We start from the raw sequence: 111,761 nt of genomic DNA on the forward strand, positions 1-111,761 counted from the left end.
TATTATTCGACCAAGGCCAGCGACGAACTGGTCAAGGCGATCGGGCCGACCAGCGTCCATATGAATGACAGCGTGGGCTATGCGCTGCAGGCCGGCACCGATATCGACATCACCAAAAAAGTGTTCTTGAACCTCGACGTCAAATATATCGGGATGAAGACCACTGCGCGGCTCAACACTGGCGGCGCGATCAACACCGCGCGGATCGATATCGATCCGTTGGTGTTCGGCGTGGGCTTGGGCTTCCGCCTCTAAATCTAAATCCCCCGCCTCCAATCCCCCCGGGCCGCCAGTGCGACCCGGGGTTTTTGTTGGTCAATGCGCGAGCAGCGTCGGCACCGGGCATTCTGCCAGCATCCGCCGCGTAACCCCGCCGAACAAGGCCTCGGTCAGGCGCGCATGGCCGAACCCGCCCATCACCAGATAGTCCGCTGCCTGATTGCCGATTTCGTTCAGGATCACCGTGCTCGCGCTATTGCCGCCCGCGGCCAGCGTGCTGACCACCGGTTTGACGCCATGCCGCGACAGGTAAGTAGCGGCGTCGCCTGCGGGCAGCGCAACCGAGCCGTCGTCGATTTCGAGCAACGTTACCGATTTGGCGAGCTGCAACAGCGGGACGGCGGCGCGGAGCGCGGCTTCCGCTTCCGGAGAACCATCCCATGCGACCACCGCAGTGCCGGTGAGATCAAGGCCGGTGGCGTCTTCGGGCACCGCCAGAATTGGCCGATTGGTGCGGATCAGCAGTTCGCCCGGCAAGTTCGCCATGTCGTGCGTCGCGAAATTGGGGAGTTTTTCGCTGACCACGATGATGTCGCTGAGCCGCGCCGCCCGCACCACCTGATCACCGAGGTTGCCGGCGACGTCGATCCAGTCCCATGGCACGTCCTCATGCGCCAGGCGCGGTTCGATCCGTTTGCGGTTGCGGGCTTCGGCCGCGCGCTCGTCTTCCATCAACAGCGCAGCGCCACCCAGCGATACGTAATCGTCCATCACCTCCGGGGCGATCGATACGTCGAGACAGGTGAGATGGCCCCGCAGGCCGCGAGTCAGGTCCAGCGCCACTTGCAGGCGCCCTTCCTGTCCCGAATCATCGTGTACCAGCAGCAGGATGCTTTTCATCGGTCGGCTCCTCGCATTGAGAGCAGCCAGGATTGGGCGATCCCGATCTTCGAACAATGCGTAGCTTTACGGACCGCTCACACCGCAGTGCTGAAACGCGCTTCACGCGCCTGCAGCGCGGTGTCGAACGCCGAAGCGACGAGACGCGCATAGGGCCGACCCACCGGGCTGATCGTTACGGTCGTGCCCCGCGTCAGGACGAGGCCGCGTTCGGCGAACTCTGCCAGCCGGTCCATGTCCCCAATTACGGCGCGACTGCTTTGGCCGTGTTCGGCGGCGACCTCCGCAACATCGACGCGACCGGTGCAGAGCAGCCGCTCAATCAACGCCCCGCGCATGCGGTCCTCGGGCGTGCGCAGCAAGCCGCGCGATCCCATCAGCAACCCGTTGGCGGCTCCCACCCGATAGCTGCCGACATGCTTCTCATTTTGCAGGAACAGCCCGTCAAACTGGCTGATCGCGGAGGCTCCAAGGCCGATCAACGTGGTTGCGCGATCGTCGGTGAAACCCTGAAAATTGCGGCGCAGCGTGCCGTCGCGCGCGGCGCGGGCGAGCGAATCTTCGGGGCGCGCGAAGTGATCGAAGCCGATCGCCTCGAACCCTGCCTCGATCAGCAAGTCATGCGCCAGTGCGCTTTGCCAGAAGCGCGCTTCGGCATCAGGAAGGAGTGTATCATCGATCCGGCGCTGTCGCGGCAGGAGCTGCGGCATATGCGCGTAACCGAACATCGCCACCCGATCGGGTGCGAGCAGAAAGGCCGCAGAGAGCGTTGCCGCGATATCGTCGAGCGTCTGGCCGGGCAGGCCGTACATCAGATCGAGGTTGAACCGGGCGATCCCTGCACGGCGCGCGTCGGCCATTGTCTGGGCAATCTGACGCCATGGCTGCAGCCGCCCGATCCTGGCCTGGACCTGGGGCGAAAAGGTCTGCGCGCCGATGCTGAGGCGCGACACCCCCGCCGCTGCATAGCTCTGCGCCGTTTCTTGTGTGAAGTGCCGGGGGTCGATCTCGACCGCCCATTCGGCATCGGCGGCGATCGCGAAATGCCGCCGCAAGGTCGCGCTGAGCGCGAGAAAGGCGGTTGGCGACATGGCATTGGGGCTGCCGCCGCCGAAATGCACAGATCCGACCGGCGCGCGGAGCATACTGCCAACGCGCGCGATCTCTCCCTCAAGCGCGGCGAGATAGCTGTCCATTCGTGCCGGGCGGCCAAGCGCACCGGTGTTGCACCCGCAATACCAGCAGATTTCATGGCAATAGGGGATGTGCAGGTAAAGCGAGACCGGTGTGTCGTCGGCGACACTGGCAAGGGCGGCAGCGTGCGCATCGGGCAGCGGCTTGAACGCCGCTGCCGTCGGGTAGCTGGTATAGCGTGGGACGGTGCGTCCGGCCAGATCGGGATAATAGCGGTGCATGATGGCGGCAGCGTGCATCGGCAATGCCCTTCGGGATTTGACGGCAATCAAGGAAAGCGCCGCTTCAGCGCCGTAGATCGCGTGCTGGATCATTAAAAACGGGAGAGCGCGATGCTGTCGGACACTTGGTTTCTGGGCCTCGTGGTTGGGGCAACGGCCTGCTTCATGGCGGTGATGCTGTTCGCTTCGGTCAGCGATCGCGATCCGAACCCGCCCCCCGGCACCGAATAGTCATTCGACCCTCCCTCCTGGCCGCTGCGGTACCCCTGCCGCAGCGGCCTTTTTGGTCAGGCGTCGCCATCGTCGGGCAAGTGGAATTCATGCCACAAGCCATTGAGGATGCCGAAGCCGACAGCGAGGCCGAGGCCGAGAACCCAAGTGAAATACCACATCGATCGCGGTCCTTTTCTTAGTAGAAGTCATGGCTGGCGGCGATCGCGCGCTCGCTCACCCGGCCGAACATCACGCGGTACGCCCAGGCGGTGTAGGCGAGCACGATCGGCAGGAAGACGACCGTCACGATCACCATCAGGAACAGCGTCGATTCGCTCGATGAGGCGTTCCACACCGTCAGGCTCGAATGCGCGTCGATGCTCGATGGCAGGATGAAGGGAAACATCGACAATCCGACCGTCGCGATGATACCGGCGGCCGACAGTGTGGATCCGGCAAAGGCCGCAGGCTCGCTCTTGGCGCGAATGCCGACCAGCGCCAGCGCCGCGCCGACAAAGCCCAGCACAGGTGCCACCAGCATCCACGGATGCGCCGCATAATTGTTAAGCCACGCGCCGCCGGACGCGACCGAGGTTGAGCGTAGCGGGTTGGAAGGGCCGCTCGGATCGACTGCGGAGGTCAGCTCGAAACCCATGCCGCCGCGCGCGACGAACAGTCCGCCAAGCGCGAACAGCACGATCGAGGCGATAGCGGCACCCGTGCCATACAGGCGAGCCCGGTCTTGCACGGCACCGCGCTCGACCTTCATCGCCAGCCATGCGCTGCCATGCAGCACCAGCATTGCCACCGACAACAACCCGCAAAGAAGCGTGAACGGCGTGAACAGGCCGAGCAAACCGCCTTCATAGCTGGCGCGCATGTCGCTATCGATGCGGAACGGCGCGCCTTGCAGGACATTGCCGACCGCGACGCCGAACACCAGAGCAGGAACGAAGCCGCCAACGAACAACGCCCAGTCCCAGCCGCTGCGCCAGGCGCGCCCTGGCCGTTTCGACCGATATTTGAACCCCACCGGGCGCAGGATCAGCGCGGCCAGCACCAGAAACATCGCAAGGTAAAAGCCCGAGAAGCTGATCGCATAGACATACGGCCAGGCGGCGAAGATCGCCCCGCCGCCGAGGATGAACCACACTTGGTTGCCTTCCCAGGTCGGCGCGACGGTGTTGATCGTCAGGCGACGTTCGCCATCGGTTCGCGCGACGAAGGGCAGCAATGCGGCAACGCCAAGGTCGAACCCGTCGGTCAGCGCAAAGCCGATTAGCAACACCCCTAGCAGCGCCCACCAGATCAGGCGCAAGGTTTCATAGTCGAACAATAGATGCATCATCATGCTCCTCAGGCAGCGGGGGCCAGGGCGGGCGCGTCGGTGGGGTGCGGCGCGGCTTCGAGCGGATCTTCGACCGGCCCGTGCGCGATGGTCGCCAGGATCAGGCGTACCTCGATCACCGCCAGCGTTCCGTACAGCGCGGTGAAACCGATGATCGTCGTCCACAGCATCGCCGGGGTCAGCGTGGAATTGGCGAGGAAGGTCGGCAGGACACCGTCAATCGCCCAGGGCTGACGGCCGAGCTCGGCGGTCACCCAGCCCAGTTCGATCGCAATCCAGGGCAGCGGGATCGCCCAGAGCGCGATGCGCTGGAACCAGCGCGCCTTCATGTGCAGGCGCAGGCTCGCGAGGAGGAAGGCGGTGGCGAACAGCGCGATCATCAGGAAGCCGATTCCGGCCATGATACGGAACGTCCAGAACATCACCGGCACGCTTGGCACGACGTCCCACGCGGTTGATGCGATCAGCGCGGGGCTGGCTTTGCCGGGATCCGCGATATGCGCCTTCAACAACAAGGCGTAGCCAAGGTTGTTGCGGTGTGCCTCGAACACGGTGCGCGCCGCGCGATCGGTCGGGTTGCGCTTCAGCACGTCGAGCGCGCGATAGGCGATCACCCCCGATTCGATCCGCTCCTGCGCCTTCAGCACCAGCTCGGACATGCCGGTGACTTCCTTGTCGACGCTGCGGGTCGCGATCAGACCGAGCACCCACGGGACCTTGACGGCATAGCGCGTGGTGCGGGTGGCGATGTCGGGCAAGCCGAACAGTGTGATCCCTGCCGGTGCCGGCTCGGTGTGCCATTCCGCCTCGATCGCGGCGAGCTTCATCTTCTGGTTGTCGGTGAGCGTGTAGCCGCTCTCGTCGCCAAGCACGACCACCGACAGCGACGACGCCAGTCCGAACGCCGCCGCGACGACGAAGGAGCGCCGCGCGACGGCGGTCCACTTCCCGCGCAGAAGATAAAAAGACGATACGCCCAGCACGACGAGCGAGGCGGCGACATAGCCAGCGCTTACGGTGTGGACGAACTTTGCCTGGGCTACGGGGTTGAACAGCACTGCGCCAAAGTCGGTCACTTCCATCCGCATCGTATCGGGGTTGAAGGCCGAGCCCACCGGATTTTGCATCCAGCCATTGGCGACAAGAATCCACAGCGCCGAAAAATTGGTCCCAACCGCGACCATGAAGGTCACCGCCAGATGCCCCAGTTTCGACAAACGATCCCAGCCAAAGAACATCAATCCGACGAAGGTTGCTTCAAGGAAGAAGGCCATCAGTCCTTCGATCGCGAGCGGCGCGCCGAAAATGTCGCCGACATAATGCGAGAAATACGACCAGTTGGTGCCGAATTCGAACTCCATGGTCAGTCCGGTGGCGACGCCGAGAACGAAGTTGATCCCGAAGATCTTTCCCCAGAACCGCGTGATTTCGCGCCAGATCGCGCGCCCCGTCATCACATAGATCGCTTCCATGATGACGAGCATGAAGCTCATGCCGAGCGTCAGCGGCACGAACAGAAAATGATACAGGGCGGTTAGCGCGAATTGCAGCCGCGACAGATCGACGACACCAATATCCATGCGTGTAACTCCATCATCGCCGGTCGACGGCGCAGCCTCCCGGCACCGACGCCGGGCCTTCAACCGGAATGATGTTTAGCAGAGTATTGGGATTAGTACGTATTCGAGACGCTACTGCCGGGCGTATAGGCGGCGTTATGGCCGCACCTATCGTACAAGCCCGCGCTGGAGCGCGACGCGTATTGCCGGGCCCCGCTTTGGCCGCTGCGGCAGGCAACCGTGCCCGCGGATCGAGCGTGTGTCTGCTGGGGGACGCCGTTGCGGCGATTTTGTTTGCCGCCGGAGTCGCAGGGGGTGTCGCCGCAGTTGCGCGCGGTCTGCCGGCATGGCCCTGGGCGCTGCTGATGGGGCTGGCAGGTTTCGCCCGCGCGGCGTGTCTGTGGGGATCGCTTAGGCTGGGGAGCGGCGCGGCGGCGATTGCCAAATCCACGCTGCGGCGGACCGCTGCGCGGGCGGCGCTGCGTCGACCGGCCGGAAGCGGGTCGGTAGGCGCGCTGCTCGGTGCGGTGGTCGATGAGGTCGAGGCGATTGACGGCTACATCGCCCGTTTCCTGCCTGCGCGGCGCGCGGCGGCGATCGCACCGATGATCGTGCTGGGGGCAATCGCGTTCGCCAGTCCGGTAGCGGCACTGATCCTGCTTGGCACGCTGATACCTTTCATCGGGGCGATGATCCTTGCAGGCGGGGCGGCAGCGGACCAGTCGCGGCGACAATTCGATGCGCTGTCGCGCCTGTCTGGCCTGTTCGCCGATCGAGTCCGCGGCTTGCCGGTGATTCTCGCCTTTCACGGCGAATCCCGCGAGGCCGAGCGCCTCGGACATGTCGCACGGGAGGTTGCGGCGCGGACGATGCGGGTGCTGCGCGTCGCCTTCCTGTCCTCGGCGTCGCTGGAATTTTTCGCCGCGCTGTCGGTGGCGTTGGTCGCGGTCTATGCCGGGTTTGCTTTGCTTGGGCAGTTGCCCTTTCATGCTCCCGAACAGCTCGATTTGGTGCGCGCATTCTTCGTGCTGGCGCTGGCCCCGGAATTTTACGCGCCGATGCGCCGCCTCGCTGCTGCCTATCACGACCGACAGGTGGCCGAGACCGCCAGTGCACGGCTGGCCGCGCTCGATGCGGCGGCCATGCCGCCTGTCAGGGAAGGTCTTGCGGTGGTGGCGGCCCCGGCGATCGCGTTCGACCACATCACCATTCGTTACCCGGGGGAGGAACGCGATGCGGTCGGCGACTTGTCGATCGATATTCGGCCGGGCGAGATCGTCGCGCTGGTCGGGCCCTCGGGAAGCGGCAAAAGCAGTTTGCTGCACCTGTTGCTTGGGCTGGTTCCGGCGCAGGAGGGTCAGGTTACCATCGATGGCAAGCCGCTTCTGGAGATCGGCAGCGTCGCCCCTTTCGCGGCCTGGGCGGGGCAGGCTCCGCTCATGCTCGCGGGGTCGATTGCCGACAATATCCGGCTGGGACGCGCGGATGCGGCACCCGCCGAGGTCGCGGCGGTGGCGGCGGCGGTCGGGCTGGAGGATGCCCTGGCGCGGCGCGTCGGTGGGCTCGAGGAGCGGCTCGATCATCGCGGTGGCGGCTTGTCGGGCGGCGAGCGCCGTCGCATCGGGGTGGCGCGCGCGCTGCTGAAGGACGCGCCGCTCCTGCTGCTGGACGAGCCGACCGCCTATCTTGACCACGCCGCCGAGGCCGCGCTGATCGCCGTCCTTGCGCGTGCCTGCGTCGGGCGCACGGTTATTATCGCGACGCACAGCGCCGCGCTGGCCGCACTTGCTGATCGCATCGTCGATCTCGGGGGTGTTGCGTGAACGGCACGTTGAAAGATTTGCTGGCCGACCGTCCACGCACCGAACGACAAGCGGTTCGCCGCGCCGTTCTGTGTGCTGCCTTGGTGGCGGTCGCCTCGGTCGCGCTGCTCGCTTTATCGGGGTGGTTCCTCACGGCGGCGTCGCTCGCGGCGGGGGCCGGGACGGCGCTGGCGTTTAATTACATGCTGCCCAGTGCCGCGATCCGGCTGTTTGCGATCGTGCGGACCGGTGCGCGCTATGGCGAAAGGCTCGCCAGCCATGATGCGGCCCTGTCGGCGATTGCGCGGGTGCGCCCGGCGCTGTTCGCCGCGCTCGCTGCGACACCGGTGGCGCGCGCGCTGAGCCTGTCGACCGGGGAAGCCTCCACCCGTTTGGTGCAGGATGCGAGTGCGATCGAAACGGCGCTGGTGCTGCGATCGGGTACAGTCGGCGGGGCTGTGGCGATCCTGTCGGGCGGAGCCTTGATCGCGCTCGCCGGCCCGCTTCCGGTCGTCGCCGTCGCGCTGGTCGCGGCCCTGCTGTACGCGGCGATCTGGACGGTGTCGCGCGAGCTCGAGGCCAGCGGAAGTGCGCTGTTGCGCGAGGCGGAACGGCTGAAGGCCCAGACCGCCGCTCTGGTCGAGGGCGCGGCCGAGCTGCGCTGTTATGCGCTGGAAGATTGGGCCGTGGCGCGCATTGTCGACGGCGGCACCGCACTCGCCGCCGCCCAACGGCGCGACAGCGATGTGCGTGCGTGGATCGAGGTGGCGTCGCCGGTTGCGATCGGGGGCGGGGCGGCGTTGGCGCTGGTCTTGGCGGCACCCCAAGGGGCGGCGATCGCTGCCTTGGCCGCGCTGGCGGCGGCGATGGCGCTTGACGGCCTGGCACCCGCGATCCGGCAAGTGACGCAAGCGCGCGCCGCGCACGCCGCTTATGCTCGGCTCGGCGCGTTGCTCGAGGACGCCCCCCGGACCACCGTACCAACGGTCGCGCTGAAACCAGACCTGATCCTTCGCGGTACGCCGATTGCGCCGCCAGCGCGGATTGCGCTGCGGGGGGTGTCAGGTAGCGGCAAGACCAGCCTGGTCGAACGGTTGGTCGGGCTGCGTACCCCGATCGCGGGCGAAGTGGCGCTGGGCGGGGTCGATATCGCTTTGCTGCCCGCGACCACGTTGCGAGCGTCGTTCGCGTGGCTGCCGCAGGATGCGGCACTGCTGGCGGGGACGGTGCGCGACATGCTGTTGCTGGCGCAGGCCGATGCGCCGGATGCGGCGTTGTGGGAAGCGCTGGAGGATGCCGCCTTTGCGGAGCGGGTGCGCGCCATGCCGCAGGGGCTGGATAGCTGGATCGGCGACAATGGGGCGAGTCTGTCCGGCGGTGAACGGCGGCGGTTGGCGCTTGCGCGGGCGTATCTCAAGCCCGCGCCGTGGCTGCTGCTGGACGAGCCGACCGAGGGCCTCGACTCCGTCACCGCACGGATCGTTCTCGAGCGGTTGGACGATCGGTTGCGGCGGCGCGGGCAGGGGCTGCTGATCGTGAGCCATGCGCCGCTGACACCGGCGCTGGCGCTGGATGGTGAAATTATGCCAGCTTCGCGGACCGCGGTTTCAGACCATAGGGGCGTGCTGTTCGTCGGCTGAAATCTCGCTAGGGTGTCGGTTGGAGGGGATCGATGACCCGATGAGATTGCGGTGGTTGGCGATTGTTGGGCTGTTGGCGATGAGCGCCTGCTCGCGGGCTCCAGCGGGCGCGCCCGTTCAACAGGCGTGTGCCACGTTCGCGCCCGGAGCGATGCGCTGGATTCCGGCGGGGCGCTTCGTCCAGGGGGAAGATCCGCATTATCCTGAAGAAGGACCGCCACGCACCGTTACCGTGCCCGGCTTCTGGATCGACACGCATGAGCTGACCAACGCCGAATTCGCCACCTTCGTGAGGGCGACCGGCTATCGCACGATGGCGGAACGGAGACCGCCGGTTCTGCCGGGCGCGCCGCCCGAGATGCGGGTCCCGGGGTCGGCGGTGTTCGCGGTCCCGTCCGGCGACGATCCGCGCTGGTGGCGGTGGGTGGTGGGGGCGACGTGGCAACATCCGGCGGGCCCGAACGAATCGATCGTCGGCAAGGGTACGACTCCCGTCGTCCAGATCGCCTATGAAGATGCCGAGGCCTATGCGCGCTGGGCGGGCAAGGCGTTGCCGACCGAAGCGCAATGGGAATATGCCGCGCGGGGTGGCCAACCCGCTTTGCCCGAACCGATCGACGCGCACGGCACGCCGACCGCCAATTACTATCAAGGCGTGTTCCCGGCCCGCGATCTTGGCATCGATGGCTATCGCGGTCGCGCGCCGGTCGGATGCTTCCCTGCCAACGGCTATGGCCTGTACGACATGATCGGCAATGTGTGGGAATGGACCAGCGGGGTTGCCGGCCCTGAAGGCGACCGGCGCGTGATCAAGGGTGGGTCCTATCTCTGCGCCGCCAATTACTGCGCGCGCTATCGCCCGGCGGCGCGACAGTTTCAGGAACTGGGACTTGGCACCGATCATATCGGGGTACGGCTGGTCGATAATCGCCGCGCGCCGCCGCATTAAGCAAAGGCTGCCGCTGGCGCGCTAGTCTTCGATACGCGCGAGGACCGCTTCGATAAGCCGCACCACCACGGCGCGGGCCTCGGCAATGGTCAATTCCTGGTCGTGCCGCAACAAGCGCCACGTCTGAAAGCTGAGCGGGACATTGAGTGCATCGACGAGCGTGGTGTCGGCAAGGATGTGCGGCGGCAGGACCGCTTCGAGCGAGCTGCGCTCCAGCCGCAGCATCCGGCGATAATCCTGCATCAGGAATTCCGACTGGAAGCGTTTGATATTGGCCGAGATACGGAAGGGCAGGATTGCCTCGAAGACGAGCGCGCGACGTTGAGTGATTTCCAGCAGCCGGTCGCGCCAGCTCGCCCCCGTCAAGGGTTTGAGCGCCATCGGCAAGACCTGTGCTTCGATGACCTGGGACATTTCGCTGTAGAGCGTGTCCATATCGGCAAAGTGCCGGAACACAGACCGCAAGCCGACACCGGCGGTTTCGGCGACGCGCGCAGCGCTCGGGGCGATATCGCCTTTGCCGACGAGATGGAGCATCGCGGCGACGATCTTGGCGCGGCTGTTTTCACTGCGCGCACGGCGCCCGTCGGCTGCTGAGTTGTCTTTTGGTCCAGAGACCGGCGTCATACTGCGCTTCATATCCACGTGGTGCGCTTATCCCTCTGATCCACCTCGGTCTATTGTCCTCCCAATGTGGCATTGAATGTGTCATAATTTTGTCGCAGGCTCAACCGCAACGACATACGCCCAAGGGAGGAGGGTGGCCGAATGCGCAAATACGGGAAGTGGGCGTTGGCCATTGCCCTGATCGGGCTTGTCGGGATGACGCTGGTCAGCCTCTTCCAGCGGCAAATCGCGACCGCCATGCTGGCGTGGATTGTCGATGCGCGGGTGGGGCGAGACGGTACCGAGACATTGCCGGATGGACTGCATGTCGCGTTGTGCGGAACGGGTTCGCCTTTGCCCGATCCGACCCGGGCGGGGCCATGTTCGGTGGTGATCGCGGGGAAGCACCTTTTCGTGGTCGATATCGGCGAAGGCGGCGCACGCACGATCGTTGGGATGGGTTTGCCGATCGGGCGAATTGAGGGGCTGTTCCTGACGCATTTCCATTCGGATCATATCGACGGACTCGGTCCGTTGATGTTGCAAAGCTGGATCGCGAGCTCCGCCACGTCCCCGCTACCGGTGCACGGTCCGGTCGGAGTGGAGGCGGTAGTGGCGGGATTCGATGCGGCCTATGCGACCGACTCACGGTATCGCACCGCGCATCATGGTGCCGGCGTCGCACCCCCGAGCGGCGCAGGTGCGGTGGCGATTCCGTTCGCCATGCCCAAGCCCGATGCGCCCGAGGTCGTGTTCGCACATGATGGGCTGCGGGTTACCGCCTTCTGCGTCGATCATGGCCCGGTTCGCCCGGCGGTCGGCTATCGCTTCGACTATAAAGGCCGTTCGGTTGTATTCAGCGGGGATACGGGGCCAAGCGCATCGCTGGTTGCGGCGGCCAAGGGAGCCGACCTGCTGGTCCATGAGGCCTTGCAGCCGCGGCTGGTCGGCTTGTTGACCGCCGCGCTTGAGCGGAACCATCGCTACAATCTGGCGCAAGTCACGCGCGATATTCGCAACTATCACACGACACCCGAGCAGGCTGCGGATGCTGCGAAAGCCGCCGGGGTAAAGCGGCTTGTGCTCAATCATATCGTGCCGCCACTGCCCCTGCGCTTCGCCTATCCGGCGTTTCTGGGGGACTCCGCGCACCATTTCGCGGGGCCGATCACCGTGGGCGAGGACGGGATGCTGTTTAGCCTGCCCGCCGGCACGACCACCATCTCACAAAGCAGGCTCGAGTGACGCGCGCGGTCCAAAAAAGGCTGGCGATGGCGCTGGCCTTGATGCCGCTTCCCGCCGTGGGTGCTCCGCCCGCGCCCCGCCCCAATATCGTCCTGCTGGTGGCGGACGATTGGGGCTATACGGACATTGGCAGCTTCGGCAGCGAGATCCACACCCCCAATATCGACGCGCTCGCCGCGCACGGCGTGCGTTTCGCCAACTTTCACGTCGCCGGATCGTGTGCGCCAACCCGGGCGATGCTGCAGACCGGCATCAGCAACCACCGCGCCGGGCTTGGCAACATGCCCGAGACGATCCCGCCCGAGCATGTCGGAAAACCGGGCTATGACACCGTGCTCAACCACCATGTCGTGACGTTGGCGGAGGTGCTGCACCAGGCGGGCTATCGCACCTATCTCACTGGCAAATGGCATTTGGGCAAGGCGAGCGACGGGCTGCCGACCGCGCGCGGCTACGATCACGCCTATTCGCTGGCCGACGCCGGAGCCGACAATTTCGAGCAAAAGCCGCTCGCCGGATTGTATGACAAGGCCGACTGGACCGAGGACGGCAAGCCCGCGACCTTGCCCAGTCCGTTTTATTCCTCGACCTTCATCGTCGATACGATGCTGCGCTACATCGATGCCGGGCGGGGATCGGGCAAGCCGTTCTTCGCCTCGGTCAATTTCCTGGCCAATCACATTCCGGTGCAAGCGCCCGACGCGTATATAGCGCGCTATGCCCATGCCTATGATGGCGGTTGGCGCGCGTTGCGCGCGGCGCGGCAGGCGCGGGCAATCGCCATGGGGCTGGTTCCACCGGAAACGCGCGCGGCGGTGATGCGCTCGACCGCCGACTGGAACCGGTTGTCGCCCGATCAACGCCATGCGGCGGCCCGGGCGATGGCGGCTTATGGCGGGATGGCGGAGGCGGCCGATCATGAGATCGGGCGTTTGATCGATCATCTGAAGGCGACGGGTGCGTATGACAATACGATCTTCGTGTTCCTGTCCGACAATGGCCCGGAACCGACCGACCCGCGCGGGCGGCTGCTCAACCGGCTGGTGCTCGGGATGCTGCGCGACTTTACGCCCGAGCATCAGGGCGAGCGCGGCACATTAACCGCGATTGGGCCGAATTGGGCAAGTGCCGCCGCCGCGCCGCTTGCGGGCTACAAGTTTTCGGCCGGAGAAGGTGGCTTGCGCGTGCCGCTGATCGTGAGCTGGCCCGGTAATCCTGCGATGCGCAGCGGCACGATCGTTGGCGGCTTCACGCATGTTACCGATATTGCGCCCACCTTGCTTGCGCTGGCCGGGGTGCCCGCGCAGACCGGGCACTTTGCCGGGCGGGCGGTGGAGCCGATGGTTGGGTTCAGCCTGGCTGATATGCTGCTGGGCCGACGCACCAATGTGCATGGCGATACGCCGCTTGGCTATGAGCTATCGGGCAATGCGGCGTTGTTCCGCGGCGACTATAAGCTCGTCAAGAACCTGCCGCCGCTCGGCGACGGTCGCTGGCAGCTGTTCGACATCATGCACGATCCCGGCGAGACACACGATCTGTCGATCGAGCAACCCGATCGTTTCATCGGCATGCGCCGCGATTACGACGCCTTTGCCCGGCGCGATCAGGTGCTGCCAATGCCCGCCGGTTACACCGCCGACCAGCAGATCAGCGACAATGCCCTTCGGTATTGGTTGCCCAGGCTCCTCCCGGCGGTGCTGGGGGTCGCGGCGGCGGCGTTGGCAGTCGGCGTCGTACTTTGGCGTCGACGTCGCCGTGCCGCGATCAAAGCGCGCTAGCGCTCGCGTGTCGCGGCGAAGGTGACCTTGGGATAGCGGTCCGCGACATAGCTGACGTCCCAGGCCGTCTTCGCAAGGTACACGGGATTGCCGTCGCGATCCTTCGCCATGGAGGTGCGATTCAAGTCCATGAACGCCTTGAGGTCGGCCGGATCGGCTGCGGACACCCAACGCGCGGTATCATAAGGAGCCATTTCGAGCCCGGCATCGACCTTATATTCGGCCTCGAGCCGGCTCAGCAGCACTTCGAGCTGGAGCTGCCCGACCACGCCGATGATCCAGTTCGAGCCGATCTCAGGATAGAAGACCTGGGTCACGCCCTCTTCGGCCATGTCGTCCAATGCCTTGCGCAACTGCTTGGTCTTGGTCGGATCCTTCAGCGCAACGCGGCGCAGGATTTCCGGCGCGAAATTGGGGAGCCCCGTGAAGCGCACATCGGCGCGTTCGGACAGCGTATCCCCCACCCGCAAGGTGCCGTGGTTGGGAATGCCGATGATGTCGCCCGGAAACGCCTCATCCGCCAGTTCGCGTTCGCGCGCGAAGAACAGGATCGGCGAATGGATCGCGATCGGCTTGCCGTGGCCGGTCGGCGTCAGCTTCATGCCGCGCTTGAAGGTGCCCGAACACAGCCGCATGAAGGCGATGCGGTCGCGGTGGTTGGGGTCCATATTGGCCTGGACCTTGAACACGAACCCGGTGACATCGGCGCGCTCAGGCAGCACTTGGGCGGGCTCTGCGGGTTGCGGGCGTGGGCCGGGCGCATGGCGACCGAGCGCGTCGATCAGCTCGGCGACGCCAAAGTCCTTCAATGCCGAGCCGAAATAGACCGGGGTCTGGTCGCCCGCGCGATACGCCTCGACATCGAAGGCACCATAGCCGCCAAGCGCGAGCTCGGCCTCGTCGCGCAGCGTCGCGAGGCCGTTTGCGCTCAGCACGCCTTCCAGCGCGGGATCGTCGAGCCCGGTGAAGCGCGTCGCCTTGCCCATGAATTCGCGGCTCGGCCCCTCGGGCTGGCTCAGCGCATTGGCGTGGAAATCGTAAATGCCTTCAAAATCGCTGCCCATGCCGACCGGCCAGCTCATCGGCGTGACATCGAGCTGGAGCATTTCGGCAACTTCATCGAGCAATTCGAACGGCGGGCGTCCCTCGCGATCGACCTTGTTGACGAAGGTGATGATCGGCACCGAGCGCAAACGGCAGACCTCGAACAATTTGCGCGTCTGCGCTTCGATACCGCGCGCGGCGTCGATCACCATCACCGCCGAATCGACCGCGGTCAGCGTGCGATAGGTATCTTCCGAAAAGTCTTCGTGGCCCGGCGTATCGAGCAAGTTGAAGGTGAGGCCGCCCATCCCCTCGATCTCGCGCTCGAAGGTCATCACCGAGGACGTGACCGAGATGCCGCGCTGCTGCTCGATCTTCATCCAGTCGGAGCGCGCACGCCGGTTTTGCCCGCGCGCCTTGACCTCGCCCGCCAAATGAATCGCGCCGCCGAACAGCAACAGCTTTTCGGTCAGCGTGGTCTTGCCGGCGTCGGGGTGGGAAATGATCGCGAAGGTGCGGCGGTCGGAGGTGTGATTCATCGCCGCGCTGTAGCGCTTCAGGCCTCCAACGTCACCTGCATCGCGCAGCGCCATGTCGCAGCCGGTGCGATGGTGACGATGCCGGGTTTCTCACGGATGTCGCCGGTGAAGCCCTCGGGGTCGGCGATGCCGTGCCATGGCTCGATACAGACGAAGGCGGCACCAGGTTTGGTCCAGATGCCGAGCATCGGCGTGTCGGGGAAATCAACGCGGAGTTGCGGGCCGGTCGAGGCACCATAACGGACGCTTTGCGAATGGACTGGGTCCCAGATCAGCGCGTCCTGGGTGAACAGCGCGTCGTCGAGGGCGAGGGTTCGCCCTTGCAGCGGGGAGGGGCGGCGGCCGCTGGAAATCGCGCTGCCGACGAGTTCGCGCAAAGGGTCGGGTTCATCCTCGGCGAAGACGATGCGGTGGTCGGCGCGGGGCAGGCCATATGGCAGGGGCCAGGCGAAGGCGGGGTGGAAGCCGAAGCTGGCGGGCAGGGGGGACTCGCTGCGGTTTTCGATCGCCACTGCGATCTCGAGCGTCGCGTCGGTGATCGTGTAGGTGACGCGGAGTGCAAAGGCGAAGGGATAGACCGCGCGGGTCTCGGCGCTGTCCTGAAGCAGAAAGACCGCGTGCGTCGTGCTTTGCTCCACCAGCGTGAACAGGCTGCGGCGGGCGAAGCCGTGCTGCTTCATCGGATAGGCCGCGCCGTTAACGCGCAGCACGTCGCCGTTGAGCCGCCCGACGACCGGGAAGAGCAAGGGCGCGTGGCCGGTCCAGAAAGCGGGGTCGGCATCGGTCATCAGTTCGCGGCCGTCGGCATCGCGCAGGTGGGTGAGTTCCGCACCGAACGGGTTGATCGCGGCGGAGAGCTGCGCGGTGGCGATGGTGATCAGGTTGGGTTGGGGCATAGCGTCGATCCTCCAATAAAAACCACGACCACCCCGGCGAAGGCCGGGGCCCAGGCGCGGGCCGGGCATTGCGCGCGCCGCGCCTCGTAACCGCGACCTGTCCTGCTGGGCCCCGGCCTTCGCCGGGGTGGATGCGGGGTGAAGCTCGGCCTTACCCCCGCAAGCTTGCCCCTAGCTTGGCCGCTGCCGCGATGACCTTGTCCGCCACCGCCTTCAGGTCCGCCTCGGTGAAGCTTTTCTCGCCCGGCTGGAGCGTGACTTCGACCGCGATGCTCTTGTGGCCGGGCTCGACGCCGGTGCCGGTGAACACGTCGAACACGCGCGCAGCCACGATCGCCGCTTTGTCGGCACCGCGCGCCGCGCGCACCAGCGCGTCGCCCGACACGCTGTCGGGCACGAGGAAGGCGAAGTCACGCCGCACCGCCTGCAACGCCGGTGGCGCATAGGCCGCACGCGCGAAGCTCGACGCGCGCTTGGGCGGAATCGCGTCGAGATACAGCTCGACCGCGGCAACCGGGCCATCGACGTCGAAGGCACGCGTCGTCAGCGGGTGGACGATGCCGAACGCCGCGAGCACGGTCTTCGGACCCAACCGCAGCGTGCCCGATTGGCCGGGGTGCCAGGCATCGCCCGCGTCGCCCATGACTTGCAGGTTGTCGACCGGTGCTCCCGCCGCTGCCAGCAGCGCCAGCGCCTCGGCCTTGGCGTCAAAGGCGGTGAACAGCGTGGCCTTGCCATTCTGCCACCCGCGCGGCCGCGCTTCGCCCGCGAGCACCACGCCCAGCGTCGGGCGTTCGCCGTCGCTGAGATAGCGCCGCCCAAGCTCGAACAAGCGCACCCCGCCTGCGCCACGCTTCAAATTGCGTTCCGCCGCCGACAGCAAGCCGGGGAGAAGCGAGGGGCGCATCACCTTCAGCTCCTCGCTGATCGGGTTGGCGAGCGTCCAGGTGCCGCCGCCGATCGCCTCGGCCTGTGCCTCCGACAGGAAGCTCCAGGTGATCGTCTCGTTGAGACCGCGCGCTGCGGCGGCGCGGCGGACGCGGCTTTCGAGTCTTTGCGCAGGCGTTGCGGTCGGCTTGGCGACACCCGCCGCGCGCGGCAGCGGGGTTGCGGGGACCGAATCGATCCCGACGATGCGGATCACTTCCTCGACCAGATCGGCCGGGCCATCGACATCGCGGCGCGCGGGCGGCGGCAGGACGGTCCAGTCGGCTTCCACATTGAAGCCGAGCGCGGTCAGGATTTCGCGCTGACGCTCGGGCGCAACCGCGAGACCGCCGAGCGTTTCCGCGCGGGCGGGATCATAAGCGATGCGCTTGCGCGTGGTCGGCGGGGTGCCGGAATGGGTCGGCAGGCTTGCCGTGCCGCCACACAGATCGAGCACCAGCCGCGTCGCGATGGCGAGGCCCTGTTCGAGAAACGCCGGATCGACCCCGCGCTCGAAGCGCGAGCGCGCATCCGAGGTGAGCATCAGCGCCTGGCCGGTGCGGGCAATGCCGTCGGGATCGAAATAGGCGCATTCGATCACCACGTCGGTGGTCTCGGGCGTCACGCCCGAATCCTCGCCGCCCATGATGCCGCCAATGTCATGAACGTGCGCGTCATCGGCGATGACGGTCATTGTCTCGGTGAGGGTGTAGGTCTTGCCGTTGAGCGCGAGGACTTGCTCGCCCGCCACCGCCTTGCGCGCGACGAGGCCGCCCGACAGCTTGGCGCGATCATAGACGTGCAAGGGGCGGCCGAGATCGAACATCACGTAATTGGTGATGTCGACCAGCGTGGAAATCGACCGCTGGCCGATCGCGGTCAGGCGGCGGCGCATCCATTCGGGGGCGGTGCCGTTGACGAGACCGGTGACGCCTTGCGCGTAGAAAGCGGGGCAGCCCTCGGTGTCGTCGGTGCGGACATCGGGGCCTGCGCCTGTGCCTTCGACCGGCGCATAAGCGAGCGGCCTGGCGGTGCCGAGCCCAGCGGCGACCAGATCGAGCGCGATGCCGCGCACGCCCATGCAATCGGGGCGATTGGGGAGGACGTTGATCTCGATCACCGGATCATTCAGCCCGGCATAATCGGGATAGGCCATGCCGATCGGCGCATCGGCGGGCAGCTCGATGATGCCGTCATGGTCCTCGCCCAGTTCCAGCTCGCGCGTGGAACACATCATGCCGTTCGATTCGACTCCGCGGATCGCCGTGACCTTCAGCACCATGCCGTTCGACGGCACCGTCGCGCCGGACGGGCCGAACACGCCGACCAACCCTGCGCGCGCATTGGGCGCACCGCACACGACCTGCAGCGGGCCGTCGCCGGCATCGACCGACAGGACTTGGAGCTTGTCCGCCTGCGGGTGCGGGGCGGCGCTGAGCACCTTCGCCACGCGGAACGCGGCGAGCTTGGCACCGGGGTTTTCGACGCCTTCCACTTCGAGGCCGATGCGCGTCAGCGTCTCGACGATCGTCTCGAGCGAGGCGTCGGTGTCGATATGCTGCTTCAGCCAATCGAGGGTGACCTTCATGCGCCGACTCCCTGGCTCAGCGTGGGCACGTCGAGTGCCGAGAAACCGTAATGCTTCAACCAGCGCGCATCGCCCTCGAAGAACGGGCGCAAATCATCCATGCCGTATTTGAGCATGGCGAGGCGATCGACGCCGACGCCGAAGGCGAAGCCCTGCCATTCGTTCGGATCGAGCCCGCACGCGGCGATCACCTTGGGGTGGACCATGCCGCTGCCGAGCAACTCCATCCAGCCCTCCGACCCGCCGAGCACGCGGCGGCCCTTTTCCATCGTCCAGCCGACATCGACTTCGGCCGAAGGCTCGGTGAAGGGGAAATAGCTCGGGCGCAGACGCAGCACGATGTCGTCACGCTCGAAAAAGGCCTTGAGGAAGGTCTCCAGCGTCCATTTGAGATGGCCGAGCGTGATGCCCTTGTCGATCACCAGCCCCTCGATCTGGTGGAACATCGGCGTGTGCGTCGCGTCCCAGTCCGAGCGATAGACGCGGCCCGGCGCGATGATGCGGATCGGCGGCTCCTGCCCCATCATCGTGCGGATCTGGACGGGCGAGGTGTGGGTGCGCAGAACCTTGGCCTCTTCGCCTTCGCCCGCCTTCAGGTAGAAGGTGTCGTGCATCGCGCGCGCGGGATGGCTCTCGGGCATGTTGAGCGCGGTGAAATTGTGCCACTGATCCTCGATCTCAGGGCCAGTCGCGACCGCGAAGCCCAAGTCGGCGAAGATCTCCGCCATTTCGTCGAGCACCTGGCTGACCGGATGCACCGACCCTTGCGGCGCGGCCTCTGCCGGGAGCGTCATGTCGAGCGTCTCGCGCGCGAGCCTTGCATCGAGTTCGGCACGGTCGAGGGCGGCCTTGCGCTCGGCGATGGCGGTGGTCACCGCCTCGCGCACGCCCTGGATGCGCGGGCCCTGCACCAGCCGCTCGTCGGGCGACATGCCGCCCAGCGTCTTGAGCAAGGCGGTGATGCTGCCCTGCTTGCCGAGCGCCTGGACGCGGACCGCCTCCAGCGTATCGAGCGTGGCAGCGGCCACGACAGCATCGACGATATCGGCCTTCAGCTTCTCTATGTCGCTCACGCCGTCCACTCCACTACCCATTGATCCACCATGCCGTCTTCCGGGTGATCGAATTGCCCGATGCACACAAAGCCATTCCGTCGCAGCACGCTTGGTGACGCTCCACTGTCGAGCAAGGTCTCGGCGGTCAAGCCGCGAGCACCGTGCGCACGCGCGATCCGCTTGAGCGCGGCAACTGCTGCGGTTGCATGGCCGCGGCCCTCGCGCTCTGGCGCGACGCCGTAGCCGATATCCCATCGCCCCTGCGCGTCACGCTTCTTGATGCTGACAATGCCGACCGCTTCGCCTTCCACAACCATCAACCAAGCGGCTTCTCCACCAACTTCCGCAGCGACGCCGCGCAACAGATCGAGGATGTCTCGGGAGGCAATGCCGCCTTCCGGCAAATGCGGCGCATCATCGACCCCGGACTGGCCCAGCAGCCAGGCAAAATGCGCATCGGTCATCGGCAGGAGGTGCATTAGATAGGTCTTTCGTCAAAACGAAAAGGGCGCCGGTGTTGCCACCGACGCCCCAATCTTTCGTCTCGCAGCAGGTCGCCTTTAGGCGGCCTGGGGCAGAGCCGCCTTCGCCTGCGCGATGATGGCGCTAAACGCGGCACCTTCGTGCATCGCGATGTCGGCCAGGACCTTGCGGTCGAGCTGGACACCGGCGAGCTTCAGGCCGTGCATGAACACGCCGTAGGTCAGGCCTTCGGCGCGGACAGCAGCGTTGATGCGCTGGATCCACAGTGCGCGGAAGTTGCGCTTCTTAACCTTGCGGTCGCGATAGGCGTACTGGCCAGCTTTTTCGACGGCCTGGCGGGCGATACGGATCGTGTTCTTGCGACGGCCATAATAGCCCTTCGCCTGATTGAGGATCCGCTTGTGCTTAGCGTGGGTGGTTACACCCCGTTTGACGCGTGCCATTCTTTAATTCCTTTCCGCTCAGCCCAGACCGTAAGGCGCCCACGCCTTGACGGTTGCCGTATCGGCCTTCGACAGCACCTTGGTGCGACGGTTCTGGCGGATGTACTTGGCGTTGTGGCTCATCAGCCGGTGGCGCTTGCCAGCGACGCCGTGCTTCAGCAGGCCGCTCGCGGTGAGCTTGAAGCGCTTTTTAACGCCGCTCTTCGTCTTGAGTTTGGGCATTTTCGTCCTTTCAGTTGTGCGACGATCTATGAACGGCCACGGCAGCCCATACCGGCCGGGCAGTTCCTCTTACTCGCAGGAAGGCGGGCGCATAGCGGTGAGTCGCGCAAAACGCAAGATCAATGCCCGCGACAGGCGAGCAGTTCGAGAATTTCCTCGATCCGCGCCGGGTCGCCCGCAGCGATGACTTCACCGATCGAATCACCGGTGAGCGGATCGCCTGACCAGTCGCACATCCGCCCGCCCGCGCCCTCGACGATCGGGACGAGCGCTGCGAAGTCATAAATCTTGAGCTGCGCTTCGACCACCACGTCGAGCCACCCGCTCGCCACGCAGCCATAATTATAGCAATCGCCGCCAAGCACCGTGCTCATCACTGCAGCATCGAGATGTTCGAACGCATGGAGCTGGGTATCGTCGAACAAAGCGGGGGAGGTGGTCGCCAGCAGGGCCTTGGCAAGGTCGGGGCAGCGCCGCGCGACGGCTGCGGTGCCATTGAACAGGGTCGGGCGGCCCATCACGCCCAGCCAGCGTTCCTGCAGGATCGGCTGGTCGATCACGCCCATCATCGGCCAGCCTTCGATCATCAGCGCGATCAGCGTGCCGAAGATCGGGCGACCGGAGATGAAGGCGCGGGTGCCGTCGATCGGATCAAGCACCCAGGTCCGACCCGACGTGCCGTCCTTGGTGCCATATTCCTCCCCGATGATCGCGTCGGCGGGAAAGGCCCGTTCTATCAACGCGCGCATCGCCCCCTCGGCAGCCCGGTCGGCGAGTGTGACGGGCGAGGCATCCGATTTTGCCTCAAGCCCGTGGTCGGCCCGGTAATAAGGACGAATGGCAGATCCGGCGGCATCGGCGAGAGCCGCCGCAAGGGCAAGATCGGTGTCGGTAACGCGCATCTTGCTTGCGTAAACCGGCTCGCCGCGTTGCGCCAGCCCGCATGCCCCGGTTTCCCGCCCGAGTGCGCTCATCGCGCCTGCGGTCACCCAATGTTAGCAGTTTTGCGCTACTTCGTTCCTGCAGGCAGAGCGCGCTATCAAGCGACGCTTGGCGTAATGAGGCCAATGGAGCGATGGGGGCAGCAAGGGAAGCGAGGCTGATCGCCGTCGAAGAGCGGGCTGACGCCGTCTTTGACCGGATTCGCGCGTTTTTGACGCTTCACCGCTTGGGCCCCGACCCGGTCCATTACGCTTTCGCATATCACGTGATGACCAACCCGACGGGCGCGCTGGCCCGATCGGTGGCAACCCTGACCGAGGGCGGTATCCGACTTTCGACTCGGGACATCGAGGCCCTGGGCGGCGGCCTTGCGAGCCAGAACCCTACGCATTGGGGAGAAGCACTAACCCCCAGGGTCGATGACGACGTCGCGGCCAGGTTGGTGGCACAGACCCAGATGCACGTCGAAGGCTTTAGCGACATGATGCGGTCCATGCAGGAGGAGACGGCCGATTTCGGGCGCGATTTGGCTGCCAGCGCCAATGCGGTGCGCGGTGCCGCCACCGGTGCCGATGTCGTGCGACTGGCGACCGTGATGCTCGATCGCGTGCAATCGGCTGAGTCGCGCCTGGCCGTCGCGACGCGCGAAGCGGATCAGTTGCGCGCGAAGCTGGAGGAGGCACGGGGCGATGCGCGTCGCGATCCGCTGACCGGTTTGCCCAATCGTCGTGCCTTTGAGGAGGCGTTTTCCGAACAATCCCGCAATGGGCAGCGTTTGTGCCTGGCGGTATGCGATGTCGATCGCTTCAAACGCGTCAATGACCAGTTTGGCCACTCTGTGGGAGACCGGGTATTGCGCGCCATCGCGGCGGCATTGCGCGAGGCGTGCGCCAGCCACTTTGTCGCACGGTATGGCGGGGAGGAATTTGTCGTCCTGTTTCAAGGCGAAGATGCCGAGCAAGCCCGCGCTACCTTGGAGACTGCGCGGGTCGCCGTCGCGGCGAAGCGCTATCGCATCCGGGAAACCGACGCCCCCTTGGGCGCGGTGACGTTTTCGGGTGGGATCGCCGTAGCCGAACCGGGCGAACCCCTCTGCTCGGTTTTCGGGCGTGCCGACCGGTTTTTGTATTTGGCCAAGGACAATGGCCGCAACCAACTTTGCAGCAACGGCATTTTTTACCAATAGTTGGGAATTTGTGCCAGTTTATTATTGCAGCGCAAGCGCCTTTCGCCACAATAGTTATTGTAAATCAATATCTTGAGAACTTGGCACGCTCCCTGCAAATCCTTTGTGCGTTGGCGGACGGGTGGTCCGGACCGCCAAGTAACAAAGGGAAAATCATCATGTCCGTTCGTTTTGAATCGCTGTCGCGCGTTGCCTTTTCGCTCGTCGCCGCCGTCGCTTTCACCTTCGTTCTCGCGTCCACGGCCGTGTCGCTCTCCCCGATCGCATGATCGGCGGAGGCGGCGTCTTTCGCTAAATGTTTGATTGGAGCGCTTTACCGCACACACCGCTCGTGGCACGTTTCCGCGCAACGACAAAGAGGTGGGTATGATCCGTGCGCGCGTCCCAACGGTTCTCTTTAGCCTGATCGTTCTGCTGTCCGCCTGCGGCGAGGGGGGCGGCACGTCGAGCGGATCGACCCCAACCCCGACCGCGTCCACCCCGACCCCAACGCCAGCAAGCGGCGGAACTTGTTCCTTGCGGGATCGGCAGGATTGGGCGGCGGCGCAGTTGCGGGAATGGTATCTCTTTCCGGATACCTTGCCGAGCACGCTCGATCCCACGCCCTACACCACTGTAGGCGATTATATCGACGCGCTGACCGCGACCGCGCGGGCGCAGCGCAAGGACCGCTATTTCACCTATCTGACCTCGATCGCGTCGGAAAACGCTTATTATAATTCGGGTACCAGCGCGGGCTACGGCTTTCGCCTGACGCTTGACCCGACGGCGGGACGGCTGTTCGTCGCGGAGAGCTTTGAAGGCGCGCCGGCGCTTTCCGCCGGGCTGGACCGCGGCACCGAGATTCTCGCCATCGGCACCAGTGCGAATACCCTTCGCACGGTATCGGCGATCCTTGCAGCGGAGGGCAGCGCCGGGCTCAGCAACGCGCTGGGGCCGGACACCTCCGGCACGAGTCGCACGTTCCAGGTAACCGACACTGGCGGCACACGCACGGTATCGATCAGCAAGGCGGATTATGCGCTGACACCCGTTTCGAGCCGCTTTGGGGCGCAGATCCTCAACGATGGCGGGCGGCAAGTCGGCTACATCAACCTGCGCACCTTCATTTCGACGGCTGACCCGGCATTGCGCAGCGCCTTTGCGTCCTTCCGCGCGGCGGGCGTGACCAATATCATCATCGACCTGCGCTACAATGGCGGCGGGTTGATCTCGATCGCCGAGTTGATGAGCAATTTGCTCGGTGCGAACCGCTCCACCTCGGAGGTGATCGATTACACGACCTTCCGCCCTGAGAAAGCGGCGAACAACATAACGGCGATGTTTGCGCCGCAGCCCGAGTCGATTGCGCCAACCAGAGTTGCGTTCATCGGTACCCCCGGCACCGCGTCGGCCAGCGAGTTGGTGATCGCCGCCCAAATCCCGTATTTGCACGCCAATGCCGCGCTGATCGGCACCAATACTTACGGCAAGCCGGTCGGCCAGATCGCGCTCGACCGGTCGCAATGCGACGATCGTCTCCGCGTCATCGCCTTTGCGCTGCAGAATGCGAACCGACAGGGGGCCTATTACAATGGTCTTGTGGGAACGGTGGAGGCCAGTTGCCAGGCGGATGATGATTTGACCCACGCAATGGGCAGCCCGCAGGAGCATTCCACCCGTGCGGCGCTCGACTATCTGGCCGGGCGCAGTTGTACTGCGGTTACTGCCAGCGGCGCGTTGCAAAGCGGTCAGAGCACCCGCATCGCCGCACCCAAACAGCCGATGGAACTGCTGTCGCCGGAACGCCCCGGCACCGTCCAACGGGAGGTGCCGGGCGCGTTCTAACGACGTCGTCCAAGGGTTACTGCGCGGGAACCGCATCCTCGGCGGTGAGGTTAACCCGGCTCGTCGCCAGGTCGGTCAGCTTGTCGTCGGTCGCATATTCTTCGTTGAGCGTTTCCTGCAGAATCGCGGCAACATCGGTGCGGCCGAGCTGATTGGCCCAGGCGATCAAGGTGCCGTAGCGCGTAATCTCATAATGCTCGACCGCCTGAGCCGATGCGATCAACGCTGCATCGAGCACCGCTTTGTCGGCAATGTCGCCCGCGACTTCATTGGCTTCCTTGATGATGCCTTCGATCGCCGGACACGTCGCCCCTTTGGGCTGCTCGCCGATCAGGTCGAACACTTGCTCGAGGCGCTGAACTTGGCCCTCGGTTTCGCGCAGGTGGGTTTCAAAGCCCGTCTTGAGCGATCCATTGGTCGCTTTCTCGGCCATCTTGGGAAGCGCTTTCAGGATTTGATGCTCGGCATAATAGACGTCCTGCAACTGATGCAGAAACAGATCCTCGAATGTCACGATGTCTTTGGTGAACAGTCCCACAGCATGTCTCCTAACGCATTTTCGGGGGCGGTACGCCGGGCGCGAAGGGGGCACGCCCGGCGTCTGCCATCAACGGTGCGCGCGCAAAGAGGTTGCTGGGGCATCCCGGAAATCATGTTGACTTCGATCAAGCGACGCCCTTTTACGACGCGCGAATTGATGCGGGTTGCAATGCCTTTTGGGATTAAGGTCCTTTGGGGCCTTCCGCCCCGGTCAGGAACCGCAATGGCCAAGAGCCAGAAGAAGTCGAACAAGGAAGTGCGCAAGCCCAAGGCCGAAAAGGCCCCCAAGGCAAATGCCTCCAACCCAACCTCCAAGGGCCAGCCGGTGGCGATGGTCAATATCAAGGGATGAACATGATGGGCGACGACGAAACCTTCGTCTATGATGAAGCGACCGGCGAATGGGTCGCCGCCAGTGCCGTGGGCACGGCGGCGAGCGAGGATGACGCGGTGGTGGTGCGCGATTCGGTCGGCAATGTGCTGGCCGATGGCGACCAGGTGACGCTGATCAAGGATTTGACCGTGAAGGGTGCCGGGCAGACGCTGAAGCGCGGCACGCTGATCAAGTCGATCCGCCTGACCGGTGATGCGCAGGAAATCGACTGCCGGTATGAGGGCATCAAGGGCCTCGTGCTGCGCGCCGAGTTCGTCAAGAAGCGCTGAGCCTTCCGCGTGGCCGAGCGCGCGATCAAGCTGCATCCGAGCTGGCGCGAACCGCTGTTGGCGGAGTTCGAGCAGCCGTACATGCAGGCGCTCAAGGGCTTCCTCGCCGCCGAGCGCGCAGCGGGCACGGTGGTCTTCCCCAAGCCCGCCGCCTGGTTCCGCGCGCTCGATCTGACCCCGCGCGAGGACGTGCGCGTCGTCATATTGGGGCAGGACCCCTATCATGGCGCGGGGCAGGCGCATGGCCTGTGCTTCTCGGTCCAGCCCGGCGTGCGACTGCCGCCCAGCCTGCGCAATATCTATAAGGAGCTGGAGGCCGATCTCGGCATTCCACCCGCGCGGCATGGCTTTCTGGAGAGCTGGGCCCGCCAAGGCGTGCTGCTGCTCAACGCGGTGCTGACGGTGCGCGAGGGTGCCGCCGCCTCACATCAGGGGCAGGGGTGGGAACGCTTCACCGACGCCGTAATCCGGCTGGTGGCGGAAAGCGCGCAGCCGACCGTCTTCATCCTATGGGGCGCGCACGCGCAGAGGAAGGCCGCCTTCATCACCGACGCGACGCAGGGTGGGCGGCATCTGGTGCTGAAATCGGCGCACCCGTCGCCCTTGTCCGCGCATAACGGATTTTTCGGCAGTCGGCCGTTTTCGCGGGCCAATGCGTTCCTGGTTGCGCACGGCAGAGCGCCGATCGACTGGACGGTGCCAGAGACGGTGTGAAGCTGTCGCCTAGCGCGGCGCGCGCAGGACGGTGCGCCATCCCGTATAGCCAATCGCGACCAGCAACAGCGCCTGCGTGGCGAGCACGATCGGCTCACCGCCGGTCGGTGCCAATGCGTGGAGCGCGGGCACCTTCTGATAGGATTGCACCACCAGCACGACCATGTTGAGCCACTGGGCGAGCAAGGCGGTGGCCAGGAACAGCGCCCGCCACCGCCCGGCGAGCTTGCCGCCATAGAGCGCCAATAGCGCAACCGCGAGCAATGCCAGCGAAACGACGCCGAAGATGAAGGGCGGGCCGATCGGTTTGGGCGGAAACAGGAAGCCGGTAACGCTGGTCAGGATCGTGAACACCAGAAAGATTGCGTTGGCGGTGGAACGCCATCGCCCGGTTGTGAGGCTCGCGAAAAAGACGACCCCCGCAGCGATGCCGACCAGGCTGATCGCGGTGTGGAGCAGCGTGAAGGCGTGGAGCGACAGGCCGAACATCATGCGGATTCCCCCCGGAATGCTGGTGGGACTGTAACAGAAAGCGCGCGTCGGCAGGAGTCGTTTCGAAGGCGGTACAGAAATCTTGACATTGGACAAAGTTTTGTCCATAGTTTGCGGATGCAAGCCGTATCCTATTCCGAAGCGCGCGAGAATCTGAAGGCGATGATCGACAAGGTCGTCGCCGACCGCGCCCCGCTCGCCATCACGGGTCAGCGCGGCGAGGGGGCGGTGCTGGTGTCGGCGAGCGAATGGGCGTCGATCGAGGAGACGCTGTATTTGCTGCAGTCGCCTGCCAACGCGAAGCAGTTGCTCGAATCGATCGCGCGGCTCGATGCCGGGGAGGGCGAAGAACACGAGCTGATCGAACCGTGAAGGTTATGTTCGATCGCGCGGCGTGGGCGCAATATGTCGCGTGGCAGGTCGAGGACATACGGGTCGTCGAGCGCATCAACACGCTTTTGAAGGAAATCGCACGCGATCCGTTTCGCGGCACTGGCAAGCCTGAACCGTTCGGCCAGAACATGTCAGGTTGGTGGTCGCGCCGGATCAGCCACGAGCATCGCTTGGTGTACCGCGTGAGCGGCAAAGGCGACGCGCAGGTGATCGAAGTGGCGCAGTGCCGGTATCATTATTGAGCTGCTTGTCGGTGTTGTCCCATCAGCGTATCTTTCGTTGATGGCGGAGCTCAACGTCTTCCTTCCCGACGATCTCCAGCGTTGGGCAGACGCGCGCGCCGTCGAGGGCGGGTTCAGCAGCACTGACGACTATATCTGCGACTTGGTGCGGCGCGACCGGGAGGATGCCCAGAAGCTGGCGGCGTTGCAGGCGGCGATCGACGCGGGGCGGGCTTCGGGTGTGAGCGAGCGCGATCCGTTCGAGTATCTCGACGAACTGGGCACCGGGCGGCGCGCGCAATACCCGAGTGCCGATGCGGCTTGAGCTAAGCCGACGGGCCGACAGCCATCTGGATGACCACCTTGCGCCGTAACTGCGACTATCGATCTCTCACTCAGCCTTTAGATATCCAACACCGATCCGTTCCATTAAAGAAATTGAGTAAGTTTTCTTGGTTGGCACAAAACCCGCCCGCGCTAATCGAGCACGAAACGCATCATGCTTGGCAATTTGACCGCTTTTGTCACGGTCATGGCGGCCTAGTTCAGCCTTTAGTTCTGTCTCGACGCTCATACAGACCCCTATATGTTGCGGTTATAAATGTAAAATTGGGTTTGATGTCTTACTAGATAGTCAGATAGTGTGTCGCTGTATCGACGGATCGCGTTTCGCTTTTTTGGATCTTCCCCAAAATCATCGATGTCCAAACGCATGAGATTCCTAAGAGTGCCCATCCCGATCATGCGGCCGTGCGAATGCCAGTGCTTATTATCTGAGAGCAGACTGGCTATCTCCTCGGCGCGCCTTTCCTTCTCCGCATCAGTGACCAGCTCACCCGGATTGGTCGTCCGATGGTGCGTCCAGTCCTTGAATTTGTAGCGCGTCAGCCACTGCTTGAGCAGATTGATCGAAAGCTCGCGTGCCTGCTCGTAGAACCGGATCATTGCCAAATCCTGAGCCTGTAGGATAGCGAATTCAGCGGGTGAAATTGTGTCAGTCTGGCTTTTGTCGATCAGCTCCGCGATTTTGTCCAGATAGCCAAGCGCCGGAACCAGAACCTTCTGCTCCCTATCCGGCACCTGTGGATCGATAGGCCCAAGCGATGACGAATAGTCCATAAATATGCGATCGCCCGACATGCAGAATATCGTGCCTGCGGACATCGCTTCTCTCGTTACGATAAAATAGACCTGATTATAATGGTATCGGACAATCTCGACCATTTTTTCCACGGCCTCAGCTTGCCCACCGGGAGTGGTCAAACAAATGCCGATCACGTCGCGTTTGTCGGCCCGAGCCGCCATTTTCTCGACCGCCGAACGCACGTAAGCAATATGAAAGGTTCGAAGCTCACCAAAGTAATATAGCAGATCGCAGCCGAGTAGGGCCTCTACCTGCGCTTCGCTCTCGTTGACGACGTCAAAAATAACCTCGTCAAGTAGTTGGCCAGTCATTGCCATGGTGATGTAGCCCCCTTGCCGCGAAGAATCACATTATGATTCAAGCGTCAAGATTTGCCTACTCTCCCGCAGACAGATAAATCTCCCCACCCTCAGCCTTAAACCGCGCGCTCATCTCCTCCATCCCCTTGATGGCCGCGGCCTTGCTTGCAGCGGCGGTCTCCGCCCCCGTCGGGCCGGTGGCGATGAAGCCTTCGACGCCCTGATTCTGCTTGCCCGCAAAATCGCGCACTTCCTGCGTGATCTTCATCGAGCAGAATTTCGGGCCGCACATCGAGCAGAAATGCGCGGTCTTGGCGCCTTCTGCGGGCAAGGTCTGGTCGTGATAGTGCTCGGCGGTGTCGGGGTCGAGCGAGAGGTTGAACTGGTCGCGCCAGCGGAAATCGAAGCGGGCGCGGGAGAGGGCATCGTCGCGCATCTGGGCGGCGGGGTGGCCCTTGGCGAGATCGGCGGCGTGCGCGGCGAGCTTGTAGGTGACGACGCCGACTTTCACGTCGTCACGGTCGGGCAGGCCGAGATGCTCCTTGGGCGTGACGTAGCAAAGCATCGCGGTGCCATACCAACCGATCATCGCGGCGCCGATGCCGCTGGTGATATGGTCATAGCCGGGCGCGATGTCGGTGGTGAGCGGCCCGAGCGTGTAGAAGGGTGCCTCGCCACACACTTCGAGCTGCTTATCCATATTCTCCTTGATCTTGTGCATCGGCACATGGCCGGGGCCTTCGATCATCACCTGCACGTCGCTCTTCCACGCGCGGTGGGTGAGTTCGCCGAGCGTGTAGAGCTCGCTGAACTGCGCTTCGTCATTCGCGTCGGCGATGGAGCCGGGGCGCAGGCCGTCGCCGAGGCTGTAGGCGATGTCATACGCCTTCATGATCTCGGTGATCTCGTCAAAGCGTTCGTAGAGGAAGCTCTCTTTGTGATGCGCGAGGCACCATTTCGCCATGATCGAGCCGCCGCGGCTGACGATGCCGGTGACGCGCTTTGCGGTCATCGGGATGTAGGCGAGGCGCACGCCTGCGTGGATCGTGAAGTAATCGACGCCCTGTTCGGCTTGCTCGATGAGGGTATCGCGGAAGACTTCCCAGGTCAGGTCCTCAGCGACGCCGTTCACCTTTTCGAGCGCCTGGTAGATCGGCACGGTGCCGATCGGCACCGGGCTGTTGCGCAGGATCCATTCGCGCGTGTCGTGGATGTTGCGGCCGGTGGAGAGGTCCATCACCGTGTCCGCGCCCCAGCGGATCGACCAGACCATCTTGTCGACTTCGGCGGCGACATTGCTGGCGACCGCGCTGTTGCCGATATTGGCGTTGATTTTGACCAGGAAGTTGCGGCCGATCGCCATCGGCTCGGATTCGGGGTGGTTGATGTTGTTGGGGATGATCGCGCGGCCGCGGGCGACTTCGTCGCGGACGAATTCGGGGGTGACGTAATCGGGGATGCTGGCACCGAACGATTCGCCGTCGCGGATCAGCTGTTCCTTGGCGGCGGCGCGCCCCAAATTCTCGCGGATCGCGACATATTCCATCTCGGGCGTGATGATGCCGCGCCGGGCATAATGCATCTGGCTGACGTTCGCGCCCGCCTTGGCGCGCAGCGGGCGCTTCACGACATTGGGATATTGCGGGACGCCGGCCGAGCGATCGGGGCCAGTGAGGCCGTTATCCTCGGGGCGGATTTCGCGCGCGTCATAGGATTCGACGTCGCCGCGCGCGAGGATCCAGTCGCGGCGCAGCTGCGGCAGGCCGCGGTTGATGTCGATCTGCGCCTTGGGGTCGGTGTAGGGGCCGGACGTGTCGTAGACGCGCAAGGGGGCTTCGTTGGCGGACGGTTCCAGCACGATCTCGCGCATCGCCACGCCCAGGCCCGGGATGTTGGGCGAGGGCACGTGGATCTTGCGGCTGCCACGGATCGGCCCGGTGGTGACGCCGATTTCGGTACGGGCGGGGATGTCGGCCATGGTGTCGCTCCAAAGACTCGGAATGGAGCGAAAACGGAAACCCACTGTGGACACCGCTCCCTCCCTCCGCCCGTGCTAACGGGATCAGGTTCAAACGGGTCGTAGCCTCAGCTACCTCTCAGCTGCTCAGGCGCAGCCCCCCGGGGAATAATGTCAGTCTAGGCGCATTGGCGGCGGCTGCAAAGCCCGTAATGTCGCCTCAGCTTGCCGCGCTGGTCTTGATGTTGCCGTTGACGCCGCCGGGGAAGAAGCCGCCGCCGACGACCGCGTTCTTGTTGAGGTACAGCACGTTCAGCACCTGGCCCGCCGTGCGCGCGAGTGCGAGGCCGTTGTTGTCGAGCGGAGCGACGTTCGAGGTGACCGAATCGCCGACAATGCCCTGGTCGAGGTCGGTTGACCCGTCGAAGCGGTCACGCGCATCGCTGATGAGACCCGCATTGGTCAGCAGCGACGGAGTCGATACCGAGCCCTTGGCGTACAGCACGGTGCGGATCAGCCCGGCGTGATAGGCGGTGGTGGCGAGGATGCCCGCCGCCGCGTCGATCAGCAAAGTGGTCGCGATCGTCGATTGCCGACCGGTATAAGCGGTGACCACCACGTCTTCCAGCATGAACGCCGCCAGCAGGAAGTTCTCGTCGCTGGCATAAGGATCGAACGCCGCGCCTGCCGCGACGACGGTTGCCGCCTGCGCCAGCGCGCTGAAGGCACCGCTCGCGCTGCCATCGATGTTGATCGCGGGCTGCGCGACCGTCGCTGCGCCCAGTGCCGAGCGCAGGAAGGCGACATGCGCGACCTTGTCGGCGGCGATCTCGCGCGCATATTGTGCGACCAGCGGATCGGTGAAGGTCACTTGTCGACCACCCGTCACCGCGCCCTGCACGGTCTGGTTGCCGTCGCCCTTGGCGATCAACGCGTTGGGCAGGCCGGCCCCGGTCACCGCGACGGTGTAGAATTGCGCCTGGAGATAAGCGAGGTTGAGCAGGAAGTTGAAGCTGCCCTGATCGTTCAGCGTGTCGGTCGAGCTCGGGCTAGGCGTCGGGGTGGAGCTGTCGGTCGCGCTCGGAGTGGAGGTGTCCGAACCCCCGCAGGCCGAGAGCAGCGCGCTGCCGCCGAAGGCGAGCGTTGCCACGCTCGCACTGCGCAGGAATTGACGACGCCCGGCGCGGTTGCGCTCCTTGGCATCGGGGGCTGGCACGAGGATGTCGCTGTCGTTCACGTAAACTCTCCCATACGGGCGAAGGCCATAAAAACGGCGGCGCTCAGTTGGCCGCGCTGGTCACAACCGTGGCATTGAGGCCGTTCGGATAGAACCCGCCCTTGGTCACTGCCAGGCTGTTGAGATAGAAGATGTTGAGCACGTTCGCCACGAGACGGCCATAAGCGATGCCGTCGGTTCCGGCGGGCACGATGTTGGAGGCGATCAAGCCATTGAGTGCCGCAAGCTGGCTGCTGGCGATCGCTGCCGGCGAAATGCCGACATCGTCCTTGGTCGTCCCGTCCAGCGTGTCGCGGACCGCAGAAATCGCGTCGGCCTGAGTCCGCAGCGCGGCGGTCGTCGCGCCCTTGGTGTACAGGACGGTACGAATCAGCGCCGCGTGATACGCATGCGCCGCCAGCAGTCCGGCACCGGCATCACGATAGGCGGGGGTGGAAATAAGCTGTGCCGCCGCCTTGTATGCGGTGACCACGACATCTTCCATGAAGAAGGCGGACAGCAAGAAATTCTCGTCGCTGGCATAGGGATCGAAGGCCACGCCCGACGCGACCACGTTGGCCGCACGCATCGCCACGCTGAAGGCGCTGGTCGCGGTGCTGCCGATATCGATCGCGGGCTGGGCGACGACGGCGGTACCCAGCGTAGCGCGCAGGAAGGCGACTTGCGCTGCCTTTTCATTGGCGATCTCGCGCGCATATTTCGCGACGAGCGGATCGGTGAAGCTGACTTGCTTGCCGCCGGTCACTGCGCCGACGGTGGTGGTGCTGGCGCTGCCGGGGGCGAGCTGGGCGCTGGGAAGGCCCGCGCCGGTGACGGCGAAGGCATAGAATTGCGCTTCAAGATATTCGAAATTGAGCAGGATGTTCAGAAGGTTGGTATCGCTGGTGGTGTCCGCCATGGCACGCGAGCCAAGCGTCACGGCTGCGGCGCCCACCGCAGCGATCGCCCCTGCGCCAAGCGCGGTGCGGAAGAATTCGCGGCGTTCGCTGCGCCGTTCGGCACCCGCTTCGAGTCGCTCGAGCAGCTGTGCGCCGGAGTCCTGGGGGAGATCGGTCATGCGGGCGAACCCTCTTTATCGTGAAACGGGCCTTCTGGCGCAGGCTGCGTGGCACCTCGGGCGTGGCGACGCAAGACTGGATTTCGCGGCGTTGATCAAGTTTGCGCCAGTTAGAGCGAGTTACGGTCGGGCTGCCGACCTTTTCGCGACCAAATGCAGACGACCCGGCAGTCGCGCCGATGCGCTTCTACCGGGTCGGCCAGTCGAATGGCGGCTTCCTTAGAAGGTATAAGCGAGTCCGAGCGCGCCCAGCCATTGGTTGGGGGACCCGGCAATGCGGGTGACCGGGCTATAGGAAAAATCACCCAGTTCGCGTGAGTAGCTACCCCCCGCCAGTACCTTGAAGCCGTGCAGCAGATTGCCGGTCAGCGAATAGGTCACGAACCCGCCGACCGAATAGCTCTTCCAGCCGCTGTGGGCATTGTAGTTCGGCAGGCCGCTGGCCAGCGCCTGCGTTGGCGTGATGCTGAAATAACTGTCGGCATAGCCCTGACCGACATGTTCGGCCGAGGCGTACAGGCCGACTGCGGCCTTGGTGCTGAGCGGGGTGAGATAGGTGAATTGCGGTTCCCAAATGTCGCTGCGATGGCCGCCGGATACACCCTTGCGATAGCTGACCGACACCGACACCTTGTCGTACGGGCTGGTGATCACGCCGGTCTTGCCAATCCCGACATAGCCGCCAAGCTCGATCGCGGTGCCGCGTTTGCCCAGCGCGCGAATGCGCGGGTCATCGATGCTGGAGAGGCTGGAGCGATCAAAATTGACAACGCCGACCGGGCCCAATTGCAGATCGAGCGTTTGGCCGGGGCGGTTGGGGATCACATCCAGGCTCGCGCGGTTCCCGACGACCGAGAAAGCGAAGCCCTTGACCGACCCGATCACCACCGGCGCGGGCGTGAAGCGATAGGTCTTCGACCCTTCATAGTCGGGAAAATAGGCCCCGCCGATGCCGACCGTGACGCTATCCTTGTCGAAATCCGCAGCGATTTGATCGCGTTCGGACGTCGCCGGACGCTCCTGGGCGATGGCAGGGGCGGCACCGGCCAGCAGCAGTGCGGCGGCGGAAAGGTATAAACGGCGGTTGATCACAAGCAGCTCCGAGAAGAAGATTTGGCGGGTTAACGTCCTCGCGACCCGTTTAGCTCCGTTATTGCCCGATCAGAGCAAGTATCGCATGCGCACCTGTTGCCGATCGGCATCACCTGTCAGCGTGAAGCGGGCTGCCGCAAAGCGCGGCGGGCCGAAGCTGATCGGCGGGTTGCGCGAAAAACCGAAGCCTTCGCGCGGGATACCGGCAAAGGTATCGAGCTTCTTATTGCCATTCTCGTCATGGATCACCGCAAGGGCATAGCCGCCCGGCGGAAGCCCGTCGAAATGGAGGCTGTTGGCGCTCGCCGGGATCGAGCGCGTCACCGCCTTCGCATCGTCGATGCAAGCAGGGAAATTGGTGGGGTCGGCGGTCAGGCAGACGCGGACCATGCCCTTATGCGAGCGCAGGTTGGCGATGTCGACCGCGAGATCAGTCGTCGCGACCGCCCCCGACAAGGAGAAGAGCAGCCCCATCGCCGCGCCGCCGACGCCGGCGAGCCTGCGCATGGGCGCGGGCAAAATCGCCGACCCCCTTGTCGGTACCGCAGAGGCGGTCCCAGAAACGGAAATAAAGCCCATAATTTCCCCGATACAGATCGTGGTGCCGCTGGTGATGGCTCGCGGTAATCACCCAGCCGCCTAATCGACCGGCCCACATGAACCGGGGGAAAATCTCCCACCCCATATGATTGGTTACCCCCATAACCGTCATGATGCCCAGCACCAAGCCCAGTGCGCCGATGTGGATGGGAATCCCTAGCGTCAGTAGCGGAATTATCACAGCGCCGGTGACCGCCTCGATCGGATGGAACGCCATCGCGGCCCAGGCGGTGGGCGGGCGGCTATCGTGATGCACCGCGTGCGCGATGCGAAACACGCGCGGCAAATGCATCCAGCGATGCGTCCAGTAGAACCAGGTGTCGTGTGCGACGAGGTAGAGCAGCACCGATAGCGGCAGATACCACAAAGGATAAGCATGCACGTCGCGGTAGATCCGCGTCCAGCCATGCTCTTGCCAGCCCCAGGCCAGCACGCCGGCGGGCACGCCATAGATGAGCGCGGACGCGAGGCTCCAGCCAATCTCGCGCCGGATTTGCGGGGAAAGGCCGTCATACAGCCCCGGATGGCGGGCGCGCGTCGCCGCAGCGAACACCCCCGACACGAGCAGATAGCGCACGCCGACGATCGCCGACATGGCGAGCGCGGAGGCGACGATGGCGAGAGCGATCATGCAACGGCTGTAGCGCGTATGGCGGCCCGCGTCAGGCGGTTTCGGCGTGCAGCGTGCTTGCGCGCTGCGGCGTTTCGGCTATCGCTTGGCGATGCCTTCGATCATCCCCTGCGATATCGCCATCGTCGGCGGCGGGCTGGCGGGCGGGCTGATCGCGTTGGCCTTGGCCAAGCAGCGACCCGGCCTCGACGTCCGCATCGTCGAGGGATCGGACAGCATTGGCGGCAATCATTTATGGTCGTTCTTCGCCACCGACATTGCGCAGGACGATCGCTGGCTGGTTGCGCCGCTGATCTGTTATGGCTGGACGCATTATGACATCGCGTTTCCGGCGCACCGCCGCACCCTGAAAAGCGCCTATTATTCTATCGAGTCCGAACGGCTCGACGCGGTGGTGCGCGCCGCCCTCCCGCCCGAGGCGGTGATGACCGGGCGCAAGGTGCTTGCCGCAAGCCCGACGGCGGTGGTGCTTGCCGATGGCGACCGGATCGAGGCGAAGGGTGTGATCGATGCGCGCGGGTCGGGCGATCTCTCCCTGCTCGATCTTGGCTGGCAGAAGTTCGTCGGGCTCGAATTCGCGCTGGAGGAACCGCACGCGCTGTCGGGCCCGATCGTGATGGACGCGACGGTGCAGCAGATCGACGGCTATCGCTTCGTCTACACACTGCCCTTGTCGGCGACGCGGCTGTTCATCGAGGATACCTATTATAGCGACACGCCCGATCTGGCGCGGGCGGAACCCGGCGGGGCCAATGCCGACCCGGTCGCCGAGCGCGTCCGAGCCTATGGCACGGCGCATGGCTGGGACACGCGCACCGTTACGCGCGAGGAATGGGGTGTGCTGCCGGTGGCGATGGGCGGCGATTTCGAGGCCTATTGGCAATCGGGCGGCAACAAGGTGGCCAAGGCCGGAATGCGCGGCGGGCTGTTCCATCCGACCACGGGCTATTCGTTGCCCGACGCGGTGCGCCTCGCCGCGCTGATCGCGCGGGCGAGTGATCTGTCGGGCACGGCGTTACACACGCTGACGCATGATTTCGCCAGAAGGACGTGGCGGGCGCGCGGCTTCTATCGTATGCTCGACAAGATGCTGTTTCGCGCCGCCGGCCCCGATGAGCGCTACCGCATTCTCGAACGGTTTTACCGGCTCGATCCGCAGCTTGTGCGGCGCTTCTACGCAGGACAATCGACGATGATGGACAAGGCACGGATTTTGACCGGGAAGCCACCGGTCCCGATCACGCGGGCATTGCGCGCGATTATCGGGGGGAAACCGGCATGAGCTCGGCGGCACCACGCGGCACGCCGCGCCGCGCGATCGTCATCGGAGCCGGGTTTGGCGGGCTCGCGCTCGCGATCCGGCTGCAATCGGCCGGGGTCGAGACGACCATCGTCGAGGCGCGCGACAAGCCGGGTGGCCGCGCCTATGTGTGGGAGAAAGACGGCTTCGTGTTCGATGCCGGGCCGACCGTGATCACCGATCCGCCATGCCTGCAGGAATTGTGGGCGCTGACCGGCCGCGACATGGCCGAGGACGTGACGCTGGCACCGGTGTCGCCTTTCTACCGGCTCAACTGGCCCGATGGCGTCAATTTCGATTATTCGAACGACGAGCCTGCGCTGCGCGCCGAAATCGCCAAGCTCAATCCGGCCGATGTCGCGGGCTATGCCAAGTTCCTGGACTATTCCGCCGGGGTCTATGAAGAGGGCTATCGCAAGCTCGGCTCGGTCGCGTTTCTCGATTTCGCGTCGATGATCAAGGCGGCCCCGGCGCTCGCCAAATATCAGGCGTGGCGCTCGGTCTATTCGATCGTCTCATCTTATGTGAAGGACGAGCATCTCCGCCAGGCGCTGTCGTTCCACACGCTGCTGGTGGGCGGCAACCCGATGAACACCAGCGCGATCTATGCGCTGATCCACAAGCTCGAAAAAGACGGCGGCGTGTGGTTCGCGATGGGCGGCACCAACCAGTTGATCGCCGGGATGGTCAAGCATTTCGAGCGGCTGGGCGGGGTGTTGCGGCTGAACGATGCCGCCGTCGATATCGCCACGCTGGGCGACCGTGCGACCGGCGTCACCACCGCGAGCGGCTGGCATCAGGATGCCGATATGGTCGCGTGCAACAGCGACATCATGCACAGCTATCGCGACCTGCTCAAATCCTCGCGCAGTGCGCAGCGGACCAAGAACGGGCTGGCGCGCAAGCGCTATTCGCCGTCGCTGTTCGTGGTGCATTTCGGGATCAAGGGCACCTGGCCGGGCATTCCGCACCACATGATCCTGTTCGGGCCGCGCTATAAGGGGCTGCTCGCCGACATTTACGATCATGGCGTGCTGCCGGAAGATTTCTCGCTTTATCTGCACCATCCGACCGTGACCGATCCGTCGATGGCACCCGAGGGGCATTCGACCTTCTACGTGCTGGCGCCGGTGCCCAATCTCGGCAAATTCCCGGTCGACTGGAACGAGATCGGCCCGATTCTGGAGAAGCGCATCCTCGACGAGGTCGGGCGGCGGCTGATCCCCGACATTCACGAGCGGATCGTGACCAAATTCCATTATGCGCCGAACGATTTCGCGCAGGATCTGAACGCGCATCTGGGCAGCGCCTTCTCGCTGGAGCCGATTTTGACGCAGAGCGCGTGGTTCCGCGTGCACAATCGCGACGACCATATCCCGAACCTGTATTTCGTGGGGGCAGGCACGCATCCGGGGGCCGGGATTCCGGGGGTGGTCGGCAGTGCAAAGGCCACGGCGGCATTGATGTTGGAGACGGAACGGTGAAGCGTCTGGCGGTGTATTGTGGGTCGGCAACGCCGGCGGACCCGGTGTATATTGACTGTGCGAAAGAGGTTGGCCGGACGCTGGCCGAGCGTGGCATCGGCCTGGTTTACGGCGGTGGTCGGCTCGGGCTGATGGGCGCGGTGGCCGATGCGGCGATGGCCGCGGGCGGCGAGGTGATCGGCATCATCCCGCAGGCGCTGGTCGATGCTGAAGTGGCGCATCAGGGCCTCACCGAACTCCATGTCGTCGGCACGATGCACCAGCGCAAACAGGCGTTTACCGATCTGTCCGACGGTTTCATCAACCTGCCCGGCGGCACCGGCACGATGGACGAATTGTGGGAGGCGCTGAGCTGGGCGCAGATCGGCTATCACGCCAAGCCGGTCGGGCTGCTCAATATCGCTGGCTATTACGACCATCTAATCGCTTTCTATCACCATATGGCGAGCGTCGGTTTCCTGCGGCCGCAACATGCCGGGATCCTGCTGATCGACAGCGCGCTTGACGGGCTGCTGGCGCAAATGGCGAGCCACGAGCCGATCGAGACGATCACCAAGATCGGCGCGCGCGACCTTTGAGCGCGGCGGCACCCTCGCGCGACGCGATCGTCGCGACCGCGCAGGAATCGATCGCACGCGGATCGAAGAGCTTTGCCGCCGCCAGCCGCCTGTTCGCGCCCAAGACGCGCGAACGGGCGTGGTTGCTCTATGCCTGGTGCCGCGCGTGCGACGACATTGCCGACGGGCAGGACCACGGCCATGACATGACCGGGGTCAGCGATGGCCCGGCGCGGCTGGCCGAAATCTCGGCGCTGACCGAGGCGGCGCTGGCCGGGATCGTGGTCGGGGACCCGGCGTTCGATGCGCTACGGATCTTTGCCGCGGAGACGGCGTTGCCCCCGGCGCTGGCGCGTGACCTGATCGCGGGCTTTGCGCTTGATGCGCAAGGGTGGCGGCCGCAGACCGAGCAGGATTTGTATCTTTATTGCTATCATGTCGCGGGCGCGGTCGGCTGCATGATGGCGCTGGCGATGGGCGTGCCCGCCGACGATGACGCGACGCTCGACCGCGCGTGCGATCTGGGGCTGGCGTTCCAGCTTGCCAATATCGCGCGCGACGTGGCCGAGGATGCGCGCGCGGGGCGGTGTTATTTGCCGCAGGCGTGGCTCGACGAGCTGGAGATTCCGGCGGACGACCTGCTTGCGCCACAGCATCGTGAGCGGCTCGGGCAATTGGGCGAGCGGTTGGGCACGCTGGCGGCGCGCTATGAGGCGAGCGCGCGGCGTGGCACCCCGGTGCTCCCGTTCCGCTCGGCCTGGGCGGTGCTGGCGGCGGCGGGGATTTATGGCGCGATCGGGCGCAAGGTGGCAGCCCTTGGCGCGCGCGCCTGGGATCGGCGGGTGACGACCTCTGGCATCGCCAAGATCGGATTCATCGTGCGCGCATGGCGCGAGGCGCGGCAGCGCGTGACGCTGTATCCGCCGCAGCCGCGCGATCCGGCGTTGTGGACGCGGCCGCGCTGATTCAGCCGAGCAAGGGCTCGCCGGGATAAGGTTTGTGGTGCAGCTTTTGCGCCAGCCAGCCGCCGAGCAACGGCATCACCACCGCGCAGATTTGCATCCATAGCGGATGCGGCAGCATTGCCTGATTGACCAGGCCTGCCACCAGAAACACCAAAGTCACCACCCAGCCGACCCAATGGCCATCGGCAATGCGCAAGGCGAGCCAGGCACCCCCGAGCGGCGAGGCGAGCCAGCCTGCCACCATCAACACTTTTGCGGGCAGCGGAATGCTGGCAATCAGCGCGGCCAGCGTCGCCGTGTCGGCGACATTGATGTCGCCCGATACGGGGTACAGCGCGCTGCCTATAAAATCGAACACAGCGACCAGCGCGAACGCGACCAGACACCCGGCGGCGACGGCAAAGAGTTTACGCATTCACATCAGCCCCGCTTTGGAAGCGCGAGCTTACCACGCGCCGCGCGCGCTGGGAATCATCCGCGCGGCGAGTGCGGCACGACCTGGGCCATGCGTTCGCCGGTCGCACGGCACGACGCGGCCACGACGGGGTAATCAATATCGCTGTTGCGCGCCAGGGCGGCGGGCATCGCCATCTGGCAGGCGCGGATCGATTGGTAATGCGCGGGCTCGACGCGGGCCTGCTGGCAGGCGGTGCTGCCGTCGCCGCAACCCATGATCGCCATGACGTAGAACAGCGGTTCCATGATCGTCTCCGTTCGCCTGTAAAACCGACGAGACGCCTTGCTTGTTCCATGAAGCGCTTGGGATACCGCTTGACTGCGCTTACATGAGGGACAGATGCCCCCCGATACCGCCACCTCCTCGACCGCGTCCGAGCGGCCCATGCTGCCGACGCTCAAGCGTTTCCTGCCGTATCTGTGGCCGGCGGACGCGCCGATGCTGCGGCTGCGGATCGTGGGGGCGATGCTGCTGGTCGCGGTGTCCAAGTTCACCCAGGTCTATGTCAGCGCCTATACGCTGAAATGGGCGGTCGACCGCATGGCGCAGGGCGATCGCTCCGCAATGTGGATCGTGATCGCGTTGGTGCTGGGCTATGCCGGTGCGCGCTTCGCGACGACGCTGTTCGACAATCTGCGCAATGCGGTGTTCGAGCGCGTCGGGCAGGATGCGACGCGGCGCCTCGCTGCGAGCGTGTTCCGCCACCTCCACCAGCTGAGCCTGCGCTTCCATCTGGAGCGGCGCACGGGTGCGGTGACCAAGGTGGTCGAGCGCGGCACCAAGAGCATCGATACGATGCTGTATTTTATGCTGTTCAACATCGCGCCGACGGTGCTGGAACTGCTGCTGGTGCTCAACATCTTCCGTTCGAGCTTCGGCTGGGGGCTGGTCGCGGCGACGATGGCGATGGTGGTCGCTTATATCTGGTTCACGCGGATGGTGACCGACTGGCGCGCCGCTTTGCGCACGCGGATGAACGATCTCGACACCGGGGCGGTCAGCCATGCGGTCGATTCGCTGCTCAATTTCGAGACGGTCAAATATTTCGGGGCGGAGGAGCGCGAGGGCAAGCGCTATGATGCGGCGATGGCGGCTTATGCCAATGCCGCGGTCATTTCCGAAAACTCACTCGCATGGCTCAACGTCGGGCAAGCGCTGATCACCAACCTGATGCTCGGCGGCGGGATGGCGTTCGTTGCCTGGGGCTGGGGTGGCGGCAAATTCTCGGCGGGCGACGTGGTGTTCGTCTCGACGCTGCTGTCGCAGCTGTTCCGCCCGCTCGATCTGCTCGGCATGGTCTATCGCACGATCCGCCAGGGCGTGATCGACATGGGCGCGATGTTCGACCTGATCGATACGCAATCGGAGGTGGTCGACGCCCCCGACGCCACGCCGCTGGTGGTGGGGCGCGGGCATGTCCGCTTCGAGGATGTGCGCTTCGGCTATGATGCCGGGATGCCGATCCTGAAGGGCATCGATCTGGATATTCCGGCGGGCAAGACGCTGGCGGTGGTCGGGCCATCGGGCGCGGGCAAATCGACGCTGGCGCGGCTGATGTTCCGTTTCTACGACCTGACCGGCGGACGCATCACGATTGACGGGCAGGATATCGCGCAGGTGACGCAAGCGAGCCTGCGCGCGGCGATTGGCATCGTGCCGCAGGATACCGTGCTGTTCAACGACACGATCGGCTACAATATCGCTTATGGCCGTGAGGGCGCGAGCCAGGACGAGATCGAGACTGCCGCGCGTGGGGCGGCGATTGCCGGCTTCATCGAGCGCCAGCCCGAGGGCTATGCGACGCGTGTCGGCGAGCGGGGGCTGAAGCTGTCGGGCGGTGAAAAGCAGCGCGTGGCGATCGCGCGGACGTTGCTCAAGAACCCGCCGGTGCTGATCCTGGACGAAGCGACCAGCGCGCTCGACAGCCGTACCGAGGGCGAGATTCTCGACACGCTGCAGGCAATCGAACGCGGCCGCACCACGATCGTGATCGCGCATCGCCTCTCGACCGTGGTCCATGCCGACGAGATCGTCGTGCTGGAAGCCGGGCGCGTGGTCGAACGCGGCAGCCACGCCGTGCTGCTGCGCAAGAACGGGCTGTATGCGGAAATGTGGAACCGCCAGGCGCAGGAGCGCGCGGAGGAATCGGTGGCGGCGGAGTGAAGCGACGAAGCGTTCTTTATTGTCGATAGACGGAGTTTCCATGCTCGGGTAGCATCGTCGATCTCATCGGGAGTCGCTACGTGAAGCTGCTGATCAGCCTGCTCGTTCTTATGTTTGGAGCGGCGGAGGTGTGGTCCGCCCCACCCGCTCGGCGATCTGGGGTGAGCGTACCTCCCGGCAAGTTTCAGCTGTGGTTTCCGTCGCAAAAATATTGGGATTTCCGCTCAGCAGGACTTCGTGTTTCGATCGCTCCGCTGCCATGCGATGCGGCGCATCCATCAGAGGGATGCCGGTTCCAGGGGCTAAACAATCAGGCATTGGTGACGATTACGGCCAAAGGAATGGAGCGTTTTCAGGTCGAAACGGACAATCAGTCTGCCTGGTACCGGCTTGCGGTGGTGCAGATCGATCGGCGCGATCGGCTTCCTGGCGTTATCATCGAAAATAACAGCGGTGGATCGGCGGGCAGCCTGGTGCTGTATGCGATAAAGCCCGTCGGCCACCGGTTCCAGCGGGTTGTTTTGGAGCAACGCGCGAACGGAGTTGCTCAACCGTGGCTATTGGAGGGGGATATTGCGGACGATCCACAGGATCTTTCGCGCGACGGGGTCATCGACATTGTCGCACGCGATGGTCAATTCGCTTTTGCCTTTGGGTGTAATGCTTGCACGCCGCGCCCCCCGGTGATTTTCACGATCCGTAATGGACAGGGCATCGACATGTCGCGGGATCCCGCCTTCGCGCCGATCTTCCGCCGCGATATGAAGCAGAACGCAGCGGGATGTCGCAATCGGCGGCAGCGCTATCGCAACGGCGCATGCGCGGCCTACGCGGCGGACGCCGCGCGGCTAGGCCTGTATGCCCAAGCTGCTGTAAATGTCGCGCGTTGGTATAATCCGGACGGTGACGAGGGGGCGGATTTTCCGAAAGTTTTGCACGCGTTTCTGGTCAAGGCCGGGTATCTGCCGTGACGCCTCAGGCCAGCAATTCCCGATACTCCGGATGCTTCTCGATATAGGCCGCGACGAACGGGCATTGCGGGATGACCTTCAACCCCCGGTCGCGCGCCGAATCGAGCGCGGCGCGGATCAGTTTGGAGCCGACGCCGCGGCCCTCCAGCGCCTTGGGCACGATGGTGTGGGTGAACACGATCGTGCCACCTTCCATCTGATAGGCCGCGATGGCGCGCTTGCCGCCGACGGTCAGTTCGAATTCGGCCTCGGCCTTGTTGTCGCGCACGCTATCCATGGCTGGCGTTTGCACGCTTAGCGCTGGGTTGCGCAAGAGGGCGGAGCTTGCGCGGCCGCAGCGCCCAGGCCTTGCCGAACGGCGCGAACAGCGCAGTGCGCCAGCCATGCGGCCGCGTGCCGCCTCCCTCCACGCCAAAGCGCAGTGGCTCGCGGCGTGCGGCGGGCAGGTACAAGGTGCCGAACAGCCGGTCGAACAGCGCGCAGGTATTGCCGAAATTGCGATTGTGGTGCCGCACGTCGATCGAATGGTGGATCTGGTGGTGCGCCGGGCTCAGCAGCCACCGGCCCCAGCGCGGGCCGAACGTCACCCACAGATGCGAATGCTGTAAATGGGTGAGCGTGATGGCGCCGATCATCGTCAGGGCATTGACCCCGCTGATCATCACGCCGTGCGGTTCCCCCCAGCAGCGGACCGGCCAGGCCTTGCGTTACCCCGATCATGATGGCGGTGATATTGGCAAAGACGATCGTGTCGACCGGATGGACGCGAAAGGTGGTCAACAGCGACAGGCTTTCGGCCGAGTGGTGGACCGCGTGGAACTGCCACAGCAGCGGGACGGCGTGGCTGAGATAATGGTCGAGCCAATAAGCGAATTCATAAGCGAGGTAGAGCAGCAGCGTCAGCACCGCACCCGCCACGAGCGGCGGCAGGCCGAGCGGCGCGACCGGGCCGATCATGCCGCGCAGCAGCGCGGCGATCTGCACGCTCGACAGCACTGCCCAGCCGAACAGCAGCCCATAGCCGAACAGGCTGAATGCGAACCACCACAGATCGGCGCGGCCCGAGGCGCTGGAGAAGATCCGGCGGGGGAATAGCGCGCGCCGCCACACCGCCAGCCGGGGCATCGCCCGCCGCCCGCGCGGCACCGCAAGAAACGCGGCGATCAGCACCGTCACCACCAGCCCGAAAATCGACAGCGTCGACCCCGTGCCGAAGAAGGTTCCGCCGAGTTGATTGGCCCAATAGCCGGCAAGCCAGCCGATACCGTCCGAAACCATCGTCATTGTCGCGTGCACGGCACCCCCAGCCGGTCCGGGTTTCGGGATGCGGTGAGTTTAGGGCCGGATTGTGAGCGCCCGGTTAATTGCGTGGGTGTGCCCCTTACGCTTCGGGGCGGGGCACGCTAGATCGGGGCATGACGCTCGACCCCCTTCCCATATTGCAATCGACCTTCGGCTTTCCCGCCTTTCGCGGGGTGCAGGGATCGGTGGTGGAGCGCGTGCTGGCGGGGCAGAACACGCTGGCGGTGATGCCGACGGGGGCGGGCAAGTCGCTTTGCTATCAGCTTCCCGGACTGGCCTTGCCGGGAACGTGCGTCGTGGTGTCGCCGCTGATCGCGCTGATGCACGATCAGTTGCGTGCGGCGACCGCGATCGGGATCAGCGCGGCGACGCTGACCTCGGTCGATACCGACCAGATGGAGACGATCGCGCGCTTCCGGCGCGGCGAACTCGATTTGCTCTATGTCGCGCCCGAACGCGCTTCGAGTGGCAGCTTTCGCGATCTGCTCGGGCAAGCGCCGCTTGCCTTGTTCGCGATCGACGAGGCGCATTGCGTGTCCGAATGGGGGCATGACTTCCGCCCCGATTACCGGCTGCTGCGCCCGCTGCTCGATGCCTTTCCCGAGGTGCCGCGCCTGGCGCTGACAGCGACCGCCGACGCGCATACCCGTGCCGATATTCTCGACCAGCTCGGTATTCCGCATGACGGGATGATCGTCGCCGGGTTCGACCGGCCCAATATCCAGTACCGCATCAGCCCCAAGGACAATGCCACCCGCCAGATTGCCGATCTGATCGCGGAGACACCGGGGGCGGGCATCGTCTATGTCCAGAGCCGCGCGGGGACGGAGAAAATGGCGGAGGCGTTGGCCAAGACCGGACGGCCGACGCGCGCCTATCACGCCGGGCTCGACCCAGCGGTGCGCGCGCGCAACCAGGCCGATTTCGTGGCGAGCGAAGACATGGTGATGTGTGCGACGGTGGCCTTTGGCATGGGCATCGACAAGCCCGACGTGCGCTTCGTCGCCCATGCCGGGCTGCCCAAGTCGATCGAGGCCTATTATCAGGAAACGGGCCGCGCAGGGCGTGATGGCGATCCGGCGGTGGCGCATCTGTTCTGGGGTGCGGAGGATTTCGCGCGCGCGCGGCAACGCATTGGCGAGGTCGAACCCGCGCGCCAGCCGGGTGAGCGGCAGCGGCTGGCGGCGCTGGGCGCGCTGGCCGAGACAGCGGGGTGTCGGCGCAAGATCCTGCTCAAGCATTTCGGCGATGACAGCCCCGATACGTGCGGGAATTGCGACAATTGCCTCAACCCTCCGGCGGCGGTCGACGCGACGGAGGTGGCGAGGAAATTCCTCTCCGCGGTGTTTCGCACGGGCCAGAGCTTTGGCGCGGGCTATATCGAACAAGTCCTGATGGGCCAGTCGAGCGAGCGCAGCCTGATGAACGGGCATGAATCGCTCGGTGTGTTCGGCATCGCGTCTTCGCCGGAGGAAGCGGCGCTGATCAAGCCGGTCGGGCGCGCGTTGTTGCTGCGCGATGCGTTGCGGGCGAACGACTTTGGCGGGCTGGAATTCGGGCCCGGTGCGCGCGGCATCCTGAAGGAAGGCGAGCGCGTCGACCTGATCGTGCCGCCCAAGCGCACGCGGCGCACGCGCGGCGGCACGGGCGCGCAGATGAACCCGAGCGGCGATCCCTTGTTCGAGGCGCTGCGCACCAAGCGCCGCGAGCTCGCGCTGGAGGCGAGCGTGCCGCCTTATGTGATCTTCCACGATTCGGTGTTGCGCGAGATGGCGACGCTGCGCCCCGCGACGCTCGCGGCGATGGGGCGGATTACGGGTGTCGGTACGCGCAAGCTGGAGGCCTATGGCGAGGCGTTCCTGGCGGTGGTGCGGCGGTTTTAGGGAGAACACAGAGTATCTCGCGCGAAGCCGCGAAGACGCGAAGAGAAGAAGGGGAGGTGGCATGCTGCCAATCGCTTCGCGTCTTCGCGCTTCGCGTGAAATTGTGCTTGCGCCGAGGCGCGGCGAGGGGGCGCCTGGGTGCGGGCGCGATCGATGCGGTTTTCAGCGCTTTGCGATTAGCTTTTCTTCTCGGTGCGCGCAAAATCTGTCGCTTTCGCGGTGGCACCGTGCGGGTTAGAGTAACCGCATGACCACACTTCGCACCATCGACGCCACCATCTCCGTCGCGCCGCAGATTTCGCTCGAGGATCTGGCGGCGCTCGCCGCAGCCGGCTTCACCGCCATCGTCAACAACCGCCCCGACGGCGAGGATGTCGGCCAGCCGACCGGTGACGCAATCGCCGCCGCCGCAGCGGCTGCCGGGCTTGGCTATACCGCCATTCCCGTCACCCATGCCGGTTTCTCGCACCCGCAAATCGATGCGATGGCGGCGGTGTTGGCCGAGGCGAAGGGACCGGTGCTCGCTTACTGCCGATCGGGCACGCGCTCGTGCAATCTGTGGGCGCTGGCGGCGGTGAAGGCGGGCGCGCATCCCGATGCGGCAATGGCGAAGGCGGCAGCGGCGGGCTATGACCTGACCGGTCTGCGGCCGTTGCTCGACGCGCTTTCCACGGCGGCATGAGCTGGACGCAACTCGGCTATAGTCTTGCGGGCGTGATCGCGCTCGCGCTGATCGCGCGCTGGCTGCGGCTGGGCGAGAGCCGGATTGCGAGCGTGGCGCAAGCCCGCGAAACCGCCGAGCAAATGCTGGCGGGATTCATGGCACATGATGCGGTGATCGGGACCGATGGTGGCGCGGCGCTGGTGGCGGGCAATGGCACCATCGCGGTGCTCAAGCGCCACGGTGCCAGGATCGCCGCACGTCGCCTGATCGCGCCGCTTGCGCTTAGCCAGGGCATTGAGGGCGTGCGGATCGAAACCGGCGAGCGGCTGTTCGGCAGCGTGCTGCTGTTCGGCGTGACCGATGCCGAGGTGCGCGCGATCGAAGCCTCGGCCGGGCGACCGCGCGATGTGGTCGTCACGCTGCATTGACAAAGGGGTGCTGACAAGGGTGTAAGTAGCATCCATGGAGCTGCCCGATCCTGTCCCTTATGCTGTGCCCGGCTTCATTGTGCTGGTGCTGGCCGAGATGGTGGTGGCGCGGCTCCGCGACCGCACCCGCTATGAACCGCGCGATACGTTGACCTCGCTCTTGCTCGGACTGGGCAGCACCGTTGCGGGTGCGCTGTCGGTCGGGCTGGTGTATGCGATGGCATTGTGGGTGTGGCAGTTCCGCGCCTTTGACATTGGCTACCAATGGTATTGGTTCGTGCTTGCCTTCGTCATCGACGATCTGGCCTATTATGTCTTCCACCGCTCCGCACACCGCGTCCGCTGGTTCTGGGCGAGCCATGTCATCCACCATTCGAGCCAGCATTATAATCTATCGACCGCGCTCCGGCAGACCTGGACCGGCTTTGTGTCGATCGGTTTCATCTTCCGCCTGCCGCTGTTCCTGATCGGCTTTCCGCCTGCAATGGTGTTCTTTGTTGCCGGGCTTAACCTGATCTACCAATTCTGGATCCACACCGAAGTGATCGACCGGATGCCGCGCTGGTTCGAGGCGGTGATGAACACCCCGTCGCACCACCGCGCGCACCACGCGACCAATCCGCGCTATCTGGACACCAATTATGCCGGGGTGTTCATCGTGTGGGACCGGATGTTCGGCACGTTCGAGCCCGAGCGCGCCGACGATCGCCCGCACTATGGCATCGTCAAAAATCTCGGCAGCTTCAACCTGTTATGGGCGGCGTTCCATGAATGGATCGGCATCGCACAGGATGTGTGGCGCGCGCCCGGGCTTCGTGCCAAGCTTGGCTATCTGGTGATGCCGCCGGGGTGGAGCCATGATGGCAGCCGCGACACATCGGAGACGATCAAGGCGCAGTGGCGCGCGCGCTTGGACGGCATGGCAGACGGAAAAAACACAGACGAGGTACGCTAAAGTACCAGGGTGGGGAGAGGTCGAATGGAAGAAGCCGACATCGTCGTCGTCGGGGGCGGATCTGGCGGAGCGGCGGCGGCCGGGCGGCTGAGCGAAGGCGGGAAATTCTCGGTCGCCTTGCTGGAGGCGGGCGGGCGCAACACCGGTTTGCGCACGCGCATTCCGGCTTTCCTCGCTTTCCAGACCGACAAGACCAACTGGAATTACGAGACGGTGCCGCAAGCCGGGTTGAACGGCCGACGCGGGCATCAGCCGCGCGGCAAGGGGCTGGGCGGATCGAGCGCGATCAATGCGATGATCTATATTCGCGGCAATCGCTGGGACTATGACAATTGGGCGGCGATGGGGTGTCCGGGCTGGTCGTATGACGAGGTGCTGCCCTGGTTCAAACGCAGCGAACACAATGTGCGGCGTGGCGATGCCTATCATGGCGGCGACGGGCCGTTGTGGGTGAGCGACCAGAAATTCGCCAATCCCGGCAGCCTTGATTTCATTGAGGCAGGCGCGAGCCTGCAAATCCCGCGCAACATGGATTTCAATGGCGAACGGCAGGACGGGATCGGCCTGTATCAGGTGACGCAGAAGAATGGCGAGCGCTGGACCTCGGCGCGCGCCTATCTGGGGGATCGCCCGGCCAATCCCGATCTGCATATCCTGACCGGCGTTACCGCCGAACGTGTGCTGTTCGACGAAGGGCGCGTGTGGGGTGTCGCCTATCTGCAGGATGGCCAATCGAAGGTGATTCGCGCGCGGCGCGGCGTCATCCTGGCGGGCGGCGTGTTCGGCACAGCGCAATTGCTGATGCTGTCGGGGATCGGACCCGGCGTGCATTTACGCGAAAAGGGTATCGCGGTGCGGGTGGACCGGCCTGCGGTCGGGTCCAATTTGCAGGACCATATCGATTATGTCGCAGCGTTCGAGACACCGGGGACCGAGTTTGTCGGTTCATCGCTGAAGGGCACGCTGGCGATGGGCAGCGCGTTCTTCCAATGGTTGCGCAAGCGCCAGGGCATGATGACCACGCCTTTTGCCGAAGCCGGCGCCTTTCTGACCGTATCGCCCGATGCCCCCGCCCCCGACGTGCAGCTCCATTTCGTGATCGCAGCACTCGAGGATCATGGCCGCACCAAGGTGCCTGGGCATGGCTTTTCCTGCCACGTCTGCGTGCTCCGGCCCGAAAGCCACGGCACGGTGCGGCTGGCCTCGGTCGATGCGCGCGCAGCACCGTTGATCGACCCCGCCTTTTTCAGCGATTCCCGCGACATGGAGGTGATGAAGCGCGGCGTGCGCGCGATGTACCGCATTCTCGAGACCGCGCCGCTGAGCAACCACAAGGGGCGCGATCGCTACCCGATCGATCTGAGCGACGATGACGCGCTGGAGCGCCTGATCCGCGCGCGCGCCGACACGGTGTATCACCCGGTCGGGACGGCGCGCATGGGATCGGACGACGCGGCGGTGTGCGATCCGCGGTTGCGCGTGCGCGGCGTGGAAGGGCTGTACGTGGCCGATGCCTCGGTCATGCCCAAGCTCATTTCGGGCAACACCAACGCCCCATCGATCATGATCGGGGAGCGCTGTGCCGATTTTGTGACAGCGGATCTGGGATGATCGTCTAAGCGCTCCGGATGGAACGCAAAGAAACGAACTGGAACCGGATTGGGCTGGCGGCAGCAGTGGTGCTGGTGCCGGGGGGCTTTCTGCTCGGTGCCGCGCTGGTCGCGCGGCGCTATCGGCAGAAGAGCGGGGACGATTCGACGCCTATGCCGGACGCGCGCGACGACGATCCGGCGATCGAGCAGACGATTAGCGGGTAGCGGCGGCCTTTGCTTCGGTCGGGGTGGTTGCCCGTGCGCCTTCGGTCGGGTGCAGCGTTACCAGCGCGATCGCGCCCAAGGCGAAACCACCCGCAAACTGCCACAAGAAACCCGACTTCAAAACGCTGCGCATTGTAGACCCTTTCGCGGTCGGCTCCATGCCGATCGCTGCGACGCAGCAAATCGGCATTGTCCAATCGTTTCGCAAGAGGCTTTTCGGCAACCAATCGTTGCTAAAAGCTGAACCAATGGCTCACCGTACGTTTGCGCAGGCCGTCTGGATGCGTTCGCAGGCTTCGCGCAGCAGCGCGTCGGAGGTCGCATAGGAAATGCGCATCGCTGGCGACAGGCCGAACGCGGCACCCTGGACGGCGGCGACCTTGGCGTCGTCGAGCAGATAGGCGACGAACGCCTCGTCGCTGTCGATCAGCTTGCCCGAGGGCGTCGACTTGCCGATCAGCGCGGAGAATTCGGGATAGACGTAGAACGCGCCTTCGGGCCGCGGGCAGGTGATGCCGTTGGCCTGGTTGAGCATCGACACGACCAGATCGCGCCGTCCCTGGAACACGGCGGCGCGCTCCTTGAGGAAACTCTGGTCGCCATTGAGTGCGGCGACGGCAGCCGCTTGGGCGATCGAGCAGGGGTTGCTGGTCGATTGCGACTGCAGCTTGGACATCGCCTTGATCAGCCACGACGCGCCCCCGGCATAGCCGATGCGCCAGCCGGTCATGGCATAGGCCTTGGAGCAGCCGTTGACCGTCAGCGTGCGCTCGTACAGCGACGGGCATACTTGCGCGATCGTGGTGAATTCGAAGCCGTCATAGAGGATATGCTCGTACATATCGTCGGCGAAGATCCACACATGCGGATGGCGCTCGAGCACTTCGCCCAGCGCCTTCAACTCGGCAGCGCTATAGGCAGCACCGGTCGGGTTGGACGGCGAATTGAGGATCACCCATTTGGTGCGCGGGGTGATCGCCGCCTCGAGCTGCTCGGGACGCAATTTGTAGCCCTGCTCCGGCCCAGCCGCGACGAACACCGGCGTGCCGCCCGCGAACAGCACGACATCGGGATAGCTCACCCAATAAGGCGCGGGCACGATCACTTCGTCCCCGACATCGACCGTGGCGACGATCGCGTTGAACAAGGTGTGCTTGCCGCCGACATTCACGCTGATCTGGTCGGGGGTGTAGGACAGTTCGTTGTCGCGCGCGAACTTTGCGACGATCGCGGCCTTCAGCTCCGGCGTGCCGTCGACATTGGTGTACTTGGTCTGGCCGTCGCGAATCGCCTTGATCGCGGCTTCCTTCACGAAATCGGGGGTGTCGAAATCGGGTTCGCCCGCGCCCAGGCCGATCACATCGACGCCCGCGCGCTTCAATTCCTGCACGCGCGTGGTGATCGCCAGCGTCGGCGAGGGCTTGATGCGGGCGAGCGCGGCGGAAGGATGCATAAGAAAGAGCCTTGGGAAAAAGCCGTGGCGGCGGGGAACTCGCGCGAGCGCTTATCCCGCCAGCGGCGTTGCCGCAACCGTGCGTCGCGCACGAATCAGTCCGCGCAGGGCGTTACCGACGAAAAATTCATGCGTCAGATCGGCTTCGGTCAGCACGCCCTCGATCGCCCGGCCCTGCGCCAGCAGATCGGCGCGCAACACCCCCGGCAACAGTCCGTCCTCCAGTGGCGGCGTGACGAGGAGGTCCCCGCGTGGCACGAACAGCGAGGTAAAGCTCCCCTCGGTCAGTCGGCCGTCGGTGCGTACAAACACCACTTCCTCGCTGCCCGCCGCAATGCGCGCCCGATCGTAAAAGGCGCGATCGCTGGTCTTGTGACGAAGCCGGATATCGGCGGGCGTTACCGGCAAAGGAACAAGCGCGACCGACAAGGGCTGATCCGGAGCGGGGGGCATTGCGGCGATTTCGATCGCGACCGCGCCGCTCGGTGCCAGCACCAGGCGGACCTTGCGCCGCGTCCGCAGGCGGAAGGTCGCCGCCTGCAGTTCATTGCGCGTGCCGTGCCGGTCGAACGCGAAGCCAAACGCATGTGCGCTCGCCGCAAGCCGCCGGAGATGGAGGTCGAGCCGCAGAATACCGTGCTCGGGATCGAACGCCATCGTCTCGATCAGATCGAACCGGCGCGCGTCGCGAGTCAGGAAGTCGGTCTTGGCACGTGCTTCGTCCCATTCCTCGGCCGCGACCGAATCGGCGACGATGCCACCGCCCGCGCCAAAGCTGGCGTACTCCGCGCCATAAGGCAGCGTCAGCGTGCGAATCGCAACGTTGAACATGGCATCGCCATCGGCATCGAACCGACCGATCGCGCCGGTATAGAGTCCGCGCGCGGTTCCTTCGATCGCGGCGATGGCCTGCATTGCCGCGATCTTGGGCGCACCGGTGATCGATCCGCACGGAAACAGCGCCGCCAGCACGTCGACCGCGTCGGTGTCGGGGGCGATGGTGGCGGTGACGCTCGACACCAGTTGATGCACCGTCGGGTAGGTTTCCACCTCGAACAGGCGCGGCACCGCGACCGAACCGGCGCGGGCAACGCGCGCCAGATCGTTGCGCATCAAGTCCACGATCATCAAATTTTCGGCGCGCTGCTTGGGGCTGCCGACCAGCGCCGCGGCAATCGCGCGGTCCGTATCCGCGCTATCGCCGCGCCGCGCCGTGCCCTTCATCGGCCGACACAGCAGCGTGTCGCCTTCCAGCGAAAAGAACAATTCGGGCGAAAGCGAGAGGATCCGCTCAGCCCCCGTGTCGATCAGCGCGCCAAACCCGGCGCGTGCCGTCGCGCGCAAGCGGGCATAAAGCGACAGCGGGTCGCCCAGGACGCGGGCGTGCGCACGATAGGTGAGATTGGCCTGGTACAGATCCCCGGCGACGATGCACGCCTGCACGGCGGCGAAATGCGCATCATAGGTCGCCCGGTCGATCGCAGGTTCGGGCGCACCGATCCACGCCCCCGCCGGATCGGGCAGCATTGCCGGCACAGCGTCGGGGGCGATTTCGGTGTAGCGTTCGAACAGGCCGAACCACAGCAAAGGAGTCCCGGTCTCGTCCGGTCCCGCGACCGAGACCGACTCGAACGCGGCCCCGGCTTCATAGGACAGGAATCCGGCTGCCTGGAGCCCGCCAGCCCGCGCCGCGCGCAGCGCCTCCAGCGTCGGGCGGACTTCGGACACCGATCGCGCCGTGACGATTCGCACCGGATCGCAATAGAGCCGCGCCGCCGCACCGCCATCGCGCGCGTCGTCCAGCAGGACGAAGGGGCTCCGCAGTACAAGCGGGTTGGGCGATGGCGTGTGCATAATGTCGTGTAACAAATGCCCCGGCGACGCCCCTGTCGGCAACCCTTGGTTTTCGCGCGCTTGGTTTTCCGCCGCACTCACCGTATTTCAGGGGGCATGACCGCTCAGCCCCCCCAGCCGCCGCTTCGCGCCACGATCATCCCGGTGACGCCGCTGCAACAGAATTGCACGCTGTTATGGTGTACCGCGACGATGCGCGGGGCGTTCGTCGATCCGGGTGGCGACTTGCCCAAACTGCTCGCCGCCGCCGCGCAGCACAAGGTGACGGTCGAGAAGATCATCCTTACCCACGGCCATATCGACCATTGCGGCGAGGCCAAGCCGCTCGCCGAACAGCTCGGCGTCGCGATCGAGGGGCCGCATGAGGAGGATCGTTTCCTCACTTCGACCCTGTCCGAAAGTGGTGCGCAATACGGCATCCCTGGCGTCAATTTCGAGCCCGACCGCTGGCTGGTCGAGGGCGACACCGTCACCGTCGGCAATCTGGTGCTCGATGTCTATGAAACGCCTGGCCACACGCCCGGCCACGTCGTCTTCCACCACGCGCCCTCCAAACTTGCGCTGGTTGGTGACGTGCTGTTTGCAGGGTCGGTCGGCCGCACCGATTTCCCGCGCGGCAATCATCCGCAATTGCTCGACTCGATCGTCACCAAATTGTGGCCGTTGGGCGATGATACCACCTTCATTCCGGGGCACGGCCCAGCGAGCAGTTTCGCGCATGAGCGCCGCACCAACATGTTCGTCAGCGACGCAGCGCTCGCCGCCTGAGGGTCAGCCCGCGCGGACCGCGCTCGGGGCGGTCACGCTGGCTGTTGCATGCGGCAGATAGGGTAGCACCACCGCATAGCCGCCCAGGCCGAGCAGCAGCGCGAACGTAATGATCGTGCCGACCATCCGTCCGCCGGGCAAACTTTCCATCCCGAGCGCATGGCCGACTCGGCCAAGCAGGAACACCGCGCTCGCCACCCACAGCCACAGCGACGTGCCCGTGGTGAATTCGATCAGGGCGATCAGGATCAGGATGAAGGGCGTATATTCGACGAAATTCGCATGTGCGCGCATCCGGCGAATCAGCAAATCGTTGCCGCCATCGCCAATATCGATTTTGGCTTTGGTGCGGACCGATCCGGTGCGCATGGCGAGCCACAAATTCAGGATTGCAGCAGCACCCGCCGTCATCAATGTGATTGGCAACGCGATCGAACTCATCGTTCTTCTCCCCCAGGCAGGCCCGGAAACCGGGTGATGCGGCCTTGGCATCCATTCCTCGAGCTTGCAACGCCGCGCAGAATCGCTATAGGCCGCCATCTTCGCGATTTGTCTGGCATCGGTGCCGCTTGCGCGGCCAACCTCAGGCGTTGGTTGCGGAGAGCCCGAACCGGGCGTATCGCACCTGTCAGACAAGCATAAGGTTTCGCCGAAATGGCCGTCCCCAAAAGAAAAACCACGCCGTCCAAGCGCGGCATGCGTCGTTCGCACGATTCGCTGACCGTCGCGTCGTTCCAGGAATGCCCGAACTGTGGCGAACTGAAGCGTCCGCACAATCTGTGCCCGTCGTGCGGCCATTATAACGGTCGTGAGATCGTTTCGGTCGAAGGCTGACCTGACGCAACGCTCGGACAGTGAACAGGGAGCGGCCAGCGTGACGAACAGCTCCCGGATCGCGATCGATGCGATGGGTGGCGACGAAGGGCTGGCGGTGATGCTCGCCGGGGTGGCGCGTGCCCGCCGCCGGTTCGAGGACATGCGCTTCATTCTGGTCGGCGACGAGGCAGCGATTCGGGCTGGGCTGTTGAACCACCCCAACCTCACCGCGCATTCCGAAATCGTCCATGCGCCGGAGGTTGTCGGCTCGAGCGACAAGCCGAGCCAGGCGATTCGCCGCGCCAAGACGACGTCGATGGGTATTGCCATCGACATGGTGAAGCAGGGCCGCGCTGCCGCTTGCGTGTCGGCGGGCAATACCGGTGCGCTGATGGCGATGTCGAAGCTGTCGCTGCGCATGATCCCGGGGATCGACCGCCCGGCACTGGCGGGGCTGATGCCGTCGCTGGGCGACAATGACACGGTCGTGCTCGATCTCGGTGCCAATACCGAGTGCGATTCGCGTAATCTCATTCAGTTTGCCGTGATGGGCGCGGCCTATGCGCGCACGACGCTGGATCTCGCGCGCCCGCGAGTCGCGCTGCTCAATATCGGCAGCGAGGACCAGAAGGGCACCGAGACGATCCGCGATGCCGCCACCGCCTTGCGCGCCGCCGCGCATCTTCCACTGGAATTTACCGGCTTCATCGAAGGCGACAAATTGTCGCGCGGTGATGTCGATGTGATCGTGTGCGACGGCTTTTCCGGCAATATCGCGCTGAAAACCGCCGAAGGCACCGCGCGGTTCGTCGCCGATCTGCTCAAGCGGGCTTTCCGGTCTTCGGTCCGCTCGAAGATCGGCTTCCTCATCTCGCGCCCCGCAACCGAATTACTGCGCCATCATCTCGACCCGAATAACCACAATGGTGCCGTTTTTCTGGGGCTTAACGGGCTGGTCGTTAAAAGCCACGGCGGTGCCAACGAAGTGGGCGTGGCCACCGCAATCGCGGCGGCGGCGAAGATGGTGCGCGATGATCTGACGCGGCGAATCGCGGAAGATCTGGGTGATTTCGAGAAAAAGGCGGCATGATGCAAAGCGTGATTATCGGCACCGGATCGGCGCTGCCGACGCGGCGCGTGTCCAATGCCGAGCTGGCCGAAACCGTCGACACCTCGGACGAATGGATCGTCGAGCGCACCGGCATCCGCTTCCGTCACATTGCCGGCCCTGACGAGACCACCGCCACGCTGGCCGCAGACGCGTGCCGCGCGGCGCTGGGTTCCGCCGGTATTGCGGCGCAGGACATCGATTTGATCGTGCTGGCGACGGCCACGCCGGACCAGACCTTCCCGGCCAGCGCGACCAAGGTGCAGGCGATGCTCGGCATCGATGATTGCGTGGCCTTCGATGTCGCCGCCGTCTGTTCGGGCTTTCTCTATGCGCTGCAGGTTGCCGACAGCATGTTGCGCAGCGGGGCCGCCAGGCGCGCGCTGGTGATCGGTGCGGAGACCTTCAGCCGTATCCTCGACTGGGAAGACCGCGCGACCTGCGTGCTGTTCGGCGATGGCGCGGGCGCAGTGGTGCTGGAGGCGCAGGACACGGGCGCACGCGGCATTCTCGCGGTGCGGCTCCACGCCGATGGCCGCCATAACGAACTGCTTTATGTCGATGGTGGTCCCTCGACCACCGGCACTGTCGGCAAGGTGCGGATGAAGGGGCGCGAGGTGTTTCGCCACGCCGTCGTCAATCTCGCCTCGGTGATGACCGAGACGCTGGCCGTTGCCGGGCTTTCGGCGGGCGATGTCGACTGGCTGGTGCCGCATCAGGCCAATGCCCGCATCCTGGATGCAACGGCGCGCAAGCTCAACCTGTCGCCCGACAAAGTCGTCGTCACGGTTGACCAGCATGCCAACACTTCGGCCGCCTCGGTTCCACTCGCGCTCGATACCGCGGTCAAGGACGGGCGGATCAAGCATGGCGATCTGATTGTGCTGGAAGCGATGGGCGGCGGCTTCACCTGGGGTGCCGCGGTGATTCGCTTCTAATCCCTTCTTACGAGGAAGTAACTAGTACTTTCAGTCAAGCACTTCTGTGTGTTAGGTCGGTTCTCTACCATTCTTCGGGGAGGGAAACGGAATGGCATCTGTAGGAACGTTGACACGGGCCGATCTGGCGGAGGCGCTGCACAATAGTGTTGGCCTGTCGCGCGCGGATTCGTCCAAGCTGGTTGAGCAAATCCTTGGCCATATGTGTGGTGCGCTGGCCAAGGGCGACAACGTCAAGATTTCGGGCTTCGGCACCTTCGTCCTGCGCGACAAGGGCGAGCGCGTCGGTCGAAATCCAAAGACGGGCATCGAAGTCCCGATCGCGCCGCGCCGCGTGCTTACCTTCCGCGCCAGCCAGATGATGCGCGATCGCATCGTCGACGCCGACTGACGCTGACCATGGCGGTTCCGCCCGCGAAAGCCGACGCTCCTGCTGCAGCGGAGTCGGGCGGCAAGGCGGCGGGCGCGTATCGCACGATCGGGGAATTGTCGCGGGAGACGGGGCTGCCGCAGCATATCTTGCGCTATTGGGAGACCCGCTTCCCCCAGCTGCGACCGCTGCAGCGCGCCGGCAATCGCCGTTATTACCGTCCCGAGGACGTGGCGCTGGTCCGGCGTATTGCGGCGATGCTGGAGCAGGACGGCTATACGATTCGCGGCGTGCAAAAGGCACTGTTGCTCGAGGGCAAACCACCGTCGCCCCGCAACGCCGCGCTGGATAACAGAGCGCGGGACGCAATTCTGGCGGTGCGCACCGCTTTGGCAACGGCCCTCACCGACGACGCGTGAGCGGCGTGCCGAAGGGAGGGGAAGCGGAGGACAGCGCCCGCTTCCCGCGCGTGCTTCACCCGTCCAGGCTGCGCGACGCCTGTTCCGCCATATCCTTCGACAAGCCCGGCACCGCCACGATCCGTTCGAGCTGCGCGCGCATCAGCGCGGCGCGGCTGGGGTCGAAGCGCTTCCAGCGGCCGAGCGGGGGAATCAGCTTGGCGGCGGTTTGCGGGTTGATCCGGTCCAGCGCGATCAGTTGATCGGCCAGGAAGCGATAGCCCGATCCATCGGCTGTGTTGAAGGCGCGCTGATTGACCCCGAAGGCACCGATCAGCGCGCGTGCGCGATTGGGGTTGGCGAGCGTGAAATCGCGATGCTGTGACAGTTCCAGCACGATCGCGCCGGTGTCGTCGCGCGGGGCCATCGCCTGCACCGAGAACCATTTGTCGAGCACCAGCGCATTGTCGCTGTAGCGATTGTAGAAGATGTCGAGCGCAGGCGTGCGCTGGGTGGAATCGCCCGCGACCAAGGTGGTCAACGCGCTTTGCCGGTCGGTCATATTGTCGGCGGCTTCGAATTGCGCGAACGCCAGTGCGCCCGCATCACCCGCCCCCGACGCCGCAATATAGCCGAGCGCCACCGATTTCAGCCGCCTCAGGCCCTTGGCCTCCGGCGAATAGACATAGCCGTCGGTGGTGGCGCGGGCCGCATGATAGGCAGTGCGCCACGCATCCTCCAGCGTGCGCCCGATATCGCGGCGCAGGGCTTCGCGGGCGCGGAAGATCGCTTCGGGATCGACCACCGCCATCTGGTCGCCGATGAAGCTTTCCGACGGCAGCAGTACGGCTTCCGCGACGAAAGCACGGTCGAGCTGCGGGTTGGCGAGCGTGCCGCCAATCGCTGCGATCACGGCTGCGTGATCGACGCGGGTACCACCGGCGCTTTCCACCAGCGTGTCGAGCATGAGTTGCTGCAACGCCTCATAGCGCGCGAACGGATCGTCATCCTGCGCGGCGAGGAAGGCGAGATCGGCGGCGCTGCGATCGGTTTCGAGGATCGCCGGGGCCGAGAAGCCGCGGTTGATCGACAGGATCGGGCGTTCGCGCACATCCTCGAACACGATACGGTGTTCCGGCTCGGTCAGCAGCACGGTCTGTTCGGGCGCAAAGGCCTGTGCACTGTCGGCCCCGAACAATTTTATCCGGAGCGGCAGCACGACTGGTTGCTTGACGGTCTGGCCCGGCGTCGGGGGCGTGTTCTGTGCCAGCACCAGTTCCGCGCGGCCTGAGCCCTCGTGATGGAGCAAGGAGGCGGTGATGCGCGGCGTTCCGGCCTGCGAATACCAGCGACGGAATTGCGTCAGGTCGGTTCCGCTGGCGTCTTCCAGCGAGGCGACGAAATCCTCGCACGTAGCCGCTGTGCCATCGAACCGGTCGAAATACAGATCGGTGCCGGCGCGGAAGGCCTCAGCGCCCAGCATCGTCGCCAGCATGCGGATGATCTCGGCGCCCTTGTTATAGATGGTGGCGGTGTAGAAGTTGGAGATTTCCTGATAGGAATCGGGGCGGATCGGATGGGCGAGCGGTCCGGCATCCTCGGGGAATTGCGCCGCGCGCAGGCCGCGCACATCCTCGATCCTTTTGACCGCAGCCGACCCCTGATCGGCCGAGAAGCATTGGTCGCGATAGACGGTGAAGCCTTCTTTAAGCGACAGTTGGAACCAGTCGCGGCAGGTGACGCGGTTGCCCGACCAGTTATGAAAATATTCGTGCGCGACGACGGCGGCGATGCCGTCATAATCATAATCGGTCGCCGTGTCGGGATCGGCGAGGATGTAGCGGCTGTTGAAGATGTTCAGCCCCTTATTCTCCATCGCGCCGAAGTTGAAATCGTCGACCGCGACGATGTTGAACACGTCGAGATCATATTCGCGGCCATAGACACGCTCGTCCCACGCCATTGCGGCTTTGAGCGCAGCGAGTGCGTGGTCGGTGCGCGGTACGTCGGCGGCGCGCACCCAGATGCCGAGCGCCACTTCGCGGCCCGACAGGGTGACGAAGCTGCCGCGATTGACCGCGAGATCGCCCGCCACCAGCGCGAACAGGTAACAGGGCTTGGGGAAAGGATCGCGCCATTCGGCCCAGTGCCGCCCGTCGGGGAGGTCACCGGAAGCGATCGGGTCGCCATTGGCGAGCAAGACCGGATAGCGGGCTTTGTCCGCCGTCATCCGCACCTGATAGCGGCTGAGCACGTCGGGCCGGTCGGGGAAATAGGTGATGCGGCGGAAGCCCTCGGCCTCGCACTGCGTGCAGAGGTTGCCGCCTGAGGCGTACAGCCCCATCAGCTGCGTGTTGCGCTCGGGCGCGATCTCGACCTCGGTCTCGATGACATGCGCCGAGCCCGTGAGCGGCAGCACCAGCGTTTCGCCCTCGATCGTCCAGTCATTGACCGCGACCCCGTCGACGCTGACCGACAGCAGCGTCTGCCCGGCCCCGTCGAGCCGCAGCGGCCGATAATGCGCATCGCTGCGCTGCACATGGAGCGTAGCCTTCACGCGGGTAGCGGCGGGGTCGAGCGCGAAGTCCAGCGCGATCTCGGGCACCTGCCAGTCGGGCGCGGTATAATCCTCGCGGCGGGTGACATGCGGTGTAGCCGTCGGCTGGGCGGAGCTGGTCTGGATGTCGAGCATTCCCCGAGATGTAGGACTCGTGGCGGTGCGGTGCCACCGAAATCGCCCGATTTGCGCGCCCGAATCGCTGTGGTAGCGGGGCGAGACTGGAAAGGACGATGATGAAGATCTGGATTGCGGGCTTGATCGCGCTGGCAAGCGCAAGCGCGGGGTTTGCGCAACAGGCCCCGCTGCCCGACGATCAGGCGGCGATGAAGGCGCACGTCCTGTTCCTCGCCTCCGACGCGCTGCGTGGGCGTGAGGCGGGCAGCCCCGAATATAGGATCGCCGCCGAATATGTCGCGGCGCAATTCTTTGCCGCCGGGCTGAAGCCGGCCGGGGATGCGGGCAGCTATATCCAGAAGGTGCCGCTGGTCACCTATCGCGCCGCCGATAAGGGCGATGTCGTGCTCACCGGCGCGGGTGCGGGCCCGCGCACGCTGGTCTTTGGCGAGGATTATGTGCCGGGCGCGGTGGCGAGTGCCGCGCAGACCGCGCTCGATGCGCCGGTGGTGTTCGTCGGCTATGGGCTGGTCGCGCCCACTTATCGCCGCGACGATTATGCCGGGGTGGATGTGCGCGGCAAGATCGTCGCGCTGTTCGCGGGCGCGCCGAACAGCTTCCAGAGCGAGGAACGCGCGCATTTCCAGAGCGTGGCGACCAAGGCGGTGATCGCGACGCAGCATGGCGCGGCCGGCGTGGTGGTGCTGACGCGTGGTCCCTTGCCGGGGGGCGGGGCGGGCTTCGACCGGCCGCGCACGACCTGGGCGTGCGCGAATGGCACGGGCGAGACCGTCGGCGCGCCGGTGCTGGCGACGCTGAGCGCGACCGGGGCGGCCAAGCTGTTCGCGGGCGGGGCGACGCCGTGGAGCGAGATCGTCAAAAGCGCGGCCGACCGCGAGGCCGTCTTCCGCGCGGAGCCGCTCGGCGTCAGCATGACGGTGTCGCTGAAGACCGCGTTCGAGCCGATGGGCAGCGGCAATGTCGCCGGCATGCTGCCCGGCAGCGACCCAAAGCTCGCCAAGGAAGTGGTCGTGCTGTCGGCGCATCTCGATCATCTCGGCGTCGGGCGGCCCGATGCCAAGGGCGACACGATCTATAATGGCGCGGAGGACAATGCGGTCGGCATCGCCTCGCTGATCGAGGAAGCCAAGCGCTTCAAGGCGTCGGGCAAGCGCCCGCGTCGCTCGATCCTGTTCCTGGCAGTGACGGCGGAGGAAAAAGGGCTGGTCGGCTCCGACTATTTCGCCAAGCACCCGACCGTGCCGATCTCCAGCATCGTCGCCGACGTCAATCTCGATATGCCGATCCTGTCCTACGCCTTTGAAGACATGACGGTGTTCGGGGCCGATCGATCGACCTTGGGGCCGATCGTCGCGCAGGCGGTGGGCGCATTGGGGGTGACGATGTCGCCCGATCCCGATCCGGTGCAGGGCATTTTCGTGCGATCGGACCATTATCGCTTCGTGCAGCAGGGCGTGCCCTCGGTGTTCCTGTGGCCGGGGCAGAAGGGGCCGGGCAAGGCGGCGACCGCGGAATTCTTCGCGCATCGCTATCATCAGCCTGCCGATGACCTGTCGCAGCCGATCGACTGGGCGCAGGGCATTCGTTTCGTCGATGCCAATTATGCGATCGCGCGCGCGATTGCCGATGGCGATGCGCGGCCGCGCTGGAACAAGGGCGATTTCTTCGGGTTGCTGTACAATGGCTATGGGGCGAAATGATGTGCGGCTGCTGATCTTCGGGCTCGGCTATACCGCGCAAATGCTGGCGGCACGGGTGCGCGCTGCGGGCGGAGTGGTGGTCGGCACCACGCGCGACGGGCGCGACGGTACGATCCGCTTCGATGATGGCGCGGCGGTTGCGCTGGAACTGGGCGCGGCGACGCATATCCTCTCCTCGGTGCCGCCTGCGGGCGAGGTCGATCCGGTGCTGGTCACCTATGGCACGGCCCTGCGCGCGAGCGGGGCGTGGCTCGGCTACCTGTCCTCGACCGGGGTTTACGGCGATGCTGGCGGGGCGTGGGTCGATGAGAGCGCCGCGATCGGCAGCGGTCGCCGCAATGCGCGGGCCGAAGCCGATGCCGCGTGGCAGGAGATCGGCGCTCGGGTGTTTCGCTTACCGGGTATTTATGGTCCGGGGCGGTCGCCACTCGATCGTGTCGCCAGCGGTATGGCGCACCGCGTCGATGTCGCCGACCAGGTGTTCAGCCGTTGCCATGTCGACGACATAGCGCGCGGGGTGATCGCGGGGTTCGATGGGCCACGGGGGGTATACAATCTCGCCGACGATCTCCCCGCCAGCCAGAATGCGGTGGTGGCGTTCGCGGCGCGGCTGTTGGGGCTCGCCGCGCCTGCCTTCGTGCCGCTGGAGACGCTGTCGCCAATGGCGCGCGGTTTCTATGCCGAGAATCGGCGGGTGGCCAACGGCAAGGCGAAGCGCGTGCTCGGCTGGAGACCGCTCTACCCCGATTACCGCGCGGGTCTGCGTGCCCTGAGCGCGATGATCAGGCCGCCGATCACCAGCGCCGCGCCTGCCCCGGCGAGCAGCGACCAGCGATAGCCCTCGAACAGCGTCGACAGGCACATGGCGATGACGGGGACGAGCACGCCCGAATAGGCCGCCTTGGCCGGGCCGATCACGCGGAGCACGCCGAAATAGAGCGGGAAGGCGATCGCCGAGGCGAACACGCCGAGATAGAGCGTGGCGGCGAGATAGGGTAAAGTCGGCTCGATCACCGGTGGCCCGGTCGTCACCCAGGCGAAGGCGGCGTCGAACGACGCGCCGATCAGCATGGCCACGCCGAGCGTCGGGATCATCGGATAGGCGCGCGCGGTGCGCGTGCCCTGCATGACATTGGCGGTCGAGGCGGAGAAGATCGCCAGCGTCGTAAAGCCGATCCCGGTCATCACTTCGCCGGGACCATGCGGATCGATCCGCATTTCGCGCAGGAACAGGAGGGTGACCCCGACCATCGCCACGCCGACCCCGACGAGCAATTGCCGCCCGAGCCGCTGGCCGAGAAAAATGCGCCCGAACAAGGCGTTGGGCAACAGCATCAGCGCGAACACCACCGCCACCAGGCCGGAGGCGATATGCGCCTCGGCACGATAGACGAAATTGAAGTTGAGGCAGAATTGCATCAGCCCGAGCAAGGCGGCAAAGCCCCAGCCGCGCGCATCGAGCTGGACGCGCTCGCGCCGGACGGCGGCATAGCCGAGCATCACGATCCCGGCGATGAGGAAGCGATAGGTGACCGACCAGCTTGGCGGCACCACGCCCAATTGCCCGCGAATGACCAGCCAGGTCGACCCCCAGATCAGCGTGACGATGCCGAACGGGATCAGGATCGCGAGACGGCTCGAATTGGGGGGCGGATCGCCGCTCAAAGCGCGGCGATCGCATCGGCGAGCGGGCGGATGTCCTCGGGGCGCTGATTCCACGAAACCACCAGTCGCGCTTCGCCCGGACCCCAGTCATAGAAATCGAAACCAAGTGCGCGCAGTGCCTCGGCCTCGGCGGCGGTGACGCGCAGGAACACTTCGTTCGCCTCGACCGGGTTGACCAGCCGGTCGCCCGCAGCCTGCGCCAGCAAGGCCGCCCCGGCATTGGCACCCCGCGCCAGATCGAGCCACAGATCGCCGTCGAGCATCGCCAGCAATTGCGCCGCGAGATAGCGGCCTTTGGACAACAGCAACCCGGCGCGCTTGCGGCGATAGAGCGTCGCGGCGGCAAGCTCGGGCTTGAAGAAGATCAGCGCCTCGGCGCTCATCCCGCCATTTTTGATAAAGCCGAAGCTCAGCGCATCGACCCCGGCGCGCCACGTCAGGTCGGCGGGCGCGCAGCCGAGATGCGCGACGGCGTTGGCGAAGCGCGCACCGTCCATATGCAGCCCAAGCCCACGCTCACGCGCGAGCTGGCCGATCGCGGCGACGTCATTGGGGGTGTAGACCAGCCCATATTCGGTGGCGTTGGTGATCGAAATCGCATGTGGTTGCACCTGATGGACGTCGGTGCGCGTCGCATCGAGCAGGGCGCGGATCGAATCGGGGGTCAGCTTCGCGCCCTCGCCCTCGGCCAGCAGCAATTTGGCACCGTGGGTGTAGAATTCGGGCGCGCCGGCTTCGTCATTCTGGATATGCGCGTCGCGGTGGCAGACGATCGCGCCATGCGGCGGGCACAAGGCTGCGAGCGCGAGGCAATTGGCCGCTGTGCCCGAGGGCACCCACAAGGCGCGCACCGGGGTTTCGAACAGCTCCGAAAAACGCGCGTCGAGCTGTTTGCTCCAGCCATCGCCGTCATATGCGGTGTCGAGCACATTGGCGTCGGCCATGGCGGCGAGGACGGTGGCGTGGACGGGGGCGGCGTTGTCGGAGAAGAAGCGCATGGCACAGCAATGCGGGCGTGCTTGCCCGGCGTCAACCGGCGCTATTGGTCCTGGTTCGGATCGCTCTGGTCGCGGCGCGGTGCGCGATCGTCGGGGGCGTCGCGGCGGCGGTCGCGCTGGTCGGGGCGGCTGGGCGCGAAGTCGATTTCGCCATTGCGCAACCGTATCCGTCCGACGCCCGGAATCTCGCCCTCGACCGGGGGGATCGCGCTGGGATCGAGGAAGTTTTCCAGCGCATCGCCGAGCGAATTGCCCGCATCGGGATCAACCTCTTCGACCGGCTCGGGCGCGGCGGCGGGGCCGACACCGAGCGCGGTCTGCATGAAATCGCGCCACACCCGCGCCGGAATGCCACCGCCGGAAAGTCCGGCATTGGGGGTGTTGTCGTCATTGCCGACCCACACGCCGACCACCAGCCCATTGGCGAAGCCGACGAACAGCGCGTCGCGGCTGTCCTGCGTGGTGCCGGTCTTGCCATAGGTCTTGACCGACAGAGCGGCGGCGCGCCCGGTGCCCGTCTCGGCCGAGGCGGAGAGCAGATCGAGCATCTCGTCATGGATGGTGCCATCGAGCGAATGGGTGCGATCGGTGAGCGCGGCCATGATCCCGTGCTCCGCCGGAGCCGCCTCCAGCCCGTGCGCGTGGACCGGATAACGTTCGGCGAGAATCGCGGCATAAGCCGAAGTCAGTTCGAGCAGCGACATGCTCGACGTGCCGAGCGCGATCGTCGCTTCATTGGGGATGGGCGAGGTGACGCCGAGATCGCGCGCCGCCTGGATGACATTGGCAACGCCGACTTGCTGGGTGATGCGTGCCGCCGCCACGTTGGATGAGCGCGCGAACGCCTGGCGGAGCGTAATCGGCCCGAGATAGCGGCCATCGGCATTTTTGGGCGACCAATTGGCGATGGTGATCGGCTTGTCGTCGATCACCGAATCCGGCGTCATGCCGTGGCGCATCGCCGCCAGATAGACGAACAGCTTGAAGGCGGAGCCGGGCTGGCGCTGGGCTTGCGTCGCGCGGTTGAACGGGCTGTCGGCATAGGATTTGCCGCCGACCATCGCGACCACGCGGCCATCGGGGCGCATCGCCACCAGCGCGACCTGCGCCTGGCGCAAGCCCGCACGCCGCACCGCATGTTCGGCGGCGCGTTGCAGGCGGCGGTCGAGCGTGGTCTGTACCGTCGTCTCGGTTGCGATTTCGCCCGCGCGATCGCGCGCCTCGGGCAGCACCCAATCGGCGAAATAGGTGCCGTTGGGCAGCACCTGGGTATGATCGGCAATCGGTCGCGCTGGACGGACTTCGGCCGCGTCGGCTTTATCGAGGAAACCCGCATCGACCATCGCCGCGACGACCAGAGCGGCACGATCGCGCGCGCCCTTCAGGTTGATGGTGGGGGCGAGTTTGGACGGGGCCTTGACCAGCCCGGCCAGCATCGCTGCCTGCCCGATCGACAGATTTTCCGGCGTCCGCCCGAAATAATGCCGCGCGGCGGCGCGCAGGCCATAGACGTTGTCGCCGAAATAGACGTTCGACAGGTAGCGCGAGAGGATCTGATCCTTGGTCAGCCACGCCTCCAGCCAGAAGGCGATCATCACTTCGCGAATTTTGCGCGCGGCGGTGCGATCCGAATCGAGAAAGGCGTTCTTGGCGAGCTGCTGGGTGATCGTGCTGCCGCCCTGATCGCGGCCCTTGGAGGTGATGTTGTGGAAGAAGGCGCGGGTGATGCCGCGCGGATCGATCCCCCAATGCGTGCGGAAACGCCGGTCCTCGATCGCCAGGAAGGCGTTGGTGACGTTTTTGGGCAGCTTGGCGGCATCGACCGGTGCCCCCAGGATCGCGCCGCGCCGCGCGATCGGCGTGCCGTCATCGGCGAGCAGCGTGATGCTGGGCGGGGTCGGCGGTTGCAGCGATTTCGACAAGGGCGCGGTGACCGCGAGCCAGCCGACCGCGAACACGAACAATACGATCAGCGCGGCGATGCCGCGCATGACCCAGCGCAGCCGGTTGGGCCGCTGCACCACCGGCAGGGTGGTCGTATAGCCGTCGTCCTCGTCGGCGTAGGGCTCGCCCTCGGCCTGGTAGCTCGGCCCCCCATGACGTTCGGGCGGCGGCATACCGCCGGTCAGCTCGAGCGCATCGTCCGCGCGCTGCGGCCGATCGGCCGGATCGAAGGGATAGGAACGCATGGACTAGATCCCGCTACACCGAAAGCGTGTGTTACTCATATAAAACAGATCGTGCAAGCAAGGGTCACGCATCGATGCCGGGTGTAGCAGCGCGGGGGGCAAGGCGCGAGGGGGAGCCGATCGGGCCCCAGTTGGCGATTGAGCCCGGCGCGCGCGCCCGCTATCGAACGCGGACCGTGGCCGTGTGCCGCCCCGCTGCGAAAGATTTCCCCGATGGCCGATTCCGCGCCCGATCTGCCCCTTGTCGTCGGGATTGGCGGCACGATCGGAGGGGTGTCCTCGACCGAGCGCGCGCTGGCGATCGCGCTGGACGCGGCGGCACGCGAAGGTTTTCGCACGCGCATGTTCGGCGGTGCCGACATGGCGCAGCTGCCGCTTTATGATCCAAGAGCGACGACGCGGACCCCGCAGGAGCGCGAGTTCGTCGATACCGTGCGGCAAGCCTCGGCGCTGATCATCGCCTCGCCCGGCTATCACGGCAGCATTTCGGGCGTGGTCAAGAATGCGCTCGACTTGCTCGAGGAAACCGCGCGCGATCCGCATCGCCCGTATCTGGCCGATATGCCGGTCGGCTTGATCGCGACGGCCTATGGCTGGCAGGCGACGGGCAGCACCATCGCCGCGCTGCGCTCGATCGTCCATGCCCTGCGCGGCTGGCCGACGCCGTTCGCGGCGGCGGTCAACACGCAACTCACCAAATTCGATGCCGAGGGTGGGGCGAGCGACCCCGCCGTGATCGAACAGCTTTCGCTGGTCGGGCAGCAAGTCGCGCGCTTTGCGCCGCTGGCGATCCAGCATGGCTGAGTGGCTCCGCCAACCCATCGCGCGGCGCAGCGCGCTGACGCTCGGCGCGGGCGCGCTGGCGAGCAGCCCGCTGTGGGCGCAATCCCTGGTCGATCTTGGCTTTTCGCAGGGCGACGGCCGCCGCCCGCTGACCGATGCTTTTCCGGGCAAGCGCGGCATGATCCTGCAGCGCGTGCGCGCGCCGCTGCTCGAAACGCCGATGGCGGCGTTTGACGGGGAATTGGGCGCATCGACCTTCACCCCGAACGACCGCTTCTTCGTGCGCTGGCATTATGCCGATATTCCGCTGTCGGTCGATGTCGACAGCTTCCGCTTGCAGGTCGGCGGGGCGGTCAAGCACCCGCTGTCGCTGAGCCTCAAGCAGCTACAGTCGCTGCCGCAAGTCGAGATCGCGGCGGTCAACCAATGTTCGGGCAATTCACGGGGGCTGTTCGCCCCGCGCGTGCCCGGCGCGCAATGGGGCAATGGCGCGATTGGCAATGCGCTGTGGACCGGCGTGCGCTTGCGCGATTTGCTGGAGCGTGCGGGCGTTGCGCCGGGGGCCGTGCAAGTGCAGTTTGCCGGGCTCGATCGTCCACCGGGCGATGCGCCGTGGTTCGCCAAGTCGCTCGCGATCGACCATGCCCGCGCCGATGAGGTGATCGTGGCGTACGGCATGAACGGTGCGCAACTCCCGCTGCTCAACGGCTTTCCGCTGCGGCTGATCGTGCCGGGCTGGTTCTCGACCTATTGGGTCAAGGCGCTTGACCGCATCACCGTGCTCGCCGCGCCCGACACCGGCTATTGGATGGACAAGGCCTATCGCATCCCGGCGACCCCGCGCGCAAACGTGGTGCCGGGGGCCAAGGATTTTCCGACCGTGCCGATCGGGCGGATGCTGCCGCGTGCCTTCTTCACGCGCGCCGATGCGGGCGGCGTGCGCGGTGTAGCGCTGGGCGGCGCGGGCGGGGTGGCCAAGGTCGACTGGTCGATCGATGGCGGCAAGAGCTGGCATCCGGCGCAGCTTGGCCCCGATGCGGGGCGCTATGGCTTCCGGCGCTGGGCGGCTTCCGTCCCGCCGGGTGCGCAGACGGTGGCGGTGCGGGCCACCAACACCAGCGGCGAAACGCAAGGCTTCGATCCGATCTGGAACCCCGGTGGCTATATGCGCAACAGCATCGAGACGGCGAAGGTGATGCAAGCATGATGCGACCGTTTGGATCGATCGGCGCGCTGGCCGCAGTGGCGCTGCTGTCGGGGTGCGAGCGCTATGCCACGCCCGAGTCGCTGCGCGGCGCGGGCGAGCCGATCGCGCTGACCTCGCAAAGCATCACCTTGCCCGACGAGACGGTGACGCTGCCCGCCAGTGCAGAGATCGTGACGGTCAATTGCACCGCCTGCCATTCGCCCGATTTGATCCTGAGCCAGCCCCGGCTCAAGCCCGAGCAATGGCAGGCGGAAATCACCAAGATGCGCAGCGCGTATAAAGCGACCATCGACGAGAAGGATGACGGCAAGATCGTCGCGGCCTTGCTCGCGCTTCAGAAATAGGCGCGCCAGAAGAACACCACGGTGGTCGCGCCGGTGACGAACAAGGTCCAGCCGCGCACCACGCCGTGTGGCAGGCGCTTGCCGATATGCGCGCCGATCCAGCCGCCGAAGATCGCACCGACCAGCATCGGCAGGCACGCGGCCCAGGCGATCAGCCCGGCGAGAATGAACACGATCGCGGCGGCGGCATTGGCGATCGCCAGCATCAAGGTGCGCGGCGCGAACAGGGCGCGCGGCGAAACGCCCGCGAGCAGGCCATAGACGGCGGTGGTCATCAACCCGACGCCGCCGCCGAAATAGCCACCATAAATGCCGAGCGCCGCCTGCACGACCACCAGCATGTGCGGCGTGATCGTGACGCGGCTGTGCAGCGCATCGGCGGCGCGTTTGCCGAAGGTGATGACGACGAAGGCGAACAGCAGCAGCCACGGGATCAGCAAGTCGAACACATGCGTCGGCGTCGCCCAGAGCAGCGCGCTGCCGGCCAGGCCGCCGACAAAGGTGATTGCGGCGAGCAAGCGGATGCGAACCCCGCCGATCGGCTGCAATTCGTCGCGAAACGCCCAGGCGCTGGTCGCGGCCCCCGGCAACAAAGCGAGGTTGGAGGTGGCGTTGGCGGTGTTGGCAGGCAGGCCGAGCGCGATCAGCGCGGGCAAGGTGGCGAAGGTGCCGCCGCCCGCCAGCGCGTTCATCGCGCCGCCTAGAAGGCCCGCGCCTGCAGCGAGGCCGATTGTCGTCAGATCCACCGTCATTCCGTCATGCCGGGCTTTGTCCCGGCATCGAGCGTGCCGCACATTCCGCCAGACCGGTTTGTGACGCGCGCGACCGGGCGAGGCAAGGTGTGCAGCTCGCAGACCTCCGCCGTGCTCCTGCGCTGGCAGGAGCCCATGGCTGCAAGCGCCACGCCCGTAACCCTGGGTTCCTGCCAGCGCAGGAACACGGGTGGTTAACCCAGCGCCGCCTGCTTTTCCTCGGCCAGCCGGTCGAGCTCGGCGCGGGTCCGCTTTTCGCTGGCGGTTTTCAGCTGCCCGCAGGCGGCATCGATGTCGCGTCCGCGCGGGGTGCGCACCGGCGCACTGATGCCGGAATCGAACACGATGTTGGAGAAGGCCTTGATCCGCTCCGGCGTCGAACATTCATAGGGCGCGCCGGGCCAGGGGTTGAACGGGATCAGGTTCACCTTGGCGGGCAGATCATATTTCTTCAGCAGGCGCACCAGCTCGCGCGCATCGGCGTCGCTGTCATTCTTGTCCTTGAGCATCACATATTCGAAGGTGATGCGCCGCGCATTGTTGGCCCCCGGATAATCCGCGCACGCCTGGAGCACCTGCTCGAGCTTGTACTTGCGGTTGATGGGGACGATCTCGTCGCGGATCTCGTTGGTGACGGCGTGAAGCGACACGGCGAGGTTGACCGAGATTTCCTCGCCCGCGCGCGCCATCAGCGGCACGACGCCACTGGTCGACAGCGTGATGCGGCGGCGTGACAGGCCGATGCCGTCGCCATCCATCACGATCTTCAGACCATCGCGGACATTGTCGAAATTGTAGAGCGGCTCGCCCATGCCCATCATCACGATGTTGGTGAGCATCCGCCCCTCGGGCTGGCTCGGCCATTCGCCCAGTGCGTCGCGCGCGAGCATCACTTGCCCGACAATCTCGCCCGGCGTCAGGTTGCGCACCAGCCGCATCGTGCCGGTGTGGCAGAAGCGGCAGTTAAGCGTGCAGCCGACCTGGCTCGACACGCACAAAGTGCCGCGATCGGCGTCGGGGATGAACACCATCTCATAATCATTGCCGTCATCGGTGCGCAGCAGCCATTTGCGCGTGCCGTCGGTCGACACTTGCGCCTCGACCACTTGCGGGCGGCTGATGGTGAAACGCTGTTCCAGCCACGGCTGCATGGCCTTGGAAATGTCGGTCATCAACGAAAAGTCAGTGACGCCGCGATTGTAGATCCAGTGCCACAATTGCTTGGCGCGGAGTTTCGCCTGTTTGGGGTCGTGCTGCGAGGTTTCCAGCGCCATCCGCAGATCGGCCTTGGACAGGCCGAGCAAATCGATTCGCCCATCGCTGCGCGGCACCAGCGCGCGCGGCACGGGTACGGGATCGATATGCCCCGGAATGGGCATGGAGAGGACTGGAGCTGTCTGCATCCGGGGCACATAGGCTAAAATGCCCGCTTTTTCTACTCCCGCCGATTTTCGTGCGGCAGACAGCCCAGCGCGCGCAGCGTCGTGGCCATCGCCTGGTCGAGCGGAGTGTGCGGTTCCGCGCCCAATAGTGCCACCAGATCGCGATGGTCGAGCGCGAGCGGGTTGCGCCAGAAGGTGCGCATCTCGATCAATTCGCGCATGGTCGCGTTGAACGGTGCGATCAGCGGCAGCAGCGCCCAGGGCATCCGCCGCACGGGCAGCGCAGGATTGCCGACTGCATTGCGGATGGCACCTGGGAACAGCGTGCCGTCGGGGTCGTAATAGCCCGCGAAATGATAGCGCGCGAAATCCGGCAGCGTGGCGTCCCGTTCGAGCAATTGCGCGAAGGTCTCGCCGACATCGGGCAGATAGGCCCAGCTATGGCCGATGCCGCGATCGCCGGGATAGGTGATGGCGGTAACCGGCTTGCCCGGGGTGACCATGCCCTGTGACAGCCAACTGCCACCCGGGCGCGGCCCGAAAAAGTCGCCAGCGCGCAGGATGACAGCGCGCATTCCGCCGCGACAGGCCGCTTCGATGCGCTGTTCCATCGCGACGCGGATGGCACCTTTGCGCGTCACCGGATGCTGCGGAGAGTCCACCATGGCGACGGCGATGGTGCCGACATCGTAATTGTAGATCGTGCCTGGCAAGGCGAGCCGCGCGCCCACCGCCTGGGCCGCGGCGATGCTGTTGTCGAGCATTGGCAGCACCAGCCTGCTCCAGTTGCGATAGCCGGGCGGGTTGACCGCATGGACGATCGCATCGACGCCGTCTGCGGCATCGAGCACGGCGGCAGCGTCCATCGCGTCGCCGGCGAGCCAGGTGATGCCAGGCTGCGCGGCGCGCGGCGTTCGTGTCAGCGCGCGCATTTGCCAGCCGTGCGCGATCAACGCCCGTGCGGTTTCCCCGCCGACGCCGCCATTGGCACCCAAGATCAAAGCCGTTTTGTAGGTCATCTGCGCCTCCTGTTAATGCGACATGGAGATACGCGCCCAGGGGGTTGTCGAAAATTGGCAAGAACTGCCAGGCCGCCTATACAAAAATGATGAGCATCGACTCGATCGACTGGGAACGCCAGCGCGCCTTTCTTGCCGTGCTGCGGACGGGCAGCCTGTCCGGCGCGGCGCGGCTGCTGGATATCGCCCAGCCGACGGTGCGGCGGCGGATCGCCGAGCTGGAGGCGGCGACGGGGGCAGCGCTGTTCACCCGCACACCGGGCGGATTGCAGCCAACCGAGGCAGGCCGCGCGGTGGCGGGCCATGCCGAGGCGATGGACCATGCCGCCGCCGCCTTCGTCCGCGCGGCGAGCGTTTCGGCCGAGGTCGCCGGGCGCGTGCGCATCTCGGCGAGCGAGATCATCGCGGTCGAGGTGCTGCCGCCGATCCTTGCGGGGTTACAACGTGCGCATCCGGGCTTGATGATCGACTTGTCGCCGACCAACCGCAATGAGGATGTCTTGCGGCGCGAGGCCGATATCGCGGTACGCATGGTCCGCCCGACGCAAGACGCGCTGGTCGCACAGCGCGTCGGCGATGTGCCGCTCGGCCTGCACGCGCGGCGCGACTATCTCGCCCAGTACGGGACGCCGGACAGCGTTGCCGAGCTCGCCGGGCATCGCATCATCGGCGTGGAGCATGACAATGCCATCTTGCGCGGGATGCGGGCGCAAGGCTGGCCGATCGACGTCGAGCGTTTCGGCTTTCGCAGCGATAACGACCTGGCCCAGCTCGCGGCCATTCGCGCAGGCCTGGGAATCGGTTTTTGCCAGATCGGGCTGGCGGCGCGCGATCGCGATCTTGTGCGGGTCTTGCCCGATACCGTAGCGGTGGCGCTCGACACCTGGGTCGTTGCGCATGAGGATCTGCGTGGCGTTGCGCGGATCCGGGCGACCTTCGATCATCTTGTCGCCGGCCTGCGTGCCTATATCAGCGCCTGAGGCAGCCGAGCGATGCCGCGTCGATGGCGGTTGCGGCTCCGCGCAGCGCATAGACATCGGCAAAGGGCGCACCGCTTTTGGCGAGCGTCTCGACACTCATGCTGCGGCTGGACCGAATCGCGGTGACGATCGCGGCATCGGTGCGCGCGTCGGGGGCCCAGGCGTCGGCATTGCCCGCGACCAGATCGAAGCGCCGCTCGCCCACCGACAGCGTGACGCGCGATTGCGGATTGCGTTCGCGGCTGAGGCGGATGTGGAGCTGGTTGCGCGCGCCTTGCCCCGGCCAGCTGGCGATGCTGGCAAAGGGGCGCCAGGCGGACGCTCCGCCCGATTGCGCCGGGGCGGCGATCGCGTAGCAGCGCAGCGGAGAGGGATCGGTAAAGGCCCCCCAGCGATCGAACACGCCAAGCGATTCGCGCGCGGCGGCGGGGGCGGCGATCAGCACCAGCAAAACCGCCACCCGGCGCTTCATGCAGGCGCGTGCCCCAGGCCGAGATGCACCACGCTTTCGATGCCGCGATCGATCATCACGACCGACCCCTGTGGCAGGCCGGGCGCTGCGGGTGCGCCATAGCCGGGTGCGTCCGCAGCGTTCGTCATCACCCCGCGCAGTACCCGGCTGGAAATGCCGTGCATGATGACGAGCCGGTCGCCATGATCGGCGGCGGTATCCGCCAGCCAGCCGGACACGCGCGCCGCAATTTCGGGATAGGTTTCGCCATCGGGTGCGGGAAACAGCAGGCCGGCATCCCGATCGACCACGCGCGCACCCTCTGCCGCGAGATCCGCGTAATAGCGCCCGCCCCACGCGCCCATGTCGATTTCGACGAGCCGCGAATCGGTACGCGCCGCATGCCAGTCGAGTTCGAGATGCTCGGCGATCACCGCGAGCGTCTGCAACGCGCGTCCGGTGGGGGAGGCCCATAGCGCCAGCGGCGGGCGCGGCCCCAATTTTTCCCGCAGTGCCCGTCCCATTTCGTCGGCCTGGGCAAAACCGGCACGGGTGAGGGGGGTATGGGCATGGTCGCCCTGCAACCGTCCGGCGGCGTTGAACACCGTTTCACCGTGGCGGGCGATGAAATCGCGGCCCTTTCGTGGCGGCATCTGGGCGTTGGAATCCATGGCCTGCCTTTCAACCCCGTGTGACGCAAAAGCAACGGTTTTCCTCGTTGTCTGAGGTTCATGCAACTCCCCGCCGGGCTGCCTATTTGAGGGTTCCCCACGCAATACCAGTGGGATGTACCAACGGAGTTACCCTAATGCGCAAGCTAGCCCTCACCGCCACCGTTGCCGCTTTCGGCATTGGCCTGGCCGCCCCCGCCTTCGCTCAGGACGGACCCCCGCCGTCGCGCGACGATGCAACCTTCACCGGCCCCCGCGTCGGCGTGATCCTTGGCTATGACAAGCTGCAGCCGGGCCGCGGTCCCAATTCCAGCATCAGCAGCGACCGCAAGGCCGATGGCCTGACCTATGGTGGCGATTTCGGCTATGACGTGGCGCTCAACCGTTTCGTGATCGGTGCCGAAGGCGAAGTCACCGGCTCGACCGGCGATGTCAGCAACGCGCCGACCAGCGCTGCCGCGCTCGGCTATGGCCGCGTCAAGCAGGGCCGCGACCTGTATGCCGGTGCCCGCATCGGCTATGTCGTCGCACCGAAGACGTTGATCTACGCCAAGGGCGGTTACACCAACGACCGTCTCGACTTGACCGCCAACAACGGCACCACCACGACCGGCGCGCACTATAACCTCGACGGCTATCGCGTCGGTGCCGGTGTCGAGCAGAAGATCGGTCGCACCACCTACGCCAAGCTCGAATATCGCTATTCCAACTATGGCGATGCGCGGCTGGAATATGCCAATGGCGGCAACACCAACAATTTCAGCGTCGACACCGACCGTCATCAGGTCGTTGCCGGGCTGGGTGTCCGCTTCTGATGCAAGCTGCCTGTTTGCAGGCGTAAAACGGGGGTCGGGGCGCTTGCCCCGGCCCCTTTTATGTTTAAGGAAAGAGACACGGCGAATTGCCCCCGGCGCGTACGCGTCCGGCGGGAGTGAAGTGGGCGATGGGCCCGGGGGAACGACATGAAGGCGACGATCGAACGGGCGACTCTGTTGAAGGGCTTGAGCCACGTCCAATCGGTGGTGGAGCGGCGTAACACCATTCCGATCCTCTCCAACGTGCTGATCGAGGCGACGGCCGAGGGCGGCCTGAAGCTGATGGCGACCGATCTCGACCTGCAGATCAACGAGACCGTTGCCGCCGCAGTCGACCAACCCGGTGCGACCACGGTGTCGGCGCACACGCTGTTCGACATTTGCCGCAAACTGCCCGAAGGCAGCCAGGTGTCGCTCGCCGCCGCCGATGGCAAGCTGACGATCATGGCCGGGCGCGCCAAATTCCAGCTCGGCACGCTGCCGCGCGACGATTTCCCGGTGATCGCCGAGGGCGAACTGCCGGTGTCGTTCGAACTGCCCGCCGAGACGCTGAAGCAGATCATCGACAAGACGCGCTTCGCGATTTCGACCGAGGAAACGCGCTATTATCTGAACGGCATTTTCTGGCACGTGTCGGAAGACCCGCTGCCAGTGCTGAAAGCCGCCGCGACCGACGGCCATCGCCTGGCGCGCATCACCATGCCGCGGCCCGAGGGTGCCGAGGGCATGCCCGACATCATCATCCCGCGGAAGTGCGTGGCCGAGTTGCGCAAGCTGCTCGACGAAGTCGACGGGTCGGTCGGCGTGTCGATGTCGGCGACCAAGATCCGCTTCGATCTGGGGCAAGCGCTGCTCACCTCCAAGCTGATCGACGGGACCTTCCCCGATTATTCGCGCGTCATCCCGACCGGCAATGACAAGATCCTCAAGATCGACCCGCGCAGCTTCGAGGAAGGCGTCGACCGTGTCAGCACGATCGCGACCGAGAAGACGCGCGCGGTGAAGATGGCGCTCGACCGCGACAAGATCATCCTCTCGGTCACCAGCCCCGAAAATGGCACGGCGGCGGAAGAAGTGCCGGGCGAATACACTTCGATGGGCTTCGAGATCGGCTTCAACAGCCGCTATCTGCTCGACATTCTCGGCCAGCTTCAGGGCGACACGATCGAAGTGCATCTGGCCGACGCCGCTGCGCCGACGCTGATCCGCGAGAATGACAAGTCTGCCGCGCTGTATGTGCTGATGCCGATGCGAGTGTGAGGGACGCCTCCACCTAAAGGCCCATTGACGTAGCGGCACCCGATCTTTATTGACATGCATGTCAGCAAGGATCGAGTCGATGGCCAAGCTTCCGCCTTTTCCGGGTACGACCGGGCGTCGCGACTGGCGCACCGCCTTTGATGCCATTCGCAAGCTGCTCGCCAATGGCGACGACACGACGCAGGTGTTCCGCATCATGCGCGCGCTGAATGTCGGCAACGCGCCGATGAATTACGCGCGGTTGATCGCCACCACGCAGGGCGGGCGGCTGGCTTCCGAGCAGGTCGAGCTGGCGGCGCGCTTTTCCGATCCGGCCTTTGTCGCGCAATTTGGGCCTGGCACGGTCGGTGCGGCGTATCGCCACTTTCTGGAAACAACCGGCTATTCCGCCGACGGGCTGGTCGCGGTCAGCAAGGTAATCAACGAAGATCAGGTTCAGCATCCTTATGCGTGGTTCGGTCGTCGCGTGCGCGACACGCATGACATCTGGCATGTGCTGACTGGCTATCAGGCCGATGAATCGCTCGGCGAAGCATGCCTGGTGGCGTTCAGTTATGCGCAGGTCGGCGGGCTCGGCTGGGCGTTCATCGCGGTGGCGGCGGCGCTGAAGAGCCTGAAGGCGACCGGCAACACGCTGTTCGCCCGCGCGGTGTGGGAAGGTTATCGTCACGGTCGCCGCGCGCAGTGGCTGTCGGGCGAGGATTATGAAGCCTTGCTGGCGGAGCCGATTGACGCGGCGCGCGCACGGTTGGGGATCGCGACGCCGACGGCCTATCTGAAGGCGCAACGCGAGCTTGGCCCGGAGATGGCCTCTTATCTCAGCCAGCGGCGTGGTGACGCGGCACCGGTTGCTGCCTGATTCGATCACGATCGCGTTTCAAACGAATCGTACCCTGCGCCCCCGTTCGCCCTGAGCCTGTCGAAGGGCCCCTCCGCAGGCGACATCCTCGCTTGTGGGGGGCGGGGCTTCGACAGGCTCAGCCCGAACGGGATTGCGGTTATCGCTGTGTAAGAGACATTGGCTCTACTCGCGCTCGGGCACCGGCACGTTGAAGCCGTTGAGCGTCATCGACACCAACGCATAGAGCCCGACCAGATAGATCAGCTCATTGGTGCCATGCTGGCCGAAGGTGTCGACCGCGAGGCGGTAGCACGGCTCGGGCAGCACCCCGCCATTGACCAGCGCGAAGGCGACGTCATAAGCGACGCTTTCCTCCGGCGAGAGATCGTGCGGCTTGATGTTGGCGCACAGCTCGGACAGCCGCTGCGGCGACATCTGCTCGTGTTCGGCCACCGCGATATGGGCGTAAATCTCATAAGCGGCGTCGAAATGCGCGCCGCACACCAGAATGGCGATCTGGCGCGGCTTGTCGTCGAGCGTCGCTTGCGCGGTCATCGCCTTGGTCAGCTCCCACACCGCCTTGCCGATCACGGGTTCATGCAGCCACGGATTCCACGGGCCGATCAGCGCGCCATCGGCATCGACCGTCTTGAACACGTTGAAATTGGAGGCGATGCCCGCCTTCATGTCTTCGTAGAGGGGCTTCTGGTCGTCGGTCAGGTCGGCGGGGGTGATCAGGGGCAAACGCATCGACGGTCTCCTTCGGCGCGGCAGCGCATCAGCGCCGCCTTGGTTCCTGAAAGTTGCGCGGAAATTGCGAAAGCTGCGCGACAGGGTAGAGCGGATGCGATGCTCACGCGCCTGGTCCTGACCGATTTCCGCAACCATGCCGATCTGGCGATCGCGCCGGGGCCGGGCTTTGTCGTGCTGACCGGCGAAAATGGCGCGGGCAAGACGAATGTGCTCGAAGCGGTCTCGCTGCTCGCGCCCGGCCGGGGTCTGCGCCGCGCGAGCCTCGGCGAAATGGCGCGGCAGGGCGGTCGCGGCGGCTTCGGCGTGGCGGCCGAGTTGGTCGGCGAGGTGGCGATCGCGACGGGGACGCAAGCCGCTGCCCCCGAACGCCGGATCGTGCGCGTGCAGGGCGCGGCGGTGGCGGCGACGGCGCTGGCGGAATGGCTCACGGTCTTGTGGCTGACCCCGGCGATGGACCGCTTGTTCGTCGAGCCCGCCGGTGAGCGGCGGCGCTTTCTCGACCGGCTGACGCTGGCGCTCAGCCCCGGCCATGCCGTCCATGCCAATCGCTATGAAGCGGCGATGCGCGCGCGCAACCGTCTGCTGGGGGAGGACGGCCCGCCCGACCGCGACTGGCTGGCCGCGCTGGAAGCGCAAATGGCTGAGCATGGCGCGGCGATCGACTCTGCACGGCGCGCAACGGTGGTGTCACTTGGCGAACGGCTGGCCGACCAGCCCGAGGGGCCGTTTGCGCGCGCCGGGCTCCGCCTCGAAGGGTGGACCGGCGGTGGGGCGACGCTGGCGGCCGATCTGGCGCAAAGCCGCGCGCGCGACGCGGCGGCGGGCCGTGCGCTGGTCGGCCCGCATCGCAGCGATCTGGCGGTGACGCATCTCGGCAAAGGGCAAGCGGCGGCCTTGTGCTCGACCGGGGAACAGAAGGCGCTGCTGCTGGGGCTGATCCTCGCCCATGCCGGGCTGGTGGCGGAACGCACCGGCGCGCCACCGATCCTGCTGCTCGACGAAGTGGCCGCGCATCTCGACCCCATGCGCCGCGCGGCCTTGTTCGAGCGGCTGGCGGGCAGCGGGCAAGTGTGGATGACGGGCACCGAGCCTGCGTTGTTTGCGGGGCTTGATGCGGCTGCGGTGCGGCTGACGCTGGGCGCGGGCGGGTGATGGTGCGGGGGCCCGTTGGTTGAAGGGGCTGCCCGCTGTTACTTGGATGTCTTGTCTGGGTTATGCCTCCGATACGACCCAATGACGCGCAACATAATTGAACTGGCTCACGTCGTTACCATAAACATACTTGTGGCGATTTTGAATTGTATAGCGGTTCATCGCTTCGATAAAGACACCATCGCGGATATTGCGATCTATAGAGAGGCGCATGTCAATTTCACCGAAGCCGTTGTTATTGTAAGCTACGAAAAATTCGGTCGGGGACAACGGTAGCATTAAGAGCCCGTCCGGGTTTTTCAGGCCGCTGTACCGAATGATTGGCACGTCTGACGTTAGGATCGGTTCGGCATTTGCCACTGTCACAACCTCCCACGTCATGCTGATCAACTTCTCGCGTATAGGCGCATTTTGCACGTAGGAGCGCAATATTTGAGCCCCAAACTCTGTAAGTCCTGGCTGGTCCAGCAGTGCCTTGAACTCGTCAAAGGTATCGGGCTCATGACTAGATCGGCTCCCCGCATAGTCTCTCGCCAGGACCCCACCGGTGATGTGCGCCTTGGCATCGGCTTCGATCCGCGCCAAATCGCGAGGGTTGCGCCAAAGCAGTGACATTATAAAGGTAGCGAGCCGACCTTTGTCGAGCTTGGTTGCCGCAACGGATTCTGGATTCCTCAATAAGGCGAGGCCATCGGCCCCCCACTGGTCGATTTGCCGCCAGAATTTATCCTCCATGATGTTACGAACTTCTGGAGGAGCCATCGGTATCGCGTAAAGGTCGGGTTCCGCAGCGGTCGATTTTGGCGACTTCGGCGTACAAACAAGCTTATTGTGTCGCCACTCGTAAACGTAAACGTGACCGTTGCTGTCGGCCCAGCCCCTCTGATAGCTCTGCGGCAGGTAATGATGATTCTGTGCCATGATTGCGATATGGCGAATTGTTGTCGCCGTTGCCATTCCGTGTCGGCTCCAAATCGTCCTTTCTTGCGCGCCCCGCATCCACGATTGCGCGGCGTGCATCCCGATTGTCATTGTGTCGCACCCGTAACAGGCCGATATTCCCCCTCGCGCTTCCGATGAAGCGCTGCGGCCCCGGCATCCTATCGGGGGCGTTCCGGGGCAAAGCTCTTTCATGAAATCGCTGGATCTGTGGCTCGTCGGCTTCGGCTTGCGCTGCGCAGGGCTGCTCGTGTGCGAGCTCGCCTGTTTCGCGTTCGTCATCCCGACGCTGTTCAATTTGCATAGCGACGCGGCGGATGCCGCGGCCGCGCTGATCGCGCTCGTTGCTTTGGTGGCAGGCTTTCTGTCGGTCACCGCGCTGACGCGCGAATTCACTCTCCTCTTGCTGGACAAGGACCATGACTAAGTTCGTTCGTTTCGTGCCGCTGCTGCTGATCCCCCTAATTGCGATCGTGCCGATGAGTTCGTGCAGCCGGGTCGAGCCGGGGCATGTCGGCATCAAGGTGAGCAATTTCGGCAGTTCGGCGGGCGTGTCCGACCATGCGCTGGGCGTGGGCTGGTATTTCACGCCGGTCGGCACCAACATCTATGAATATCCGATCTACACCTCGACCTATGCCTGGACCAAATCCTCGACCGAACAGAGCGGCAATGACGAGGAATTTCCGTTCCAGGATCGCAACGGGCTCAACCTGTCGGCCGACGTGTCGGTCGCGTATCGCGTCGACCCGGTGAAGGCGCCGATCCTCTTCCAGAAATACCGGATCGACATGGCCGGGATCGTCGCCGGGCCGCTGCGCAATGCGGTGCGCAGTGCGCTGAACGAGGAAGCCGCCGGGCTTGGGATCGAGGAGATTTACGGCCCCAAAAAGGCGGCGTTGCTGTCGGCGGTGCAGCGCGATGTCGCGCGCTATTTCGAGCCGGTCGGGCTGCATGTCGAGCAGCTCTATTGGGCGTCGAACATCCGCGTGCCCGACCAGGTGCTGAGCCAGATCAACACCAAGATCGCCAATGAACAGGCGGCGCTTGCGGCACAGGCGAACGTGGCGACGGTCAAAGCCAATGCCGATGCGCGCATCGCCGATGCCGAGGGCAAGGCCAAGGCGTCGCAGATCGAAGGCGATGCGCTGCGCGCGAACCCCGCGATCCTGCGCCAGCGCGCGATAGAGAAATGGGACGGCAAGCTGCCGACCTATAGCGCCGGGAGCGGGCAATTGCCGTTCATTACCGAAAAATAGCCGTATTCGGCCCGGGACCCGAGCGTCCCGGGCCGGGAAGCGCCATTTTGCTTCCGTTTTCGTGGCCACGACCCTATAGGCTTGGCATGGCAGAAGACCCCAACACCAACGATTATGGCGCTGACTCGATCAAGGTGCTCAAAGGCCTTGACGCGGTGCGCAAGCGCCCCGGCATGTATATCGGCGATACCGACGACGGCTCCGGCCTCCACCATATGGTGTTCGAGGTGTCGGACAATGCGATCGACGAGGCTTTGGCCGGGCATTGCGACCGGATCGACATTACGCTGAACGCCGATGGATCGGTGTCGGTCGAGGACAATGGCCGCGGCATTCCGACCGGCATCCACACCGAGGAAGGCGTTTCGGCGGCCGAGGTCATCATGACCCAGCTCCACGCCGGTGGTAAGTTCGAGAACACGTCGGACGATAACGCCTATAAGGTGTCGGGTGGTCTGCACGGCGTCGGCGTGTCGGTGGTCAATGCGCTGTCCGAATGGCTCGATCTGACGATCTGGCGCGACGGGCAGGAACATTACATGCGCTTCGCGTTCGGCGATGCGGTGGCGCCGCTCAAGGTCGTCGGCCCCGCGCCGGGGCGCAAGGGCACGCGCGTCACCTTCTTCCCGAGCCCCGCCACCTTCAAGATCACCGAATTCGATTTCGACAAGCTCGAACATCGCTATCGCGAGCTCGCCTTCCTCAATTCGGGCGTGCGGCTGTATCTCAACGATGCGCGCCACGAAGAGGTGAAGTCGGTCGAGCTTTATTATGAAGGCGGCATTGCCGCATTCGTGAAATATCTCGATCGCAACAAGATCCCGCTGATGCCCGAGCCGGTGGCGATTGCGGGCACCCGCGATGACGTGACGATCGACGTCGCGCTGGAGTGGAACGACTCCTATTACGAGAACGTCCTCGCCTTCACCAACAACATCCCGCAGCGCGACGGCGGTACGCACATGGCGGCGTTCCGCGCGGCGATGACGCGCACGCTCAACAATTATGCCGAAAAGTCGGGGCTCCTGAAGAAGGAGAAGGTCACGCTGACCGGCGACGACATGCGCGAGGGGCTGACCGCGATCGTTTCGGTCAAGCTGCCCGACCCGAAATTCTCTTCGCAGACCAAGGACAAGCTCGTCTCGTCCGAAGTGCGCCAGCCGCTCGAAAGCCTGATGGCGGACAAGCTCGCCGAATGGCTTGAGGAAAATCCGGCGCACGGCAAGGCGATCGTCGCCAAGATCATCGACGCCGCCGCTGCGCGTGAAGCCGCCAAGAAGGCGCGCGAGCTGACGCGGCGCAAGGGCGTGATGGACATCGCGTCCCTCCCCGGCAAGCTGGCGGATTGTCAGGAGCGCGATCCGGCCAAGTCCGAACTGTTCCTGGTCGAGGGGGATTCGGCCGGCGGGTCGGCCAAGCAGGGCCGCGACCGGCATTTCCAGGCGATCCTCCCCTTGCGCGGCAAGATCCTGAACGTCGAGCGCGCGCGCTTCGACCGGATGCTGTCGTCCAAGGAAATCGGCACGCTGATCCAGGCGATGGGCACCGGCATCGGGCGCGACGATTTCAACGTCGAGAAATTGCGCTACCACAAGATCGTCATCATGACCGACGCAGACGTCGACGGCGCGCATATCCGCACGCTGTTGCTGACGTTCTTCTATCGGCAGATGCCCGACATCATCACCAATGGGCACCTCTATATCGCGCAGCCGCCGCTCTATAAGGCGACGCGCGGGCGCTCCGAGGTCTACCTCAAGGACGATAACGCGCTCGACGACTATCTGGTCGAGAATGGCGTGGCGAGCACGGTGCTGGAAGGTGCTGGCGGATCGCGCTCGGGTGCCGATCTGCGTTCGCTGGTCGACCATGCGCGGCGGATGCGCACACTGATGCGCTATGTGCCGCGGCGCTATGAGCCTACGATCGTCGAGGCGCTGGCGATGGGCGGTGCGCTCGATCCGGCGCTCGACCCCGAGGCGCGGCGCGCGGTGGTGGTGCAAGTGGTGCGCGGGCTCGACGCCGGCGACCCCGAGGCGCGCTGGTCGGCGCGGCTGGCCGACGATAGCGGTTTCCATGTCGAGCGCGTGTGGCGCGGCGTGACCGATCGTCACACGATCGAGGGCGCGTTCCTGGGCTCGGCCGAGGCGCGTAAGCTCCATGCGCTCGCGGTCGAGCAGCAAGAGGCCTATGTCCAGACGGCGCGGATCGTGTCGAGCAAGGCCGCAGCGGCGGTGCAGGCCGAAGCCGATGCGGCGGCCGATGCCGCCGATGAAGAACCCGCAGCGCAGACAACGGTCGCCCCGGCCAAGGGCAGCACGATGGTCGCGCGGCCCTCGCAATTGCTCGAGGCGATCCTGGCGGCGGGGCGCAAGGGTCTCGCGATCCAGCGCTATAAGGGCCTGGGCGAAATGAATGCCGAGCAATTGTGGGAAACCACGCTCGACCCGCAAAACCGCTCGATGCTGCGCGTCGAGATCGAACAGGCCGATGTCGCCGACGAGATCTTCACGCGGTTGATGGGCGATGTGGTCGAGCCGCGGCGCGAGTTCATTCAGGAAAATGCGCTGAGCGTCGCCAATCTGGACGTTTGATAGGCGAATTCCGCCCCATGCGGCGGGGTGTTTGGGCGAGCGGTCGGGCAGGGAGCAGTTAGAGACGTGGCGGAATACGTCTTCAAACCGAATGAGCGCCCGACGCTGCCCGGCTCGCCCGCCAATCCGGAACATCCGCTGTCGCGGCATATCGGCTATTTCGCGGTGGGATGCCTGGTGGGGATCACCGGCGCGCTCGGCAATGCGCTGGTGCAGGTGAACCTCAATTTCGCGCAAGGCACGCTCGGGCTCAACACCAATGAGAGCGCGTGGCTGACCGCAGCTTATTACATGACGAATGTCACCGCGAATTTGCTGCTGGTGAAATACCGTCAACAATTCGGGTTGCAGTCGTTCATCCGCTACATGTTGCTCGCTTATGCGGCGACCACGCTGATGCATCTCTTCGTCCACGGTTTCTGGACCTCGGTGGCGGTGCGCGCGATGAGCGGAATCGCGGCGAGCGGCCTGTCGACGCTGACGCTGCTCTATCTGATGCAGTCGATGCCTGCGCCGAAGCGGCTGATCGGGGTGATGATGGGGATCAGCATCCCGCAACTGGCGACGCCGCTGGCGCGTGCTTTGTCGCCGCGGTTGCTCGAGTCGGGTGATTGGCATCATCTCTATTGGTTTGAACTGGCGCTGGCACTCGCCACACTCGCGGCGGTGATGGCGCTGCCCTTGCCGCCGAGCGAGCGCAGCAAGGCGTTCGAACCGCTCGACTTCCTCACCTTTGCGCTGCTCGCTCCGGGGTTATGGCTGCTGATCGCAGTGCTGTCCGAAGGGCGGATCGAATGGTGGACCGAGCGCGCCTGGATGGGATGGGCACTGGCGGGCAGCGTCGCGCTGGTCGCGGCGGCGCTGATCGTGGAGCATCACCGCGCCAGCCCGTTGATCAACACGCGCTGGCTCGGCACGCGCGAAATGCTGCGGCTGATGGCGATTGCGGCGTCGGTGCGCATTTTGCTGTCGGAACAGGCATTTGGCTCGATCGGCCTGTTGAATGCGGTCGGTCTGATCAACGACCAAATGGTTACGCTCAACCTGATCGTCGTAGCGGCCTCGATTGCGGGGCTGGTGGTGGCGATCTTCACGTTCGATCCACACAACGTAACGCGGCCGATCACGATCGCGATCATTCTGGTCGCCATCGCCGCGTTCATGGATTCGGATGCCACCAACCTGACACGCCCGAGCAACCTGTATTTGAGCCAGGCGATGATCGGCTTCGCGTCGCTGCTGTTCCTTGGCCAGGCGATGGTGATCGGCATCGCGCGCACGCTGCTGGCGGGTGGTCGCAATTTCGTGAGCTTCGTCGTGCTGTTCAGCCTCAGCCAGAGTGTTGGCGGGCTGGTCGGTACGGCGTTGCTTTCGACCTTTCAGGTGGTGCGCGAGAAATTTCATTCGAACATGTTGGTGCAGCATATCGTGGCGACGGATCCGTTGGTGGCGGCGCGGTTGCGCGCCGGGGCGGGGCGGGTTGCCGGGGTCGTCGGCGACCCGGCGTTGCGCAGTGCGGAAGGGGCCGCGCTGCTGGCGCAACAGGTGGCGCGCGAAGCCAATATCCTGGCGTTTAACGACGTCTTCCTGCTGGTCGGCGTGCTGGCTGCGCTGACGGCTGTGTGGGGCTATGCGATCCGCTGGTCGATCCGGCGACGCGGCGAGATATCGCCGATTCTGCTCTTGCAACAAAAACAAACCCAGGCAGCCCAGGGTCACCAGGGATAATGAAATGAGCGACGCTTCCCCATCGGCACCGACGGCCACCGCCCCCGATCCGCAGGTTGCGGCCCCGCGCGGCTGGGCCCCGCCCGTCAAATCGCGTCCGGCGACGATCACCATCGTCGCGCTGGCGGTCGTTGCGATCGTCATCATCCTCTATGCATGGCAATTGCCGCCGTTCGCGGGCTGGGCCGAGGAAACCGACAACGCGTATGTGCGCGGCCGCGTGACGATCATCAGCCCGCAAGTCAGCGGCTATGTCACCAGCGTGCCGGTGCAGGATTTTGCCGAGGTGAAGACGGGTCAGGTACTGGCCACGATCGACGACCGCATCTATCGCGCGCGGGTGGCGCAAGCGCAGGCCAATGTCGCGGCGCAGGAGGCGGCGCTGGCCAATTCCGCCCAGGCGCGACGTTCGCGCGAAGTCGCGATCCTGAGTCAGGAGGCCGGGATCGAGAATGCGAAGGCGCAATTGACGCGCGCCGAAGCCGACATGAAGCGCGCGCAGGCGCTGGTCGCCGACGGATCGATCTCGACGCGCGAATTCGACCAGACTCGTGCGGCCCTGCTGGCAGCGCGTGCGGCGGTGCAGCAGGCGCAGGCCAGCCGCGCGATCGGTACGCAGGACGTGCGCACGGTCGCGGTCGGGCGCGGCGGGCTGGAAGCAGCGGTCGATGCCGCCAAGGCGCAATTGCGCCTCGCGCAGATCGATCTCGACAACACCATCATCCGTGCACCGACCGACGGACAAGTGTCGGAAATCGGCGTCCGACAGGGTGCCTATGTGACGGCGGGCACGCAATTGCTGTTCCTCGTACCCCACACCGTGTGGGTGGTGGCCAATTTCAAGGAAGCGCAGACGCATCGCATGGCCCCTGGGCAAAGCGCCCGATTCCGCGTCGATGCGCTGGGCAATGCCAGCTTGACCGGCCATGTGCAGAGCCTGTCGCCCGCTGCCGGATCGGAATTTTCGGTGTTGAAGCCCGACAATGCCACCGGCAATTTCGTTAAGGTGGCGCAGCGTATTGCGGTGCGCGTGGCGATCGATCCGGGGCAGGCGCTGGCCGCGCGGTTGCGGCCGGGTATGTCGGTGGTGGTCAGCATCGATACCGACGGAAACCCCCGCCGATGAGCCGCCGCGCGACTGTGCTGCTGGCCATGGCGGTCTCCGCCTGTGCCGGGCCGACGGTGAAGACGGCGACGGTGGCACCGCTTGCTCCGGCACCGGCGTGGCGCACCGATCCCGGTCCGGTTGCCCCACTAGACCGGACATGGTGGCAGGGCTTTGGCGATCCGGTCCTCACCGAGCTGGTCGAGCGGGCGCTGGCCAACAATACCGATATCGGCGTCGCGGTCGCGCGGGTTCGCGAGGCGCGCGCCAATGTTGCAGTGGCGCGGTCGCAATTGCTGCCGACGCTTGACGCCAGTCTCAGCGGCGCGCGCTCGCGCGAAGTCGACGCGTTCGGTCAGCCGGAGAAGCAGACCGCAGGTGAACCGAAGCTGCAAGTCGCCTATGAGGTCGATCTGTTCGGGCGTCTGGCCGATCAGCGCTCGGCGGCGCGCGACGCCTATCTGGCGAGCGCGGCGGCGCGCGATGCGGTGCGGTTGTCGGTCGCGGGCGCAACGGCCAGCGGATACCTCACGCTGCGCGGGCTCGACGCGCGCCTTGAGGTCGCGCGATCGACGCTGGCGGCGCGCGCTGAATCGCTGCGGATCGCGCGCTCGCGGGTGGAGCACGGCTATTCGCCCAAGCTCGAGCTCGAACAGGCGCAGGCCGAATATGAAGCGACCGCGCAGATCGTGCCGCAAATCGCGCTTGCGATCGCGCGCGCCGAGGATGCGCTCAGCGTGCTGACCGGCGCGCTTCCGGTCGCGACGGCGCGCGGCACGACGCTGGATCGACTGGTCGCCCCGCCGGTGCCGGAGGGCCTTCCCTCGGAGTTACTGCGCCGCCGCCCCGATGTCGCACAAGCCGAATATCAACTGGCTGCGAGCGACAGTTCGCTGGCCGCGGCGCGCAAGCGCTTCCTACCGCAATTGCGGCTCGGCGCAGCGGGGGGCGCGGCGTTTTCGACGCTGCTCACCAATCCGATCACGGTATGGTCGCTCGGTGGGAGTGTGCTCGCCCCATTGTTCCAGGGCGGCCGGTTGACCGCGCAAGCCGATGCCGCGGGCGCACAACGCGACCAGGCGGCGTTCGCTTATCGCCGCGTCGCTTTGGGTGCCTTTCGCGATGTCGAGGATGGGCTGGCGGCAGTGCGCCGATTGGACGAGCAAGTCGCCTCGGGGGAACGGCAGCGTGCTGCGCTCGCCGAAGGGTTGCGATTGGCGACCAACCGTTATCGCGAAGGCTATTCCCCCTATCTCGAGCAACTGGATGCGCAGCGCGGCTTGCTCGGCGCACAATTGGCGCTGATCCAGACGCGGAGCGATGCGTTGGCCGCGCGCGTGCAATTGTATCAGGCGATGGGGGGTGGTTGGTCCGGTGTCGTCACCGACCGGGACGGTCCGGAGTAAGCGCGTGGCCTCTCTTTCGCGTGACTCGGGGCGGCCTGTTGGCGTAGATTTGCGCAAACGGTGAGGGGAAACAGCATGCGCGGTGTTTTGACGGGGTTGGCGGTGACGGCGCTGGTCGCAACGGCGGCAGTGGCAGCGGTTGAGCCCGCCTCCAAACATTCGCCGAAGGAAACGCAACGTGCCGTTGCCGCCGGGCTGGCCAATCCGGCGCGGGCCGATCAAGCGGGCGATGACGCGCGGCGCAAGGCGGCAGAGGTGCTGGCCTTTTCTGGTGTGGGGCCCGGTGACGAGGTGCTCGATTGGATCCCGGGCGGTGGCTATTGGACGCGGATCTTCTCGGGCACGGTCGGCAAGGCGGGGCACGTTTATGCGATCTGGCCGGCCGCTTCGGCCCAATCCGCCGCCAAGGGCGAAGCCGCGCTCGACGCGCTGCATTTGTACAATGTGACCACCAAGGTGCTGGGCTCGGGCATCGTGGCGGCATCTGAACCGGTCGATCTGGTGTGGACCGTCCAGAATTATCACGACGTCGCCAATAAAGGGGGCGAAGCCGCGCTCGATCAGTTGAATGCCGAAGTGCTGAGGGCGCTGAAGCCCGGTGGTAGCTATGTCGTGATCGACCATGCCGATGCCGCGGGCACCGGCCTTAGCGGCACCTCGACCAAGCACCGGATCGATCCGGCGGCGGTCAAGGCGGAGGTGGTGAAAGCGGGGTTCGAGTTCGTCGGCGAAAGCGATGTCCTGCGCAATCCGGCGGACGACCACAGTGCCAACGTCTTCGACCCCTCCATTCGGGGGCACACCGACCAGTTCGTCTACAAATTCCGCAAGCCGCGCTGAGCGGGCTTAGTCGAGCGCCGCGCGCAGCGTCGCGCGGACGCCGCTCTGCGCGCCGGTGTCATATTCGACGATGGTTTGCAGACTTTGCGCCATCGCACGGATGAGCTTTGTGCCCACGCCCGTGCCGGTGGGGGCAGCGTCTGCCTTCATGCCGATGCCATCGTCCTCCACCGCGAGCCGGAAGTGTGCGTCGCCATCGCCGTGCAGCGAGACGCGCACTTCGCCGCCATTGGTGGGATAGGCATATTTGCAGGCGTTGCTGACCAGCTCGGTGACGATCACGCCGAGCGACACCGCGCGATCGGTCGATAGCCGAATCGGTTCGGCGGCAAGACGAAGCGTGCGCGGTGCCGCCGGGGTGGACCAGGTCTCGCCCAGTTCATCGACCAAGGCACCGAGATACTCGCGCATGTCGACCTGTTCGACATCGTTGCTGGTGTAGAGGCGCCGGTGGACTTGCGCGATCGCGGTAATGCGGCGCTGCGTGTCTTCCAGCGCGAGCCGGGCATTGTCGTCATCGAGCGCGGTCGCCTGCATGCGCACCATCGCCGAAACGAGTTGCAGGCTGTTGGCGACGCGGTGGTTGACCTCGCGCAGCAGCGCTTCAAGCCGGGCGTTGCTGGCGCGCAATTGGTCTTCGGCGGCGGCCTTGCCACGCTCGAGCGCCGCGCGTTCGAGCACCTGCGCGAAGGCGCTGGCGAGCAGATCGAAGAAATCGACGCCGACGGTCTTTACGACATAGTCGGCGGCCCCGGCCTTCAACGCGGCGACGGCGATGCGGCCTTCCTCGGAGCCGGTGACATAGACGACCGGCGGCATCACCGGCAGCGTGTGGAGCTGCTCGAGCGTTTCCAGCCCGTCCATGCCGGGCATATAGTGATCGACCGCGATCAGGTCGAAGGGTTGGCTGCGCGCGAGTGCGACGCCCTCGGCACCGCCTTCGGCAACCGTCACCGCATAGCCATGGCGCGCGAGCGTGCGCGCGGCGAGCCGCCGCAACCCCGCATCGTCATCGATATACAGGACCGCAGGTGGGGCGGTTCGGTTCACCCCTCGGTCTCGGGGACCTGGATCACCGACAGGAACAGCCCGAGCTGGCGGATCGCCTGGGCGAAGCTTTCGTAATTGACCGGTTTGGTGATGTAGACATTGCAGCCGAGATCGTAGCAGCGCTGGATCTCGATCTTGTCGTCGGTGGTCGTCAGCACCACCACGGGGGTGCGGCGCAGCGGGCCGTCGGCGGCCTTGATCTTGGCAAGAATGTCGGTCCCGCTCATGTCGGGCAGGTTGAGATCGAGCAGCACCAGCGCCGGACCGTTGCGCTGCGGGCCGGCGGCGGCGTTGAACAGATAGTCGAGCGCGGTGGTGCCGTCGGTGAAATGGGTGATGTGGTTGAGGATGCCTGCGCGGCGGATGTTCTTTTCGATCAGGCGCGCATGGCCTTCATCATCCTCGATCATGATGATGCTGACGCTTTGATGGTCGTTCATGTTCCGCTTTCCCGCGTATCGGCGTTGGTCGTGTCGAGCTTGGTCGGCAGGTTGAGCCGGAAGGTGGTGCCCTGGCCCAGTTCCGACGCCATTTCGATCACGCCGCCCAAGCGATACGCCAAGGCACGGACATGGGCCAGACCGATTCCTTCGCCCGGTTGGTCCTGGTTGCCCGAGCGGCGGAACAGGTCGAACACGCGTTGATGATCGCTGGCGGCAATGCCGCGGCCATTATCCTCAACCTCGATCGTCACGCGCTGCCCCTCGCGCCGACCGCGCACCGTGATTTGCCCCGCACGATCGGGGCTGAGATATTTCACTGCGTTTTCGATCAGGTTGGACAGGATCTGCTCGATCGCAAGCCGGTCGCTGACGATCGCCGGGAGCGGGCGCGCGATCGTGAGCGTCGCGCCGCGATGGTCGAGTTGCTGGGCCAGGCTCGCGCCGATCGTATCGACCATCGTGTCGAGATCGAGCGGCTCGGGCGCGATGACGCGCCGCCCTTCGCGCGACAGTTTCAGGATGGCGTTGATCAGCCGGTCCATTTTCTGCGTCGAGGTGCGGATGAACTTGATCGCCTCGGGCAAATCCTCGCGCGCGGCGAGGCGGTCGTCCGGCGTGACGATGTCGGGCGCGCGCGCCTCGGCGCGATCGATCAATGCGCCGATTGTGGCGGTCGCGCTTTCCAGTTCGGCGGTAAAGCCCATCACATTGACCAGCGGGCTGCGCAGATCGTGGCTGACGATATAGGCGAAACGCTGGATCTCGTCATTGGCGCGAGTGAGGTCGGCGGTACGTTCCTTGACCAGATCCTCCAGCGTATCGGCGAAATCGCGCAGTGCATCGTGCGAGGCGGCGAGGTCGCGGGTGTAACGCTGCACTGTCAGCAACGAGATTAGGGCAACCAGAACGAGCAACAGCCCGGCAAGTGCGAGCGTGGCATAAAAGATGCGGACGCTCGCCTGTTGTTCGGCGTCGCGGATGGCGAGCAGGCGTTGCTCCTCGGCGACCATGGCATCGGCAACACGGCGCACGGCGCGCATCCGGCGTGCGCTGGTCTCATCGCGAAACAGCGTTAGCGCACCGAGCCGGTCACCGCGCACGATCGCCGTAATCGTGCGTTCGCGCTGTGCGGTCAGATCGGCGATGAGCACGCGCAGGTTGGCGATATTGCGCTGCTGGCGGGGATTGTCGCGAGTCAGCGTCGCGATCCGTGTCAGCAGCGTGGGCAGGCCCGCCATGCCGTTGCGATAGGTGTCGAGATACACGTGCTCGCCCGTCAGCACGAAGCCGCGGCGCGAGGTTTCGCTTTGTTCGATCAGGATGCGCGCGCGATCAATCGCGAGTTCGACTTCATAGGTGTGGTTGACATCGCGCGTATGGCCTTCGTTGCGCGCGGTTGACCAGCCCGCCGCAATGCCCACTGCAACCAGCGCCGCGAAGCCCAGCCCCATGCAGGTCAGCAAAAAGCGCTGCATGCGCCCTTCGCTAACACCAAATCCCAGCACGATGCGTTCGAACATAGCGGCTGCCCTAAGCACGCGTCGCCGGGAATACCAGTGACTGCGTGTTGACTTAGATCAAGCGGTTAGGCCGCGCGGCGGCGCGCGCGCTCGGTTTCGGCGGTGAAGCGGACGTCCTCGTCGCGGTCTTCGAGCATGGTGGCGATGGTTTCGTCGCTCGCCTCGCTCCATTCCTTGCCGCGATCTGGACCCTGACGCACGCGCGGGAGCAAACCGGGCAGGCTCGACCAAGCGAGCAATTGGTCGATGCCGACCGCGTTCAGCATGTCACGCAAGTGGAAGGCGGTGACATAGGCATCGGGGAAGGCGCGGTGTGCGGGCAGGCCGCGTTCGTGAATCAGACCCTCTGGCTTGCGCCAGTAGCGCAACATCTGGTTGGAAAAAGTCGGGCTGTCGGGCCATAGCCGCAACGCGCATTTCCAGGTGCAGATCCACGGCGCATTGCGCGTCAGTGCCGGGCTGCAGAATTTCTCTTCATAGATCGAGCGATGCGCGGCGAGCGCGACGCGCTTGGGATAGGGATCGAGCACCGCGCGCGCGACATCATGCCAGAACGGCGCATCGGCGACCTGTTCGTCGAGGATATGGTGGATCGTTTGCGTCAGCGGCGGGATCGGGCGACCGGGATTGACCAGCCGAGCGCCGCCCTCGCCTTGGATGTCCCACCGGCCATCGGTACCTAGCGCGACGTCCTGCCAGCCGATTTCGCACACGCCGTGGACAGGCGGGGCCTCGCCGGTGGTCTCAAGGTCGATGACGCGGATGATCTGGGGTGGGGGCGGGGGCATCGTGTCTAGGTGGCCTGTTCGGGCGCGGATTGCGAGCGGAGAAGAAGGGTTTGTTCGCGCGGAGGCGCGGAGGACGCGGAGAAGGAGAAGAAGGATTTTTCACGCGAAGGCGCGAAGGCGCGAAGGCGCCCTGTGTCTGGCGGCGCGCGCCGGACACAGGGATGATAAACCGCTTCGCGGAAAATCCATCTTCGTGGCTTCGCGCCTTCGCGCGAAAACCCTTCTTCTCTGCGTCCTCCGCGCCTCTGCGCGAACCGACCTCCTCAGTGCGCCGCCTGTTCCCCACGGACGAGGCCGCTCAATGCGAGCTGGTCGTCGATCATCCCCAGCAACCGATCGAGCCCGGCCTGATCCTTCGCCTCGGCGCGGGCGACGAGCACGTCCTGCGTGTTGGAGGCGCGCAGCAGCCACCAGCCGTCGGGTGTGTTGACGCGGGCACCATCGGTGCGGTTGACGTCGGCACCGGCTGCCTCGAGCCGGTCGAGCACTTCCTCGACCACCGCGAACTTTCGGGCTTCATCGACCTGGAAGCGCATTTCGGGGGTGTTGACCAAGGCCGGCATCGCGCCGCGCAGATCGGTGATCGACTTGCCGATCATGTGCGCTGCGCGGATCAGGCGGACGGCGGCATAATGCGCATCGTCGAAACCGTAAAATTCGTGCGCGAAGAAGATGTGGCCGCTCATTTCGCCGGCGAGCGGGCTGTCGGTTTCCTTCATCTTCATCTTGATCAGGCTGTGGCCGGTCTTCCACATCAGCGGCGTGCCGCCGAGTTCGCTGACGCGATCGAACAGCATTTGCGAGGCCTTCACATCGGCGATGATCGTTGCGCCGGGCAGTTCCTTCAGCACGGGTTCGGCCAAAATGGACAGAATCTGGTCGCCCCAGATCACGCGGCCTTGCCCGTCGATCGCGCCGATGCGATCGCCATCGCCATCGAAAGCCAATCCGAAATCGAGCTGCTTCTCGGCGACGAGGCGCTTCAGGTCGGTCAGGTTCTTTTCATCAGTGGGATCTGGGTGATGGTTGGGAAAATTGCCGTCGACATCGGTGAACAGCAAATGATGCTCACCCGGCAGGAGCTTGACCAGCTTCTCGATAATCGGGCCCGAAACGCCATTGCCCGCGTCCCAGCCGATCTTGTAGCTGCCCCCGGCATAGCCCGCGACCAGACGACCGACATAGTCGTCCTCGATGTCGGCGGTGGAGACGGTGCCACGGTCGGCCTCATCGGCGACGACATCCCAGTCGCCTTCCGTCGCCATGCGGCCAAGGTCCTGAATGTCCGCGCCGAAAAACGGCTTGTGCTGCAAGACCATCTTGAAGCCGTTATACTCGGCGGGATTATGGCTGCCGGTTATCTCGATGCCGCCATCCACTTCTAGCGTGGCCTCGGCATAATAGAGCATCGGCGTCGGCCCCATGCCGATCCGCACGACATCGACACCGACGGCGGTGAGGCCGCCGACCAAAGCCGCTTCCAGCTCGGGCGAGGACAAGCGGCCATCATAGCCGACCGCGACGCGCGTGCCGCCCGCGCGGCGCACGCGCGTGCCGAAACCGCGACCGATCGCGTCGGCGTCGGCGGTGCCGAGCGTCTTTCCCACGATCCCGCGAATGTCATATTCGCGCAAGGACGTCGGGTCGAAACGGTGCGTCATGATAGCTCCTGTTGGTTGGATGCGTGCCTAATCGGTGAAACCCGGTAAAGTTCAATGGCTAGTGTCGGAGCAGCAGATCGCGCGCGGCGTTGATCCGCCGGGTGAGATCGGCCGAGCCCCCTCGGTCGGGATGGACCGCGCCGACCAAGCGCCGGTGCGCGGCGCGAATCGCCGCCGCATCGGCATCGGCCGCCACGCCGAGGACGGCGCGCGCTTCGGCTTCGTCGAGCCGCAGCGTCGGTTTCGGTCGCGCGCGCAGCAGCCACCAGCCACCGAGCAGGACCGCCGCAAAGAAAAGAATCTTGCCCATTATGCGAACAGCGGCGGGACCGGTTCCGGCAGCGCGAGCGCGCCCATCATCTCGCGCAATTCCTGGCGCGCGGCGACGTGCGCCAGGCCCATGGCACCGAACTCGCCCGAATCGAGCATGGTCAGGCCGTTGGGGAAGAGCTCGCGGTAGATGACGCGTTCGCCCAGGCCCGGCACGATGCGAAAGCCGACACGCTTGGCGAGCTGATCGAGCGCTTCGGACACGCGGCGCATGTTGCGCGCCTCGATATGCTGGACGCGGTTGCGCAGCACCACCCAGTCGATCGTCGAGCCGTCGGCCTTGGCGCGGGCCTTGCGCGCTTCCCAGATCATTTCGGCGTAAAAGCTCGGGCGGGTGACCTTGTAGCTTTCGGGATCGACCTGGCCGATCAGATCGAAATCGACGAAGCTGTCGTTCATCGGCGTTACCAGCGTATCGGCGCGGGCGGAGGCCATGCGCGCGAAACGGTCGTCGCGACCCGGCGTATCGATCACCAGAAAGTCCGCACCCTCGGCCAGCGCATCGAAGCTTTCGGTGAAGCGCGCCAGGCTTTCGCCGTCATGGGTGGTGTGGCGCGGAGTCGGCAAGTCGCGGCCGGTGCGTTTGATCGTCGCGGTACGATTGTCGAAATAGCGGCCCATCGTGCGTTGCCGATGGTCGAGATCCAGCGCCGACACCCGCGCACCGCGCGCCGCCAGCGCGATGGCGACATGGACCGCCGTCGTCGATTTGCCCGTGCCGCCCTTTTCGTTGGCAAAGACGATGATGTGTGGCTTTCGCGCAGCAGTCGCCAACGTGTTTGCTTCCCGTCTTGTCCGGTTGGATCACGCCTCATAGAAGGCGCGCCCGTCCTTACCGAAGGCCACTCATCCGTGCAAACCATCCGTTCCCTTGAAGCGCTCCGTTCTGGGATCGCCGATTTCCGTAGCGAAGGCGCGAGCATTGCGCTCGTGCCGACGATGGGCGCGCTCCATTCCGGCCACCTCGCGCTGATCGAGGCGGCGAAGCGGCCGGGCCGGAAGGTGGTGGCGTCGATCTTCGTCAACCCGCGCCAGTTCGGGCCGAACGAGGACCTGTCGCGCTATCCCCGGCGCGAGATGGCGGATGCGCGACTGTTGACGGAGGCGGGGTGCGACCTGTTGTGGATGCCGCCGGTGGAGGCGATGTATCCTGAAGGGTTTGCCACCACTATTTCAGTGTCCGGGGTCAGCGAGTGGCTCGACGGGGCCGCGCGGCCCGGCCATTTCGATGGCGTGGCGACGGTGGTGGCGAAGCTGTTCAATCAGGTCCGCCCCGACATCGCCTTGTTCGGCGAAAAGGATTTCCAGCAACTCGCGGTGATTCGCCGGATGGTTGCCGATCTGGATTTCGGGATCGAGATCCAGGGCGTGCCAACGCAGCGCGACGATGACGGGCTCGCGCTCTCGTCGCGCAACATCTATCTGGATGAGGCGCAGCGTGCGGCAGCCGTTGCCTTGCCGCGTGCGCTCGGCGTGGCGGCCAAAGCGATTGCGCGCGGCGGCGACGCCGAGGGCGCGCTGGCGGCAGCGCGCGAAGCGCTGAATACCGCCGGTTTCGAGGTCGATTATGTCGAACTGGTCGATGCCGCCACGCTGACTGCGGGGGTCGACCCCAGCCGCGAGCGGCGTTTGCTCGCAGCAGCGCGGATCGGCACGACGCGACTGATCGACAATCTGGCGATTCCGCCCGCCGACCATGCCTAATTGCCGTTAACCATTTCTTGACCCCGAGTCGGCAAGGTGTTGCCGGTAGGAATGGTTAACGGGGGTTAAGAGCATGGGCAGCAGCCTGAAGAATGCGCAGTTCCTGATCGACAGCCGAATCGCCGACGCGGCGCGTGGCGACGCAGACGCATGTTTCGACCTTGGCATGGTCTATTCGAGTGGTTCCGCCGGGATCGGCGTCGATCTGATCGAAGCGCACAAATGGTTCAACCTGGCCGCCGTTGCGGGCAGCGAGATCGCCAAGGATTGCCGCCGCGACATTGCCGAGGACATGACCGCGCGCGAAATCGCCACCGCCCAGGCGGCGGCGCGGGCGTTCCTGGTGTCTACCCAGCGCCGCGCCGCCTGATCCTTTACTCTGCGGCGACCGCCTTTTTGGGTGCCGCCTTTTTCGCGGCCGGTTTTTTGGCCGCCGGTTTCTTTGTTGCCGTCTTCGCGGCGGGCTTTTTGGCCGCTGCCTTCTTCTTGCCCTTGGCTGGCGGTGCTGCGGCCGCGCGCGCGTCGATCAATTGCGCCGCTTCTTCGAGCGTCAGCGCGTCCTTTTCGATCGATTTGGGCAAGGTCGCATTGGTCGTGCCGTCGGTGACATAGGCCCCGTAGCGCCCTTCCATCAGCTTGATTTCGGCCTCGGTGCGCGGATGCAGCCCGAGCACCTTGAGCGGGGCCTGGCTCCCACGTTGCGGTCGCCCGCCGCCTGCGGCAGCCTCCGCAAGCTTGACCACCGCCGCGTTCATGCCTGTTTCGAACACGTCCGCCGTCGAGGACAGGCGGGCATATTTGCCGGCGTGCGCCAGATACGGCCCATAACGCCCAATCGAGGCGGTGATCGGCTCGCCGCTTTCGGGGTGGGTGCCGATCGTGCGCGGCAAGCTCAAGAGTTTCAGCGCCCATTCCAGATCGAGTTCGGGAATGTCCTTGGGGATCGAGGCGCGCTTGGCCTCCTTGCCCTCGCCCAATTGGATATAGGGGCCGAAGCGCCCCGTCTTACGCTCTACCGGCAGACCGGTGACCGGATCGTTGCCAAGCGTCTCGGGCGTGGCATCGGCCTCGCCTTCACCGCCGGGCTGGCCGAAGCGGCGGGTATATTTGCACTCAGGGTAATTGGAGCAGGCGACGAACGCGCCGAACTTGCCGCCGCGCAAGGCGAGCTGGCCCTTGTGGCACAGCGGGCACAGCCGCGGATCGCTACCATCGGCCTTGGCCGGGAAGAGATAGGGTTCGAGGAACTTGTCGAGCTCGGCGGTCACTTCGGACGGCTTTTGCTCCATGACCTCGGTCGTGCGCGGCTTGAAGTCTTTCCAGAAGGCTTCGAGCACGGCTTGCCACTGCGCGCGGCCGCCCGACACTTCGTCAAGCTCGTCCTCGAGCCCTGCCGTAAAATCATAGCCGACATATTTCTCGAAGAAGCGTTCGAGAAACGCCGTTACGAGGCGACCCGATTCTTCGGCGAAGAAGCGGTTCTTCTCGACGCGGACGTAGGCGCGGTCCTTCAGCGTCTTGATGATCGAGGCATAGGTCGAAGGGCGACCGATGCCGAGTTCTTCGAGGCGCTTGACCAGCGACGCTTCCGAGAAGCGCGGCGGCGGCTGGGTGAAATGCTGTTCGGCGGTGACGCCCAATTTGGCCGGGGCGTCGCCTTCGCGCAGGCGCGGCAGGCGCTTGGCGTCTTCATCCTGCGTGTCGTCCGAACCTTCCTCGTACAGCGCGAGATAGCCGGGAAAGAGCATCACCTGGCCGGTTGCGCGGAGGGCCGTGTCGCCGGTGCCGTCGGCCAGCTCGACCGTGGTGCGCTCCAGTCGGGCGGACGCCATCTGGCTGGCGAGTGCGCGCTTCCAGATCAAATCGTACAACCGCGCATGATCGCCGCCGCCCGCCTTGTCCTTGCTGAAATCGGTCGGGCGGATCGCTTCATGCGCTTCTTGCGCGTTCTTGGCCTTGGTCTGGTAGACGCGTGGCTTGTCGGTGACATAGCTCGCATCATAGCGATCGGCGACGGCATGGCGGGCGGCCGAGATCGCGCTCGAATCCATCTGCACGCCGTCGGTACGCATATAGGTGATCGCGCCGTCCTCGTAGAGCCCTTGCGCGATCCGCATCGTATGGTCGGCGGAGAAGCCGAGCTTGCGCGATGCCTCCTGCTGCAGCGTCGAGGTGGTGAAGGGCGGCGGCGGGTTGCGCGTCGCGGGCTTCACCTCGACCGTCTGCACCGTGAACAGCCCGCTTTCGACGGCTGTCTTGGCGCGCTTGGCGGTGCCTTCCTCGCCGATCGACAGGCGATCGAGCTTCTTGCCCTCGAACTGCACGAGCCGCGCCTGGAACGGCGTGCCGTCATGCTCCATGTCGGCGATGACCGACCAATATTCCTGTGGACGAAATGCCTCGATCTCGCGCTCGCGGCTGACGATCAGGCGCAGCGCGACCGATTGCACGCGGCCGGCCGACTTGGCGCCGGGCAGCTTGCGCCACAGCACTGGGGAGAGCGTGAAGCCGACGAGATAGTCGAGCGCACGGCGCGCCCGATAGGCATCGATCAAATCGGTATCGAGCTCGCGCGGATGCTGCATCGCCTCGGTCACCGTCGCCTTGGTGATGGCGTTGAAGGTGACGCGCTGCACGTCCTTGGGCAGTGCCTTGCGGCCCCGCAGCACCTCCTGCACGTGCCAGCTGATCGCCTCGCCCTCGCGGTCAGGGTCGGTCGCGAGGATCAGGCGGTCGGCGATTTTGGCGAGATCGGTGATCGCCTTCAACTGCTTGGCCTTGTCGGCGTAATTTTCCCATTCCATCGCGAACCCGTCCTCGGGATCGACCGAGCCATCCTTGGGTGGCAAGTCGCGGACATGGCCGTAGGAAGCGAGGACGCGGTAATCGCTGCCCAGATATTTCTCGATGGTCTTCGCTTTGGCGGGCGATTCGACGATGACAAGCTGCATGGGGTGATCGAGGTCCTTACGTGTACGCGCGAGGATGGAGACGCGGCGGGCGCTGCGTCAAGCGGGTCTCCACGTCAACCATCGACATCACAATGCAGTCGCCAGCGTCAGCGCGCCCAGCACTATGCCGGGGCTGTTGGCGCAGACGATCGGCCAGTCGCGCTTGGGCTTCGCAAGACCGTACAGTGCCCATAAGGCGCAATTCACCACCGTTGCGATCGGTTGAACGATCGAGCCTTTGTGCCCGTCCAAATTGAGGCGGATCTGGTCGACGTAAGACGCGTACATCGCGATCGCGGTGCAGGTGGCCACCCAGCCGAGGATAGAGAGCATACGGTCGGTCATGGGGAGGCTCCGGATTGAGGCGGCAGTCTCCGCCAAACGGAGCGACCGTCTGCGGGACGTTTAAACCTCCCGGCAAGTTCCCGTTTGCGTCAAAAGGTCTGCACGGTGGCGAGCGCGCGACTGGGCTGGCATAGCGGTCGGGAGCAGGGGAGAGCAGCATGATTCGGGCAATTGCGGCGATGATGGCGGTGCAGGCGGCGACAGTGGTGCTGCCCGAGCGATTGGAAGCGCCGACCCCGCCGGGGTTCGTGACCGGCTATGACGCGCACAATACGCAGATCGCGATAAACGAGCGAATCCCGCGCGGCGAAACCGTCGAGCAATGGTCCCGGATGATCACGGTGCAGCGTTTTACCGGGATTGCCCGAGTGGGCGGGCACGGCTTTCTGGACAGGCTGGCCAATGGCGTGAAACGCAGCTGTCAGGGCGCGTCGACGACGCCGATCGTCGATAGCGTCGCCGACGGACGCGCGGTTGCGTCGATGCGCGCGGACTGTCCGCTCAACAGCGCGACGGGCAAAGCTGAGGTCTTTTTCGTCAAAGTATTCACCGGTGCGGCGGACATCCATTCCGTCCAATATGCATTCCGGTCGGTGCCGACGGCCAAGGATGCGGCGGTGGCGGAGGCCTATCTCGATTCGATCGCTCTCTGCCCCGGTAGCGCGAAGGCCTGCGCGGCGTCCTGAGTTCAGACCAGCGCCACCCGACCTCCGGCATGACGTTCCAACCGCCCGGCCAGTTCCAGTTCGAGCAGCACCGTCTGCACAATCGCGGGGCTATGGCCGGATTGGCGGATCAGTTCGTCGATCGCGACGGGCACCGGCCCGAGCAAATCGCACACGTCGCGGCGTTCGGCGTCGCTTGCATCTTCGGGCGGGGGCGCGCGGAAGCTGTCGCGGCTGGTGCGGACCATGCGCTGGTCGATCGGGCGTACGGTTTCCAGCACGTCGGCGGCGGATTGCACCAGCGTCGCACCGTCGCGGATCAGCCCGTTGCACCCCTGCGCGCGCGGATCGAGCGGGCTGCCGGGCACCGCCATCACCTCGCGGCCCAGTTCGGCGGCAAGGCGCGCGGTGATGAGCGAGCCCGATTTGGGCGCGGCCTCGACCACGACGGTGCCGAGCGACAGACCGGCGATGATGCGGTTGCGATAGGGAAAGTGGCGCGCGCGCGGTTCGGTGCCGGGCGGTTGCTCTGCTATCAGCAGGCCGTCCTGCGCGATGCGTTCCTGCAGCGCGGCGTTTTCGGGGGGATAGACCACGTCGATGCCGCCCGCGATCACGGCGATCGTTCCCGTCTCGATCGATCCGACATGCGCGGCGGTGTCGATGCCGCGCGCCAGGCCCGAGACGACGCTCACTTCCTCGCGTCCGAGTTCGGCGGCAAGCTGTCGCGCGAAGCGGCACGCTGCTGCTGACGCATTGCGCGCGCCAACCATCGCGATGGAGAGCTGCGCGAGCAGATCGATCCGCCCGCGCACGATCAAGGCGGGTGGGGCATCGTCGAGTTCGGCGAGCAGCGGGGGATAGTCGGGGTCGTCAAGGAACAGGTGGCGCGCGCCCAGCCGGGCCACCGTTGCCAGCTCGCGCTCGGCCAGCGCGACCGGGGCCAGCGCGGGCGGCTTGCCACCGCCACGCGCGGCGAGGTGCGGCACGGCATCGAGCGCGGCGTGCGCGCTGCCGAAGCGCGCGATCAACTGGGCGTAGGTGACGGGCCCGATCTGCGCCGAACGGATCAGGCGCAATCGGGGGATCGCCCGTTGCGCTTGATCCATCGCCTCAGCCACGCGTGCGGCCGACGCGCGGTTCGGTGCCGCTGATGAGGCGATCGACATTGGCGCGATGCTTCCACAGCACCAGCAAAGCGAGCGCAAGCAGCAGCAGGACAAGGTCGAACCGACCGAAAAAAGCGGCGCTGAGCGGGGCGGTTACCGCAGCCGTCATGCCCGCAAGCGAGGAAATGCGCAGCAGCGCCAGCATGGCGATCCACACCACCGCGTAAACGAGTCCAATCGGCCAATGCAAAGCCAGCACCACGCCGAGCAGCGTCGCCACGCCCTTGCCGCCGCGGAAGCGCAGCCAGACCGGATAGAGATGGCCAAGGAACACCGCCGCCGCCGCGACCATGCCGGTGCCGCCAAGATAGCGCTCGGCAATCCACACCGCGACAAACCCCTTCGCCGCGTCGAGCAGCAAGGTTGCCGCCGCCAGCCCCTTGCGCCCGGTGCGCAGCACGTTGGTGGCACCGATATTGCCCGACCCGATCTGGCGCAAATCCCCCGCGCCCGCCAGGCGGGTGAGCAGGACGCCGAATGGAATCGACCCGAGCAGATAGCCGAGCACCAGCGCCGCCGCCGGGGCCTGCCAGAGATAGTCGGTCGGCACGTAAGATCCCCCTATGGTCGGTGTGAACATAGCGTGCACACGGCCCGGTGCCACAATCTCCATCAAGCCGGTTTTGTCAAATGCGCCGATCGCGTTATGGAGCGCCATGGATCAGCGCCCCGTGTTGTTTTTTGATTCCGGGGTTGGCGGATTGTCGGTGCTCGGTGCGGCGCGGGTGCTGCTGCCCACCATGCCGGTGGTCTATGTCGCGGACTCGGCGGGTTTCCCATACGGCACCAAGACCGAGCGCGAGATCGCCGCGCGCGTGCCCGCCTTGCTCGGTCGGCTCGCCGAACGCTATCAACCGCGCCTGATCGTGATCGCGTGCAACACGGCATCGACGATTGCGCTGGCAACGGTCCGCGAGGCGCTCGATCTGCCCGTGGTCGGCACCGTCCCCGCGATCAAGCCCGCCGCGATCGCCAGCGCGACGCGCGTGATCGGCGTGCTCGGCACCGAAGCCACGGTGCGCCAGCCTTATGTCGATGATCTGGCGGCGCGCTTTGCCGGGGATTGTACAGTGTTGCGCCACGGATCGGCCGAGCTGGTCGCGCTCGCCGAAGCCAAATTGCACGGGGAGCCGACCGATCCGGCGCGCTATGCCGCCATCCTGCATGGCCTGTTCGGGCAAGCTGGTGGCGATCGGATCGATACGATCGTCAATGCCTGCACGCATTTCCCGCTGGTGGCGGACGAATTGGCGGCGGCGGCCCCGCACCCGGTGCGCTTCGTCGATGGCAGCGCCGGGATCGCCCGGCGGATCGCGCATTTGACCGAGGGGCAGGGCTGGCCGGATACGCCGCGCGAGGGGCGTGCGGTGTTTACCGCGCACAGTGCCGACACGGATCGGCTGGTACCAGCACTCGCCCGGTTTGGACTCACGCGGCTGGATATTCTATAACCGATAGGTATGATCACGTAGATCGGGGAAAGCCGCTGGAAATCGGCGCTTGGCGGGGGTAGTGGGCGGACATGGACGTAGACTCACCGCATCCCGGGGTCGATTACTCCCGGATTTTCGCGCAGGCGATCGATCGCCTGCATGTCGAAGGGCGTTATCGCGTCTTTATCGACATCCTGCGCAACAAGGGGGCCTTCCCCAATGCGCGGTGCTTCGCCGGACATAACGGCCCCAAGCCGATCACGGTGTGGTGTTCGAACGATTATCTGGCGATGGGCCAGCACCCGCAAGTGATTGCGGCGATGGAACATGCGCTGCACGATGTCGGCGCGGGTTCGGGCGGCACGCGCAATATCGGTGGCAACACGCACTATCATGTCGATCTGGAAGGCGAACTCGCCGATCTGCACGGCAAGGAAGGCGCGTTGCTGTTTACCAGCGGCTATGTCTCGAACGAGGCGACGCTGGCGACGCTGGCCAAGGTGCTGCCGGGCTGCATCATCTTCTCCGACGAGCTCAACCATGCCTCGATGATCGCGGGCATCCGCAATTCGGGCTGCGAAAAGCATGTGTTCCGTCACAATGACCTGGCGCATCTCGAGGAACTGCTCGCGGCGGCCGATCCGGCGGTTCCGAAGCTGATCGCCTTCGAAAGCGTCTATTCGATGGATGGCGACGTCGCGCCGATCGCCGCGATCTGCGACCTGGCCGACAAATATCATGCGCTGACCTATCTCGACGAAGTCCATGCGGTCGGCATGTACGGCCCGCGCGGCGGCGGCATTTCGGACCGCGATGGCGTCGCCGATCGGCTGACCATCATCGAGGGGACGCTGGGCAAGGCGATCGGGGTGATGGGCGGCTATATCAGCGCCGATCAGACGATCATCGACGTGATCCGTTCCTATGCGCCGGGTTTCATCTTCACTACCTCGCTGTCGCCGGTGCTGGTGGCGGGTGCGCTGGCCAGTGTGCGACACCTGAAGGCGTCGAGTGTCGAGCGTGAGGGGCAACAGGCCGCCGCCGCACTGTTGAAGACGCTGTTCGCAGAAGCCGGTCTGCCGGTGATGAACTCGACCACGCACATCGTGCCGCTGATGGTCGGCGATCCGGTCAAGGCCAAGAAGATCAGCGACATCCTGCTCGCCGAATATGGCGTGTACGTGCAGCCGATCAATTATCCAACCGTACCGCGCGGCACCGAACGGCTGCGCTTCACCCCGGGTCCCGCGCATGACGAAGCGATGATGCGCGAACTGACCGGGGCGCTGGTCGAAATCTGGGGTCGGCTGGAATTGCGCAAGGCGGCCTGAACCGAGCGGGAACCGCGACGCCTGTAACCCGTTACGCCTCTCACATCAGCGAGAGGTTATCATGGGCAAGGGTTGTATTTTGTGGCTGCTGGGGGTTCCGATCCCGGTCATTCTGCTGTTGTGGCTGGTTTTCCACCACTAATTGACCCCGTCAGCGATTGGCGTTGCGCTCGATGCGGCCCGACCAGGCATAACCGCGATAGAGCGGGGCGAAGCGCGGCATGCCGCCCACCTCGCTGGCAATTTCGATCAGGGCAGGCTGCAATGCTGCGCGCGGTGCCACGTCGAATTTGGCGAGCCAGGCGAACAACAACGCACGAAAGGCTTTGGGCAACCCTTCCTGCTGACCGAAGTCGACAATGTCGAGCCGCCCACCCGGCGCGAGCTTGGTGGCGGCCTCCCGGATGGCATCGTGCCAGCCGGGAATCATCGACAGCGTATAGCTTTGGAAGATACGATCGAAGGTCGCGATGCCGAACAGCGCCTCGGCATCGAAAGCGGTGGCGTCGCCTTGCGCCAGCACGATCCGATCGGAAAGGCCTGCCTTGGCGACCTTCGCACGCGCCGTCTGCAGCATCGCTTCCGAAATATCGATGCCGTAGAAGCGCGCATCGGGCCAACGCCTAGCCGCCGCGATCAGGTTGCGCCCGGTGCCGCAGCCGATTTCCAGCACGCTGCCGCCGGGCGGCGGCGCGATGCCGTCGATCAGCGCATCGCGCCCGAGCAGATAATATTTGCGTGTCAGATCATAGATATGGCGCTGCGAGCGATAGATCGCATCCATGTGTCCGGCATGGCCAGTATCGATCGAGGCTGCGTTCATCCGAGCACGTAGAGATGGACGCCGCCGTAAATCGAGGAGCGGTCGCGCTTGGTGTAATCGAGCGATTCCTCGGCGCGGTACGTCCATTTGCCCAGGATCGCATCGGGCACGCGGCCGGGCAGGATGCTGGGCTCGCCGGCCGTGCGGAACAGCACGCGCGCGCCGGGCTTGGCGGTGCGGGTGATCTCGCTCCACAGATCGGTGAGCTGCTCGTCGGTCATCCAATCCTGCGCGTCGAGCAGGATGTAACGATCGAGCGAGGCATCGCCGTGGGTGCGCAGATAATCGGTAAAGTTGGTGTGGCGCACCTCGATCCGGCTCGCGCGCTCGACAATCTCGTCATAATGGTCGCGCTGGAGATAGGGCGGCAGCGGTGCCGATGGTCCCTGGCCATAGCCGCGGCCAAAGGCCTGCCATGCGAAATAATTGTCCTTGATGTCGAAATCGCACGCGAGCTTTTCGAGCCGTTCGCGCAGCACCACCGCCATCTTCTCGTCGCCAGCCAGCGCCTCATATTGCGCTGGCGGAATGCCGAGGCCGAACAGCGAGGCAGGCTGATCGGTGATCCATTTGACGAAGCCCTTGTCGAAAAAGGGCGCGAATTCGCGGTCGAAGATTTCGCGCTGTTCCTCGATCGATTGCGCCTTGAGCAGGATCTTCGGGTTCACGCCGTTCAGCCGCGCGAGCAGATGCGCCACGCCGATGAAATTGCCGAGCAGGCCGCGCTTGTAGACGTTCTTGGCGAAACCGCCGATCCGCCGCCGGCCGATGATGTCACGGCCTTCCCAATAGGCCAGCGTCGTCTCGTCGAGATGCGGGCGGATATAGGTGCGATAGGCGCGCACGTTGTCGCGGCTGTTGGCCTGGGCGAAGAAGCGGTGGAAGGCGTCGTAATCCGGCAGATGCCGCGCGGCGACGACCTTCAGCTTGTTGAGCGCGATGTGCGCGGTGTTGAGGTCGACCGCGGTGATCGCGCGCGGGTTGGCGGTTAGGTAGCTCAGCACATTGCACCCGCCCGAGGCGATCGTGACGACATGCGAATCCGGCGCGATCGCCAGCGCTTCCATGTCGACCGCCGGATCCTCCCAGATCTGGGCATAGACGAGGCCGCGAAAGGCGAAGGTAAAGGCGCGTTCGAGCAGCCCCTGCTTCGAGAGATGTTTGTGCTGATGCACTGCACTGCGAACCGCGCGATTCTTTGCGGCGGTCTTGCGGGGGCGATCCTGAGGCGGTCGAATGGCAAGGGCCATGGCAAGCTTCTCCGGCCGGACATCGCGTTGAGGAAAAGACGCAGGCGGCAGCCGTGCGTTACGACGATCCGGTGACGCTTCCATGACGCGCTTGTGGCGAAATGAAAAGGACCTGCCGACGCGGGGGACGCCGACAGGTCCGTTTTTACAACCGCTCGCCGCAAAGGAGGGGACCCGGCGAACGGTCAGTTTGTCCCCTGCGGAACGGGGACAGTTCATTATACGCGCGAATGCCCCGCCCGGATGCGGCGGCGCGGTATTTTTACGGCAGCATCACGGTGTCGATGACATGGATCACGCCGTTGGACTGCATCACATTGGCGATGGTGATCCGCCCGGTATGGCCCTTGGCATCGGTGACGCTCCAGCCGCGACCTGCCTTGGCGAAGGTCAGCGTGCCGCCCTGGACGGTGGTGTAGGTGGCCTTGCCGCCATGCGCTTGCGCGGCGGCGGCGATGTCGGCGGCGGTGACACGACCGGGAACGACATGGTAGGTCAGCACGGCGGCGAGCGTCGCCTTGTTTTCGGGCTTCAGCAGCGTCGTCACGGTGCCCTTGGGCAGTTTGGCGAAGGCGGCGTTGGTCGGCGCGAACACCGTGAACGGCCCCGGGCCGGACAGCGTCTCGACCAGGTCAGCGGCCTTGACTGCGGCGACCAGCGTGGTGTGGTCCTTCGAATTGACGGCGTTTTCGACGATATTCTTGGTGGGATACATGGCGGCACCGCCGACCATTGGGTTGGTCTGGGCGGATGCGAGCGATCCTGCGCTCATCGCGACGGCGGCGGCGGCGATTGCGGTGCGAAAAATGCGGGTCATAGGGGGTTCTCCTGCGGGTGCGCCCGGGGTGGACGCGGCGGAGATACGGGGCAGCCCCCGCCGTGGATGCACTCAGACCGGCGAAAGAACGCCTTTGGCGACCACGGGGCCGGTTGGCAGCCCGCTGGGTGACCCGCCGACCGGTTCGACCGTAACGGCAAGCACCGCGCCCGCCGCAATACGCTGCCGGTTCTCCGGCCGCAGCGTCAGCGCGGTCGCCCCTTGGGTGCGCAAGACCCCCAGCGAATGCGGCGTGCCGTCGGCCGGGATCACCCACAATTCCGCGCTATGGTCGGCACTGGTCAGGCTCGCCTCGGTCAAGCGGATCGTCCCGGCATTCTTGTCATAGATTGCCGTGACCGGGGTGCCTTTGCCCTCCGGCGTGATCGAAGCGACCAGCGTCGGGGCGAGCGGCGCGGCGACTGACGGTGCGGGCTGCGGCGGCGACATGGGCGCGAGCGGGCGCGTGACCAGCACGACCAGCAGCGCCGCTGCCGCAATGCTCGACAGCGCGGCCACGCCGGGCCAGATCGCGCTGCGTGGCCGGGGTCGCGTCACCAGACTTGCAACCGGTGCTGCCGGTGCCTGATCGAGCGAGCGCTCGACGCGCGCGAGAATATCGGGGGCCGCGATCGCGGGCCATTGGTCGAACCACGGTGCCAAATGCCCGCGCCACCGCTCGACCTCGCGCGCGAAATCGGGGTCAGCGAGGACGCGGCGGAGCGCGACGGCCCTTTCCTCGCCATCCAGCACGCCGAGCGCGAGTTCGGCCGCGGTCATGTCGGGCGCGTCCTCGAGGCCTTCGGGGCCGACGCCTGCAGGAGGGGGCATGTCGCTCATCCCTCAAGGCACTCCTTCAATTTGGCGAGGCCGCGCCGCACCCAGCTCTTCATCGTGCCAAGCGGGATCGACTGGCGTTCGGCCAGTTCGGCATAGGTTACGCCGTCGAAAAAGGCAGTGCGGATCGCATCGCGCTGGCGTGCCTCAAGGCCTTGCAGGCAGCCGTGCAACAGGTCGCTGGCTTCGTCCTGGAGCATCGACTCGCTGGCGAGCGGGGCCGTGTCGATCACCGGCGGCGCATCCTCGATCGGGGTGGCGCGGCGGATTTTCTGCGCGCGCTGCCAGTCGATCGCGCGGTTGCGCGCAATCGTGGCGAGCCACGTGATCGGGCTGGCGCGGAGCGGGTCATAGGCACCGGCGCGCCGCCAAATCGTCAGATACACATCGTGCAACACGTCTTCCGCTGCCTGCCTTTCGCCGCAGATACGGTAGCAGACGCCAAATAGTTTCGCCGAAGTGAGCGCATAGAGATCGCGAAAAGCGGCGCGGTCCTCCTCGCCGGTGCGCACCAGCGCGTCCACCAGCCGCGCACGCGCCGCCGCCTCTGGCGAGGTCGTGCCGGATGGAGCCGGAGCGTCGAGCGGGTGATCGGTCACGGGGGCAGTGCCTAGCTTGGCGCGCGCGCCACGGCAATATCCGCGTGCGATTGAGGTGGCGGTGCGTGCGCTTGGGTGTGGCAATCGCGCGCGGGCTTGGCTAAGGGCACGCCATTCCGCTTCACTCTTTGGGAGCGCGCCCGCTTTGCGCATCGCCATCGCCTCCGATCACGCCGCCTTTGCATTAAAGGCCGCGCTTGCCGCTTGGCTCGCCGCCGAGGGGCATGAAGTCCTCGATCTTGGCCCGGACAGCGATGCACGCGTCGATTATCCCGACTTTGGCTTCAAACTGGCCGAAGCCATAGCCTCCGGCGCGGCCGAACGCGGCGTCGCCTTGTGCGGATCGGGCATCGGCATCTCGATCGCGGTCAACCGCCACCTCGCGATGCGCTGTGCGCTCGTCTCCGAACCGCTTTCCGCCGCCCTTGCGCGCGAGCATAACGATGCCAATGTCGTGGCGCTCGGCGCGCGGCTGACCGGCGAGGACATGGCCAAGGCCTGTATCACCGCTTTCCTGACCACCGATTTCGCCGGTGGCCGCCATCAATCGCGCGTCGAAAAGCTCGGCGCACCGTCCTTTGCGCCAGTTACGAGTGGGAACCCGGCATGAGCACCAATCCATCAGAGCTTCACGACGTCCAGCCCGACGGCTTCTTCACGCGCGGCCTGGCCGAGGCCGATCCGGCGGTGTTCGGCGGGATTGCCCATGAGCTGACGCGCGAGCAGACGCAGATCGAATTGATCGCGAGCGAAAACATCGTGTCGAAGGCGGTGCTGCAGGCGCAGGGTAGCGTCTTCACCAACAAATATGCCGAAGGCTATCCCGGCAAGCGTTATTATCAGGGCTGCCACCCGTCGGACGAAGTCGAGACGCTGGCGATCGAGCGCGCCAAGCAATTGTTCGGCTGTTCCTATGCCAATGTCCAGCCGCACTCGGGCGCGCAGGCCAACGGTGCCGTGCTGCTGGCGCTGGTCAAGCCGGGCGAGACGATCCTCGGCATGAGCCTCGATGCCGGTGGTCACCTGACACACGGTGCCAAGGCGGCGATGTCGGGCAAGTGGTTCAACGCGGTCCAGTATGGCGTGGATCCGGTCACGCATCTGATCGATTTCGATGAAGTGGCAAAGCTGGCACGCGAGCATAGCCCCAAGCTGATCATCGCGGGCGGCTCGGCCTATCCGCGTGCAATCGATTTCGCCAAATTCCGTGCGATTGCCGATGAAGTCGGGGCCTATTTCATGGTCGACATGGCGCATTTCGCCGGGCTGGTCGTGGCGGGCCTGCATCCGTCGCCCTTCCCGCACGCGCACATCGCCACCACCACCACGCACAAGACGCTGCGCGGGCCGCGCGGGGGCATGATCCTCGCCAATGACGAAGCGCTGGGCAAGAAGCTCAATTCGGCGGTGTTCCCGGGGTTGCAGGGTGGTCCGCTGATGCACGTGATCGCGGCGAAGGCGGTCGCTTTCGGCGAGGCGCTGCAGCCGGGCTATAAGAGCTACATCGCCGCCGTGATCGAGAATGCCAAGGTGCTCGCCGCCACGCTCAAGGAGCGCGGCGCGGAAGTCGTTTCGGGCGGCACCGACACGCATCTCGCCTTGATCGACCTGACCCCGCTCGGCGTGACCGGCAAGGATGCCGATGAAGCGCTCGAACGCGCCGGCATCACGTGCAACAAGAACGGCATTCCCAACGATCCATTGCCGCCGACCAAGACCAGCGGCATCCGCGTCGGTAGCCCGGCGGGCACGACGCGCGGCTTTGGTCCCGCTGAATTCCGCGAGATCGGCAACATGGTCGCCGATGTGCTCGATGGCCTGCGCAAGAATGGCGAGCACGGCGACGCGCAGGTCGAGGCCAATGTCCGCGAGCGCGTTCTGGCGCTGTGCGCGCGCTTCCCGATCTATCCGGAAGGGGTGTGATTTGCGCTGTCCGTTCTGCGGCCATGAAGACAGTCAGGTAAAGGACTCGCGCCCGACCGAGGATGCAGGCGCGA

At 65.3% G+C, this 111,761-nt stretch carries 116 protein-coding genes, 1 pseudogene and 1 riboswitch (1 of these 118 running past the window's edge); of the genes and pseudogenes, 57 read left to right on the plus strand and 60 right to left on the minus strand.

Going from position 1 to position 111,761, the window contains the following annotated elements; translation table 11 throughout:
* On the plus strand, positions 1-255 hold a 255-nt coding region (locus tag EJC47_RS05325; RefSeq protein ID WP_312845336.1), incomplete at its 5' end, for an OmpW/AlkL family protein.
* 60 nt (positions 256-315) lie between these two features.
* Here the strand turns inward: EJC47_RS05325 and EJC47_RS05330 are convergent.
* From EJC47_RS05330 to EJC47_RS05350, 5 genes are all read right to left on the minus strand, one after another.
* Positions 316-1,119, minus strand: coding sequence for a universal stress protein (locus EJC47_RS05330; RefSeq protein WP_033965544.1), 804 nt, complete (start codon positions 1,117-1,119; stop codon positions 316-318).
* A gap of 77 nt (positions 1,120-1,196) precedes the next feature.
* Entirely contained in the window at positions 1,197-2,534 is a 1,338-nt protein-coding gene (hemN, locus tag EJC47_RS05335; RefSeq protein ID WP_126846155.1) for an oxygen-independent coproporphyrinogen III oxidase, read from the minus strand.
* Between the two features lie 287 nt (positions 2,535-2,821).
* On the minus strand, positions 2,822-2,926 hold the full coding sequence (cydX, locus tag EJC47_RS05340) for a cytochrome bd-I oxidase subunit CydX (protein ID WP_010405986.1): 105 nt from the start codon (positions 2,924-2,926) through the stop codon (positions 2,822-2,824).
* Between the two features lie 17 nt (positions 2,927-2,943).
* Complete coding sequence (cydB, locus tag EJC47_RS05345; protein ID WP_033965554.1) at positions 2,944-4,092, minus strand: cytochrome d ubiquinol oxidase subunit II; 1,149 nt, start codon at positions 4,090-4,092, stop codon at positions 2,944-2,946.
* 11 nt (positions 4,093-4,103) lie between these two features.
* Positions 4,104-5,675 (minus strand): cytochrome ubiquinol oxidase subunit I, encoded by a 1,572-nt coding sequence (locus tag EJC47_RS05350; protein ID WP_126845817.1) that lies wholly within the window; start codon positions 5,673-5,675, stop codon positions 4,104-4,106.
* Between the two features lie 137 nt (positions 5,676-5,812).
* Here EJC47_RS05350 and cydD point away from each other — a divergent pair, with 137 nt between their 5' ends.
* From cydD to EJC47_RS05365, 3 genes are all read left to right on the plus strand, one after another.
* On the plus strand, positions 5,813-7,477 hold the full coding sequence (cydD, locus tag EJC47_RS05355; RefSeq protein ID WP_126845819.1) for a thiol reductant ABC exporter subunit CydD: 1,665 nt from the start codon (positions 5,813-5,815) through the stop codon (positions 7,475-7,477).
* Complete coding sequence (locus EJC47_RS05360) at positions 7,474-9,096, plus strand: ATP-binding cassette domain-containing protein (protein WP_126845821.1); 1,623 nt, start codon at positions 7,474-7,476, stop codon at positions 9,094-9,096. The genes cydD and EJC47_RS05360 overlap by 4 nt, the downstream gene beginning before the upstream one ends.
* A 151-nt stretch (positions 9,097-9,247) precedes the next feature.
* Entirely contained in the window at positions 9,248-10,045 is a 798-nt protein-coding gene (locus EJC47_RS05365; protein ID WP_260591480.1) for a formylglycine-generating enzyme family protein, read from the plus strand.
* Between the two features lie 21 nt (positions 10,046-10,066).
* Here the strand turns inward: EJC47_RS05365 and EJC47_RS05370 are convergent, their stop codons facing one another.
* Entirely contained in the window at positions 10,067-10,672 is a 606-nt protein-coding gene (locus EJC47_RS05370; RefSeq protein WP_260591481.1) for a TetR/AcrR family transcriptional regulator, read from the minus strand.
* Between the two features lie 141 nt (positions 10,673-10,813).
* Here EJC47_RS05370 and EJC47_RS05375 point away from each other — a divergent pair, with 141 nt between their 5' ends.
* Positions 10,814-11,896, plus strand: coding sequence for an MBL fold metallo-hydrolase (locus EJC47_RS05375; protein ID WP_126845823.1), 1,083 nt, complete (start codon positions 10,814-10,816; stop codon positions 11,894-11,896).
* Positions 11,893-13,677: a sulfatase-like hydrolase/transferase gene (locus tag EJC47_RS05380; RefSeq protein ID WP_126845825.1), complete on the plus strand. Its 1,785-nt coding sequence runs from the start codon at positions 11,893-11,895 to the stop codon at positions 13,675-13,677. The genes EJC47_RS05375 and EJC47_RS05380 overlap by 4 nt, the downstream gene beginning before the upstream one ends.
* Here EJC47_RS05380 and EJC47_RS05385 read toward each other — a convergent pair.
* From EJC47_RS05385 to hisN, 8 genes are all read right to left on the minus strand, one after another.
* Positions 13,674-15,260 (minus strand): peptide chain release factor 3, encoded by a 1,587-nt coding sequence (locus EJC47_RS05385; protein WP_126846161.1) that lies wholly within the window; start codon positions 15,258-15,260, stop codon positions 13,674-13,676. The genes EJC47_RS05380 and EJC47_RS05385 overlap by 4 nt on opposite strands.
* A 17-nt stretch (positions 15,261-15,277) precedes the next feature.
* Positions 15,278-16,156 carry an aldose 1-epimerase family protein gene (locus EJC47_RS05390; protein WP_126845827.1) on the minus strand — a complete coding sequence of 293 codons (879 nt, stop codon included), beginning with the start codon at positions 16,154-16,156 and terminating at the stop codon, positions 15,278-15,280.
* Positions 16,157-16,307: 151 nt separating this feature from the next.
* Entirely contained in the window at positions 16,308-18,671 is a 2,364-nt protein-coding gene (gene pheT / locus EJC47_RS05395; RefSeq protein ID WP_126845829.1) for a phenylalanine--tRNA ligase subunit beta, read from the minus strand.
* A complete protein-coding gene (gene pheS / locus EJC47_RS05400) occupies positions 18,668-19,744 on the minus strand; it encodes a phenylalanine--tRNA ligase subunit alpha (RefSeq protein WP_126845831.1) in 1,077 nt (358 codons plus the stop codon). The genes pheT and pheS overlap by 4 nt, the downstream gene beginning before the upstream one ends.
* Positions 19,741-20,205 carry a GNAT family N-acetyltransferase gene (locus EJC47_RS05405; RefSeq protein ID WP_126845833.1) on the minus strand — a complete coding sequence of 155 codons (465 nt, stop codon included), beginning with the start codon at positions 20,203-20,205 and terminating at the stop codon, positions 19,741-19,743. Before EJC47_RS05405 ends, pheS begins: the two co-directional genes overlap by 4 nt.
* 81 nt (positions 20,206-20,286) lie before the next feature.
* Positions 20,287-20,652, minus strand: coding sequence for a 50S ribosomal protein L20 (gene rplT, locus EJC47_RS05410; RefSeq protein ID WP_010406000.1), 366 nt, complete (start codon positions 20,650-20,652; stop codon positions 20,287-20,289).
* 18 nt (positions 20,653-20,670) lie between these two features.
* A complete protein-coding gene (gene rpmI, locus EJC47_RS05415; RefSeq protein ID WP_010406001.1) occupies positions 20,671-20,874 on the minus strand; it encodes a 50S ribosomal protein L35 in 204 nt (67 codons plus the stop codon).
* A 119-nt stretch (positions 20,875-20,993) separates the two neighbouring features.
* Complete coding sequence (gene hisN, locus EJC47_RS05420; protein WP_126846163.1) at positions 20,994-21,776, minus strand: histidinol-phosphatase; 783 nt, start codon at positions 21,774-21,776, stop codon at positions 20,994-20,996.
* A gap of 173 nt (positions 21,777-21,949) precedes the next feature.
* Here hisN and EJC47_RS05425 point away from each other — a divergent pair, with 173 nt between their 5' ends.
* The gene (locus EJC47_RS05425) at positions 21,950-23,002 is read left to right on the plus strand and encodes a GGDEF domain-containing protein (protein ID WP_126845835.1); all 1,053 of its coding nucleotides are present in this window, start codon (positions 21,950-21,952) and stop codon (positions 23,000-23,002) included.
* Positions 23,003-23,368: 366 nt separating this feature from the next.
* Positions 23,369-24,829, plus strand: a complete 1,461-nt coding sequence (locus EJC47_RS05430; protein ID WP_260591483.1) for a S41 family peptidase — start codon at positions 23,369-23,371, stop codon at positions 24,827-24,829.
* 16 nt (positions 24,830-24,845) lie between these two features.
* On the opposite strand, the gene EJC47_RS05435 is transcribed toward EJC47_RS05430, so the two are convergent.
* On the minus strand, positions 24,846-25,367 hold the full coding sequence (locus EJC47_RS05435) for a YciE/YciF ferroxidase family protein (RefSeq protein WP_126845836.1): 522 nt from the start codon (positions 25,365-25,367) through the stop codon (positions 24,846-24,848).
* Positions 25,368-25,592: 225 nt separating this feature from the next.
* On the opposite strand from EJC47_RS05435, the gene EJC47_RS21330 reads away from it, so the two are divergent.
* From EJC47_RS21330 to ung, 3 genes are read left to right on the plus strand one after another with little or no spacing between them, the layout of a single operon-like run.
* Positions 25,593-25,721, plus strand: a complete 129-nt coding sequence (locus EJC47_RS21330) for a hypothetical protein (RefSeq protein WP_260591484.1) — start codon at positions 25,593-25,595, stop codon at positions 25,719-25,721.
* A gap of 2 nt (positions 25,722-25,723) precedes the next feature.
* A complete protein-coding gene (locus EJC47_RS05440; protein WP_409574475.1) occupies positions 25,724-26,032 on the plus strand; it encodes an alkylphosphonate utilization protein in 309 nt (102 codons plus the stop codon).
* A gap of 9 nt (positions 26,033-26,041) precedes the next feature.
* On the plus strand, positions 26,042-26,746 hold the full coding sequence (gene ung / locus EJC47_RS05445) for a uracil-DNA glycosylase (RefSeq protein ID WP_126845838.1): 705 nt from the start codon (positions 26,042-26,044) through the stop codon (positions 26,744-26,746).
* A gap of 9 nt (positions 26,747-26,755) precedes the next feature.
* On the opposite strand, the gene EJC47_RS05450 is transcribed toward ung, so the two are convergent.
* Entirely contained in the window at positions 26,756-27,238 is a 483-nt protein-coding gene (locus EJC47_RS05450) for a hypothetical protein (RefSeq protein WP_126845840.1), read from the minus strand.
* Between the two features lie 117 nt (positions 27,239-27,355).
* Between EJC47_RS05450 and EJC47_RS05455 the strand changes: the two genes are divergently transcribed.
* Genes EJC47_RS05455 through EJC47_RS05465 form a run of 3 tightly spaced genes read left to right on the plus strand, consistent with a single transcriptional unit; the run spans position 27,356 to position 28,177 of the window.
* A complete protein-coding gene (locus EJC47_RS05455) occupies positions 27,356-27,610 on the plus strand; it encodes a type II toxin-antitoxin system Phd/YefM family antitoxin (protein ID WP_126845842.1) in 255 nt (84 codons plus the stop codon).
* A 5-nt stretch (positions 27,611-27,615) separates the two neighbouring features.
* Positions 27,616-27,873 carry a Txe/YoeB family addiction module toxin gene (locus EJC47_RS05460; protein WP_312845338.1) on the plus strand — a complete coding sequence of 86 codons (258 nt, stop codon included), beginning with the start codon at positions 27,616-27,618 and terminating at the stop codon, positions 27,871-27,873.
* A 40-nt stretch (positions 27,874-27,913) separates the two neighbouring features.
* Positions 27,914-28,177 carry a ribbon-helix-helix domain-containing protein gene (locus EJC47_RS05465; protein WP_126845847.1) on the plus strand — a complete coding sequence of 88 codons (264 nt, stop codon included), beginning with the start codon at positions 27,914-27,916 and terminating at the stop codon, positions 28,175-28,177.
* A gap of 66 nt (positions 28,178-28,243) precedes the next feature.
* On the opposite strand, the gene EJC47_RS05470 is transcribed toward EJC47_RS05465, so the two are convergent.
* From EJC47_RS05470 to EJC47_RS05505, 8 genes are all read right to left on the minus strand, one after another.
* Complete coding sequence (locus tag EJC47_RS05470; RefSeq protein ID WP_126845849.1) at positions 28,244-28,426, minus strand: hypothetical protein; 183 nt, start codon at positions 28,424-28,426, stop codon at positions 28,244-28,246.
* Positions 28,427-28,434: 8 nt separating this feature from the next.
* On the minus strand, positions 28,435-29,313 hold the full coding sequence (locus EJC47_RS05475) for an SDH family Clp fold serine proteinase (RefSeq protein WP_126845851.1): 879 nt from the start codon (positions 29,311-29,313) through the stop codon (positions 28,435-28,437).
* Positions 29,314-29,371: 58 nt separating this feature from the next.
* On the minus strand, positions 29,372-31,273 hold the full coding sequence (gene thiC, locus EJC47_RS05480) for a phosphomethylpyrimidine synthase ThiC (protein WP_126845853.1): 1,902 nt from the start codon (positions 31,271-31,273) through the stop codon (positions 29,372-29,374).
* A 44-nt stretch (positions 31,274-31,317) separates the two neighbouring features.
* Positions 31,318-31,426: riboswitch (TPP riboswitch) on the minus strand.
* A gap of 46 nt (positions 31,427-31,472) precedes the next feature.
* The gene (locus EJC47_RS05485; protein WP_126845855.1) at positions 31,473-32,489 is read right to left on the minus strand and encodes a ferritin-like domain-containing protein; all 1,017 of its coding nucleotides are present in this window, start codon (positions 32,487-32,489) and stop codon (positions 31,473-31,475) included.
* A 43-nt stretch (positions 32,490-32,532) separates the two neighbouring features.
* Entirely contained in the window at positions 32,533-33,546 is a 1,014-nt protein-coding gene (locus EJC47_RS05490; RefSeq protein ID WP_126845857.1) for a ferritin-like domain-containing protein, read from the minus strand.
* Positions 33,547-33,765: 219 nt separating this feature from the next.
* Positions 33,766-34,638: a MipA/OmpV family protein gene (locus EJC47_RS05495; RefSeq protein ID WP_126845859.1), complete on the minus strand. Its 873-nt coding sequence runs from the start codon at positions 34,636-34,638 to the stop codon at positions 33,766-33,768.
* Positions 34,639-34,707: 69 nt separating this feature from the next.
* Positions 34,708-35,112, minus strand: a complete 405-nt coding sequence (locus EJC47_RS05500) for a DUF2141 domain-containing protein (RefSeq protein ID WP_029622763.1) — start codon at positions 35,110-35,112, stop codon at positions 34,708-34,710.
* Positions 35,069-35,869: a sterol desaturase family protein gene (locus EJC47_RS05505; RefSeq protein WP_126845862.1), complete on the minus strand. Its 801-nt coding sequence runs from the start codon at positions 35,867-35,869 to the stop codon at positions 35,069-35,071. The genes EJC47_RS05500 and EJC47_RS05505 overlap by 44 nt, the downstream gene beginning before the upstream one ends.
* A 91-nt stretch (positions 35,870-35,960) precedes the next feature.
* Between EJC47_RS05505 and crtY the strand changes: the two genes are divergently transcribed.
* The 4 genes from crtY to EJC47_RS05525 are packed head-to-tail and all read left to right on the plus strand — an operon-like array spanning position 35,961 to position 40,175.
* Positions 35,961-37,151 (plus strand): lycopene beta-cyclase CrtY, encoded by a 1,191-nt coding sequence (gene crtY / locus EJC47_RS05510; protein ID WP_126846169.1) that lies wholly within the window; start codon positions 35,961-35,963, stop codon positions 37,149-37,151.
* Positions 37,148-38,653: a phytoene desaturase gene (locus EJC47_RS05515; protein WP_126845864.1), complete on the plus strand. Its 1,506-nt coding sequence runs from the start codon at positions 37,148-37,150 to the stop codon at positions 38,651-38,653. Before crtY ends, EJC47_RS05515 begins: the two co-directional genes overlap by 4 nt.
* Positions 38,650-39,231: a TIGR00730 family Rossman fold protein gene (locus tag EJC47_RS05520; RefSeq protein ID WP_126845866.1), complete on the plus strand. Its 582-nt coding sequence runs from the start codon at positions 38,650-38,652 to the stop codon at positions 39,229-39,231. The genes EJC47_RS05515 and EJC47_RS05520 overlap by 4 nt, the downstream gene beginning before the upstream one ends.
* On the plus strand, positions 39,228-40,175 hold the full coding sequence (locus tag EJC47_RS05525) for a phytoene/squalene synthase family protein (protein WP_126845868.1): 948 nt from the start codon (positions 39,228-39,230) through the stop codon (positions 40,173-40,175). Before EJC47_RS05520 ends, EJC47_RS05525 begins: the two co-directional genes overlap by 4 nt.
* A 1-nt stretch (position 40,176) precedes the next feature.
* Here EJC47_RS05525 and EJC47_RS05530 read toward each other — a convergent pair whose 3' ends face one another.
* Both EJC47_RS05530 and EJC47_RS05535 read right to left on the minus strand, forming a co-directional pair.
* Positions 40,177-40,590, minus strand: a complete 414-nt coding sequence (locus EJC47_RS05530; protein ID WP_126845870.1) for a hypothetical protein — start codon at positions 40,588-40,590, stop codon at positions 40,177-40,179.
* Between the two features lie 56 nt (positions 40,591-40,646).
* Positions 40,647-40,877: a hypothetical protein gene (locus EJC47_RS05535; protein WP_033963578.1), complete on the minus strand. Its 231-nt coding sequence runs from the start codon at positions 40,875-40,877 to the stop codon at positions 40,647-40,649.
* Positions 40,878-40,971: 94 nt separating this feature from the next.
* Here EJC47_RS05535 and EJC47_RS05540 point away from each other — a divergent pair, with 94 nt between their 5' ends.
* Both EJC47_RS05540 and EJC47_RS05545 read left to right on the plus strand, forming a co-directional pair.
* Positions 40,972-42,795, plus strand: coding sequence for an ABCB family ABC transporter ATP-binding protein/permease (locus tag EJC47_RS05540; protein WP_185867569.1), 1,824 nt, complete (start codon positions 40,972-40,974; stop codon positions 42,793-42,795).
* An 80-nt stretch (positions 42,796-42,875) separates the two neighbouring features.
* Positions 42,876-43,766 (plus strand): hypothetical protein, encoded by an 891-nt coding sequence (locus tag EJC47_RS05545; protein WP_126845872.1) that lies wholly within the window; start codon positions 42,876-42,878, stop codon positions 43,764-43,766.
* A 4-nt stretch (positions 43,767-43,770) separates the two neighbouring features.
* Here EJC47_RS05545 and EJC47_RS05550 read toward each other — a convergent pair whose 3' ends face one another.
* From EJC47_RS05550 to EJC47_RS21545, 3 genes and pseudogenes are all read right to left on the minus strand, one after another.
* Entirely contained in the window at positions 43,771-44,058 is a 288-nt protein-coding gene (locus EJC47_RS05550) for a GNAT family N-acetyltransferase (RefSeq protein ID WP_260591485.1), read from the minus strand.
* Complete coding sequence (locus EJC47_RS21540) at positions 44,036-44,428, minus strand: sterol desaturase family protein (protein WP_409574476.1); 393 nt, start codon at positions 44,426-44,428, stop codon at positions 44,036-44,038. The genes EJC47_RS05550 and EJC47_RS21540 overlap by 23 nt, the downstream gene beginning before the upstream one ends.
* A 58-nt stretch (positions 44,429-44,486) precedes the next feature.
* A pseudogene (locus EJC47_RS21545) lies at positions 44,487-45,050 on the minus strand (sterol desaturase family protein); the annotation flags it as partial.
* Between the two features lie 131 nt (positions 45,051-45,181).
* Here EJC47_RS21545 and recQ point away from each other — a divergent pair.
* The 6 genes from recQ (at position 45,182) to EJC47_RS05585 (ending at position 50,815) form a co-directional block, all read left to right on the plus strand.
* Positions 45,182-46,951 (plus strand): DNA helicase RecQ, encoded by a 1,770-nt coding sequence (gene recQ, locus EJC47_RS05560; RefSeq protein WP_126845878.1) that lies wholly within the window; start codon positions 45,182-45,184, stop codon positions 46,949-46,951.
* Positions 46,952-47,198: 247 nt separating this feature from the next.
* A complete protein-coding gene (locus EJC47_RS05565; RefSeq protein ID WP_126845881.1) occupies positions 47,199-47,633 on the plus strand; it encodes a TIGR01244 family sulfur transferase in 435 nt (144 codons plus the stop codon).
* Positions 47,630-48,043 (plus strand): hypothetical protein, encoded by a 414-nt coding sequence (locus tag EJC47_RS05570; RefSeq protein ID WP_126845883.1) that lies wholly within the window; start codon positions 47,630-47,632, stop codon positions 48,041-48,043. Before EJC47_RS05565 ends, EJC47_RS05570 begins: the two co-directional genes overlap by 4 nt.
* A gap of 34 nt (positions 48,044-48,077) precedes the next feature.
* Entirely contained in the window at positions 48,078-48,998 is a 921-nt protein-coding gene (locus EJC47_RS05575) for a sterol desaturase family protein (RefSeq protein WP_126845885.1), read from the plus strand.
* A 24-nt stretch (positions 48,999-49,022) separates the two neighbouring features.
* On the plus strand, positions 49,023-50,609 hold the full coding sequence (locus tag EJC47_RS05580; RefSeq protein ID WP_126845887.1) for a GMC family oxidoreductase: 1,587 nt from the start codon (positions 49,023-49,025) through the stop codon (positions 50,607-50,609).
* A 17-nt stretch (positions 50,610-50,626) separates the two neighbouring features.
* Complete coding sequence (locus EJC47_RS05585; protein WP_126845889.1) at positions 50,627-50,815, plus strand: hypothetical protein; 189 nt, start codon at positions 50,627-50,629, stop codon at positions 50,813-50,815.
* Here EJC47_RS05585 and EJC47_RS20970 read toward each other — a convergent pair.
* From EJC47_RS20970 to pabB, 3 genes are all read right to left on the minus strand, one after another.
* Positions 50,805-50,948, minus strand: a complete 144-nt coding sequence (locus EJC47_RS20970; RefSeq protein WP_169313332.1) for a hypothetical protein — start codon at positions 50,946-50,948, stop codon at positions 50,805-50,807. The two genes, EJC47_RS05585 and EJC47_RS20970, sit on opposite strands and share 11 nt — an antisense overlap.
* Positions 50,949-51,068: 120 nt before the next feature.
* Positions 51,069-52,268 carry a pyridoxal phosphate-dependent aminotransferase gene (locus EJC47_RS05590; protein WP_126845892.1) on the minus strand — a complete coding sequence of 400 codons (1,200 nt, stop codon included), beginning with the start codon at positions 52,266-52,268 and terminating at the stop codon, positions 51,069-51,071.
* Between the two features lie 51 nt (positions 52,269-52,319).
* Positions 52,320-54,122, minus strand: a complete 1,803-nt coding sequence (pabB, locus tag EJC47_RS05595) for an aminodeoxychorismate synthase component I (protein WP_126846174.1) — start codon at positions 54,120-54,122, stop codon at positions 52,320-52,322.
* Between the two features lie 96 nt (positions 54,123-54,218).
* Here pabB and EJC47_RS05600 point away from each other — a divergent pair, with 96 nt between their 5' ends.
* Positions 54,219-54,890, plus strand: a complete 672-nt coding sequence (locus EJC47_RS05600) for an MBL fold metallo-hydrolase (protein ID WP_126845894.1) — start codon at positions 54,219-54,221, stop codon at positions 54,888-54,890.
* A gap of 3 nt (positions 54,891-54,893) precedes the next feature.
* Here the strand turns inward: EJC47_RS05600 and EJC47_RS05605 are convergent, their stop codons facing one another.
* Entirely contained in the window at positions 54,894-55,331 is a 438-nt protein-coding gene (locus tag EJC47_RS05605; RefSeq protein ID WP_185867570.1) for an MAPEG family protein, read from the minus strand.
* Between the two features lie 213 nt (positions 55,332-55,544).
* Here EJC47_RS05605 and rpmF point away from each other — a divergent pair, with 213 nt between their 5' ends.
* The 5 genes from rpmF (at position 55,545) to EJC47_RS05630 (ending at position 58,541) form a co-directional block, all read left to right on the plus strand.
* On the plus strand, positions 55,545-55,724 hold the full coding sequence (rpmF, locus tag EJC47_RS05610; RefSeq protein WP_010406047.1) for a 50S ribosomal protein L32: 180 nt from the start codon (positions 55,545-55,547) through the stop codon (positions 55,722-55,724).
* Positions 55,725-55,764: 40 nt separating this feature from the next.
* On the plus strand, positions 55,765-56,796 hold the full coding sequence (gene plsX, locus EJC47_RS05615) for a phosphate acyltransferase PlsX (protein ID WP_033965872.1): 1,032 nt from the start codon (positions 55,765-55,767) through the stop codon (positions 56,794-56,796).
* Positions 56,793-57,752 carry a beta-ketoacyl-ACP synthase III gene (locus tag EJC47_RS05620; protein ID WP_033965871.1) on the plus strand — a complete coding sequence of 320 codons (960 nt, stop codon included), beginning with the start codon at positions 56,793-56,795 and terminating at the stop codon, positions 57,750-57,752. Before plsX ends, EJC47_RS05620 begins: the two co-directional genes overlap by 4 nt.
* Positions 57,753-57,843: 91 nt before the next feature.
* The gene (locus EJC47_RS05625; protein WP_029622769.1) at positions 57,844-58,143 is read left to right on the plus strand and encodes an integration host factor subunit alpha; all 300 of its coding nucleotides are present in this window, start codon (positions 57,844-57,846) and stop codon (positions 58,141-58,143) included.
* An 8-nt stretch (positions 58,144-58,151) separates the two neighbouring features.
* Positions 58,152-58,541 (plus strand): MerR family transcriptional regulator, encoded by a 390-nt coding sequence (locus EJC47_RS05630; protein WP_033965869.1) that lies wholly within the window; start codon positions 58,152-58,154, stop codon positions 58,539-58,541.
* Between the two features lie 55 nt (positions 58,542-58,596).
* Here EJC47_RS05630 and pepN read toward each other — a convergent pair whose 3' ends face one another.
* Positions 58,597-61,212, minus strand: a complete 2,616-nt coding sequence (gene pepN / locus EJC47_RS05635) for an aminopeptidase N (protein ID WP_126845896.1) — start codon at positions 61,210-61,212, stop codon at positions 58,597-58,599.
* A gap of 98 nt (positions 61,213-61,310) precedes the next feature.
* On the opposite strand from pepN, the gene EJC47_RS05640 reads away from it, so the two are divergent.
* Both EJC47_RS05640 and EJC47_RS05645 read left to right on the plus strand, forming a co-directional pair.
* Positions 61,311-62,915 (plus strand): M28 family peptidase, encoded by a 1,605-nt coding sequence (locus tag EJC47_RS05640; protein ID WP_260591486.1) that lies wholly within the window; start codon positions 61,311-61,313, stop codon positions 62,913-62,915.
* Position 62,916: 1 nt separating this feature from the next.
* Positions 62,917-63,753, plus strand: a complete 837-nt coding sequence (locus tag EJC47_RS05645) for an NAD(P)-dependent oxidoreductase (protein ID WP_126845898.1) — start codon at positions 62,917-62,919, stop codon at positions 63,751-63,753.
* Here EJC47_RS05645 and EJC47_RS05650 read toward each other — a convergent pair.
* From EJC47_RS05650 to EJC47_RS05660, 3 genes are read right to left on the minus strand one after another with little or no spacing between them, the layout of a single operon-like run.
* Positions 63,663-64,580 (minus strand): DMT family transporter, encoded by a 918-nt coding sequence (locus tag EJC47_RS05650; RefSeq protein WP_126845900.1) that lies wholly within the window; start codon positions 64,578-64,580, stop codon positions 63,663-63,665. The genes EJC47_RS05645 and EJC47_RS05650 overlap by 91 nt on opposite strands.
* Positions 64,577-65,578 (minus strand): threonine aldolase family protein, encoded by a 1,002-nt coding sequence (locus tag EJC47_RS05655; RefSeq protein WP_126845902.1) that lies wholly within the window; start codon positions 65,576-65,578, stop codon positions 64,577-64,579. Before EJC47_RS05655 ends, EJC47_RS05650 begins: the two co-directional genes overlap by 4 nt.
* 41 nt (positions 65,579-65,619) lie before the next feature.
* Entirely contained in the window at positions 65,620-67,767 is a 2,148-nt protein-coding gene (locus EJC47_RS05660; protein ID WP_126845904.1) for a transglycosylase domain-containing protein, read from the minus strand.
* A 213-nt stretch (positions 67,768-67,980) separates the two neighbouring features.
* Between EJC47_RS05660 and EJC47_RS05665 the strand changes: the two genes are divergently transcribed.
* The 3 genes from EJC47_RS05665 to EJC47_RS05675 are packed head-to-tail and all read left to right on the plus strand — an operon-like array spanning position 67,981 to position 70,101.
* Entirely contained in the window at positions 67,981-68,571 is a 591-nt protein-coding gene (locus EJC47_RS05665; RefSeq protein ID WP_033966586.1) for an NADPH-dependent FMN reductase, read from the plus strand.
* The gene (locus EJC47_RS05670) at positions 68,564-69,757 is read left to right on the plus strand and encodes a molybdopterin-dependent oxidoreductase (RefSeq protein ID WP_126845906.1); all 1,194 of its coding nucleotides are present in this window, start codon (positions 68,564-68,566) and stop codon (positions 69,755-69,757) included. Before EJC47_RS05665 ends, EJC47_RS05670 begins: the two co-directional genes overlap by 8 nt.
* Positions 69,754-70,101, plus strand: coding sequence for a cytochrome C nitrite reductase (locus EJC47_RS05675; RefSeq protein ID WP_126845908.1), 348 nt, complete (start codon positions 69,754-69,756; stop codon positions 70,099-70,101). The genes EJC47_RS05670 and EJC47_RS05675 overlap by 4 nt, the downstream gene beginning before the upstream one ends.
* On the opposite strand, the gene EJC47_RS05680 is transcribed toward EJC47_RS05675, so the two are convergent.
* From EJC47_RS05680 to EJC47_RS05690, 3 genes are all read right to left on the minus strand, one after another.
* On the minus strand, positions 70,092-70,853 hold the full coding sequence (locus EJC47_RS05680; RefSeq protein WP_126845910.1) for a sulfite exporter TauE/SafE family protein: 762 nt from the start codon (positions 70,851-70,853) through the stop codon (positions 70,092-70,094). The two genes, EJC47_RS05675 and EJC47_RS05680, sit on opposite strands and share 10 nt — an antisense overlap.
* A gap of 194 nt (positions 70,854-71,047) precedes the next feature.
* The gene (gene rlmN, locus EJC47_RS05685) at positions 71,048-72,256 is read right to left on the minus strand and encodes a 23S rRNA (adenine(2503)-C(2))-methyltransferase RlmN (RefSeq protein ID WP_260591487.1); all 1,209 of its coding nucleotides are present in this window, start codon (positions 72,254-72,256) and stop codon (positions 71,048-71,050) included.
* Positions 72,257-72,288: 32 nt separating this feature from the next.
* Complete coding sequence (locus tag EJC47_RS05690) at positions 72,289-73,254, minus strand: NAD-dependent epimerase/dehydratase family protein (protein WP_126845912.1); 966 nt, start codon at positions 73,252-73,254, stop codon at positions 72,289-72,291.
* 89 nt (positions 73,255-73,343) lie between these two features.
* On the opposite strand from EJC47_RS05690, the gene EJC47_RS05695 reads away from it, so the two are divergent.
* The gene (locus EJC47_RS05695) at positions 73,344-74,234 is read left to right on the plus strand and encodes a LysR family transcriptional regulator (RefSeq protein WP_126845914.1); all 891 of its coding nucleotides are present in this window, start codon (positions 73,344-73,346) and stop codon (positions 74,232-74,234) included.
* Here EJC47_RS05695 and EJC47_RS05700 read toward each other — a convergent pair.
* Both EJC47_RS05700 and EJC47_RS05705 read right to left on the minus strand, forming a co-directional pair.
* A complete protein-coding gene (locus EJC47_RS05700; RefSeq protein WP_126845916.1) occupies positions 74,224-74,706 on the minus strand; it encodes a hypothetical protein in 483 nt (160 codons plus the stop codon). The genes EJC47_RS05695 and EJC47_RS05700 overlap by 11 nt on opposite strands.
* The gene (locus tag EJC47_RS05705) at positions 74,703-75,356 is read right to left on the minus strand and encodes a histidine phosphatase family protein (protein WP_126845918.1); all 654 of its coding nucleotides are present in this window, start codon (positions 75,354-75,356) and stop codon (positions 74,703-74,705) included. The genes EJC47_RS05700 and EJC47_RS05705 overlap by 4 nt, the downstream gene beginning before the upstream one ends.
* A 137-nt stretch (positions 75,357-75,493) precedes the next feature.
* Here EJC47_RS05705 and EJC47_RS05710 point away from each other — a divergent pair, with 137 nt between their 5' ends.
* The 3 genes from EJC47_RS05710 to EJC47_RS05720 all read left to right on the plus strand — a co-directional run bounded on the left by EJC47_RS05710 (position 75,494) and on the right by EJC47_RS05720 (position 78,290).
* Positions 75,494-76,171: an outer membrane protein gene (locus tag EJC47_RS05710; protein WP_126845920.1), complete on the plus strand. Its 678-nt coding sequence runs from the start codon at positions 75,494-75,496 to the stop codon at positions 76,169-76,171.
* 147 nt (positions 76,172-76,318) lie between these two features.
* Positions 76,319-77,431 carry a DNA polymerase III subunit beta gene (dnaN, locus tag EJC47_RS05715; RefSeq protein ID WP_033966574.1) on the plus strand — a complete coding sequence of 371 codons (1,113 nt, stop codon included), beginning with the start codon at positions 76,319-76,321 and terminating at the stop codon, positions 77,429-77,431.
* Between the two features lie 79 nt (positions 77,432-77,510).
* The gene (locus EJC47_RS05720) at positions 77,511-78,290 is read left to right on the plus strand and encodes a Coq4 family protein (RefSeq protein ID WP_033966573.1); all 780 of its coding nucleotides are present in this window, start codon (positions 77,511-77,513) and stop codon (positions 78,288-78,290) included.
* A 165-nt stretch (positions 78,291-78,455) separates the two neighbouring features.
* On the opposite strand, the gene EJC47_RS05725 is transcribed toward EJC47_RS05720, so the two are convergent.
* Positions 78,456-79,022 (minus strand): carboxymuconolactone decarboxylase family protein, encoded by a 567-nt coding sequence (locus EJC47_RS05725; RefSeq protein WP_126845922.1) that lies wholly within the window; start codon positions 79,020-79,022, stop codon positions 78,456-78,458.
* Positions 79,023-79,121: 99 nt separating this feature from the next.
* Here EJC47_RS05725 and recF point away from each other — a divergent pair, with 99 nt between their 5' ends.
* Positions 79,122-80,177: a DNA replication/repair protein RecF gene (recF, locus tag EJC47_RS05730; RefSeq protein WP_126845924.1), complete on the plus strand. Its 1,056-nt coding sequence runs from the start codon at positions 79,122-79,124 to the stop codon at positions 80,175-80,177.
* Between the two features lie 60 nt (positions 80,178-80,237).
* Here the strand turns inward: recF and EJC47_RS05735 are convergent, their stop codons facing one another.
* On the minus strand, positions 80,238-81,134 hold the full coding sequence (locus EJC47_RS05735) for a DUF4238 domain-containing protein (RefSeq protein ID WP_185867572.1): 897 nt from the start codon (positions 81,132-81,134) through the stop codon (positions 80,238-80,240).
* A gap of 175 nt (positions 81,135-81,309) precedes the next feature.
* On the opposite strand from EJC47_RS05735, the gene EJC47_RS05740 reads away from it, so the two are divergent.
* The 7 genes from EJC47_RS05740 (at position 81,310) to EJC47_RS05770 (ending at position 90,048) form a co-directional block, all read left to right on the plus strand.
* A complete protein-coding gene (locus EJC47_RS05740) occupies positions 81,310-81,543 on the plus strand; it encodes a hypothetical protein (protein ID WP_033967305.1) in 234 nt (77 codons plus the stop codon).
* On the plus strand, positions 81,536-82,375 hold the full coding sequence (locus tag EJC47_RS05745; protein WP_171010458.1) for an SPFH domain-containing protein: 840 nt from the start codon (positions 81,536-81,538) through the stop codon (positions 82,373-82,375). Before EJC47_RS05740 ends, EJC47_RS05745 begins: the two co-directional genes overlap by 8 nt.
* Positions 82,376-82,461: 86 nt before the next feature.
* Positions 82,462-84,969 (plus strand): DNA topoisomerase (ATP-hydrolyzing) subunit B, encoded by a 2,508-nt coding sequence (gene gyrB, locus EJC47_RS05750; protein ID WP_126845928.1) that lies wholly within the window; start codon positions 82,462-82,464, stop codon positions 84,967-84,969.
* 66 nt (positions 84,970-85,035) lie between these two features.
* The gene (locus EJC47_RS05755) at positions 85,036-86,697 is read left to right on the plus strand and encodes an MFS transporter (RefSeq protein ID WP_171010457.1); all 1,662 of its coding nucleotides are present in this window, start codon (positions 85,036-85,038) and stop codon (positions 86,695-86,697) included.
* 4 nt (positions 86,698-86,701) lie between these two features.
* A complete protein-coding gene (locus EJC47_RS05760; RefSeq protein WP_126845932.1) occupies positions 86,702-87,823 on the plus strand; it encodes an HlyD family secretion protein in 1,122 nt (373 codons plus the stop codon).
* Positions 87,820-89,208: an efflux transporter outer membrane subunit gene (locus EJC47_RS05765; protein WP_126845934.1), complete on the plus strand. Its 1,389-nt coding sequence runs from the start codon at positions 87,820-87,822 to the stop codon at positions 89,206-89,208. Before EJC47_RS05760 ends, EJC47_RS05765 begins: the two co-directional genes overlap by 4 nt.
* Positions 89,209-89,283: 75 nt before the next feature.
* Positions 89,284-90,048 carry a class I SAM-dependent methyltransferase gene (locus EJC47_RS05770; protein WP_126845937.1) on the plus strand — a complete coding sequence of 255 codons (765 nt, stop codon included), beginning with the start codon at positions 89,284-89,286 and terminating at the stop codon, positions 90,046-90,048.
* Between the two features lie 6 nt (positions 90,049-90,054).
* On the opposite strand, the gene EJC47_RS05775 is transcribed toward EJC47_RS05770, so the two are convergent.
* The 7 genes from EJC47_RS05775 to EJC47_RS05805 all read right to left on the minus strand — a co-directional run bounded on the left by EJC47_RS05775 (position 90,055) and on the right by EJC47_RS05805 (position 96,614).
* The gene (locus tag EJC47_RS05775; protein ID WP_126845939.1) at positions 90,055-91,098 is read right to left on the minus strand and encodes a sensor histidine kinase; all 1,044 of its coding nucleotides are present in this window, start codon (positions 91,096-91,098) and stop codon (positions 90,055-90,057) included.
* Positions 91,095-91,538, minus strand: coding sequence for a response regulator (locus EJC47_RS05780; protein ID WP_126845941.1), 444 nt, complete (start codon positions 91,536-91,538; stop codon positions 91,095-91,097). Before EJC47_RS05780 ends, EJC47_RS05775 begins: the two co-directional genes overlap by 4 nt.
* A complete protein-coding gene (locus EJC47_RS05785; RefSeq protein ID WP_126845943.1) occupies positions 91,535-93,061 on the minus strand; it encodes a sensor histidine kinase in 1,527 nt (508 codons plus the stop codon). Before EJC47_RS05785 ends, EJC47_RS05780 begins: the two co-directional genes overlap by 4 nt.
* A gap of 65 nt (positions 93,062-93,126) precedes the next feature.
* Positions 93,127-93,849, minus strand: a complete 723-nt coding sequence (locus EJC47_RS05790) for a 3'-5' exonuclease (protein WP_126845945.1) — start codon at positions 93,847-93,849, stop codon at positions 93,127-93,129.
* 263 nt (positions 93,850-94,112) lie between these two features.
* Positions 94,113-95,510, minus strand: coding sequence for a phosphoglucomutase/phosphomannomutase PgmG (gene pgmG, locus EJC47_RS05795; protein ID WP_126845947.1), 1,398 nt, complete (start codon positions 95,508-95,510; stop codon positions 94,113-94,115).
* Between the two features lie 58 nt (positions 95,511-95,568).
* Positions 95,569-95,820: a molecular chaperone DnaJ gene (locus tag EJC47_RS05800; protein ID WP_033966457.1), complete on the minus strand. Its 252-nt coding sequence runs from the start codon at positions 95,818-95,820 to the stop codon at positions 95,569-95,571.
* Complete coding sequence (locus EJC47_RS05805) at positions 95,820-96,614, minus strand: division plane positioning ATPase MipZ (RefSeq protein WP_033966458.1); 795 nt, start codon at positions 96,612-96,614, stop codon at positions 95,820-95,822. Before EJC47_RS05805 ends, EJC47_RS05800 begins: the two co-directional genes overlap by 1 nt.
* Positions 96,615-96,692: 78 nt before the next feature.
* Here EJC47_RS05805 and panC point away from each other — a divergent pair, with 78 nt between their 5' ends.
* A complete protein-coding gene (gene panC / locus EJC47_RS05810) occupies positions 96,693-97,544 on the plus strand; it encodes a pantoate--beta-alanine ligase (RefSeq protein WP_126845949.1) in 852 nt (283 codons plus the stop codon).
* Positions 97,545-97,617: 73 nt separating this feature from the next.
* Positions 97,618-97,914: an SEL1-like repeat protein gene (locus tag EJC47_RS05815; protein ID WP_010406124.1), complete on the plus strand. Its 297-nt coding sequence runs from the start codon at positions 97,618-97,620 to the stop codon at positions 97,912-97,914.
* Between the two features lie 4 nt (positions 97,915-97,918).
* On the opposite strand, the gene topA is transcribed toward EJC47_RS05815, so the two are convergent.
* Positions 97,919-100,495: a type I DNA topoisomerase gene (gene topA / locus EJC47_RS05820; RefSeq protein WP_126845951.1), complete on the minus strand. Its 2,577-nt coding sequence runs from the start codon at positions 100,493-100,495 to the stop codon at positions 97,919-97,921.
* 87 nt (positions 100,496-100,582) lie between these two features.
* Complete coding sequence (locus EJC47_RS05825) at positions 100,583-100,840, minus strand: SemiSWEET family transporter (RefSeq protein WP_126845953.1); 258 nt, start codon at positions 100,838-100,840, stop codon at positions 100,583-100,585.
* Positions 100,841-100,998: 158 nt separating this feature from the next.
* Between EJC47_RS05825 and EJC47_RS05830 the strand changes: the two genes are divergently transcribed.
* Positions 100,999-101,526 carry a hypothetical protein gene (locus tag EJC47_RS05830; RefSeq protein ID WP_126845955.1) on the plus strand — a complete coding sequence of 176 codons (528 nt, stop codon included), beginning with the start codon at positions 100,999-101,001 and terminating at the stop codon, positions 101,524-101,526.
* Positions 101,527-101,528: 2 nt separating this feature from the next.
* On the opposite strand, the gene dprA is transcribed toward EJC47_RS05830, so the two are convergent.
* Together dprA and plsY are read right to left on the minus strand one after the other, a co-directional pair.
* Positions 101,529-102,614: a DNA-processing protein DprA gene (gene dprA / locus EJC47_RS05835; protein WP_126845958.1), complete on the minus strand. Its 1,086-nt coding sequence runs from the start codon at positions 102,612-102,614 to the stop codon at positions 101,529-101,531.
* 4 nt (positions 102,615-102,618) lie between these two features.
* On the minus strand, positions 102,619-103,224 hold the full coding sequence (gene plsY / locus EJC47_RS05840) for a glycerol-3-phosphate 1-O-acyltransferase PlsY (protein WP_126845960.1): 606 nt from the start codon (positions 103,222-103,224) through the stop codon (positions 102,619-102,621).
* Between the two features lie 106 nt (positions 103,225-103,330).
* On the opposite strand from plsY, the gene murI reads away from it, so the two are divergent.
* Both murI and hemA read left to right on the plus strand, forming a co-directional pair.
* Positions 103,331-104,125, plus strand: a complete 795-nt coding sequence (gene murI, locus EJC47_RS05845; RefSeq protein WP_126845962.1) for a glutamate racemase — start codon at positions 103,331-103,333, stop codon at positions 104,123-104,125.
* Between the two features lie 71 nt (positions 104,126-104,196).
* On the plus strand, positions 104,197-105,438 hold the full coding sequence (hemA, locus tag EJC47_RS05850; protein WP_126845964.1) for a 5-aminolevulinate synthase: 1,242 nt from the start codon (positions 104,197-104,199) through the stop codon (positions 105,436-105,438).
* Positions 105,439-105,589: 151 nt separating this feature from the next.
* On the opposite strand, the gene EJC47_RS05855 is transcribed toward hemA, so the two are convergent.
* From EJC47_RS05855 to EJC47_RS05875, 5 genes are all read right to left on the minus strand, one after another.
* A complete protein-coding gene (locus EJC47_RS05855; RefSeq protein ID WP_033964425.1) occupies positions 105,590-106,261 on the minus strand; it encodes a class I SAM-dependent methyltransferase in 672 nt (223 codons plus the stop codon).
* Positions 106,258-107,511, minus strand: a complete 1,254-nt coding sequence (locus EJC47_RS05860) for a DUF3419 family protein (RefSeq protein WP_126845966.1) — start codon at positions 107,509-107,511, stop codon at positions 106,258-106,260. The genes EJC47_RS05855 and EJC47_RS05860 overlap by 4 nt, the downstream gene beginning before the upstream one ends.
* Before the next feature lie 262 nt (positions 107,512-107,773).
* Positions 107,774-108,328, minus strand: a complete 555-nt coding sequence (locus tag EJC47_RS05865; RefSeq protein ID WP_126845968.1) for a fasciclin domain-containing protein — start codon at positions 108,326-108,328, stop codon at positions 107,774-107,776.
* 72 nt (positions 108,329-108,400) lie between these two features.
* Complete coding sequence (locus EJC47_RS05870) at positions 108,401-109,168, minus strand: anti-sigma factor (protein WP_126845970.1); 768 nt, start codon at positions 109,166-109,168, stop codon at positions 108,401-108,403.
* Complete coding sequence (locus tag EJC47_RS05875; protein WP_126845972.1) at positions 109,165-109,764, minus strand: sigma-70 family RNA polymerase sigma factor; 600 nt, start codon at positions 109,762-109,764, stop codon at positions 109,165-109,167. The genes EJC47_RS05870 and EJC47_RS05875 overlap by 4 nt, the downstream gene beginning before the upstream one ends.
* Before the next feature lie 145 nt (positions 109,765-109,909).
* Here EJC47_RS05875 and rpiB point away from each other — a divergent pair, with 145 nt between their 5' ends.
* The 3 genes in view from rpiB to nrdR are tightly spaced (at most 1 nt apart) and all read left to right on the plus strand, a layout consistent with a single transcriptional unit that may run on beyond the window.
* Entirely contained in the window at positions 109,910-110,374 is a 465-nt protein-coding gene (rpiB, locus tag EJC47_RS05880) for a ribose 5-phosphate isomerase B (RefSeq protein ID WP_126845974.1), read from the plus strand.
* Entirely contained in the window at positions 110,371-111,687 is a 1,317-nt protein-coding gene (glyA, locus tag EJC47_RS05885) for a serine hydroxymethyltransferase (protein ID WP_126845977.1), read from the plus strand. Before rpiB ends, glyA begins: the two co-directional genes overlap by 4 nt.
* Position 111,688: 1 nt before the next feature.
* Positions 111,689-111,761, plus strand: the 5' end (the start) of a protein-coding gene (gene nrdR / locus EJC47_RS05890) for a transcriptional regulator NrdR (RefSeq protein WP_033964431.1). Its footprint extends 404 nt past the window's final position; only the first 73 of its 477 coding nucleotides appear in the window; it begins with the start codon at positions 111,689-111,691; the stop codon falls past the right edge of the window.

Origin of the sequence: Sphingomonas sp. TF3 (assembly GCF_003985085.1) — a bacterium.
Taxonomy (GTDB): Bacteria; Pseudomonadota; Alphaproteobacteria; order Sphingomonadales; family Sphingomonadaceae; genus Sphingomonas.

Bases quoted from the DNA above. Each gene is read 5' to 3' on its own strand.
- EJC47_RS05330 (WP_033965544.1), bottom strand. From the start codon at position 1,119: ATGAAAAGCATCCTGCTGCTGGTACACGATGATTCGGGACAGGAAGGG.
- hemN (WP_126846155.1), bottom strand. From the start codon at position 2,534: ATGCACCGCTATTATCCCGATCTGGCCGGACGCACCGTCCCACGCTAT.
- cydX (WP_010405986.1), bottom strand. From the start codon at position 2,926: ATGTGGTATTTCACTTGGGTTCTCGGCCTCGGCCTCGCTGTCGGCTTC.
- cydB (WP_033965554.1), bottom strand. From the start codon at position 4,092: ATGCATCTATTGTTCGACTATGAAACCTTGCGCCTGATCTGGTGGGCG.
- EJC47_RS05350 (WP_126845817.1), bottom strand. From the start codon at position 5,675: ATGGATATTGGTGTCGTCGATCTGTCGCGGCTGCAATTCGCGCTAACC.
- cydD (WP_126845819.1), top strand. From the start codon at position 5,813: ATGGCCGCACCTATCGTACAAGCCCGCGCTGGAGCGCGACGCGTATTG.
- EJC47_RS05365 (WP_260591480.1), top strand. From the start codon at position 9,248: ATGCGCTGGATTCCGGCGGGGCGCTTCGTCCAGGGGGAAGATCCGCAT.
- EJC47_RS05370 (WP_260591481.1), bottom strand. From the start codon at position 10,672: ATGACGCCGGTCTCTGGACCAAAAGACAACTCAGCAGCCGACGGGCGC.
- EJC47_RS05375 (WP_126845823.1), top strand. From the start codon at position 10,814: ATGCGCAAATACGGGAAGTGGGCGTTGGCCATTGCCCTGATCGGGCTT.
- EJC47_RS05385 (WP_126846161.1), bottom strand. From the start codon at position 15,260: ATGAATCACACCTCCGACCGCCGCACCTTCGCGATCATTTCCCACCCC.
- EJC47_RS05390 (WP_126845827.1), bottom strand. From the start codon at position 16,156: ATGCCCCAACCCAACCTGATCACCATCGCCACCGCGCAGCTCTCCGCC.
- pheT (WP_126845829.1), bottom strand. From the start codon at position 18,671: ATGAAGGTCACCCTCGATTGGCTGAAGCAGCATATCGACACCGACGCC.
- EJC47_RS05405 (WP_126845833.1), bottom strand. From the start codon at position 20,205: ATGCACCTCCTGCCGATGACCGATGCGCATTTTGCCTGGCTGCTGGGC.
- rplT (WP_010406000.1), bottom strand. From the start codon at position 20,652: ATGGCACGCGTCAAACGGGGTGTAACCACCCACGCTAAGCACAAGCGG.
- rpmI (WP_010406001.1), bottom strand. From the start codon at position 20,874: ATGCCCAAACTCAAGACGAAGAGCGGCGTTAAAAAGCGCTTCAAGCTC.
- hisN (WP_126846163.1), bottom strand. From the start codon at position 21,776: ATGCGCGTTACCGACACCGATCTTGCCCTTGCGGCGGCTCTCGCCGAT.
- EJC47_RS05425 (WP_126845835.1), top strand. From the start codon at position 21,950: ATGGGGGCAGCAAGGGAAGCGAGGCTGATCGCCGTCGAAGAGCGGGCT.
- EJC47_RS05430 (WP_260591483.1), top strand. From the start codon at position 23,369: ATGATCCGTGCGCGCGTCCCAACGGTTCTCTTTAGCCTGATCGTTCTG.
- EJC47_RS21330 (WP_260591484.1), top strand. From the start codon at position 25,593: ATGGCCAAGAGCCAGAAGAAGTCGAACAAGGAAGTGCGCAAGCCCAAG.
- EJC47_RS05440 (WP_409574475.1), top strand. From the start codon at position 25,724: ATGATGGGCGACGACGAAACCTTCGTCTATGATGAAGCGACCGGCGAA.
- EJC47_RS05450 (WP_126845840.1), bottom strand. From the start codon at position 27,238: ATGATGTTCGGCCTGTCGCTCCACGCCTTCACGCTGCTCCACACCGCG.
- EJC47_RS05455 (WP_126845842.1), top strand. From the start codon at position 27,356: ATGCAAGCCGTATCCTATTCCGAAGCGCGCGAGAATCTGAAGGCGATG.
- EJC47_RS05460 (WP_312845338.1), top strand. From the start codon at position 27,616: ATGTTCGATCGCGCGGCGTGGGCGCAATATGTCGCGTGGCAGGTCGAG.
- EJC47_RS05465 (WP_126845847.1), top strand. From the start codon at position 27,914: ATGGCGGAGCTCAACGTCTTCCTTCCCGACGATCTCCAGCGTTGGGCA.
- EJC47_RS05470 (WP_126845849.1), bottom strand. From the start codon at position 28,426: ATGAGCGTCGAGACAGAACTAAAGGCTGAACTAGGCCGCCATGACCGT.
- EJC47_RS05475 (WP_126845851.1), bottom strand. From the start codon at position 29,313: ATGGCAATGACTGGCCAACTACTTGACGAGGTTATTTTTGACGTCGTC.
- thiC (WP_126845853.1), bottom strand. From the start codon at position 31,273: ATGGCCGACATCCCCGCCCGTACCGAAATCGGCGTCACCACCGGGCCG.
- EJC47_RS05490 (WP_126845857.1), bottom strand. From the start codon at position 33,546: ATGACCGATCTCCCCCAGGACTCCGGCGCACAGCTGCTCGAGCGACTC.
- EJC47_RS05500 (WP_029622763.1), bottom strand. From the start codon at position 35,112: ATGGGGCTGCTCTTCTCCTTGTCGGGGGCGGTCGCGACGACTGATCTC.
- EJC47_RS05505 (WP_126845862.1), bottom strand. From the start codon at position 35,869: ATGATCGCTCTCGCCATCGTCGCCTCCGCGCTCGCCATGTCGGCGATC.
- crtY (WP_126846169.1), top strand. From the start codon at position 35,961: ATGCCTTCGATCATCCCCTGCGATATCGCCATCGTCGGCGGCGGGCTG.
- EJC47_RS05515 (WP_126845864.1), top strand. From the start codon at position 37,148: ATGAGCTCGGCGGCACCACGCGGCACGCCGCGCCGCGCGATCGTCATC.
- EJC47_RS05530 (WP_126845870.1), bottom strand. From the start codon at position 40,590: ATGCGTAAACTCTTTGCCGTCGCCGCCGGGTGTCTGGTCGCGTTCGCG.
- EJC47_RS05535 (WP_033963578.1), bottom strand. From the start codon at position 40,877: ATGGAACCGCTGTTCTACGTCATGGCGATCATGGGTTGCGGCGACGGC.
- EJC47_RS05540 (WP_185867569.1), top strand. From the start codon at position 40,972: ATGCCCCCCGATACCGCCACCTCCTCGACCGCGTCCGAGCGGCCCATG.
- EJC47_RS21540 (WP_409574476.1), bottom strand. From the start codon at position 44,428: ATGATCAGCGGGGTCAATGCCCTGACGATGATCGGCGCCATCACGCTC.
- recQ (WP_126845878.1), top strand. From the start codon at position 45,182: ATGACGCTCGACCCCCTTCCCATATTGCAATCGACCTTCGGCTTTCCC.
- EJC47_RS05565 (WP_126845881.1), top strand. From the start codon at position 47,199: ATGACCACACTTCGCACCATCGACGCCACCATCTCCGTCGCGCCGCAG.
- EJC47_RS05570 (WP_126845883.1), top strand. From the start codon at position 47,630: ATGAGCTGGACGCAACTCGGCTATAGTCTTGCGGGCGTGATCGCGCTC.
- EJC47_RS05575 (WP_126845885.1), top strand. From the start codon at position 48,078: ATGGAGCTGCCCGATCCTGTCCCTTATGCTGTGCCCGGCTTCATTGTG.
- EJC47_RS05580 (WP_126845887.1), top strand. From the start codon at position 49,023: ATGGAAGAAGCCGACATCGTCGTCGTCGGGGGCGGATCTGGCGGAGCG.
- EJC47_RS05585 (WP_126845889.1), top strand. From the start codon at position 50,627: ATGGAACGCAAAGAAACGAACTGGAACCGGATTGGGCTGGCGGCAGCA.
- EJC47_RS20970 (WP_169313332.1), bottom strand. From the start codon at position 50,948: ATGCGCAGCGTTTTGAAGTCGGGTTTCTTGTGGCAGTTTGCGGGTGGT.
- EJC47_RS05590 (WP_126845892.1), bottom strand. From the start codon at position 52,268: ATGCATCCTTCCGCCGCGCTCGCCCGCATCAAGCCCTCGCCGACGCTG.
- pabB (WP_126846174.1), bottom strand. From the start codon at position 54,122: ATGCACACGCCATCGCCCAACCCGCTTGTACTGCGGAGCCCCTTCGTC.
- EJC47_RS05600 (WP_126845894.1), top strand. From the start codon at position 54,219: ATGACCGCTCAGCCCCCCCAGCCGCCGCTTCGCGCCACGATCATCCCG.
- EJC47_RS05605 (WP_185867570.1), bottom strand. From the start codon at position 55,331: ATGAGTTCGATCGCGTTGCCAATCACATTGATGACGGCGGGTGCTGCT.
- rpmF (WP_010406047.1), top strand. From the start codon at position 55,545: ATGGCCGTCCCCAAAAGAAAAACCACGCCGTCCAAGCGCGGCATGCGT.
- EJC47_RS05620 (WP_033965871.1), top strand. From the start codon at position 56,793: ATGATGCAAAGCGTGATTATCGGCACCGGATCGGCGCTGCCGACGCGG.
- EJC47_RS05625 (WP_029622769.1), top strand. From the start codon at position 57,844: ATGGCATCTGTAGGAACGTTGACACGGGCCGATCTGGCGGAGGCGCTG.
- EJC47_RS05630 (WP_033965869.1), top strand. From the start codon at position 58,152: ATGGCGGTTCCGCCCGCGAAAGCCGACGCTCCTGCTGCAGCGGAGTCG.
- pepN (WP_126845896.1), bottom strand. From the start codon at position 61,212: ATGCTCGACATCCAGACCAGCTCCGCCCAGCCGACGGCTACACCGCAT.
- EJC47_RS05640 (WP_260591486.1), top strand. From the start codon at position 61,311: ATGATGAAGATCTGGATTGCGGGCTTGATCGCGCTGGCAAGCGCAAGC.
- EJC47_RS05655 (WP_126845902.1), bottom strand. From the start codon at position 65,578: ATGCGCTTCTTCTCCGACAACGCCGCCCCCGTCCACGCCACCGTCCTC.
- EJC47_RS05660 (WP_126845904.1), bottom strand. From the start codon at position 67,767: ATGCGTTCCTATCCCTTCGATCCGGCCGATCGGCCGCAGCGCGCGGAC.
- EJC47_RS05665 (WP_033966586.1), top strand. From the start codon at position 67,981: ATGGCCGATTCCGCGCCCGATCTGCCCCTTGTCGTCGGGATTGGCGGC.
- EJC47_RS05670 (WP_126845906.1), top strand. From the start codon at position 68,564: ATGGCTGAGTGGCTCCGCCAACCCATCGCGCGGCGCAGCGCGCTGACG.
- EJC47_RS05675 (WP_126845908.1), top strand. From the start codon at position 69,754: ATGATGCGACCGTTTGGATCGATCGGCGCGCTGGCCGCAGTGGCGCTG.
- EJC47_RS05680 (WP_126845910.1), bottom strand. From the start codon at position 70,853: ATGACGGTGGATCTGACGACAATCGGCCTCGCTGCAGGCGCGGGCCTT.
- rlmN (WP_260591487.1), bottom strand. From the start codon at position 72,256: ATGCAGACAGCTCCAGTCCTCTCCATGCCCATTCCGGGGCATATCGAT.
- EJC47_RS05690 (WP_126845912.1), bottom strand. From the start codon at position 73,254: ATGACCTACAAAACGGCTTTGATCTTGGGTGCCAATGGCGGCGTCGGC.
- EJC47_RS05695 (WP_126845914.1), top strand. From the start codon at position 73,344: ATGAGCATCGACTCGATCGACTGGGAACGCCAGCGCGCCTTTCTTGCC.
- EJC47_RS05700 (WP_126845916.1), bottom strand. From the start codon at position 74,706: ATGAAGCGCCGGGTGGCGGTTTTGCTGGTGCTGATCGCCGCCCCCGCC.
- EJC47_RS05705 (WP_126845918.1), bottom strand. From the start codon at position 75,356: ATGGATTCCAACGCCCAGATGCCGCCACGAAAGGGCCGCGATTTCATC.
- EJC47_RS05710 (WP_126845920.1), top strand. From the start codon at position 75,494: ATGCGCAAGCTAGCCCTCACCGCCACCGTTGCCGCTTTCGGCATTGGC.
- dnaN (WP_033966574.1), top strand. From the start codon at position 76,319: ATGAAGGCGACGATCGAACGGGCGACTCTGTTGAAGGGCTTGAGCCAC.
- EJC47_RS05720 (WP_033966573.1), top strand. From the start codon at position 77,511: ATGGCCAAGCTTCCGCCTTTTCCGGGTACGACCGGGCGTCGCGACTGG.
- EJC47_RS05725 (WP_126845922.1), bottom strand. From the start codon at position 79,022: ATGCGTTTGCCCCTGATCACCCCCGCCGACCTGACCGACGACCAGAAG.
- recF (WP_126845924.1), top strand. From the start codon at position 79,122: ATGCTCACGCGCCTGGTCCTGACCGATTTCCGCAACCATGCCGATCTG.
- EJC47_RS05735 (WP_185867572.1), bottom strand. From the start codon at position 81,134: ATGGCAACGGCGACAACAATTCGCCATATCGCAATCATGGCACAGAAT.
- EJC47_RS05740 (WP_033967305.1), top strand. From the start codon at position 81,310: ATGAAATCGCTGGATCTGTGGCTCGTCGGCTTCGGCTTGCGCTGCGCA.
- EJC47_RS05745 (WP_171010458.1), top strand. From the start codon at position 81,536: ATGACTAAGTTCGTTCGTTTCGTGCCGCTGCTGCTGATCCCCCTAATT.
- gyrB (WP_126845928.1), top strand. From the start codon at position 82,462: ATGGCAGAAGACCCCAACACCAACGATTATGGCGCTGACTCGATCAAG.
- EJC47_RS05760 (WP_126845932.1), top strand. From the start codon at position 86,702: ATGAGCGACGCTTCCCCATCGGCACCGACGGCCACCGCCCCCGATCCG.
- EJC47_RS05765 (WP_126845934.1), top strand. From the start codon at position 87,820: ATGAGCCGCCGCGCGACTGTGCTGCTGGCCATGGCGGTCTCCGCCTGT.
- EJC47_RS05770 (WP_126845937.1), top strand. From the start codon at position 89,284: ATGCGCGGTGTTTTGACGGGGTTGGCGGTGACGGCGCTGGTCGCAACG.
- EJC47_RS05780 (WP_126845941.1), bottom strand. From the start codon at position 91,538: ATGAACGACCATCAAAGCGTCAGCATCATCATGATCGAGGATGATGAA.
- EJC47_RS05785 (WP_126845943.1), bottom strand. From the start codon at position 93,061: ATGTTCGAACGCATCGTGCTGGGATTTGGTGTTAGCGAAGGGCGCATG.
- EJC47_RS05790 (WP_126845945.1), bottom strand. From the start codon at position 93,849: ATGCCCCCGCCCCCACCCCAGATCATCCGCGTCATCGACCTTGAGACC.
- pgmG (WP_126845947.1), bottom strand. From the start codon at position 95,510: ATGACGCACCGTTTCGACCCGACGTCCTTGCGCGAATATGACATTCGC.
- EJC47_RS05800 (WP_033966457.1), bottom strand. From the start codon at position 95,820: ATGGGCAAGATTCTTTTCTTTGCGGCGGTCCTGCTCGGTGGCTGGTGG.
- EJC47_RS05815 (WP_010406124.1), top strand. From the start codon at position 97,618: ATGGGCAGCAGCCTGAAGAATGCGCAGTTCCTGATCGACAGCCGAATC.
- topA (WP_126845951.1), bottom strand. From the start codon at position 100,495: ATGCAGCTTGTCATCGTCGAATCGCCCGCCAAAGCGAAGACCATCGAG.
- EJC47_RS05825 (WP_126845953.1), bottom strand. From the start codon at position 100,840: ATGACCGACCGTATGCTCTCTATCCTCGGCTGGGTGGCCACCTGCACC.
- EJC47_RS05830 (WP_126845955.1), top strand. From the start codon at position 100,999: ATGATTCGGGCAATTGCGGCGATGATGGCGGTGCAGGCGGCGACAGTG.
- dprA (WP_126845958.1), bottom strand. From the start codon at position 102,614: ATGGATCAAGCGCAACGGGCGATCCCCCGATTGCGCCTGATCCGTTCG.
- murI (WP_126845962.1), top strand. From the start codon at position 103,331: ATGGATCAGCGCCCCGTGTTGTTTTTTGATTCCGGGGTTGGCGGATTG.
- hemA (WP_126845964.1), top strand. From the start codon at position 104,197: ATGGACGTAGACTCACCGCATCCCGGGGTCGATTACTCCCGGATTTTC.
- EJC47_RS05855 (WP_033964425.1), bottom strand. From the start codon at position 106,261: ATGAACGCAGCCTCGATCGATACTGGCCATGCCGGACACATGGATGCG.
- EJC47_RS05860 (WP_126845966.1), bottom strand. From the start codon at position 107,511: ATGGCCCTTGCCATTCGACCGCCTCAGGATCGCCCCCGCAAGACCGCC.
- EJC47_RS05865 (WP_126845968.1), bottom strand. From the start codon at position 108,328: ATGACCCGCATTTTTCGCACCGCAATCGCCGCCGCCGCCGTCGCGATG.
- EJC47_RS05870 (WP_126845970.1), bottom strand. From the start codon at position 109,168: ATGAGCGACATGCCCCCTCCTGCAGGCGTCGGCCCCGAAGGCCTCGAG.
- glyA (WP_126845977.1), top strand. From the start codon at position 110,371: ATGAGCACCAATCCATCAGAGCTTCACGACGTCCAGCCCGACGGCTTC.